Genomic DNA, 112,928 nt, shown 5'->3' with positions numbered 1-112,928 from the left:
TGACGTTGCCGATGAACTCGCACACCAGGCGGCTGGTGGGGGTTTCATAGATGTCCACCGGCGAGCCGATCTGGGCGATCCAGCCCAGGTGCATGATGGCGATGCGCTGGGCCATGGTCATGGCCTCTTCCTGGTCGTGGGTGACCATGACGCAGGTCACGCCCACACGCTCGATGATCTCCACCAGCTCCAGCTGCATCTGCGAGCGCAGCTTCTTGTCCAGCGCGCCCATCGGTTCATCCAGCAGCAGCAGCTTGGGGCGCTTGGCCAGCGAACGGGCCAGGGCCACACGCTGGCGCTGGCCACCGGACAACTGGTGCGGCTTGCGCTTGGCGTACTGGGTCATGTGCACCAGTTTCAGCATCTCGGCCACACGGGCTTCGATGTCGGCCTTGGGCATGCGGTCCTGCTGCAGGCCAAAGGCGATGTTCTGCGCCACCGTCATGTGCGGGAACAGCGCGTACGACTGGAACATCATGTTGATGGGCCGCTCGTAGGGCGGCATGTCGGTGATGTCGACACCATCGAGGAAAATGCGCCCCTCGGTGGGCCGCTCGAAGCCGGCGAGCATGCGCAGCAAGGTGGACTTGCCCGAGCCGGAGCCACCGAGCAAGGCGAAGATCTCGCCCTTGCGGATTTCCAGGGACACATCGTCCACGGCGACCGTTTCGTCGAATTTTTTCGTGACCCGGTCGATCTTGACCAGCACCTGCTTGGGTTGCTGGCCACCCTCGAGGGCTTTTTTATAGGCACCGGAGGCAACTGCCATGAGTGAAACTCCCAACAAGATTTTTTATGCCCGCCGGGCCTGACGCGCAGGCACCGGTGCGGGCCTGGTGGATTACTTGCCCGACTTGACCTTGGTCCAGCTACGGGTCATCAGGCGCTGCACCTTGGGCGGCAGCTCTGCGTTCACGAACATCTTGTCCAGTACGTCCTGCGGTGGGTAAACCGCGGCGTCAGTCCTCACGGCCTGGTCCATCAGGTCGCCAGCCTTCAGGTTGGGGTTGGCGTAACCGACGTAATCACTGACCTGGGCGATAACCTCAGGTTTCAGCAAATAGTTGATGAAGGCATGGGCCTGTTCGACGTTCTTGGCGTCCTTGGGGATGGCCAGTACGTCGAACCAGAGGTTGCCGCCTTCCTTGGGAATGGCATAGGCCAGGTTCACGCCCTTCTTCGCCTCTGCGGCGCGGGCCTTGGCCTGGAACACATCGCCCGAGAAACCCGCTGCCACACAGATGTCGCCGTTGGCCAGGTCGGTGATGTACTTGGAAGAATGGAAGTACGTCACGTACGGACGCACGGCCAGCAGCTTCTGCTCTGCGGCCTGGTAATCCTTGGCATTGGTGCTGTTGGGGTTCAGCCCCATGTAGTTGAGCACTGCCGGGAGCATTTCGTCTGCCGAATCGAGGAACGCCACCCCACACTTGGAGAGCTTTTTCATGTTCTCGGGTTCGAACAGCACAGCCCAGGAGTCGATGGTGTCCACGCCCAGCGCAGCCTTCACCTTGTCGACGTTGTAACCAATGCCGTTGGTGCCCCACAGGTAGGGCACGGCATACAGGTTGCCCGGGTCGTTCTTGTCCAGCCGCTTCATCAGCGACGGGTCAAGGTTGGAATAGTTTGGCAGCAGGTTTCTGTCGAGCTTGCGGAAGGCGCCTGCCTTGATCTGCTTGCCGAGAAAGTGGTTGGACGGCACGACCACGTCGTAGCCGGTGTTACCGGCCAGCAACTTGCCCTCCAGGGTTTCGTTGGAGTCGAACACATCCAGCACGGGCTTGATGCCAGTGGCTTTTTCGAAGTCCGCGAGTGTGGTTGGGCCGATGTAGTCGGACCAGTTGTACACGTGCACCGTAGGCGCCGCTTGGACGCTGCATGCCAGCGTCAGGCCCGCTGCAGCCATGAAGGCCTTGCGTAATACAGAATTGGACAAGTGGGAGGTCCTCACAATCAGTGCCTGGGTAGCGACAATGCTGCCGCACACGCAAAACCGGCGCGCAACTTACCTTCGCAGCCTCGATGCCGCAATCATCAATTGCCATTCTTGGCCTCCAGGCCGGGAAAGCCCGGCCCAGAGGTGCTGCAACGGGCTTACTTGCCCGATTTGATCTTGGTCCAGCTACGGGTGATAACCCGCTGTACAGCCGCATCAGGCGCTGCAATTGCGTACAGCTGCTTTTTCACTTCGGCGGACGGGTAGATGCTCGGGTCGCTGGTGATGTCCTTGTCCACAAACTGGGTGGCGGCCTTGTTGCCGTTGGGGAAGCGCACGGCATTGGTGATCTCGGCCATGACTTCTGGCTGCATCAGGAAGTCCATGAACTTGTAGGCCGCTTCCTTGTGCTCGGCGTCCTTGGGCATGGCGACCATGTCATAGAACGTGCCGGCACCTTCCTTCGGAATCACGTAGTCCAGCTTGACCTTGTCGCCGGCTTCGTGGGCGCGGGTCTTGGACTGTTCCAGGTCACCCGAGTAACCGACCGCCAGGCAGATGTTGCCGTTGGCCAGGTCGCCGATGTACTTGGAGGAGTGGAAGTAGGTGATCGAAGGACGAATGGAAAGGAACAGGTCCTCGGCGGCCTTCAGGTCTTCTTTCTTGGTGCTGTTGGTCGGCAGCTTCAGGTAGTGCAGCGCAGCCGGCAGCATCTCGGTGGGGGCGTCGAGGAAGCTCACGCCGCAGCTCTTGAGCTTGGCGATGTTCTCGGGCTTGAACACCACATCCCACGAGTCGATCTTGTCGACGCCCAGTGCGGCCTTGATCTTCTCTGGGTTGTAGCCGATGCCGATCGAACCCCACATGTAGGGGAAGGCGTATTTGTTGCCCGGGTCGCTGGCATCACCCACGGCCTTGAGCAGGTCTTCGTCCAGGTTTTTCCAGTTGGGCAGCTTGGAGCGGTCCAGTTCCTGGTAGACACCCGCCTTGATCTGCTTGGCCAGGAAGTTGTTGGACGGCACCACGATGTCGTAGCCCGACTTGCCGGCCAGCAACTTGGCCTCCAGGGTTTCGTTGCTGTCGAAAACGTCGTACTTGACCTTGATACCCGACTGTTTTTCGAATTTGGCGATGGTGTCCGGAGCGATGTAGTCCGACCAGTTGTAGACGTTCAATTCCTTGTCTTCAGCCTGTGCAGCACCCGCCATCGCGCCCATCAGGGCTGCGGCCAGCAACGTCTTGCCCATTTTATTCATGCGTCATGCTCCAGATTGTTCGGTTAGCCATCCGTTCAGCTGCCAGGCCACGCAGTACCTGCGTTTGGGCGACTGCAGCAGCCGCTAGTCTGGCAAGTTACGAGGCTGTGTTTCAAGAAAACCACAACCTTGTAACGACTTAATGTCACATCGCTAGGTTCATTTGATCGCTTCGAGGGTGAGGTCCAGGCACTTGCGGGCCTTTTCCACCAGTTCGTCGATCTCCTGATGGCTGATGACCAGGGGCGGCGCGATGATCATCGTATCGCCCACCGCGCGCATGATCAGGCCGTTGTCGAAGCAGAAATTGCGGCAGATCATGCCAACACCCATGCCCTCGTAACGGCTGCGCGTGGCCTTGTCTTTCACCAGCTCGATAGCGCCGAGCAGGCCCAGGCCACGCACTTCACCCACCAGCGGGTGGCCCTGCAGCTCACGCAAACGCTGTTGCAAATACGGTGCCGCTTCGCTGCGGGCCTTCTCTACGATGTGCTCGTCGCGCAGGATGCGCAGGTTTTCCAGGCCCACTGCTGCGGCCACAGGGTGGCCAGAATAGGTAAAGCCATGGTTGAAGTCGCCGCCTTCGCTGAGTACCTGGGCCACCGTGTCACGCACGATCACACCGCCCATGGGGATGTAACCGGAGGTAAGGCCTTTGGCGATGGTCATCAGGTCGGGCGTGAGGCCGTAGTAATCCGAGCCGAACCACTCGCCGGTCCGGCCGAAGCCGCAGATTACCTCGTCGGCCACGAACAGGATGTCGTACTTGGCGAGGATCTCCTTTACCTTCGGCCAGTAGGTGTCTGGCGGGATGATCACACCACCGGCGCCCTGAATAGGCTCGGCAATGAACGCCGCAACGTTGTCTTCGCCCACCTCGAGAATTTTCTGTTCCAGCTGTTCGGCAGCCCAGACCCCGAAGGCGTCCGGCGTCATGTCGCCACCCTCGCCGTACCAGTACGGCTGGGGGATGTGCACGATGCCGGGTATCGGCAGGCCGCCCTGCTCGTGCATACCGCTCATGCCGCCCAGGCTGGCGCCGGCTACCGTGGAGCCGTGGTAGCCGTTGATGCGGCCAATCACGGTCTGCTTCTGCGGTTTGCCCTTCAGGGCCCAGTAATGGCGAACCATGCGCAGCACGGTGTCGTTGCCTTCGGAACCTGAGCTGGTGAAGAACACATGACTCATGCCTGCCGGGGCAACCTCGGTGATGGCCTTGGCCAGTTCCAGGGCCGGGGGGTGCGCGGTCTGGAAGAACAGGTTGTAGTAAGGCAGCTCACGCATCTGCCGCTCTGCCGCCTGCACCAGTTCTTCACGGCCATAACCTACCGCCACGCACCACAGGCCGGCCATGCCGTCGAGAATCTTGTGCCCCTCGCTGTCCCACAAATGCACGCCCTGGGCCTTGGTAATGATGCGCGGCCCCTTTTCCTTCAACTGTTTGTAGTCGCTGAAGGGGGCGAGGTGGTGCTCGCCACTCAGGGTTTGCCATTCACGGGTTTGCGGGTTGTTGAGGCTCATGTGCTTCTCCGTAGACAGACAGCCGCGCTGCTGCGGCACCAGGGTTGATCAGACAGCGAACAGCAGGAACTCACGCTCCCAGGAACTGATGACGCGCTTGAAGTTTTCGTGCTCGGCACGTTTGGTGGCGACGTAGCCGGTGATGAACTTCTTGCCCAGGTACTGCACCAGGGCACGGCTGTTCTCCATGCGCTCCAGGGCGTCCTCGATAGTCAACGGCAAGCGCAGGTTGCGCCGCTCGTAACCACGCCCCTGTACCGGCGCACTGGCTGCAATGCCTTCGACCATGCCGATGTAGCCGCACAGCAGGCTGGCTGCAATGGCCAGGTAAGGGTTGGCGTCGGCGCCAGGCAGGCGGTTTTCCACCCGCCGGTTTTGCGGGCCGGCGTCCGGTACGCGCAGGCCGACGGTACGGTTTTCTTCACCCCACTCCACATTCACCGGTGCCGAGGTGTCGGGCAGGAAGCGGCGGAACGAGTTGACGTTGGGGGCGAACAGCGGCAACGCCTCGGGGATGAACTTCTGCAGGCCGCCAATGTGGTTGAGGAACAGCTCGCTCATGCTGCCATCGGCATTGCTGAAGATATTCTTGCCAGTGGCCACGTCCACCACGCTCTGGTGCAGGTGCATGGCGCTGCCGGGCTCACCGGTCATGGGCTTGGCCATGAAGGTAGCCGCCACGTTGTGCTTGAGCGCCGCCTCACGCATGGTGCGCTTGAACACCAGGATCTGGTCTGCCAGGTGCAGGGCATCGCCGTGACGGAAGTTGATTTCCATCTGCGCCGTGCCGTCTTCATGAATGAGCGTGTCCAGGTCGAGTTGCTGCAGTTCGCACCAGTCGTAGACGTCTTCGAACAACGGGTCGAATTCGTTGGCGGCTTCGATCGAGAACGACTGGCGCCCCGTTTCTGGGCGACCTGAACGGCCTACGGGCGGTTGCAGCGGGAAGTCGGGGTCTTCAACGCGCTTGGTCAGGTAGAACTCCATCTCGGGCGCGACGATGGGCTGCCAGCCTTTGTCGGCGTAGAGCTTGAGCACCTTTTTCAGCACGTTGCGCGGCGACAGCTCGACCGGGTTGCCCTTCTTGTCGTAGGTGTCGTGGATCACCTGCGCGGTCGGTTCGATGGCCCAGGGCACCAGGAACACGGCGCCCTCGTCGGGGCGGCAGATCATGTCGATGTCCGCTGGGTCCAGCAGCTCGTAGTAGATGTCGTCGTCCACATAATCGCCGGTCACGGTCTGCAGCAGTACGCTCTCGGGCAGGCGCATGCCTTTTTCGGCGATGAACTTGTTGGTGGGCGAAATCTTGCCGCGCGTGATGCCTGTCAGGTCGCTGATCATGCATTCGACTTCGGTGATCTTGTGCTCTTTCAACCAATCGGTGAGCTGGTCGAGGTTGTTACTCATAAATACCTCAGGAGGTAAGGTGGTCCGCGACTTGATTCTGGCTGCAGTAGGTAGCTAAAGCAAAACCCCCCGCCCACGCGGGGGGTGGATACACTGCACGTGGAGCGTATCCGTAACGGGGTATCGGGGCAGGAATACGGAGAAAAGGCGAAAACCAATGACGAGGGCGGGCCGAGCGATGCCAGACGTCAATTATTGCGGCCAGTGCGGGCCTTGTGTCGACGCACCGCGCAAGCATGACTGGAACACCCTGAAGCACTGTATGTGCAGCGCTTTCAGGCCGTGACAAGCGGACCATGTGACCCTCGTTTTATTGTGTTCTGGGGTGTGATCGAGCTTAGCCTCGTTCATTTTTTTACACAACTACCGCGTAAAAAATAAACGACGGCAAGCTTCAGATAGCTCTTATCGATGGAAATAGCGGATAATGGCACGCCCCGATATGCAGCAAATCTGCCGTAGATGATCCATTTCAGGGCATCATGGGGTCGGCTTGACATCAGTTGGGCTTTTCGATTGACTGGTCCTGCAAGCCCCCCTTGATTGATATTTTTAACAACAAAGGTGTTGCATCATGTCGGTACCCCCGCGTGCCGTTCAGCTTAACGAAGCGAACGCGTTCCTTAAGGAACATCCTGAGGTTCTCTACGTTGACCTTCTGATTGCAGATATGAATGGTGTGGTGCGCGGCAAGCGCATAGAGCGCACCAGCCTCCACAAGGTTTACGAGAAAGGCATCAACCTGCCGGCCTCCCTCTTCGCCCTGGACATCAACGGTTCCACCGTCGAAAGCACCGGGCTTGGCCTGGACATCGGCGATGCTGACCGCATCTGCTACCCGATTCCGGACACCCTCTCCAACGAGCCGTGGCAAAAACGCCCGACCGCCCAGCTGCTGATGACCATGCACGAGCTGGAAGGCGAGCCGTTCTTCGCCGACCCGCGTGAAGTACTGCGCCAGGTAGTGAGCAAGTTCGACGATATGGGCCTGACCATCTGCGCCGCATTCGAACTGGAGTTCTACCTGATCGACCAGGAGAACGTGAACGGCCGCCCGCAGCCACCACGCTCGCCCATTTCAGGCAAACGCCCGCAGTCGACCCAGGTCTACCTGATCGACGACCTCGACGAGTATGCCGACTGCCTGCAGGACATCCTCGAAGGCGCCAAGGAACAAGGCATCCCGGCTGACGCCATCGTCAAGGAAAGCGCCCCCGCCCAGTTCGAAGTCAACCTGCACCACGTGCCCGACCCGCTCAAGGCGTGCGACTACGCGGTACTGCTCAAGCGGCTGATCAAGAACATCGCCTACGACCATGAGATGGACACCACCTTCATGGCCAAGCCCTACCCGGGCCAGGCAGGCAACGGTTTGCATGTACATATTTCCGTGCTGGACAAAGATGGCAACAACATCTTCACCAGCGAGGATCCCGAGCAGAACGCCGCGCTACGTCACGCTGTCGGCGGTGTGCTCGAGACCCTGCCCGCGTCCATGGCGTTCCTGTGCCCGAACGTGAACTCGTACCGCCGCTTTGGCGCGCAGTTCTACGTGCCCAATGCGCCGAGCTGGGGCCTGGACAACCGTACCGTCGCCCTGCGCGTGCCTACTGGCTCGCCGGACGCGGTGCGTATCGAACACCGCGTGGCCGGTGCCGATGCCAACCCGTACCTGATGATGGCTGCCGTGCTGGCAGGCGTTCACCATGGCCTGACCAACAAGGTCGAGCCTGGCGAGCCGATCGAAGGCAACTCGTACGAGCAGCTGGAACAGAGCCTGCCGAACAACCTGCGCGATGCATTGCGCGAGCTGGATGACAGCGAGATCCTCAACAAGTACATCGATCCGAAGTACATCGACATTTTTGTCGCGTGCAAGGAGAGCGAGCTGGAGGAGTTCGAGCACTCGATCTCTGACCTCGAGTACAACTGGTATCTGCACACCGTGTAAATGAAAACGCCGCCCCTCCAGGCGGCGTTTTTTTTGGGGTCTCCCGCGAAGAGCCCACCCCAGGTTTACAGAGCCTTCTCGAAAATCTTCGAATTGCGCTGGTAGTTGTACAGCGAAGCCCTCGCCGCCGGCAGGCGCTCGACACCACTGGGTGCAAAACCGCGCTCGCGGAACCAGTGCGCCGTACGCGTAGTAAGCACGAACAAAGTACTCAACCCCAACTGCCGAGCGCGGCTCTCGATGCGCTCCAGCAGCTCGTCACCGCGGCCGCCGTGGCGGTACTCCGGGTTTACCGCCAGGCACGCCAGCTCGCCAGTATCGGACTCGGCAATCGGGTACAACGCCGCGCAGGCGATGATCATGCCTTCACGCTCCACCACGCTGAACTGCTCGATCTCGCGCTCCAGCACCTCACGCGAGCGGCGCACCAGGATGCCTTGCTCTTCCAGCGGGCTGATGAGGTCGAGCAAACCGCCCACGTCTTCGATGGTGGCCTCGCGCACGATCTCGAACTGCTCTTGCGACACCAGCGTACCGCCACCTCCCCGCGTGAACAGCTCATTGAGCAGCGCACCGTCTTCGGCGTAACTGACGATATGGCTGCGCGCCACGCCGCCCTTGCACGCCTCGGCTGCAGCATCCAGCAACTCGGCCTGGTAGTCACTGCCCAGCCGCTGCAGATGGGGCGCCACCTGCTGCGGGCGCAGTTCACGTATCAGGTTGCCCTGCTCGTCCAGCAAGCCCGACTCGGCACCGAACAGCAGCAACTTGTCGGCGCCCAGTTCGATGGCAGCACGGGTGGCAACGTCTTCGCAGGCCAGGTTGAAGATTTCACCGGTAGGCGAATAGCCCAGCGGTGACAACAATACGATGGAGCGCTCATCGAGCAGCCGGCTGATGCCCTTGCGGTCAACCCGGCGCACTTCGCCGGTGTGGTGGAAGTCCACACCCTCCACCACCCCGATGGGCCGTGCGGTGACCAGGTTGCCGGAGGCTACCCGCAAACGTGAACCCTGCATCGGCGAGGCGGCGATATCCATCGACAACCGTGCCTCGATAGCCAGGCGCAGCGCTCCCACCGCATCGATCACGCAGTCCAGCGTGGGCGCATCGGTGATGCGCAGGCCGCGATGGTAGCGCGGGGCAAGGCCACGCTCGGCCAGGCGGTTTTCGATCTGCGGGCGCGAACCATGCACCAGGACCAGGCGCACGCCCAGGCTGTGAAGCAGCACCAGGTCGTGGACGATATTGCCGAAATTAGGGTGTGCAACCCCATCGCCGGGGAGCATGACCACGAAGGTGCAGTCGCGATGGGCGTTGATGTACGGGGAGGCATGACGCAGCCAGTTGACGTAATCGGGCATGACAGGGCCTGTGGGTAAGTGGACGGAGAACGGCGGTACAGGGGGCGTTCGGCATCATCGTCGGAACAGGCTTGCGGTCACGCGCGGTCTCCTCTAGGCAGAAACGATTGAATGCGATGGACGTTTACTGCAGGCAATAGTGCCGGATCAGGTCACGCAATAGACGCACCGTAGGCTCGATACGTGACATTTCAAGGTACTCGCCCGGCTGGTGGGCGCAGGCGATATCACCCGGGCCCAGCACGATGGTCTGGCAGCCCAGCTGCTGAAGATAAGGCGCTTCAGTGCCGAATGCCACCGCTTCGGCGCGGTGGCCGGTGAGGCGCTCGGCCACCTGGACTAGCTCGGCGTCGGCCGCCTGCTCGAACGGCGGCACCTCGGGGAACAGCGGCGCATAGTCGATGCGCACTTCGTGACGCTCGGCGACCGGCTGCAACTTTTCACGGATGGCGGCACGTAACTGCTCCACGTCCATGCCCGGCAACGGCCGCAGGTCGAACTCCAGGGCGCATTGCCCACAGATACGGTTGGGGTTGTCGCCTCCGTGAATACAGCCGAAGTTCATGGTCGGCGCAGGTACCGTGAACTGCGGGTTACGGTAGGTAGCCTGCCATTGCCGGCGCAGGCCCATCAGTTCGCCCATGGCCTCGTGCATGGCCTCCATGGCGCTGTGGCCCAGGCTCGGGTCGGAGGAGTGGCCGCTGCGACCGAGGATGTCGATGCGGTCCATCAGGATGCCCTTGTGCATGCGGATGGGCTTGAGGCCGGTCGGCTCGCCGATGACGGCTGCGCGGCCAAGCGGCTGGCCGGCCTGCGCCAAGGCACGGGCACCCGACATCGAGCTCTCTTCGTCACAGGTGGCCAGGATCAGCAGGGGCTGCTTGAAGCCATGCTCAAGCAGCGGGATGACCGCCTCGATGACCAGCGCAAAAAAACCTTTCATGTCGCAGCTGCCCAGCCCCACCCAGCGGCAGTCCACCTCGGTGAGTTTGAGCGGGTCACTGGCCCACAGTTGCTCGTCATAGGGCACGGTGTCGCTGTGCCCGGCCAGTACCAGCCCGCCCGGGCCGGTACCACGGCTGGCCAGCAGGTTGAATTTGCCGGGGGTGACCTGCTGAATGTCGCAGGCGAACCCCAGGTCACCGAGCCAACCCGCCAGCAGGTCGATCACCTGGCGGTTGGACTGGTCCAGCGCAGGCTGGGTGCAACTGACCGAAGGCGCAGCGATCAAGGCGGCAAATTGGTCTTTCAGCGGCGGCAACGGCATGCGCGTACTCCTCGGAAGCGTTGCCCATCATAGGACTATCCGCTGTCTGGAATAAACCGTTGGCGGTCGACTGCTGTAGACTCTGCGTCAACCACGCCCCCTCCTTCGAGCCTGTGATGCACAAAGAAACCGAACTCAAGCTGCGCACCAGCCGCGAGACCCTTGCCGCGCTGCGCGAGCACCCGCTGCTGAAAAAGCGCAACAAGTCTGGCTGGCAGACCCGCGAACTGCTCAACCAGTACTTCGACACCCCGGAGCGCGAGCTTTCTGCCGCCCGCGTCGCCCTGCGCCTGCGCCGCGACGGCGATGCCGTCATCCAGACCTTGAAATGCCGCGGCCAGAGCGTGGCCGGGCTGTCCGAGCGCAACGAGTACGAATGGCCGCTGGACAAGGCCAAGCTGGACCTCAAGAAGCTCGACGACAGCTGCTGGCCGGCACAACTGGCGAGCCTGGACAAAAAAACCATCAAGCCGCTGTTCACCACCGACTTCACCCGTGAATACGCCGAAATCGCCTGGGGCCGCGGCAAGAGCAAGGTTGTGATCGAAGCAGCCCTGGATCAAGGCTTTGTGGTCGCCGGCAAGCGCAAGGAAGCCATCTGCGAGTTGGAGCTGGAACTGCGCGAGGGTGACCCGCAGGCCTTGCTGGAGCTCGCTGCGGAGCTTGCCGCCAGCCTGCCACTGATGCCATGCGACATCAGCAAGGCCGAGCGTGGCTACCGCCTGCTGGAGCCTGACAGCTACGACCTGGGGCTGCCAGCCACCGAGCTGGACGCCGAGATGGCAGTGGACGATGCCTACGCCGCCCTGGCCTGGCAACTGCTGGGCAGCAGCCAGCGACTGGCCGAGCAGTACCGCCATAATGGCCATTGGCGGCTGCTGCAGGACTGGGTGGAATGCCTGGGCGAACTGCGCGCCCTTACCGCCAGCCTGGGCCAGGCCGCCCCGCGTGCTGCTACCCGCGACCTGCGCGGGCGCCTTGATGCGCTGCTGGAAGACTGGCGCCCGCTGGTACAGGCTGGCAACGACGACGAAGACGTCCGCCGTGCAGCCCCCGAGCAGTTTGCCGAAGAGCTGGAAGACACCCGCTGGGGCCAGTTCTCGCTGGAAACCTCGCGCTGGCTGTTGGCCCGCACCTGGACGGTGGAGCGCAAGGGCCGTGGCGAGCGTCAGGGCAAGGCACAACTGACCAGCTGGCTGGCACACCTGGTGGGTGAAGAGGGCCGCGCGCTCAAGTTGCCGCTGTACACCCAGCGCCCCGAAGACCTGGCAGAACAGCTGCCGCGCATCGAACAGTTGCTGGCCTGGCTGCACCATGCCCGGCAGGTACTGGATGCGCCGCAGATGGACCGCCTGTACGGCGACCTGAAAAAGCTCCATGAGCTGGCGGAGCAACCCATCAGCGATGAGTCGCTGGAAGCCCGCATCGAACAGGCGCGTGCCGTGGATCAGAGCCGGGGCTGGAAGCACCTGCTCAAGGCCTGACCCCGCTCACGCCCCGCTGCGCCCTCAACGGGCCAGCGGCAGGCTGGTGGTGGACTTGATTTCCGAGAGGGCCACGATCGAGTTCACCTCCTGTATGCCAGGCACGTTCGACAGTTTTTCGAAGAAGAACCGCTCGTAGGCTTCGATGTCGGGCGTGACGATGCGCAGCAGAAAGTCCACAGACCCCATCAGCACATAGCATTCCAGCACCTCCGGAAACCCACGGATTGCGTCGGTGAACTCGGTGAAGTTGGAGCGCCCGTGTGCGTTGAGTTTCACCTCGGCAAATATCTGCGTGTTCAGGCCAATTTTTTTACGGTCCAGCAAAGTGACCTGCGCCCGGATGACGCCTTCCTCGCGCAACCGCTGAATACGCCGCCAGCACGGCGATTGCGACAGGCCCACACGCTCGGCGATCTGTGCGCTGGACAGCGACGCGTCTTCCTGCAGCAGTTCCAGAATGCGAAGGTCATAAGCATCCAGTTCGCTGCGCATTGATCAGTCTCCAATATCTGTTTTTTCGAATAACTTTATTCGCCTTACCGGCGAACGAGCTCGATCATAGCGAAACAATGCCGTTTCAGGCATGCAAGAATTTCTGCATGAACCTGGAGATGCCCATGAACCCGATGCCCCGTACCGACGCCTGGGCCGCCAGCAACGCCCACAGCACCGTGAGCTACCAGATGCAGGCCGAAGCCGAGCCGGACAGCCTGTGCCGCGTGCTCAACCTCTTCGCGTTGCAGTTTCTGACGCCGCACAGCGTCCACGTGAGCCAGCACGAGGATTGGCTGGCCATTGAAATCGGCATTGCCGGGCTAAGCTGGCACCGCGCCGAGGTGATTGCGCAAAAACTTCGTAACCTGGTGTGCGTGGCCGATGTGAACCTGACCAACCAACACCGTGTGGAACTGGCAGTGATCTAGCGCCAGCGCAGATCCTGAAAAACGTCGAAACCCTTTGCAACTGCCGCCTGCGGTCGCCCGGCTAGCCTTGATGGGCGTACCCATCAGGCACGGACGCCCTCATGCACAACCCCGACACCCTCACACTCGACCTGCACCGCGTACTCGAAGCCCTGCTCGCCGACAGGCTGGTGGATGCCAACGACAGCCTGCGGGTGCTGCAACACGCGGCCGAACACCCCGTCGACCACCCGCTTGAGCAGATCGCCGCCTGCGCCCTGGACAACCGCAAATCCCCCGGCCAGCCACTGGACCTGGACCATTTGTGCCAGTGGCTGGCGGGCAAGGTCGGCCAGCCCTACCTGCGCATCGACCCTCTGCAACTGAACCTGCCCCAGGTGTCGGGCCTTGTATCGCCCGCCTTCGCCCGGCGACACGGCATCCTGATCGTCGCCGCCGACGCCCTCAGCGTCACCGTGGCCAGCGCCCAGCCCTATCAGGACGACTGGCAGGCAGACCTTGCGCGCAGCCTCGGCCGCAAGGTGCTGCGGGCGGTGGCCAGCCCCCTGCACATACGCGAGTGCGGGCAATCGTTCCAGCGCCTGGCGCAGTCGGTGAAAGGCGCCCAGACCCAACAGTCGACCAGCCTGGGCGAGCTGGAACAATGGCTGGAAGCGGGCAGGCGCCACACCGACGCAAACGCAGATGATGCCCACATCGTGCACATCGTCGACTGGCTGCTGCTGTATGCCCTGGAACAACGCGCCAGCGACATCCACCTGGAGCCGCGCCGCGATCAGGGCCACTTGCGCTACCGTATCGACGGCCTGCTGCACGCCGTCTACAGCTTCCCGGCCGGGGTGTCACTGGCGCTGGTCAGCCGGCTCAAGCACCTGGCTGGCATGGACGTGGCGCAGAAACGTCGCCCTCAGGACGGCAGGTTGCATAGCCGTCTGCCCAGCGGCGAGGCAGTGGAGTTGCGGCTATCCACGCTCCCTACCTCGTTCGGCGAAAAGCTGGTATTGCGCCTGTTCGACCCGCAGCGGCTGCATGAGAGCTTCGAACAACTGGGCCTGCACGCGCAGCAACTGGCACAGTGGCAAACCCTGCTTGGCCAGCGCCAGGGCATCATCCTGGTCACTGGCCCTACCGGCTCGGGCAAGACCAGCACGCTTTACGCCAGCCTCAACTACCTGGCTACGCCCCAGGTCAACCTGTGCACCATCGAAGACCCTGTGGAGCGGATCGAACCCGCCTTCAACCAGTTTCAGGTCCAGCACAGCCTGGGCCTGGGGTTCTCCGAGGGCGTAAGGGCGATGCTGCGCCAAGACCCGGACATCATCATGATCGGCGAGATACGCGACCGCGAAACCGCCCTGGTCGCCGTGCAGGCGGCACTCACCGGGCACCTTGTGCTGTCTACCCTGCATACCAACGATGCCTGTGCAACGATCATCCGTTTGCAGGAGCTGGGCGTGGCCGACTACCTGATAAAAGCGACCTTGGTGGGGGTGATGGCGCAGCGGTTGGTGCGCACGGTTTGCCGGCGCTGCCAACCCAACGCATCCGCAGCCTGCCGCACCTGCCGCGGCACAGGCTTCTGGGGCCGCACGGGGCTGTTCGAGCTGCTGGTACCCAGTGAGCGCCTCAAGGCAATGATCGGCCCCGGAACGGACCTGGTAGACCTGCGCCGCCAGGCACTGGCCGATGGCCTGATCGACTTGCGCCGCGCTGCCCAGGCAAAGCTGGCAAGCGGCCAGACCGTGGAGCAGGAAGTGCTGCGAGCCTGCAACTGACCCACCTTGGGCATCAAGGAACTTGGCGTGCTGGAAAAGATCCAAATCGCATCTTAAACCCCCACCCTTCGAGGTGATCAATCATGCGTCTCAAAACCGCCATCACCGTCGCTGCCTTGCTTTCGCTGCCCGTCGGCTCGGCCATGGCCGATACGTTCTGGCGTAATGTGCTTTCGTCCGGCGCAACCACCGGGTCGACGTACCTGACCTCGCGCGACCATAAGCTGGTCATGGCTGCACAGGACGATGCTGGGAGCTTCGTGGCCAGCGATGGCGCCATTCGCGGCCCCTTCCTGGAATCGGCGATGCGCCAGGTGCGGGTGGAGAACCCGGGCCTGAAGGCGACTGACATGGAGCTGGCCAACGCCATTCTGGCGAAGAATGCGGTGGCCGAGTAAACCTATAACCGGTGACTGCAAAAGGGCTGCCCGGCAGCCCTGAGCATTGCATCACTCGCCGATGGCTGCCTTGTAACCGGCAGCATCCAGCAGCTTTTGCAACTCTGCAGCATCGCTTGGCTTGAGCTTGAAGATCCAGGCATCGTAAGGCTGTTCATTCAATTGCTCAGGGCTGTCAGCCAACGCCTCGTTGACGGCGATCACTTCGCCACCCACCGGGGCGTAGATGTCCGAGGCCGCCTTCACCGATTCCACCACGCCCGCTGCGTCGCCAGCGGCGAACACCTTGCCCACTTCGGCCAATTCCACGAAAACCACATCACCCAAGGCTTCCTGGGCGTGGTCACTGATGCCTACGGTAACCGTGCCGTCGGCTTCCAGGCGAGCCCACTCATGGCTGTCGGCAAAACGCAGTTCGGCGGGGATATTGCTCATGTCTTGAATTCCTCGATTGGCTCAGCGGTACGCCCGCCGTTATGTGATGGTTCAGATCAGGACCTTGCCATGGCGCACGAAGGTCGGCTTGACCACGCGCACCGGGTACCATTTGCCACGAATTTCTACCTCGGCCCGGTCACCCGTGGCCATGGGCACGCGTGCAAGGGCGATGGACTTGCTCAGCGTAGGGGAGAAACTACCACTGGTGATCTCCCCTTCGCCAATCCCTGCTACACGCACGACCTGATGGGCGCGCAGAACACCGCGTTCTTCCAGTACCAGGCCGACCAGTTTTTCCTGGACACCCTGCTCGATTTCGGCCAGCAGGGCGGCGCGACCGATGAAGTCGCGAACGGGCTCCCAGGCAATGCTCCAGCCCAGGTTGGACGTCAACGGGGTATGGGTTTCGTCGATATCCTGGCCATACAGGTTCATGCCCGCTTCAAGGCGCAGGGTATCGCGGGCGCCCAGGCCACTCGGCGCGATACCGGCACCCACCAGGTCGTTGAAAAAGTTCACGGCCTGGTCGCCGGGGAAGATGATTTCCAGGCCATCCTCGCCGGTGTAGCCGGTGCGCGCGAAGAACCAGTCGCCGTCGGCGAGGCCCTCGAAGGGGCGCAGTTGGCGAATCAGGGCAGCACGCGAGGCACTGACCAGCGCTGCGACCTTTTCCCGGGCATGGGGGCCCTGAATTGCCAGAACGGCCAGGTCGGGGCGCACCTGAAACTGCACGGCAAAGCCCTCGCCCTGCAATTGCAGCCAGCCGAGCACCCGGGCCCGGGTGGCCGCGTTGGTGACCAGGCGGTAGCCATTGGCGGTGCGATAGGCGATCAGGTCATCGATGACGCCGCCCTGCTCGCTCAGCAGTGGGCTGTAGAGGGCCTGCCCGACCAGGCCCAAGCGGGCGACGTCGTTGGCCAGCAGCCGCTGCAGCCAGCCGGTGGCCTCATCGCCCTGGACATCGATGACGGTCATGTGGGAGACATCGAACACCCCACAGTCCTTGCGCACCTGGTGGTGCTCCTCAACCTGCGAGCCGTAGTGCAGCGGCATGTCCCAGCCGCCGAAATCGACCGTCTTGGCACCCAGTGCCAGGTGCAGGTCATACAAAAGCGTGCGCTGTCCCATGGGTTTCTCCTTCCGGGCGTGGCGAAGCGGCGGCGGTGCGAAACTGGGCGCCGTCCGGCTGTGCCAGACCTGCTGCTACGCCATCACCCGCCGCGCGAATGCCGCGCATTGTAGCGGCAAGCCCGCCAAGTGGCACCCTCAGCGCGACTGCCCGGGCCGCCGTGCAGAACGCCTGATAAGGCCGACGACCGGCAGCAGGCCCACCAGCACCAGCGTCAGCGCCGGCAGCGACGCACGCGCCCACTCCCCCTCGCTGGTCATCTCGAACACCCGCACAGCCAGCGTATCCCAACCAAACGGGCGCATCAGCAGGGTGGCCGGCATCTCCTTGAGTACGTCGACGAACACCAGCAACGCGGCACTGAGTACCCCGGGCACCAAGAGCGGGAGGTACACCCTGAAAAACAACCTGGGGCCGCCCACGCCCAGGCTGCGGGAGGCCTCCGGCAGCGAAGGGCGAATCCGTTCCAGGCTGCTTTCCAGCGGCCCGTAGGCTACGGCGATGAACCGCACCAGGTAGGCCAACAGCAGCGCCGCAAGGCTACCCAGCAACAAAGGCTTGCCGGCACCACCCAGCCAAGTGGACAGCGGAATCACCAGGTGGTTATCCAAATAGCTGAACGCCAGCATGATCGACACGGCCAGCACAGAGCCTGGCAAGGCGTAGCCCAGGTTGGCCAGCCCTACCCCCATGCGGATACCGGCCGCAGGTGCCTGGCGCCGGGCAAAGGCCAGCAGCAAGGCCACGCAAACCGTGAGCAACGCCGCCGTCCCCCCCAGATACAGGGTATGCAGCACCAGGCCCACATAGCGCTCATCCAGGTCGAAACGCCCGCGCTGCCAGAACCACCACAGCAACTGCAGCACCGGGATGACGAATGCACAGGCGAATACCAGCAGGCACCAGCCACTGGCCAGAAGCGCCTTCAGGCCGCGCAGCCGGTACAACGCCTGCCCGCGCGGCCGTTCGTTGCCACTGCGGCTGGCCCCCCGGGCGCGACGTTCGCCATACAGCACCAGCATGACTGCCAACAGCAGCAGGCTGGCCAGCTGTGCGGCAGTGGAGAGGCTGAAGAAGCCGTACCAGGTCTTGTAGATGGCCGTGGTGAAGGTGTCGAAGTTGAAGACCGCCACGGCGCCGAAGTCGGCCAGGGTTTCCATCAGCGCCAGTGCGATGCCTGCGCCGATCGCTGGCCGCGCCATCGGCAGGGCCACCCGCCAAAACGCCTGCAACGGCGACAGGCCTAGCACCCGCGCCGCTTCCATCAGGCCTTTGCCCTGGGCCAGGAAGGCAGTGCGCGCCAGCAGGTACACGTAGGGATAGAACACCAGCACCAGCACGATGATCACACCACCGGTAGAGCGTACCCGCGGCAGGCGCATGGGCCCGAAGGCCTCACGCAAGGCCGTCTGCACCGGGCCGGCGAAGTCCAGCAGCCCAACGAAGACGAACGCCAGCACGTAGGCGGGGATGGCAAATGGCAACATCAGTGCCCAATCCAGCCAGCGCCGCCCCGGAAACTCGCACAGGCTGGTCAGCCAGGCCAGGCTGACGCCCAGCACGGTGACACCGATGCCCACACCCACCACCAGCGTCAGGGTATTGCCCAGCAGCCGGCTCATTTGCGTGTCCAGCAGGTGTGACCAGATCTGCAGGTCCACCGCTTGCCAGGACAGCAGCAGCACGCTCAGCGGCAGCAGTACCAGCGCGGCGATCAGGCCGACCGGCAGGTACCAGCGGCGTTGGGGGGTGTGGGGCAAGGTCTGGTTTCCGAGTGGGGTGAGGCGGGCTTAGTTGTAGCCTGCACGGTCCATCAGGCGAATGGCTTCAGCCTGGCGCTTGCCGGCGATTTCCACCGGGATGCTGTCGGCCTTGAAGCTGCCCCAGGCGGCGACTTCATCCGAAGGCTTGACCTTCGGGTTCGCCGGAAACTCCTGGTTGATGTCGGCAAACAGCTTCTGCGCCTCTTCACCGGTCATCCACTCCACCAGCTTTTTGGCCGCTTCCGGGTGCGGTGCATGCTTGGTCAGGCCGATACCGGACAGGTTGACGTGCACACCGCGGTCGCCCTGGTTGGGCCAGAAGATTTTCACCGGCAGGTTCGGGTTCTGCTTGTGCAGGCGACCGTAGTAGTAGGTATTGACCACGCCTACGTCGCACTGCCCGGCCTCGATGGCCTGGATCACTGCGTTGTCGTCGGAGAACACATCGGTGGACAGGTTGTTGACCCAACCCTTCACGATCTGCTCGGCCTTGGCTTCGCCGTGGTTTTCGATGAGGGTGGCCGTCAGCGACTGGTTGTACACCTTCTTGGCCGTGCGCAGGCACAGGCGGCCTTCCCAGTCCTTGTCGGCCAGCGCCTCATAGGTGCTCAGCTCTTCAGGCTTGACCCGGTCACTGGCGTAGACGATGGTGCGGGCGCGCAGGCTCAGGCCAGTCCAGTCATGGGACGAGGCGCGGTATTGTGCAGGGATGTTGCGGTCGATGATGTCCGACTTGATCGGTTGCAGAATGCCCATCTGCTCGGCCTGCCAGAGGTTGCCGGCATCGACGGTGAGCAGCAGGTCCGCCACCCCGTTGTCGCCCTCGGCCTTGATGCGTTGCATCAGTGGCGCTTCCTTGTCGGTGATGAACTTGATCTTGACCCCGGTCTTGGCGGTGTAGGCATCGAACACCGGCTTGATCAGCTCATCGATGCGCGAGGAATACACCACCACTTCGTCAGCTGCCTGGGCAGTGCCACCGAACAGGGTAAGGGCCAGTGCGGCCAACAGGGGCTTGCGTGGCAACATGGAAAGCGCTCCTCGGATCGTTAGAGAGGCGCAAATGGTAGTGAATCCCATTTTCCAGCTCATCCCCTTAGCCGTTACCGGATGTTGCAGTGGGCCACGGGGTGACCCCGGCGTTTCAGGCCTTGGCCAGTTGCGGCAGGTCGCCACTCAGGCCCAGCGCCTGGCGCACGAACACCGCCTTGGCTTCTGGCATCTGTTCCACCAGCTTCAAACCGCTGTTGCGCAACCAGCGCAGCGGCAGGGGGTTGGCCTGGAACAAACGCTCGAAGCCTTCCATGGCCGCCATCAGCGCCAGGTTGTGCGGCATGCGCCGGCGCTCATAGCGGCCCAGCACTTTCACATCGGCCAGCCGCTCGCCCCGCTCGCGGGCACCGATCAGTACCTCGGCCAGCACAGCGGCATCCAGGAAGCCCAGGTTCACGCCCTGCCCCGCCAGCGGGTGAATGGTGTGCGCGGCATCGCCAATCAATGCCAGGCCTTCATCCACGTAGCGTTTGGCATGGCGCTGGCGCAGCGGCACGCACACCCGAGGGTCGGTTTGCAGCACATCGCCCAGCCGCCCTTCGAATGCCTGCTGCAGCGCCTTGTTGAATGCAGGTTCGTCCAGCGCCATCAGCCGCTCGGCGTGTTCCGGGGTGGTCGACCACACGATCGAACACCAGTCTTGCGCGCCATCACGGCTTAGCGGCAGGAACGCCAGCGGGCCATCATCGGTAAAGCGCTGCCAGGCGGTGGCCTGGTGGCCGGCGGTGCAGCGCACGCTGGTGACGATGGCATGGTGCAGGTAGTCCCACTCGCGGGTTTCGCACCCGGCCAGGCGGCGTACCGCAGAGTTGGCGCCATCGGCAGCGACCACCAGTGGCGCCCGCAGTTGCCGGCCATCGTGCAAGGTCACCAGCCAGTCCTTGCCGGACCGGCGCAATTGCTCCAGCCGGGCGTTGGGCAGCAGGCCGACATCGCTGTCGTGCAGGCGCTCCAGCAGGCCGTCCTGCACCACCCGGTTCTCGACAATGTGGCCGAGTACCTGGGCATGCACGCTGGCGGCCGAGAAGTGGATCTGACCCGTGCCGCTGCCGTCCCACACCTGCATGTGGCAGTACGGTGTAGCACGGCGCTGCGCGATGCCTTCCCAGGCCCCCAGCCGCTCGAGAATGCGCTGGCTGGCGGCCGAGAGGGCACTGACCCGTGGCTCGAAGGCGGCACTGGCATCGAAAGGCCGCACTGTCAGCGGCCCGCCATCGAGCAGCAGCACGTGCAAGCCGCTGTGGCGCAAGGCCAAGGCCAGGGCACTGCCGACCATGCCGGCACCTACTATCAGAAGATCCGCGCGCATTTCCATGCCTTACGCCAGCCTCGCTTGCGGCTTGAGCCGCACGTATAGGGTTTTGTCGACCCGCGCCACCAGCTCGCCGGCACCGTCGCGGATATCCACCTGCAGCCTGGGCAGGCATTTTTTGCCGGTGGCGGTCTGTTGGCGGATTTCGTCCAGCAGCCCGTCATCGATGTGGAATTCGGCATACACCGGGCCCTTGCCCGGCGAAATGAAATCGATGCTGGCGGCCTTGTCCCAGACAATGTAGTCGCGCCCCAGTTGCTCGATCAGCAGCAGCATGTAGAACGGGTCGACCATGGCATACAGGCTGCCGCCGAACTGGGTACCGACGTAGTTGCGGTTCCAGCGCGTGAGCTTCATCGCCACCTGAATGCTGCGCATGTCCGGGCTGATGTGCTGCACACGGATACCAGCCCCCAGGTACGGCGGGTAGAGGTTGAGCATCCAGCGCAGCATGCGTGCACGCCGCGCCAGCTTGCGGGGGTTGCTCATGCTTTGCTCCGCAGGTCCGGCCGGGTACCCAGGCCCATGGCCTGGCGCGCGAACCAGCGCTTGGCCGGCGGCAGCAGGTCAAGGCCGAGCAGGCCGAGGTTACGTGCCGCCGCTACCAGCGGCTGGTTGCTGCCGAACAGGCGCGTGACCTGATCGGAAAAACCAATGGTCAGGGCCTGGTCCAGTTGCTGGCGACGGTGGTAAGCCTGCAGGGTCGGCAGGTCGCCCGGTATCGCGGGGCCGGCCAGAAGTGCCTCGGCCAGGGACTGCACGTCACGCAGCGACAGGTTGAAGCCCTGCCCGGCGATGGGGTGCAGGCTGTGCGCGGCATTACCCAGCACCACCAGGTGCGGCCGCACCTGTTCCTGGGCTTCGACCAGCGAAAGCGGATACAGGTGCCGGGCACCGACCTGGCGCAGCGCCCCCAGGCGATAGCCAAAAACACCCTGTAGCTCACGCAGGAAGCTGCGTTCGTCCACCTCGGCCAGGCGCTGTGCATCCATGCCCTGGCGCGTCCAGACCAGCGCGCAGCGGTTTTCAGGCAGCGGCAGCAAGGCCATGGGCCCGGCTTCGGTGAAGCGTTCGAAGGCTTGGCCGCCATGGGCTTCACCCGGCGTGATGTTGGCAATCAGCGCGCTCTGCTGGTAAGGCGTGGTGCGCACATGGATGCCCAGCTGCTCACGCAGCCCCGACCGACCGCCATCGGCGAGCACAGCCAGGTCGCACTCGAACAGCGTGTCGTCGTTGAGCCGCACGCGGTAACCGCCTTCGATGGCCTGCAGCGCAGACACCTCTGCGGGGCAGCGCCAGCTCACCACGTCACGGTCCAGGCCTTGCCACAGGCACTGCCCAAGCCAGGCGTTTTCTACCACATAGCCAAGCGCTGGCACGCCCTCCTGGCCGGCGTCCAGGCGGGTGGTGCCAAAGCGGCCACGGTCCGACACATGGATTTGCGTGATCGGTTCGGCCCTGCGGCCAATGGCCTGCCACAGCCCCAGTTGCTCGTAGATCTGCCGGGTGCCAAAGGACAGCGCCGATGAACGTGCATCGTAGCTGGGCTGGAAGCTGTCGCCGGGCGCGAAAGGCTCGATCAGCAGGATCTTCCAGCCGCGGGCCTTGGCGCCCGCCTGCAGGGCCAGGGCCAGGCTCGCGCCCACCAGGCCACCACCAATGATCGCCAGGTTTACCCGGTTCATACGCGCGCGGCCTGCATCAACGCTTCGATTTCGGCGACCGTGCGCGGCACGCCCGACGTCAGGATTTCACAACCTTGCCTGGTCACCACCACATCGTCCTCGATCCGTACACCAATGCCGCGCCACTTCCTGGCCACAGCCTGATTGTCGGCACCTATGTAGATACCGGGTTCGACGGTCAGGGCCATGCCAGGCTCGAGCACCCGCCATTCACCCCCGACCTTGTAGTCGCCCACATCGTGCACATCCATGCCCAGCCAGTGCCCGGCACGGTGCATGTAGAACGCACGGTAGGCTTCGCTGTCGATCAACGCCTGCACCTCACCCTCAAGCAGGCCCAGTTCCACCAAGCCCTCGGTAATGACCCGTACCGTGGCCTCGTGGGCGTGGTTCCAGTGCTTGCCGGGGGCGATTTCGGCGAACGCCGCCGCCTGGGCCTTGAGCACCAGCTCGTAGATGGCCTTCTGTTCAGGCGAAAAGCGCCCGCTGACCGGGAAGGTGCGGGTGATGTCGCTGGCGTAGCAGTCGATCTCACAACCGGCATCGATCAGCACCAGGTCGCCGTCCTTGAGCAGGGCGTCATTCTGCTGGTAGTGCAGGATGCAACCGTTGCGCCCGGCGGCCACGATGGACCCATACGCCGGCATCTTCGCCCCGCCCTTGCGGAACACGTAGTCCAGCTCGGCCTCCAGGCTGTACTCATACAGCCCAGCCCGGCACGCCTGCATGGCCTGCACATGGGCCCGCGCAGAAATATCCGCGGCGCTACGCATCACCTTCACTTCCGCCGCCGATTTATACAGGCGCATGTCGTGCAGCAGATGATCCAGGGCAACGAACTCGTTCGGCGGCTGCGCGCCCAGGCGAGCCTTGGAACGGATCACGTTGATCCAGTCCATCAGCCGGCGGTCGAATTCCGGGTTGCTGCCCATGGCGGTGTACACCCGCTCGCGGCCTTCGATCAGGCCCGGCAGGATTTCGTCGATGTCGGTGATGGGGAACGCATCATCGGCACCGAACTCGCGTACCGCGCCTTCCTGGCCGGCACGCAGGCCATCCCACAGCTCACGTTCGGGGTTGCGCTCGCGGCAGAACATCACGTACTCGCCATGCTCGCGGCCAGGGATGAGGGCGATCACCGCCTCGGGCTCGGGGAAACCACTGAGGTACTGGAAATCGCTGTCCTGCCGGTACACATGCTCGACGTCGCGGTTGCGGATGGCAACCGCAGCGGCGGGCAGGATGGCAATGCTGTTGGGGACCATCTGCGCCATCAGCGCCTTGCGCCGGCGGGCATACTCGGCCTTGGGAATACGGCTCATGGGCAGACTACCCCCGGGTTGGTCAGTGCAGAGATGGCTTGGGCGCGGGTGCAGCCGGCGTGGCCAGCTCGGAGAACAGCAGCAGCGGCGCTACGCGCAGGTATTCCATGACCTCCATGTAGTCGCTTTCGCCGTCTTCGGACTCTTCCAGGGCTTCTTGCACCTGGGAGATGGCGACCAGGTCCTGCAGCACTTCCTTGGCCTCGATGGACAGGTCTTTGCCGCCGGCGTTCAGGCCGAAGCCGGTAATGAAGCCCTGGCACCACTGGCCCAGCGCGGTGGCGCGGTCGGTGAGGGCGGCATCATCGGAAGGCAACAGCAGGACGATGGCCATTTCGTCGCCGGTGAGTTCACCCTTGACCATTTCCTGCAGGCCGATCAGGGCGTTGCGTACGGTATCGCCGGGTTCGGTTTCCAGCAGTTGGGCCGCATCGGCCAGCCAGGCATCGGCATCGAAGCCGGCACCGGCGCAGCTGCGGCCAATGAGCAGGCCGTGCAACTCGGCCGGGGTGACAGGGTGGCCATTGCTCGACAGCAGCATGGCGAAGGCGACGTAGGGCGATTGGGTATTGGGCATGGGCAGCTAGGCGCCAGACGGCGCAATGACTAGAATGGAGGCCTTGTATCCTAGCACCGGCAGGCGCGCCAAGACCATCGGCACTGGCCGGCGCCACCCAGGGAGAGGCATCATCGTCAGGTGAGTCAACGACGGAGCGAATCGAGTGCAACCCACGCAAGACAAAGACCTGCAGGCACTGATGAGCCGATTCGAGCTGCTGATCGAACGTGTCGAGCAACTTAAACGGCAAAATGCACTCCTAGTAGCTCAGGAAAAGTCCTGGCGCGAAGAGCGCGCCCACCTCATCGAAAAGAACGAGATCGCCAAGCGCAAGGTCGAGTCGATGATCTTACGCCTCAAGGCTCTGGAGCAAGACTCATGAGTTCAAGCAATAGCGTCACCGTGCAGATCCTGGACAAGGAATACTCGATCATCTGTCCACCCGAAGAGCGCAACAACCTGGTGAGCGCAGCGCATTACCTGGACAGCAAGATGCGCGAGATCCGCAGCAGCGGCAAGGTGATCGGGGCCGACCGCATCGCGGTGATGGCAGCGCTGAACATCACCCACGAAATGCTGCACCGCCAGGAAGACCGCACCGCTGCACCTGCGGGTGGGGCGAGCCGCGAGCAGGTGCGCGACCTGCTGGAACGGGTCGATCAGGCGCTGTCCGACGATGCGGATACCAAAATCAGCTGAGATTGGTATACTGGCGCCACTCCCTGGGGGATGCGCCAGTCGGTTATGTCCCTGAGCCGATACGCACAACCACGGGGGTTGCACGCTGGGGCCGGTGTGCATGTCCGCTCGACGGAAAGCCTTAACGCCCCCTGCAATCTCCACCTTGAACTTTCGGGTTCAAGGGCTACACCGATAGCGGTCTTATCGGGGAGCCTGAATTCTCTTGCCCGCCCTTCGGCGGGCAATTCGTTTTGGCCGCAAGCGTCGGCCAGTACCCCTGGGACCGCCTGTGCCATGACCGACACCGCGCCGCTCACCCGCCCCCAGCTTCGTCGCCTGCTTCGCAAAGCCCGCCGCGCACTCACCCCCGCCCAGCAACGCCAGGCCGCTGCCGGCCTGTATCGCCAGCTGGCGCAGCACCCGCTGTTCCGGCGCGCCAAGCACATTGCCCTGTACCTGCCCAACGATGGTGAAATAGACCCTCGCCTGTTGCTGCGTGAAGCCCAGCGACGGGGTAAGCGCACCTACTTGCCGGTACTGCATGCATGGCCACGCACGCGCATGGTGTTCCAGCGGTTCGAACAGGGCGAAGCCCTCAAACCCAACCGGTTTCGCATCCCTGAGCCGGTCATCGACCGCAGGCGGCAGCGCCCGATCTGGGCCCTGGACCTGATTTTGCTACCACTGGTCGGTTTTGATGATGCAGGCGGGCGGCTGGGGATGGGCGGCGGGTTCTACGATCGCAGCCTGGCCTATCAGGCACGCCGCAAAACGTGGAAAAAGCCACTGCTGCTAGGGCTGGCCCATGAATGCCAGAAGGTGGAGCGGCTGGCGCAGGCCAGTTGGGATGTACCGCTGCAGGGCACGGTCTCGGACCGCCACTGGTACCTGGCGCCGCAGTAGGCCGTGCCGCCTGTGGGGGTCAACGTTGCGGCTGGCTGGCCTCGGCGGCCGTCTGATAGGCGTTGTCCAGCTTGCGCTCCCAGAACCCTTGCGCATAACCGGTGGTGACCACACCCAAGCCAAAAATGAACACCAGGACCCACAGCAGGTCCGGCTTTTTACGTTGATTCATCGACGATTGCCCCCCAGGCAAACTGTTCAGTGCTCGGCGACTTTTTGGGTAGCGCCGTAGCATCGCACTTCAAACGGGGCGCATTCTCCGACAACATGCGTCCGCAAGCAAACCTTGACGTCAACCGGCTGTCGGTTTAGTTCAATACGTTATTTCAAAACTTTTCAGGAGCACCGCGCATGGCCTATTGGCTGATGAAGTCCGAGCCCGACGAGCTGTCCATCGAAGCCCTGGGGCGGTTGGGTGAGGCGCGCTGGGACGGGGTGCGCAACTACCAGGCGCGCAATTTTCTGCGGGCCATGAGCGTTGGCGATGAGTTCTTCTTCTACCATTCCAGCTGCCCGCAGCCTGGGATCGCGGGCATCGCCAAGGTGGTGCGCGCGGCGTACCCGGACCCGACCGCCCTCGACCCGCAAAGCCACTACCACGATGCCAAGGCCACCGCCGATAAAAACCCCTGGAGCGCGGTGGACGTGGCCCATGTGCAGACCCTGCCGCGGGTGCTGGAGCTGGGCTGGCTGAAGCAGCAAGCCGAACTGGCCGAGCTGCCACTGGTGCAAAAAGGCAGCCGCCTTTCAGTGATGCCGGTCACCCCCGCGCAGTGGGCGGCGGTGCTGGCCTTGCGCTAGGCCTCACAGCCAGCCCGCCCGCGTTACTGGACGATCAGGTTGTTGAACAGCAGGTCCTCGACGATCGGCTTGCCCTCTTCGGCTTCCATCACCTGCTGAACCTGCTTCAGTGCCTCCTGGCGCAGGTGCTCCTTGGCCTCGACATTGCTCATGCTGTCTACCGTCTGCTGGGCGAACAGTGCCACCAGCTGGTTACGGATCAACGGCTCGTGGCTCTGCACAGCCTTGGCCGCTTCATCGCCGGTGACCCGCAGGGCTACGTCAGCCTTGTACACCCGCAGACGAGGGCCACCGTCGAGGGCATAGTTGCCTACGAATGGAGGGTTGAGGCTGATATAGGCGACCTTGGGCGCGCCCTCCTTGGCTTCTTCGGCCAGGGCTGCGGCAGGTAGCACCAGGGCCAGTACCATCAAGATCCACGCTTTCACGAATTCGCTCCTCAATACAGTTGCCGCCAGCTTACCCAGCGCGCCGCGCAAACCCAAGCCCGGGCTTATGCCTGCCCATCAGGGCAGGCCATGCTCGTTGACCCGGCGGGCCGGCCTCCTACACTTATCGGCCATTACCCGCAAAGGAATAGCCCACGATGAAAGCCTTGCTGTGCAAAACCCTGGGCCCGGCAAGCGGCCTGGTACTCGAGGAGGTGGCAAGCCCGCGCCCCAAGCCAAACGAGGTGCTGCTGGATGTGCGGGCCGCCGGGGTCAATTTCCCGGACACCCTGATCATCGAAGGCAAGTATCAGTTCCAGCCTGCCCTGCCCTTTTCACCTGGCGGGGAGGCGGCGGGGGTGGTGGCGGCGGTTGGCGAAAAGGCTGGTGCCTTCAAGGTAGGTGACCGGGTGATGGCGCTGACCGGCTGGGGTGCATTCGCCGAGCAGGTAGCGGTACCGGCCTACAACCTGCTGCCGATACCGGCGGGCATGGATTTCACCATCGCCGCAGCCTTCGGCATGACCTATGGCACCTCGATGCATGCACTGCGCCAGCGGGGCCGGTTGCAGCCAGGGGAAACCCTGCTGGTGCTGGGCGCATCCGGTGGCGTGGGCCTGGCGGCCGTTGAAATCGGCAAGGCCATGGGCGCCCGGGTGATCGCAGCGGCCAGCAGTGCCGAGAAACTGGCGGTGGCCAAAGCTGCCGGGGCAGACGAGCTGATCGACTACAGCGCAGGCAGCCTGCGCGAAGAAATCAAGCGCTTGACCGGGGGTAACGGTGTGGATGTGATCTACGACCCGGTGGGCGGCGAACTGTTCGAACAGGCGGTACGCGGGCTGGCCTGGAACGGCCGGTTACTGGTAGTGGGCTTTGCCAGTGGTGTGATCCCGCAGCTTGCAGCCAACCTGGTGCTGCTCAAAGGCGCGGCGGTGTTGGGCGTGTTCTGGGGGGCTTTCGCCCAGCGCCAGCCCCAGGACAACGCGGCAAACTTCCAGCAGCTGTTTGCCTGGTACGCCGAGGGCAAGCTGAACCCACTGGTGTCGCACACCTACCCACTGGCCGAGGCCGGGGCGGCCATCGAAAAGCTGGGCCAGCGGCAGGCGGTGGGCAAGCTGGTGGTGTCAGTGCCGTGAGGGCGCTACCGCCTCAGGCCTCGCCCAGGTTGTGACAGCGCCTGAAACGCGCCTCCAGGGTGCGGTCAGGCATCTGGTGAGTACGCAGGGCGTTGAGTGTTTGCTCGACATAATCGCGCGTTGTGCCATAGCGCCCCGCCGCACGGGCCAGAATGTGGCTGAGCAGCGTGTCTGGCAGGTTGCCTGCGTAGCACGGCAAATGGCGCTCCAGCACAAAGCCCAGTGCCTGCACCTTGCTGCCGTCGCCCAGCCGGCAATTCAGCCAATGGGGGCGGTACGCCGGGTAGGGCATTTCCCGTTGCCACAAGGCCATCAGCGAGTCGTCCAGTGTGCGCTCGTCCAGCCTGTAGGCGAAGCCGCTGCAGGAGCCACCACGGTCCAGGCCGAAGACCAGCCCAGGGGTTTCTGGCGTGCCACGGTGCTCGTGCGACCACAGGTACAGGCCGCGGTGATAGCCGTGCACCCGCGCCCGCTGACGCTCCACGGCACTGCACTCGGGCCGCCAGATCAATGAGCCGTAGGCAAACAACCACACTGGCCCACCCGGGTGCTGCGACAGGGTGGCCTGCATGGAAGTGTGCAACTGCTCACGTGTGAGGGGCTGGCCAAAATCAAGTGACGGGGGGTAGTTAACTTGCCAGGACGAACTTTCAAGTGCCGACATAAGCTGCCGCCAGGAGTCTCCGTATACAAAAACATGTAACCCAACTAGGCCTTGAGGCACACGCAGTGCCCACTCGCCGCGGCCGGCATGGGCCGGGACGCCAACAGAGCGGGCCCGGACCTTGTATAAGCTAAGTCAGGAAGTTGAGGCGGACAAGCGCATGTCGAAATTTTCATGCACGCAGCCGACGACCGGAACTTATTGTTTCCAGGCCAGTGAAAGTTAGTGATCAAGGCGGTAACAATTACCGCCTTATACCCCGATGTTCAAACTTCGGTTATTAGCCGCGGGGGGCGTAGGCGAAGACGTCGGCACGCATACGGTGCGCATCCATGCCCGCTTCAACCAGGGCGTCGAGGGTGGCATAGATCATGTTGGGCGAACCGCTGGCATAGACGTGTACGCTGTTGAGGTCACTGATGTCCTCGCAGACCGCTTGGTGCAGCATGCCGCAGCGCCCTTCCCAACCACACAGGTCGCTGACCACCTGGTGCAGGTACAGGTTCGGCAACTGCAACCACTCGTCCCAGTGTTCGATCTGGTAGAAGTCCTCTGGCCGGCGCACGCCCCAGTACAGGTGGACCGGGTGCTTGAACCCTTGAGCGCGGCAGTGCTCGACCAGGCTGTGCATCTGCCCCATGCCGGTGCCAGCAGCGATCAGCACCAGTGGCCCGTCAGGCAGTTCGGCCAGGTGTGTATCGCCAAAGGGCATTTCAATGCGCGCCAGGCGGTCGTGCTGCAGTTGTTCGATCAACTGTACCGCGCTGGGCTCGCGCGCCAGCACATGCAGCTCAAGCTCGCGGCCGGCATGGGGGGCAGATGCCAGCGAAAACGCCGCCTGCTTGCCGCCCTGGCGTTCGATCATCAGGTACTGCCCGGCATGGTAACGCAGCGGCTTGCCCGCTGGGGCACGCAAGCGGACGCGCCAGACGTCGCCGCCAACCTCGCGGCACTCACTCACGGTGCATGCCAGTTTGCGCACCGGCAGTTCGCCCAGGGCAAGCACGCCATCCCACAGCAGCACGCAGTCCTCCAGGGGTTCGGCAAGGCAGGTGAACAGCTCACCATGATCGCGCACCTCACCGTCCTGGCGCACGCGGCCCTCTACCAACAACGCGGCGCAGACATGGCAATTGCCATTGCGGCAGCTGTTGGGGCAGTCATAACCCAGCCGGCGCGCGCCATCCAGGATCCTTTCACCGGGCTCGAGCGCCAACACCGCCCCGGACGGCTGCAACGTTACCTGCATCAATCTATTCCCAACTGATCCCACAGCTCATCGATACGCCGGGTAACGGCTTCGTCCTTGACGATAACCCGCCCCCACTCGCGTGTAGTCTCGCCCGGCCACTTGTGGGTGGCATCCAGGCCCATCTTCGAACCCAACCCCGACACCGGTGACGCGAAGTCAAGGTAGTCGATCGGCGTGTTGTCGATCATCACCGTATCACGCTTGGGGTCCATGCGCGTGGTGATGGCCCAGATCACGTCGTTCCAGTCGCGGGCATTGATGTCGTCGTCGGTCACGATAACGAACTTGGTGTACATGAACTGTCGCAGGAACGACCATACACCCAGCATCACGCGCTTGGCATGCCCCGGGTACTGCTTCTTCATGGTCACTACCGCCATGCGGTACGAACAACCTTCGGGCGGCAGGTAGAAGTCGACGATTTCCGGGAACTGCTTCTGCAGGATCGGCACGAACACTTCGTTGAGCGCCACACCCAGGATGGCAGGCTCATCCGGTGGCCGACCGGTGTAGGTACTGTGATAGATCGGTTTCTGCCGATGGGTGATGCGCTCCACGGTAAACACCGGGAAGCTGTCGACTTCGTTGTAGTAACCGGTGTGGTCGCCGTACGGCCCTTCGGGGGCCATCTCGCCTGGGTGAATCACCCCTTCAAGGATGATCTCGGCACTGGCCGGAACCTGCAGGTTGTTGCCCCGGCACTTGACCAGCTCGGTGCGGTTGCCGCGCAACAGGCCGGCGAAGGCGTATTCGGAAAGCGTATCGGGCACCGGGGTCACGGCGCCCAGAATGGTCGCAGGGTCGGCGCCCAGCGCAACAGCGACGGGGAATGGCTGCCCGGGGTGCTTCTCGCACCATTCGCGGTAGTCGAGGGCACCGCCACGGTGGCTCAGCCAACGCATGATGACCTTGTTACGGCCAATCACCTGCTGGCGGTAGATGCCCAGGTTCTGGCGGTCCTTGTTCGGGCCGCGGGTAACGGTGAGGCCCCAGGTAATCAGCGGCGCCACGTCGCCTGGCCAGCAATGCTGCACCGGCAACGCACCGAGGTCGACATCATCGCCCTCCAGCACCACCTCCTGGCACACGGCGTCCTTGACCACCTTGGGCGCCATCGACACGACCTTCTTGAAGATCGGCAGCTTGGACCAGGCATCCTTGAGGCCCTTTGGCGGCTCAGGCTCCTTGAGAAAGGCCAGCAACTTGCCGATTTCGCGCAACTCGTCGACAGACTCGGCGCCCATGCCCATGGCCACCCGCTGCGGGGTACCGAACAGGTTGCCCAGCACCGGCATGTCGAAGCCTGTGGGTTTCTCGAACAGCAATGCCGGGCCTTTGGCGCGCAGGGTACGGTCGCAGACCTCGGTCATTTCCAGGACGGGAGAGACCGGGACCTGGATGCGCTTGAGCTCGCCGCGCTGTTCCAGGCCACGGATGAAGTCGCGCAAGTCGCGATACTGCATGCAGAAGCCTCGTGTTGGCCGTGTCGATCGGGGGGCAGAGTGTAGCGCAAATGAATTGGGGCCGCTTCGCGGCCCTTCGCGGGCAAGCCCGCAAAGGGCTGCAAAACAGCCCCAATCAATAACCGCCGGAAATGCTTACTTGCGCTTCATCGACAGGAAGAACTCGTCGTTGGTCTTGGTCTGCTTGAGCTTGTCGACCAGGAACTCGATCGCGGCGATCTCGTCCATCGGGTGCAGCAGCTTGCGCAGAATCCACATGCGCTGCAGCTCGTCGTCGGCAGTGAGCAGCTCTTCGCGGCGGGTACCGGAACGGTTGATGTTGATGGCCGGGAACACACGCTTTTCGGCGATGCGGCGGTCCAGCGGCAGCTCCATGTTACCGGTGCCCTTGAACTCCTCGTAGATCACTTCGTCCATCTTCGAGCCGGTTTCGACCAGCGCGGTGGCGATGATGGTCAGCGAGCCGCCTTCTTCGATGTTACGCGCAGCGCCAAAGAAGCGCTTTGGCTTTTCCAGGGCGTGGGCGTCGACACCACCGGTGAGTACCTTGCCGGAGCTCGGGATCACGGTGTTGTAGGCACGTGCCAGGCGGGTGATGGAGTCCAGCAGGATCACCACGTCCTTTTTGTGCTCGACCAGGCGCTTGGCCTTCTCGATGACCATCTCGGCCACCTGCACGTGACGGGTGGGTGGCTCGTCGAAGGTGGACGCAACCACTTCGCCGCGCACGGTGCGCTGCATTTCGGTCACTTCTTCAGGGCGCTCGTCGATCAGCAGGACGATCAGGTGGCACTCAGGGTTGTTACGGGTAATGTTCGCCGCGATGTTCTGCAGCATGATCGTCTTGCCCGCCTTGGGCGGCGCGACGATCAGGCCACGCTGGCCTTTGCCGATCGGGGCGCACAGGTCGATGACGCGACCGGTGAGGTCTTCGGTGGAGCCGTTACCGGCTTCCATCTTCAGGCGCTTGTTGGGGAACAGCGGCGTCAGGTTTTCGAACAGGATCTTGTTTTTCGCGTTTTCCGGGCGGTCGAAGTTGATGGTGTCGACCTTCAGCAGCGCGAAGTAGCGCTCCCCTTCCTTCGGCGGGCGGATCTTGCCGACGATGGTGTCACCGGTGCGCAGGTTGAAGCGGCGGATCTGGCTTGGCGAGACGTAGATGTCGTCAGGGCCGGCCAGGTAGGACGCATCAGCGGACCGCAGGAAACCGAAACCATCCTGGAGAATCTCCAGCACGCCATCACCGGAAATCTCTTCGCCGCTCTTCGCGTGCTTTTTCAGCAGGGCGAAGATCACGTCCTGTTTGCGCGAACGGGCCATGTTTTCGATGCCCATCTGTTCGGCCATTTCCAAAAGATCGGTAATCGGCTTTTGCTTGAGTTCAGTCAGGTTCATAAGGGGAATGACGTAATCATGTAAGAAGGGAGAATTAAGCTTTGGCTTAATGAGGCCGCGCCGCTAGATGGCGAAAGGATCGCGTACTGATTCGAATTGGGGATGCTTCGGCGACGGCATGTAGAGGGCACTGGAGAAGCAGTGCGAGGCCGAATGTAACACTTGCTTTTTTCTGCGTCTAGTGCAGTAGAAAAGAAAAGCCCCGCATTTGCGGGGCCTTTGTATCACAGGTGGGCGTCGAGGAACGCTTGCAGCTGGGATTTGGACAGCGCACCCACCTTGGTGGCTTCGACGTTGCCGTTCTTGAACAGCATCAGCGTCGGGATACCACGTACGCCGTGCTTGGCAGGGGTTTCCTGGTTCTCGTCGATGTTCAGCTTGGCGACGGTCAGCTTGCCCTCGTAGGTACCCGCGATGTCGTCCAGCACTGGAGCGATCATCTTGCAGGGGCCGCACCACTCAGCCCAGTAATCCACCAGCACCGGGCCTTGGGCCTTCAGGACATCCGCCTCGAAGGTGGCGTCGGTCACATGTTTGATCAGATCGCTGCTCATGGATATCTCCAGGTTCGTATGCAAAAAAACGTTGCCCATCATAGCTGCACCCGCCGCCTACAGGAAGCCGCAGACGATTGAGTGTAACTATAGTTGTGGAAGACGCCGCGAATCGAAACTGTCACATGGCCTTCATAGAATCGAATGGCACATTGCCTTGCATCAAGCACGGTACGAAGGCGAGGTGCCACGCGTTGGCGACAGCCTGCTATCGTGGCACGATTGCCAGGTTAACGACCGAGAACGACCAGATCATGCCGCAAACCACCGCGAAGAACCTGTCCCTGATCGCAGCCATCGACCTTGGCTCCAACAGTTTCCACATGGTAGTGGCCAAGGCCCACCATACCGAAATCCGCATACTTGAGCGGCTGGGCGAAAAGGTGCAGCTGGCCGCCGGCATCGACGAAGAGCGCAGGCTCAGTGAAGAAGCCATGGAGCGGGGCCTGGAGTGCCTCAAGCGCTTTGCCCAGTTGATCAACGGCATGCCGGCAGGCGCCGTACGCATCGTGGGCACCAACGCCCTGCGCGAAGCACGCAACCGCAACACCTTCATCCAGCGTGCCGAAGCCATTCTGGGCCACCCCGTCGAGGTCATTTCCGGCCGCGAAGAGGCGCGCCTGATCTACCTGGGCGTATCGCACACCCTCGCTGACACCCCGGGCAAGCGCCTGGTGGCCGATATCGGCGGCGGCAGCACCGAGTTCATCATCGGCCAGCGCTTCGAGCCGCTGCTGCGCGAGAGCCTGCAGATGGGCTGCGTCAGCTTCACCCAGCGCTACTTCCGCGACGGCAAGATCACCCCGGCCCGCTACGCCCAGGCCTACACCGCCGCGCGCCTGGAACTGATGAGCATCGAAAATGCCCTGCATCGCCTGACCTGGGACGAGGCCATCGGCTCGTCCGGCACCATCCGCGCCATCGGCGCAGCCATCAAGGCCGGCGGCCTGGGCAATGGTGAGGTCAACGCCGAAGGCCTGGCGTGGGTAAAGCGCAAGCTGTTCAAGCTGGGCGAGGTCGACAAGATCGACTTCGACGGCGTCAAGCCAGACCGGCGTACCATCTTCCCCGCAGGGCTGGCTATTCTCGAGGCGATCTTCGATGCCCTCGAACTGCAGCGCATGGACCACTGTGACGGCGCGCTTCGTGAAGGCGTGCTGTTCGACCTGCTGGGCCGCCACCACCACGAAGACGTGCGCGAACGCACCCTGAACTCGCTGATGGAGCGTTATCACGTGGACCAGGGCCAGGCGGCGCGGGTAGAGCGCAAAGCCCTGCACGCCTTCGACCAGGTGGCCGCCGCGTGGGACCTGCAGGGCGGTAACTGGCGCGACCTGTTGGGCTGGGCTGCCAAGGTGCACGAAATCGGCCTGGATATCGCCCACTACCACTACCACAAGCATGGCGCCTACCTGATCGAGCACTCCGACCTTGCCGGGTTTTCCCGCGAGGACCAGCAGATGATGGCCTTGCTGGTGCGCGGCCACCGCCGCAACATCCCCAAGGACCGCTATGCCGAACTGGGCGATGAAGGCGTGAAGTTGCTGCGCCTGTGCGTGCTGCTGCGCTTTGCCATTTTGTTCCACCACATCCGTGGTAACCAGCAGATGCCAAAAGTGGAACTCAAGGCGGACGATGACCGGCTTGAAGTGGTGTTCCCGCAGGGCTGGCTGGAGCAGAACCAGCTGACCCAGGCCGACTTCGCCAACGAGGCGGAGTGGCTGGCCCGGGTCGGGTTCATCCTCAGCGTACGTTGAGTACCGGGTTGCTCAGGCGCTCCAGCAGGGTCGCCTGGGCACTGCGCGGGTTCTGGTTGCCGGTTGGCGAGCTACGCACATAGCGGCCGTCCGGCTGCAGGGTCCAGGCATGGGTGTTGTCGGTGAGGTAGGCTTCCAGCTCCTTCTTCACCCGCAACAGCAACTTCTTGCCTTCCACTGGGAAGCAGGTCTCCACACGCTTGTCGAGGTTGCGCTCCATCCAGTCGGCACTGGACAAGTAGATCTGCTCTTCGCCGCCATTGAGGAAGTAGAACACCCGGGTGTGCTCCAGGAAGCGGCCGATGATCGAGCGCACCTGGATATTGTGCGAAACCCCCGCAATGCCTGGGCGCAGGCAGCACATGCCGCGCACTACCAGGTCGATCCTCACGCCCGACTGGCTGGCCTTGTACAGAGCCTTGATGACCTTGGCGTCGGTCAGCGAGTTGAACTTGGCGATGATGTGCGCCGGTTTGCCGTCGAGGGCAAACTGGGTTTCCCGCGCGATCATGTCCAGCATGCCCTTCTTCAGGGTGAACGGCGCATGCAGCAGTTTTTTCATGCGCAGGGTCTTGCCCATGCCGATCAGTTGGCTGAACAGCTTGCCGACGTCTTCGGTGAGGGCATCATCGGAGGTGAGCAGGCTGTAGTCGGTGTACAGGCGGGCGTTGCCGGCGTGGTAGTTACCCGTGCCCAGGTGGGCGTAGCGCACGATCTCGCCCTGCTCGCGGCGCAGGATCAGCATCATCTTGGCGTGTGTCTTGAAGCCAACCACCCCATAAATCACTACGGCCCCGGCCGCTTGCAGGCGGCTGGCCATCTGCAGGTTGGACTCTTCGTCGAAGCGCGCCCGCAGCTCGATCACCGCGGTAACTTCCTTGCCGTTACGCGCTGCATCCACCAAGGCATCGACGATTTCCGAGTTGGCCCCGGAGCGGTACAGGGTCTGGCGCACGGCGAGTACATGCGGGTCCTTGGCGGCCTGGCGCAGCAGGTCGATCACCGGCGTGAAGGACTCGAACGGGTGCATCAGCAGGATGTCCTGCTTGCCAATCACGCTGAAGATGTTGTCGGCATTCTGCAGCAGCTTGGGGATGGCCGGGGTGAACGGCAGGTACTGCAGCTCGGGGTGGCTATCCAGCCCGGTGATGCTGAACAGGCGCGTAAGGTTCACCGGCCCGTTTACCTGGTACAGCTCGCTCTCGCTCAGGCTGAACTGCTTGAGCAGGTAGTCCGACAGGTGTTTCGGGCAGGTGTCGGCCACCTCCAGGCGCACGGCATCGCCATAGCGGCGCGAGAACAGCTCACCGCGCAACGCGCGGGCCAGGTCATCGACCTCTTCGGAGTCCAGCGCCAGGTCTGCGTTGCGGGTCAGGCGGAACTGGTAGCAGCCCTTGACCTTCATGCCCTGGAACAGGTCGTCTGCGTGGGCATGGATCATCGACGACAGGAACACATAGTTGGCCCCCGCGCCGCCCACCTCCTCTGGCACCCGGATGACCCGGGGCAGCAGGCGCGGTGCTGGGATGATCGCCAGGCCCGAGTCGCGGCCAAAGGCGTCGACGCCTTCGAGCTCGACGATGAAGTTGAGGCTCTTGTTCACCAGCAGCGGGAACGGGTGCGTGGGGTCGAGGCCGATCGGGGTGATGATCGGGGCGATCTCGTCGCGGAAGTAGCGGCGCACCCAGGTCTTGAGCTTGGGTGTCCAGTAACGGCGGCGGATGAACCGAATCTGGTGCTTTTCCAGCTCGGGCAGCAGCACATCGTTGAGGATGGCGTACTGGCGGTCCACTTCGATGTGGACAAGCTCGCTGATGCGCGTCAGCGCCTGGTGCGGCTGCAAACCGTCGGCACCGGCCTGCTCACGGGCAAAATTGATTTGTTTCTTGAGGCCGGCTACGCGGATTTCGAAGAATTCGTCCAGGTTGCTGGAGAAGATCAGCAGGAACTTGAGGCGTTCGAGCAGCGGGTAGCTCTCGTCCAGCGCCTGTTCCAGTACGCGAATGTTGAACTGCAACTGCGACAGCTCGCGATGAATGTACAGGCTGGTGTCGTCCAGGCCTGGTACGGCGATGGCAGGCGCAGGGGCCGGCGGCGGCGCGACCGGCTCGGCGGCCTGCTCCACCAGAGGCTCTGGCACAGGGGGCAGGTCTGGCGGGGTCTGCACCAGTTCTTCCGGAAGCTCCTGGGCCTCCTTGATCACGACAGGGGTGAGCACTTCGTTGTTCATCTGGCGGTCCTGAGGACGTTAACGCCCTATCATCAATTGAGCGGCAAGATAAGCGCCCATTATGACGCCTGTGTTACATAACAGGGCAAGGCATGGCGCGTAGCATCAGGCATTGTCCTTGTAGGCATTGTTCACGTCGAGACACATTTGGACACTTTCCCGAATGCCCACGAAGGGGTAGGCTGCGCGTTCATTTCGCCAGCACCTCAGAAAATGCTCCAACAATTCCTGCAGGATTTCGGCTACTTTGCCCTTTTTCTAGGCACCTTCTTCGAAGGCGAGACCATTCTGGTGCTTGCAGGTTTTCTTGCGTTCCGCGGTTATATGGATATCAAGCTCGTGTGCCTGGTGGCCTTTCTGGGCAGCTATGCCGGGGACCAGCTGTGGTACTTCATGGGCCGGCGTCACGGGCGCAAGATCCTGGCACGCAAGCCACGCTGGCAGGCCATGGGCGACCGGGCCCTGGACCACATCCGCCGCCACCCGGACATCTGGGTGCTGAGCTTCCGTTTTGTCTACGGCCTGCGCACGGTCATGCCGGTAGCCATTGGCCTGTCTGGCTACCCGCCACGGCGCTACCTGCTGCTCAACGGCATTGGTGCAGCCATCTGGGCAGTGGCCCTGGGTGCTGCGGCCTACCACTTCGGCGCCATTCTCGAAGGCCTGCTGGGCAACATCAAACGTTACGAGCTGTGGGTGCTGGGTGCCTTGCTGGTGCTGGGTGTGGGGCTGTGGCTGCGCAGGCGCTTCCGCACGCTGCGGGCAGAACGCCGGGCCGCGCGCGAGTCGCAGGACTGAACACCCGCGCGCCCGCGCAATCCAACCAAGCAGGACGTCCCCGCGCTGGGCAGCGCTGCCAGGCTGGCGGGTATCGAGCGCATCGACCCTGGAGAAATGAGCATGACAAAAAAAGTAGCGGTGATTCTTTCCGGTTGCGGCGTGTATGACGGCGCAGAAATCCACGAAAGCGTGATCACCCTCCTGCGCCTCGACCAGCGTGGTGCGCAGGTACAGTGCTTTGCCCCGGACATCGCCCAACTGCACGTCATCAACCACCTGACGGGCGAAGAGATGCCCGAATCGCGGAACGTGCTGGTGGAGTCGGCGCGCATTGCCCGCGGTGAGGTGAAGGATATCCGCGAGGCCAAGGCCGAGGACTTCGACGCGCTCATCGTGCCGGGCGGCTTCGGGGCGGCCAAGAACCTGTCCACCTTCGCGGCTGACGGGGCGGACTGCAGCGTCAACGCAGACGTACTGGCCCTGGCCGAAGCGTTCGCGGCCGCCTGCAAGCCGGTTGGCCTGATCTGCATTTCGCCGGCGCTGGCGGCCAAGATCTACGGGCCTGGCGTGGTGTGCACCATCGGTACCGATGCCGATACCGCCGCCGCCGTGGTGAAGATGGGCGGTACCCATGAAGAGTGCGACGTACACGACATCGTCGAAGACGTGCAGCGCAAGCTGGTGACGACCCCGGCCTACATGTCGGCCAAGACCATCAGCGACGCAGCCGGGGGCATCTACAAGCTGGTGGACCGGGTGCTGGAACTGACCCACGAGTAAACCCAGGCTCGCAGGGCCTGGCGCAGCGCCGTCGGCTCAGGCCTTGGACAGGCGGGCGATGATGCGGTCCAGCGCGTTGGCGAACGCCTGTTTGTCGCGCTCGGCGTAGGGCGGCTGCCCTCCCCCCGCCTGGCCCTGTTCGCGCAGTTCGGTGAACAGGTTACGTGCTGCCAACCGGTCGCCCATGTTGCGCTCGTCGAACTCGCGCCCACGCGGGTCCAGCGCCGCCACGCCCTTCTTCACCAGGCGGTCGGCCAAGGGCACGTCGCTGCAGATAACCAACTCGCCCGGCGTGGCGTGTTCAACCAGGTAATCGTCGGCCGCATCAGGGCCGCTGGGCACCACGATCAGCTTCACCAGCGAAAACGCCGGTTTGGCCACAGCCTGGCCCGCCACCATCACCACCTCGAACTTGCGTTTGAGGGCAAATTTCACGATCAGATCCTTGGCTGCCTTGGGGCAGGCGTCTGCATCGATCCACACTCTCATCAGAAACCTCACACTCAACTTGACCCGCCCATCATGCAGCAAGCCTGTGCAAAGCAGTAATTGCCGAGCAACCGACGGGCAAATGACGCCAATATTCCGATAATGCTGCTGAGGCACCGCGGGTAAGGCTAAACTCGCTGCAGCCCAACCGGCCTGCCGAGCGCCCCATGAACCACCCCCACGAAATCCGCCTTGACCTGGACCAAGGGATTGATCGCAAGCTCTTGTCGACGTTGCGTGGGCGTTTCATGCACATCAATCAGGGCCGGTTACTGCGCGCAACAGAGGGCCTGTCCACGCGCCAGCAGCAGGTGCTTACGCTGCTACCGCTGCTGCTGCACGTCAATCATCCCCTGCTGCCGGGGTACATCTCTGGCAATACGCCCGCCGGCGTGTGCGGCTTCGAACCGAGTGCCGCACAGGTGGCCGAGGCCCAGCGCCTGGCCCGTTCATTCAGCACCAAGCCCCGTGAAAATTCTTCGCCACGCCCGATACAGGGGCTGTTCCTGATCGGCAGCCTGGGCTCGCTGGCCCAGGCCGAGCAAAGTGACATGGACTTCTGGGTATGCCACGCCGCGGATCTGCAGCCCGAGGCGCTGCAAGCCCTGCGCTGCAAGTGCCAGTTGCTGGAGGCCTGGGCAGCCGGCCTGGGTGCCGAGGCGCACTGCTTTCTGATCGATACCCAAGCGTTCGCACAGGGCCAACGCACCGGCCAACTGGGCTCGGACGATTGCGGCACTACCCAGCACTACCTGCTGCTGGACGAATTCTACCGCACTGCCATCTGGCTGGCTGGGCGCATCCCCGTGTGGTGGCTGGTACCGGTGGACCAGGAAGGCAATTACGCTGGCTACACCCAGGCCCTGCTGGGCAAACGCTTCATCCCCGACCAGGAAACCCTCGACCTTGGCCATCTGGCGCAATTGCCTGCCCAAGAGTTCGTCGGCGCCGGCCTGTGGCAATTGTTCAAGGGCATAGACTCGCCCCACAAGTCGCTGCTCAAGCTGCTATTGATTGAGGTCTACGCCAGTGAACATGCCACCCAGCCCTGCCTGAGCCTGGAATACAAAGCGGCCGTGTTCGCCAACCAGACCGACCTGGACGCGCTGGACCCGTACGTGATGATGTACCGACGCATCGAACGCTACCTGCTGCAACGCGGGCAACCTGCTCGCCTGGAATTGGTACGGCGCAGCCTGTATTTGAAGGTAAACAGAAAACTCAGCGACAAATCCCGGGCAAGTGGTTGGCAGCGCAGGTTGATGCAGCGGCTGACCGACGAATGGGGTTGGGGCCAGCGGCAGCTCGCCTTGCTTGACAGCCGCCCGCTATGGAAGGTGCAGCAGGCTACCCTAGAGCGGCGCGAACTGGTGGCCGAACTGAGCGGCAGCTACCGCTTTCTCAGCCACTTCGCCCGTGCGCGCAATGCGGCGAGCCGTGCCGACCAGCGCGACCTCAACGTGCTTGGCCGGCGACTTCGCGCAGCCTTCGAGCGCCGTGCCGGCAAGGTAGAAGTGATCAACCCGGGCAGCGTGCAGGACCTTGCCGAGAGCCTCCTGACACTGGCCCAGGAACCCGATGGCAAGGCGCCCGGCAGCCACCGCTGGGCGCTTTACCGCGACAACCTCAGCACCTACGACATGGAGCTTGCCAGCCCCCTCCGGCACGACCGGCACCTATTGCCCCTGCTGGCCTGGGCGCATTGCAACGGCGTGATCGACAGCAGCACCCGGCTGGCCATCCAGCCGGGGGCCAGCGACCTGGCAGAGCCGGAGCTGTCCGCGCTGCTGGGCTGCTTGCGGGCACTCATCAGCCTGCCAATGCCCCCCGCCAGCGAGGTCCATCTGCTGCAACCCAGTGTGGCCGACCAGATTCTGCTGCTGGTAAACGTCGCGCTGGACCCCTTGCCCCATCACCGCGACCTGGACATCACCCTGACGACCGAACGCACCGATTCGCTCAGCTATGGCGGCGTACGTGAGAACCTCGTGCTGACGGTGGACCAGGTAACCGTCAACACCTGGGGCGAAGTGCTGGTGGCGCGATACGAAGGTGAGCACGCGCTGGCGCGCTGCCTGCGCGACCATCTCGCCAGGCCCGCGCGCGCGAATCACCGGCCGGGTCTACGGGTGCACTGCTTTTGCCAGAACCGCGCCCAGGCCATTCGCCAGCGCATCCAGGAAGTGTTCGATACGGTTCAAGGCCTGCATCAGCAGGGGCTGCCCTGTCGCTACCTGTTGCAGGTAGCGCACTACACCCATGTGCTGGAGCTGCTGCCGGGTGACGCCAGCCTCACCAGCCTGGCCGGGCATGACGAACTGCTGGCCTGCCTGGGGCAACCACGCAACCGTTACAGCCCCCTGCACCTGGACCCCAACGCCCTGCAAGGCACGGACCTTGCGCTGGCGCTGAAACAAGGCCGCCCTGGCTGCATTCAGGTGTTCCACAGGCTGCTGGGCGGCGTGGTAGAGGTGCATGTGCTGGATGAGTGCAATGCCCTGTGGCACCACCGCCTGCCGGTGCAAGACGACGCCGAACTGCCGCGCGAGCTCCAGCGCGTTTTGCATCCGCTGTTGCACGGCCGTAACGCTGTGCCCGACATTCACTACGTGCCTCTGTAGCCATGAGGGCGTGAAGCCCCAGCCCGCTCAGAGGTCGAAATCACCTGCCGCTTCGGGCTGGTACTCGACTTCCAGCAGCTTCAGCTTGAGGGTTTTGCCCCCGGGCGCGGGCCAGTCGATCTGTTCGCCAACAGAAAGCCCCAGCAAGGCGCAACCAATGGGTGCCAGAATCGAAACCTTGCCATCTGGACCGGCATCCTTGGGGTACACCAGGGTGAGGTGATAGTCCTTGCCGCTGGCTTCTTCACGGCAGTGCACCCGCGAATTCATGGTCACCACGCCGGCAGGTACGTCCTCGTGACCGACCACCTGTTCGGCGCGGTCCAGCTCGCCCATCAGGGCAAGCACGCCCGGCGTACTTTCGTCGAGGCTGTCGATAAGACGCTCCAGACGCTGTACGTCCAAACGGGTGAGGATGAGGGAAGGCTTGGTGCTCATGATCCAGTCAGACTCCTTTGAACAGGCAATTTTCGATGCACAGATAAAGCAAAACCCCGCCCAAGGGCGGGGTTTGTACAGGCTTTGGCGTCACCGACGCAGAACCCGACACTACCACAGCCGGGCAAATACTCAAGCCCTTGCGGTCACTGTGCCTTTGCCTGATCGCGCAGGCTCTGCGCCTCGCGGCAGATCTGCCGGCGGCGGTGGTCATCGGCCGAACGCCACTCACGGATATGCTCCACGTGGCGGTGGCAGCCGGTGCAGACGCGCTGTTCATCCAGCCGGCACACGCTGATGCACGGCGACGGCACGGCGGGGCTGACGTTGCTGTAAAGCGGCTTGGGCGGCCGGGCCTGGGGGGTGCTCATGTCAGATCTCTTCGAAGTCCAGCTTTTCGCCCGCCCGCTCCCAGACGATGCGCTCGAGCATTTCGCCTAGCAGCTCCTCGCTCTTTTCACACACCCACTTGCCGCTCTCTTCGTCGTAATCGAAGTGGAAACCGCCGGAGCGGTCGGCCAGCCACAGCTGGCGCAGGGGCTCCTGCCGGCTGAAGATCAGCTGGCTGCCGTTTTCGAACGTGATGGTCAGCACGCCTGCGGAGTTTTCCATGTCCAGGTCCATGCCGCTCTCGTCGAACAGGTCTTCCAGCGCCTGTTGGGTCGCATCGACCAGGTCGTGGAAACGCGCTTCAGTCAAACTCATTGCAGGAACCTCGAAATTGGCTGCATGACAGGCAAGCCGGGCAAGATACGGGCGCCAAGCGCCCGCCGCAAGCGGCAGATTGGAAGCTGCAAGCTGCAAGCCACAAGCGGCAAGAAAAGGCTCAGCGTACACCGGCCAGCTTTTTCTTGCCGCTTGTAGCTCGTAGCTTGCCGCTTGGGGCTGCCAGGCCCTCGCATAGGCAAGGCGCCGGTCGCTCGGTATACTCCGGCGCAATATTGCATTTTTTAAGGATTTCACCCATGAAGCGCCTGATTTCCTCCCTCGCGGCGCTGGTCGCTGTTGCCTGCCTCGTTTCCGCATGCGGCCAGAAAGGCCCACTGTACCTGCCAGATGACGGCAAGGACGGCAAGGATGTGCACAAGTCGCACCAGCACCAGAGCAAAGCCAAGCCCGCCCCGACCGAAGAGCAACAGCCTGACGTGCAGTCGGAGCCTGAGCAATCGCCAGAGCAGTAAGGGAATCAGATGAACGCTTTCAACTACCGCGACGGTGAGCTGTTCGCGGAAGGTGTGTCGCTGTCGGCCATCGCCGAACGCCATGGCACGCCGACCTACGTGTACTCGCGGGCGCACATCGAAGCCCAGTACCACAGCTATACCGATGCCCTGCAAGGCAGTCAGCACCTGGTGTGCTTCGCGGTCAAAGCCAACTCCAACCTGGGTGTGCTGAACGTGCTGGCACGCCTGGGCGCTGGCTTCGATATCGTTTCCGGTGGCGAACTGGAGCGTGTACTGGCTGCGGGCGGGCGGGCTGATCGCGTGGTGTTTTCCGGTGTCGGCAAAACCCGCGAAGACATGCGGCGGGCCCTGGAAGTGGGCGTGCACTGCTTCAATGTGGAGTCCACCGACGAGCTGGAGCGCCTGCAAGTGGTGGCGGCCGAGATGGGCAAGGTGGCGCCGGTTTCCTTGCGGGTAAACCCCGACGTGGACGCGGGCACCCACCCGTACATCTCCACCGGCCTCAAGGAAAACAAGTTCGGTATCGCCATCGCCGATGCCGAAGCCATCTACGTGCGCGCTGCACAGTTGCCGAACCTGGACGTGGTGGGTGTCGACTGCCACATCGGCTCCCAGCTGACCACCGTGGAACCGTTCCTCGACGCGCTGGACCGCCTGCTGGTGCTGGTTGACCGCCTGGCCGAGTGCGGCATCCACTTGCGCCACCTGGACCTGGGCGGTGGCGTGGGCGTGCGCTACCGTGATGAGCAGCCGCCACAGGTGGCCGACTACATCAAGGCCATTCGCGAACGCGTGGGCGAACGGGACCTGGCGTTGGTGTTCGAGCCGGGCCGCTACATCGTGGCCAATGCCGGCGTGCTGCTGACCCGGGTGGAATACCTCAAGCACACCGAGCACAAGGACTTCGCCATCATCGATGCGGCCATGAACGACCTGATCCGCCCGGCCCTGTACCAGGCGTGGATGGGTATCGATGCGGTCAAACCGCGCCACGGTGAAGGCCGCCCCTATGACCTGGTGGGCCCCATCTGCGAAACCGGCGACTTCCTGGGCAAGGACCGCATGCTGAACCTGGCCGAGGGTGACCTGCTGGCGGTGCAGTCGGCGGGCGCCTATGGTTTTGTCATGAGTTCCAACTACAACACCCGTGGCCGTTGCGCGGAAATCCTGGTCGACGGCGACCAGGCATTCGAAGTACGCCGCCGCGAAACCATCGCCGAATTGTATGCTGGCGAAAGCCTGCTGCCGGAGTAAGCCCATGCTGCTGCGCTTTACCAAGATGCATGGGCTGGGCAATGACTTCATGGTCCTGGACCTGGTCAGCCAGCACGCACACATTCAGCCCAAGCACGCCAAGCAGTGGGGTGACCGGCACACCGGTATCGGCTTCGACCAGTTGCTCATCGTCGAAGCCCCGAACAACCCTGAAGTGGATTTCCGCTACCGTATCTTCAATGCCGACGGCTCCGAAGTGGAACAGTGCGGCAATGGTGCGCGCTGCTTCGCCCGCTTCGTGCTGGACAAGCGCCTGACCGCCAAGAAGCGTATCCGCGTGGAAACCAAAAGCGGCATCATCGTGCTGGACATCCAGCAAGATGGCCAAGTGAGCGTCGACATGGGGCCACCCCGGTTCATCCCTGCCGATATCCCGTTCATTGCCGATGAGCAGGCCCTGAGCTACCCGCTGGAAGTCGACGGCCAGGTGCATGCCGTTGCCGCCGTGTCCATGGGTAACCCCCATGCCGTGCTGCGTGTGGATGACGTGCAGGCCGCGCCTGTGCATCAACTGGGGCCGAAGATCGAGCACCACCCACGCTTCCCGCAGCGGGTCAATGCCGGCTTCCTGCAGGTGCTCGACCGCCATCGCGCCAGGCTGCGCGTGTGGGAACGCGGTGCCGGGGAAACCCAGGCGTGCGGCACCGGCGCTTGCGCCGCTGCGGTAGCCGCCATCAGCCAGGGCTGGATGGATTCCCCGGTATCGCTGGAGCTTCCGGGCGGCCGCTTGCACATCGAATGGGCAGGCCCAGGCAAGCCCGTGCTGATGACTGGCCCGGCTGTACGGGTTTACGAAGGACAGGTTCGACTTTAAGCGAGTAACCGTCATGACCGATCAGCCCAAGGTTGTACCCAAGCAGTCCGCTGACCTCGATGCCGAAGCGGTGGTCGCCTACCTGCGGGACCACCCCACCTTCTTCGCCGAGCACGACGAACTGCTGGTGGAGCAGCACATCCCGCACCAGCGCGGCGATAGCGTTTCGCTGGTAGAACGGCAGCTCAAACTGCTGCGCGACCGTAATATCGAGATGCGCCACCGCTTGTCGCAGCTGATGGATGTGGCACGCGACAACGACCGCCTGTTCGACAAAACCCGCCGGCTGATTCTCGACCTGCTCGATGCCGGCAACCTGGAAGAAGTGGTGATGGTGGTCGAAGACAGCCTGCGCCAGGAATTTCAGGTGCCCTTCGTCAGCCTTATCCTGTTTGGCGACAACGTCGCACCGGTGGGCCGCTGGGTCAGCAATGCCGAGGCCCAGCAGGCCATAGGCGCCCTGCTCGGTGGCGGCAAAACGGTCTGCGGCAACCTGCGCGAACACGAACTGGCGTTTCTTTTTGGTGAAGAACAACGCCGGGAAGTAGGCTCCAGCGCCGTGGCCGCCCTTGAGTACCAGGGCCTGCATGGGGTGCTGGCCATCGGCAGCCGCGACCCGCAGCACTACAAGAGCAGCGTCGGCACGTTGTTCCTTGGCTACATCGCCGAGGTGCTGGGCCGGGTGGTGCCCCGCGTCAGCCAGACCTTGCGCCCGGTACGCTGATGAACCACGCGCTGGAGGCTTATTGCGCGCACCTGCGCAACGAGCGCCAGGTGTCCGAGCACACGCTGCTGGCCTACCGTCGCGACCTGGAAAAGGTCATTGCCTACTGCAACCAGCACGGCATCGCCGGCTGGCCAGCCTTGCAGATCCAGCAACTGCGCCAGCTGGTCGCCAGGCAGCATCACCAGGGCCAGTCTTCGCGCAGCCTGGCACGCCTGCTGTCGGCGGTGAGGGGCCTGTACCGCTACCTCAACCGTGAAGGCATTTGCCAGCATGACCCGGCCAATGGCCTGAGTGCCCCCAAGGGCGAGCGCCGGCTGCCCAAGGTGCTGGACACCGACCGCGCCCTGCAATTACTGGATGGCGGGGTTGATGACGATTTCATCGCCCGGCGCGACCAGGCCATGCTCGAGCTGTTCTATTCCTCGGGCCTGCGGCTTTCCGAACTGACCCAGCTCGACCTCGACCATATCGACCTTGCCGGTGGCCTGGTACAGGTCCTGGGCAAAGGGGGCAAGGCCCGGCTATTGCCCGTGGGGCGCAAGGCCCGCGAGGCATTGCAGGCCTGGTATCGCCTGCGCGGCATCGGCAACCCTCGGGACCGGGCCGTGTTCATTACCCGTCAGGGCAACCGCATCAGCGCCCGGGCGGTGCAACTGCGGGTAAAAGCAGCGGGTGAGCGCGAGCTGGGCCAGCACCTTCACCCGCACATGCTTCGCCATTCCTTCGCCAGCCATGTTCTCGAGTCCTCCCAAGACCTGCGGGCGGTGCAGGAGATGCTCGGCCATGCCGACATCGGTACCACGCAGATCTATACCCACCTGGACTTCCAGCACCTGGCCACGGTGTACGACAGCGCCCACCCCAGGGCCAAACGCAGCAAAGGCAGCGACTCATGAGCATCAAGCTGATCACGTTCGACCTCGACGACACCCTGTGGGACACCGCACCGGTGATCGCCAGCGCAGAAGTGGTGCTGCGCGACTGGCTGGAAGCCAACGCCCCGACCCTGGGCAGCGTGCCGGTGGAGCATCTGTTCGCCATTCGCGAGCGCCTGGTGCAGGCCGAACCTGGCCTGAAGCATCGCATCAGTGCCTTGCGCAGAAAGGTGCTTACGCACGCCCTGCAAGAGGTGGGCTACAGCGACCAGCAGGCCCTGGCACTGGCCAACGAGGGTTTCGAGGTATTCCTGCATGCCCGGCACCAGGTCGAAATCTTCCCGGAGGTGCAGCCGATGCTCGAAGCCTTGCGCCAGCACTACACCCTGGGTGTGGTGACCAATGGCAATGCCGACGTCAGCCGGCTGGGGCTGGCGGACTACTTCCGCTTTGCCCTATGCGCTGAAGACCTCGGCATCGGCAAGCCCGACCCGGCGCCGTTTCTTGAGGCCCTGCGCCGGGGCGAGGCGACGGCCAGTGCCGCTGTGCACGTCGGCGACCACCCTGGCGACGATATTGCCGGTGCCCAGCGCGCCGGGCTGCGCGCCGTGTGGTTCAACCCGCAGGGCAAGCCCTGGGCAGGCGAGCGGGCGCCGGATGCGGAAATCCAGCAGCTGTCCCAGCTACCCGGCATCCTCTCCCGCTGGGCCTGACAAGCCCTACCCTTCCAGCAAAAAACAACCACCCACAAAAAAGCCCGCAGCGACGGCGGGCTTTTGAGTACGCAACCGCTCAGATAGGGCGGCTACCGTACTTGTTGTCTGGCTTCTTGGGCGGGTCGGCGACCACGTTGGCCTCTACTTCCTGAACCTTGCCGCCGCGCGCCAGGAACTCTTCCATGGCCTTGGCCAGGGCATCGCGTTCCTTCTGCTTGGCTTCCAGGCTGGGCATCTCGTCTACCGAGACAGCAGTCTTCGACTTGCCTTTGGCGGCAGGTGCCGGGCTGCTGTCGTCGTCGCCTGCATCTTCGGCAACGTCGTCAGCGGCTGCTTCAAGGCCTTCATCGCCTTCTTCTTCGTCACCGACCTCGAGGTCATCATTTTCCAGATCGTCGTCGCTCATGTTCTACCTCATGACTTGCAAAAGCAGGTTAGTTAGAGACCAATGCAGCCGTAGACCGGCAGCCACTGGTGAAAATTCAACTGGCCGTGGGATATGGGCCACTGCCCCTGGGCCCGCACCCCTGATGGGAAGGCGGTGCCCGGCAGGCCCTGCTGATGGCAAGGCCTCGACATAACTTGCAACCCATGCTGGCTACCCGCCACTGGCAAGCCTAGCAAAGGCTGGTGAAGCGTGGGCGCTTCGCGTCCAACACCCTTCGGCGCGCATTCTAGCGCGCCCGCAGAAAAAGCAAAGCGCCATGAATGCGCCTTAATCTGTAAGTTTTATGCCTACGTGGCGAACGTGTGAGATAAACCGTTTGCCATGCAGGAAAAGCTAAAAAATTGGCAAAAAAATGCCCGGCAAGCCGGGCAAGTTTTTACAGGGCGGCAGTTACAGGTTGTAACCACGCTCGTTGTGCTGAGCCAGGTCGAGGCCGACCGACTCTTCTTCTTCGTTGACCCGCAGACCCATCACCAGGTCCAGCACCTTGAGGATCACGTAGGTGACGATGGCGGTGTAGGCCACGGTGAAGATCACGCCCTTGGCCTGGATCCACACCTGCATGCCGATGTCGGTCACAGCGCCGAAGCCACCCAGTGCCGGGGCTGCAAACACACCGGTAAGCATGGCGCCAACAATGCCGCCGATACCGTGGACGCCAAAGGCGTCGAGCGAATCGTCATAGCCGAGCTTGCGCTTGAGGCTGGTTGCGCAGAAGTAGCAGATCACACCCGAGGCCAGGCCGATCACCAGGGCGCCCATTGGGCCCACGGTACCTGCAGCCGGCGTGATGGCTACCAAGCCGGCCACTACGCCCGACGCGATGCCCAGGGCGCTTGGCTTGCCGTGGCCGACCCACTCGGCAAACATCCAGCCCAGCGCTGCAGCAGCGGTGGCAATCTGGGTAACCAGCATGGCCATGCCGGCAGTGCCATTGGCCGCGGCGGCAGAGCCTGCGTTGAAGCCGAACCAGCCGATCCACAGCATGGCTGCACCCATCAGCGTATAGCCAAGGTTGTGCGGCGCCATGGGGGTGGTGGGGTAGCCTTTGCGCTTGCCCAGCACTAGGCAGCAGACCAGGCCAGCGATACCCGCATTGATGTGCACGACCGTGCCGCCAGCGAAGTCCAGTACGCCCCAGTCCCACATCAGCGCGCCGTCACCGCTCCATACCATGTGGGCGATTGGGGCATACACCAGCGTGAACCAGATGGCCATGAACACGAGCATGGCGGAGAACTTCATGCGCTCAGCGAATGCACCCACGATCAGCGCCGGGGTGATGATGGCGAAGGTCATCTGGAAGGTGATGAACACCGCTTCAGGGAACAGCGCGGTGGCCGAGGTCAGGTGGTCGGGTGTGACGCCATTGAGGAAGGCCTTGGAGAGGCCGCCCACAAAGGAATTGAAGTTGAGCACGCCTTTTTCCATACCGGTGGTATCGAACGCGATGCTGTAGCCGTAGACGACCCAGAGGATGCTCATCAGGCCGGTGATTGCAAAGCACTGCATCATCACCGACAGCAGGTTCTTGGAACGCACCATGCCGCCGTAGAACAGGGCCAGGCCGGGGATGGTCATGAACAGCACCAGCGCCGTGGCGGTCAGCATCCAGGCGGTGTCGCCGGAGTTGAGCACGGGCGCAGCTTCTTCTGCCAGGGCCAGCCCGGGCATTACGAAGGACAAAAGGGCTCCTAGCCCTGCGATCTTACGCAGAGTCATGTTGTTTTCTCCTGGGGCGTTGGGTTTGGTGAGGCTTTGTTGTTGCTTTAGATCGCGTCGGTATCGGTTTCGCCGGTACGAATACGGATCGCCTGCTCCAGATTCACCACGAAGATCTTGCCGTCACCGATCTTGCCGGTGTTGGCCGCCTTGGTGATGGCTTCGATTACCCGATCAAGGTCCTTGTCGTCGATGGCGACATCGATCTTCACCTTGGGCAGGAAATCGACCACATATTCGGCACCCCGATACAGCTCGGTGTGACCCTTCTGCCGGCCGAAGCCTTTGACCTCGGTGACGGTGATGCCCTGCACGCCGATTTCCGACAGTGACTCGCGCACGTCGTCCAGCTTGAACGGCTTGATGATGGCTGTGACTAGCTTCATGAAACTCTCTCCCGATTTGGTGGACTTGCCCCAGGAAAACAAACCCGTCTCAAGTCTAAGCGCAGCGGTTGGCTTTGTAACGCGTCGTCGGCATGCGCGCCGCCTGGTCACAAGGAACTGCATCAGTGCATGGCTCGATCATGTCATTGCAGAAACCTTGCCAGGTCAGGCAAACCCTGGAAAAACAGCACGTTATGCTTCATGCCAGGCATTGGCCAGTCGCCAGCATGGGTGGGGCGCACCCTTTCGGTGCGCCTGGCGCCGACCCCCTGCGCGAAAAATGTGCAGCCGGTGGGTGCGTCCGGCCGTTCAGGGCTGCGTGATACACTGGCTGCCATCATTCAATTGCAGTGGACAGCCTCATGCTCGCGCCCAAAGCCCTCCTCGATGCCCTGAGCGATCAGGCCTCGCGCCTGTTCAACAGCGATACCAACCAGCCCCGCGCCGAACTCGAAAGCCAGTTCAAGGTGCTCATGCAGGGTGCCTTCAGCAAGCTCGACCTGGTCAGCCGCGAAGAATTCGACAGCCAGATGGTGGTACTGGCCCGCACCCGGGCGCGTCTGGAGGCCCTTGAGCAACAGGTGAGCGAGCTAGAGGCAAGGCTGTCCCCGAACCGCCCCGATTAACCCGCCGTCCAAGGAGAGTCAACGCGATGAAAGTCAGTGCCCGCAATACGTTCGAAGGCAAAGTCAGCAGTGTTCAACCCGGTGCGGTCAACGCTGAAGTGGAACTTACCCTGGCCGGCGGCGAGAAACTGGTAGCGGTGGTCACCATGACCAGCCTGCACAACCTGAACATCAACGTCGGCAAGCAGGCCGTGGCACTGGTGAAAGCCCCTTGGGTGGTGCTGCTCACCGACGCGGCGGGTTACAAACTATCGGCCCGCAACGCACTTGAAGGTGAAGTGGTGCGGGTGGGCGACGGTGCCGTAAACGCCGAGGTTGTGCTGAAGCTATCCGGGGGCACCGAGGTGTATGCGATCGTGACCCGCGAAGCCGTGCAGGAGCTGGGCCTGGCGCCAGGCGTGAAAGCGACCGCGTTGATCAAGGCATCGCACATCATCCTCGGCACCAAGCCCTAAAGTGGCTGGAAGGGCCGCTCAAGGCGCCTGGCGAAGGCGTGCGGGGCGGCCTTTGGCGGCAGCTCCCCGGGGCGCAGGTGGCCACGGAACAGGGCCGCACCACACTGAGTGAACAGGGTCTTTACCCGGTTGTTCGAATTGAGCACTTCGGCGTGGATGTGCTCGATCACGGAATCGCCCGGCTGCAGGGTGGCAGCATGGTTGACCCACTCGATGGCGGCATAGCGGCTTTGCCTGCGGGTGCCACGCCCCTGCATCCAGGCCAGGCCCAGTTCGGCGCTGGCCCGGGCAGCGATCCACGAGTCCGGGTGTTCCACCAGGCTCAACAGGTAGGCCACCGCCTCGGCGCGTTCCCGTGCGTGGCCAAACTGGCGCAGCAGCATGCCCAGCCGTAGCCGTGCACAAGCGTTGGTTTGCGGGTGGCCCAACGCGTCGATCAACAACCGCCGCACACCCAGCATGGTAGTACGGTCACGCAGGTTCGCATCGCTACGCATGCGCAGGCAGGCCAGCCGGTACTTGGCTTGCCGGCTCCCGGCCTCAACCGCGCGTTGTAACCAGCGCTCGGCCACTTCATCGTCCAGGTAATGTTCCGGGGTGTGGCCCAGGTCGCCATGATGCAGCTCGAACATCGCCAACGCGGCGCCCCGCAGGTTCAGTTCGGCGCAGCGCTCCAGCAGGTAGCACGCCACTTCGTGCCGGTTCGCCGACCACAGCAGGCGCACCAGGTCGAGAAGCTCGAAGCCTGGTGCCTGGCCTGCACGCTGGCGCCTGACCGCGACCTGCAGCCAGTGCCTGGCCTGCTCGCCATTACGCGCCATCCCCCACAGGCCAAAACGATAGGCAGCAGCCCGCAAGGCGCAGGCAGCAGCATGGGAGCGCCCTTCACACAGGCGCAGCATGGCCGTGTGCAACAGGGCCTGCTCATTGGCCGCCCCGCTCGCCAGCGCAACCCGCACCAGGCGGTTGAATGGCTGGCCCAGCGCCTGAATGGCCCCGATGTCAGCGTCACATGCCAGGCTCGCCACAAAATCGGCGAAGGCATCGCCACGTGCCGGTAGGGCGCAGCTTCGCAGCGCGCCACGCCAGGCCAGCACCACGGCGTTATCCCTGGGCCTGAGCGGGCGCTTGGCCCAGGCATCGCATAATGCCTGGTAATCATCGACCGTTTGCGGCTGGTCGAAGGCCGGTAACACAAGCCGGTCTTCGATGGCCATCCAGCGCAGCGCGTTGCGCAGCGCCTCACTCCAGTTTTCGCACAGCGGCCCACTGGCCAGCAGCTCCACTGCCTGCAAGCTGCCCCCCCAACGGGGCAACAGGTACTGGGCATACGCCTGGATGGCCTCGAAGCAGCCGGGCCAGGCGGCCAGGGCATGGCGCATCCAGTAGTGGTGCGGAGCCTCCTGAGGCTCGTCGTCGCGCGGCTGCAAGCCAGCCGGCAGCACTTTCGGCAGCTCTGCAAGCGGCAATACGCCATGCCTGACCAACAACGGCGCTGCTGCCTCCTGAACTTCAACATCGGCATTGGCGCTGGGCCTGAAGCGCGCGGGCTGGTGCTGGAACAACTCGATGAGCCAGCCTGGTTCACGGAAGTGAGCGCTGATGTGCAGCATGCCGATAGCCGCCGCTGCGGGTTGACGGGAATGGGCCATTGCCCGCAACAGGTGCGCCGTCGCTGTCTCGCACATCTGCTCCACAGCCAGTAAGCGCGCCGCTGTGCGCGTGCCACTCTGGTCCACCTGGCGAGCCCTGTTGAAGCAGTGAAAACCCATGACCACCTGGGGGTGATAAGCCCTGGGGCAGGCATCGATCCAGGCCTTGAGGACTTGGCTCAACGCCCTGTCGCCCTGCTCGGGGGCGACCAGCATGTGCCCCTCGACAGCGGCCATGTAGGCGGGGAATTCACCCGGCAGGGCCTGGCGCCAACGCGCCTCCAGGCTGTCGAAAAACCGATTGAGTTCAACGAATGCACTGGCCTGAACCAGCTCGCGGATCGCCTCCCGCGTGTGGGTGAGCGTTTGCACAGAGCAATACCTCAAGTCCATTTCAAGGTAGAAGCGGTGCCATCCAATGGCATCGACGGTTTGCCCAGCAACAGTAAGCCAAAGCAGCCGAGCGCGCAAAATAATTGGATCCACTTGCAGGTTAAAACGAGCAGGTGCAAATGGCTCCCAGGCTTGGAAAAAGAACGTACCACACACCCCATTTGCAGCGTGCCGTTCGCCGTAGGCGCTAAACCCCAATGAAAACTGGGGCTAGGCGTGTTTCACATACGCAATTGTGCAGCAGAAAGCGCAATCAGTCAGATCTGACAGAGGAATGCTATTTTTAACCATTAATTAGTCATATTTGACTTTTAGCAGAGAATAGAGTCTCCCCCGACGCCAATCGACTATAATGGTCAAAAATGACCAATTGAGCTGTTTATACGCTCATAATTGGTCTGATTTGGCTTTTAGCCCAGAAATCCAGGAGGACAGCAATGTCGTTCATGCATCTGCTTAGCTCTCCCGCAGAGATCGCTCGTGACGTAGGAAGAAATGCAAAAAAGCTACGGCTATCAAAAAACCTCACGAGGAAGACCTTGGCTAAGCTTTCAGGGGTGTCGGAGTCGTCGATCCAGCGGTTCGAGACGGCAGGCTCTATTACCCTTGAGTCGATGATTTTGCTGGCCACTGCGCTCGATGAGCTCACGCCTGTAACGGCCCTGTTCAGGCCCTCCCAGCCAAATTCCCTCGCAGAACTGAAAAACGCTAATCGTAAACGGGGGACCAGATGAATCCGCGCCAGGCTTATCCGAAGCTGAAGCGCTTCGAATCCCTCGAGGTCACCAAATGCGGTGTGAAAGTGGGTGATCTGTATAGGCAAGAAGGCCGTGGGATTTTTTTTACATACGACCCTGGATGGCTCGCTACAGGCTTCAACCTTTCGCCATTTACGATGAAGTTTGACGACAAACCTCAGCTCGCACGAGCGCCTGGGCTGTTCGCTGGGTTGCATGGCCCATTTGCAGACTCTCTTCCTGACGGCTGGGGGATGCTGCTTATGGACAGATTCCTTAATTCTACATTCGGTGACGGGACTGCTTACACAGTGACAGCCCTGGATCGGCTCGCGTATATGAGCGACAGAGCCATGGGTGCGTTTGAGTACCATCCAAAGGCTGAACGGGAGTCATTGCGGGGTGCAGTCAACCTTGCGGAGCTCTTTGAGGCCGCCGTGGAAGTGCTATCAGGGGAAACCTCGACGGTGCTTACCAAGCTACGGCTTGCTGGGGGATCACCTGGTGGTGCCCGTCCAAAAGCGATCGTTGCCATGTCTCCAGATGGAAGTCATGCAACGTCCGCCTTCGGGCAAATTCCGCCTGGATACGATCACTGGATCGTCAAATTCAGAGCCCCAGGTGAGCCTGTTGAAACGGGTGCCATGGAGTATGCGTACTACCTGATGGCCAGGGACGCAGGTGTCGAAATGGCTGATTCGAGTGTCCTGAACGTGACCATGCCCGATGGTAGTCGTGAGGGCTTCTTTGCGACAAAGCGCTTTGATAGAGAAGGCGATAAGAAGCTGCATATGATCACTGTCTCTGCGCTTATGTACGCGCCTTACACAGCGCCCTCCATGGACTACAGCGGGCTACTCAAGCTCACGAGCACGCTGACTCGCAGCGCCGCAGAAGTCGAAAAAATGGCCAGGGTAATGATCTTCAATGCCCTATTTCACAACTATGACGATCACACCAAAAACTTCGCCTTCATCGGCCGTGACCCAGAACGGCCTGGCGAGGAAGCCAAGTGGACGCTAGCGCCGGCATATGATCTGACGTTCTCTGAAGCCAGGGGTGAGCACACCACGGCATACGGCGGTCGAGGAAAAGCCACCAGGCAGTTGATTCAGGAACTATGCGCTGACTACAAATACCTCAAGCCGCACGACTATATAGAGCAAACGCTAGCAGCATTTGCGAAATGGGATGAAGTCTTCAGGGACGTGAGGATTCCCCTGAAAGCAGGCGCCGGTTACAAAACCGTGCTGGAAAAAGATCATATCCATTTCAACCTGGCCAGGCCCACCCGCCGATAACGCGAGTGCTTGCGCTAGTGGCTTAAGAGTACCCAGCTAGTCGTAGGGCCATATGAGGAATTGGAAGATCAGTGCTGAAATACCCTGACGCACACGTGTGGAACGCGCCTCAGCCTCACGCTCTATGCTTGCCCCAGGCCGCAGGAAGCGGCCCTTGCAGCGAACACGGAGCGTCCATGTCCTTAGCACTCGTCCACAGCCGCGCCCAGGTTGGCGTGCAGGCCCCCGCCGTCAGTGTCGAAACCCACCTGGCCAACGGCCTGCCGCATCTCACCCTGGTGGGCCTGCCGGAAACCACCGTGAAAGAAAGCAAAGACCGGGTGCGCAGCGCCATCGTCAACTCAGGCTTGAACTACCCTGCCCGGCGCATCACCCAAAACCTGGCCCCGGCCGACCTGCCCAAGGACGGTGGCCGCTACGACCTGGCCATCGCACTGGGCATCCTCGCCGCCGACGGGCAACTGCCTGCGGCCATGCTGGCGGATATGGAGTGCCTGGGCGAGCTGGCACTGTCGGGGGCATTGCGAGCGGTTCAAGGGGTGCTGCCTGCGGCGCTGGCCGCGCGCGAAGCTGGCCGGGCGTTGGTGGTGCCGCGGGAAAATGCCGAGGAAGCCAGCCTGGCCAGTGGCTTGGTGGTGTATGCGGTCGGCCACCTGCTGGAACTGGTCGCTCACCTGAACGGCCAAGTGCCACTGCCGCCCTATGCCGCCAACGGCCTGGTACTCAACCCTCGGCCTTACCCCGACCTGAGCGAGGTACAGGGGCAGTTGGCCGCCAAGCGCGCACTGTTGCTGGCGGCTGCCGGGGCGCACAATCTGCTGTTCACCGGGCCGCCCGGTACGGGCAAGACACTGCTCGCCAGCCGCTTGCCGGGGCTGTTGCCGCCGCTGGATGAACACGAAGCGCTAGAGGTGGCTGCCATCCAGTCGGTCAGCGGCCATGCGCCACTGAGTAGCTGGCCACAACGGCCCTTCCGCCACCCGCACCACTCTGCGTCAGGGCCTGCGCTGGTCGGTGGCGGCAGCCGCCCTCAACCGGGGGAAATCACCCTCGCCCACCACGGCGTGTTGTTTCTAGACGAGCTGCCGGAGTTTGAACGGCGGGTGCTGGAGGTGCTGCGTGAGCCGCTGGAGTCGGGCGAGATCGTTATCGCCAGGGCCCGGGACAAGGTGCGCTTCCCTGCCCGTTTCCAGCTGGTTGCTGCCATGAACCCGTGCCCATGCGGCTACCTGGGCGACCCCACTGGCCGCTGCCGTTGCAGCACTGAGCAAATCGCGCGCTATCGCAACAAGTTGTCGGGGCCACTGCTCGACCGCATCGACCTGCACCTGACCGTAGCCCGTGAAAGCACTACGCTGAACAGTCAGCCCTGTGGTGAAACCAGCGCAACGGTCGCCGCCAAGGTGGCGCAGGCGCGTGACGTTCAGCAACGGCGGCAAGGCTGTGCAAACGCGTTTCTGGACCTGGATGGGCTACGCCAACATTGCATCCTTGCTGCAGCCGACCAGGCATGGTTGGAAGTCGCCTGCGAGCGGCTTACCCTGTCATTGCGTGCCGCGCACCGGTTGCTGAAAGTGTCGCGCACCCTGGCCGACCTCGACCAGTGCCCGGCCATTGGCAGGGCACACCTGGCCGAGGCACTGCAGTACCGACCGGGAAACAGTTAGGCATACCCTCTCCGCCTACGTGTTTGTGCACCTTTGGTGCGCGAACGCCTTGGTGCATGGCGCGATATCGTGTCGTACAAACCAGGCGGTCGCGTGCGTCTGCCACAGGCGTTACTGGCCCGAAACAAGCGTAGGAGCGAGCGCAGCTCGCGATGCGCCGCGCGGGCGGCGCTCGGTCTCACAGGCGCAGCCTCTGTCGCGGCAAACACCTGGCCGCCCTCACGCGCCCTCAAACCGCCCCCTTCGCCAAACAATACGCTGGGACTGGAAGGTGTTCACCAGCGCACTTGCAGTACCTGTCGCAGATAAACCAGACCGATTCGCCCGCTAACGCCCAACGCTTACAACACCACCCGCAAACACTGCCCCGCGTGATACAGCGAGAACCCGGACTCATAGAACGCTGTGCGCAACGAAGGCGCACTCACCCCCTTCATCGGTGAGAACGGTATCGGCAGGCTGCCCGCCTCGCCCTTCAGCAGAAACTCGGCAAAGGCGCGGCCAATCACGGTACCGGTGGTATTGCCCCGGCCGTTGTAGCCGGTCACCGCCACCAGGCCCGGCGCTGGTTCGAACAGGCGCATCAGGTGGTCGGGGGTGAAGTCGATACAGCCGGTCCAGTGCATTTCCCACTCCACCTTGCCCAGCCCAGGGTAGTAGTGGCCCTGGATCCGGTCAGCCCAACTGCGCACAAACCACGCCGGTTTATTGTCGACCCGCCCAAGGCTACCGAGCAGCAGGCGGCCCTGGTCGTCGCGGCGGATGCTGCTGAGCACAGTGCGGGTATCCCAGGAGCCCTGCCCATACGGCAAAACCTTGTCGGCGGCTTCGCCCTGCAGCGGCTTGGAGGCAACCTGATAGTAGTAACCGCGGAAAAACTGCTTCTGCAGGTTGCTCCAGTCACCTTCCGTGTAGGCGCCCGTAGAAATTACCACTTTGCCCGCGCGCACCGAGCCGCGCGCTGTCTTCACACGCCAGGCATCGCCATCACGCTCAAGGCCTTCGACGGAAGACTGCTGGAACAGCTTGCCGCCCAGGCGCACCACGGCAGCGGCCAGGCCCTGGGTGTAGCCCATGGGGTTGATGGTGCCAGCGCGGCGGTCGAGCAGCGCGGCGGCAATTTTGTCGGTGCCGCAATACGCCTGGCACTGGGCGCCGGTCAGCAACTCCACGTCGGCACCGCGGCGGCGCCATTGCTGGTGGCGGGCCTCGAGGTCGGCGATGCCGGTGGCGTTGTGCGCCATGTGCAGCGTGCCTTTGTGCTGGGCCTGGCAGTCGATGCCCAGGCGCTCGATCATGGCGAATACTTCGCCGGGGGCATCGCCGAGCACCTTGTTCAGGCGGCTGCCCTGTTTCTCGCCCAGGGTGGCCTCGACGTCGTCGGGGCGGATCCAGGTGCCGGCGTTGACCAGGCCGACGTTGCGCCCCGAACCACCGTGGCCCACCTGCCAGGCCTCCAGCACGATCACTGACCTACCCTGTTCAAGCAAGTGAATGGCCGCCGACAGCCCGGTGATGCCACCACCGATCACGCAAACATCAGCCGTGTGCTCACCTGCCAGGGCCTGGGCGGCGACGGCCGGTTTGCTGACGGATTCCCACAAGCATTGTTGATGCAGTTCGGACATGGCCCGGCTCCAGCATTGTTGTTCTTGTTGGGGCTGTTTCACAGCCCATTCGCGGACAGCAGAGATGCTGCAGGGGCGCGCTTGCCCGCGATACGGGGGCCCAGCCCCCGGTCACGCTGCATCACAGCCTCAGTCGAACACAATCCCCTGGGCCAACGGCAATTCGCGGGAATAGTTGACCGTGTTGGTCTGGCGACGCATGTAGCCCTTCCAGGCATCAGAACCCGATTCACGCCCGCCACCGGTTTCCTTCTCGCCGCCAAATGCACCGCCAATTTCAGCGCCACTGGTACCGATGTTGACGTTGGCGATGCCGCAGTCGCTGCCCGAGGCACTCTGGAAGCGTTCGGCTTCACGGATATCCGTCGTGAAAATGCACGACGAAAGGCCCTGTGGCACTTCGTTGTTCAGGCGCAGGGCCTCTTCGAAGTCGTCATAGGCAAGCACGTAGAGGATCGGGGCGAAGGTTTCGTGGCGTACCACGTCGCTTTGCGCCGGCATTTCGGCAATGGCAGGCGACACGTAGTAGGCGTTCGGGTACTGGTCGGCCAGCTGGCGCTCGCCACCAAACACCTGGCCACCCTCGTCGCGCGCCTTGGCCAGCGCGCCCTGCATGGCGTCGAACGACAGCTTGTCGATCAGTGGGCCGACCAGGTTGTCCTTGCGCGGGTCGCCGATGCGCACCTTGCCGTAGGCGGCTTTGACGCGGGCAACCACTTCGTCCTTGATCGAGCGGTGCACGATCAGGCGGCGCAGGGTGGTGCAGCGCTGGCCAGCAGTGCCCACAGCGGAGAACAGAATACCGCGCACCGCCAGGTCCAGGTCGGCGCTCGGGGCCAGGATCATGGCGTTGTTGCCACCCAGCTCGAGAATGCTGCGGCCAAAACGGGCCGCCACACGCGGGCCCACTTCACGCCCCATGCGTGTACTGCCGGTGGCGCTGACCAGCGGCACACGCGGGTCGTCGACCATGGCCTCGCCAGCTTCACGGCCACCGATCACCAACTGGGCCAGGCCTGCCGGGGCGTCGCCAAAGGCCTTCAGGGCTTTATCGAACAATGCCTGGCACGCCAGGGCAGTGAGCGGGGTTTTCTCGGACGGCTTCCACAGCACGGCATTACCGGCCACCAGGGCCAGGGCCGTGTTCCAGGCCCAGACGGCGACGGGGAAGTTGAAGGCACTGATTACCCCTACCACACCCAGCGGGTGCCAGGTTTCGCGCATATGGTGGCCCGGGCGCTCGGAGGCGATGGTCAGGCCGTACAGCTGACGCGACAGGCCCACGGCGAAGTCGCAGATGTCGATCATTTCCTGCACTTCGCCCAGGCCTTCCTGGGTAATCTTGCCCGCTTCGATCGACACCAGCTCACCCAGGTCGGCCTTGTGCTCGCGCAGCACTTCGCCGAACAGCCGCACCAGCTCGCCACGGCGTGGGGCCGGGACGCTGCGCCAGGCTTCGAAGGCACGCTGGGCGTGATCGATGCAGGCCACGGTCTCGGCTTTGCCGAGCAGTTTCACCGAGGCGATCTGGCTGCCATCGATGGGCGTGTAAACAGGGTAATCGCCCTGGGTATGAGCCTCGGCGGCAACCCCCAGGCGCTCGAGCAGTGCGGCAACCATTGGTGTACTCCTACATCGGATGACAGGTTGGAAAATGATGTGGATCAGTATTAATCCGATCACTTCGGTGCAACAAACGACCTTTATTCCGCATATCATTCCCCCAGGTAATGATCTGAGCCACTGAGAACGCTATGTCAAAACGCCTGGTGCCTTCCATGACCGCCCTGCAGTGCTTCGAAGCTGCAGCCCGTCACCTCAGCTTCACCCGCGCTGCCGAAGAGCTGCACCTGACCCAGAGTGCCGTCAGCAAACAGGTGGCGCAGCTCGAAGACCTGTTGCGCCACCACCTGTTCCTGCGCATCCGCCGGCGCCTGCAGCTCACGCCGGCGGGCAGCCTATACCTGGCCGAAGTGAACAAGATTCTTACCCAGGTGGATATGTCCAGCCGCTACGTGCTCACCTATGGCGAACAGACCGAAATATTGAAGGTAGCCACTCAACCGAGTTTTGGCGTGCGTTGGCTCATTCCTCACCTCAAGGGCTTTGGCAAAAGGCACAGCAACATCCACCTGGACATCCGCAACGAAATGGAACCGTTCGCCCTGTTGCAGGGCTCGGCGGACGTGGTGTTCTTCTACGGCCAGGGTACGTGGCCGGGGGCCACCTGCGTGGAGCTGTTCCGCGAAGAGGTGGTGCCGGTGTGCGCGCCTGAACTGCTGGCCGGCCGCACGCTCGAGCACGCGGCGCAGCTTGCTGACCTGGTGCTGCTGCAGAGCACTTCGCGGCCCGAGGCCTGGCACGAATGGTTCGACGACTTGGGCCTGCAAAGTGTAAGTGCCTACCACGGCCCGCGTTTCGACACGTTCTACATGGCGTTAAGCGCAGCGCAGGCAGGGTGTGGGGTGGCGCTGGTGCCGCGTTACCTGGCAGCAAAGGAACTGGCCGAAGGTAGCCTGGTGGTGCCGTGGCGCCATGCCATGCGCAGCACGGGGGCACACTACCTGGCGTATGCCGAGCATGCCGCAGAGGTGCCCAAGGTGCGGGCGTTGGTGGAATGGATTGGCGAGCAGCTTCAGGCTTGCTGAGTGATTGAGGACAAGCCCGCGTCGCTAGGTCGATCAAAAAAGGAATGACCCATTCACTTTTTTTCGCTTGTGAGCGCGGTACATTCCCAGCTTTCATGTAAGTGTCCAAACCCAACCAGGAAGCTAGCGATGCCCGCCCACGATTTCGTCAGCCCCGACAGCATCCGCGCGCAGTTCTCTGCCGCCATGTCGCTCATGTACAAACAGGAAGTGCCGCTGTACGGCACGCTGCTGGCGTTGGTGAGCGAAATCAACCAGCAGGTCATGGCCCACCAGCCAGACGTGGCGCAGGCCCTGCGCTGGACGGGAGAAATCGAGCGGCTGGACCATGAACGCCACGGTGCGATCCGGGTGGGTACGGCCCAGGAGCTGGCGACCATCGCCCGCCTTTTTGCGGTCATGGGCATGCAGCCGGTGGGCTACTACGACCTCAGCAGTGCCGGGGTGCCCGTGCACTCCACCGCCTTCCGTGCCGTGCATGAACAGTCTTTGCACGTCAGCCCGTTCCGCGTTTTCACTTCGCTGCTGCGCCTGGAGCTGATCGACAACCTGCAGTTGCGCGAAATGGCCCAGGGTATCCTGGCCAAACGCCAGATCTTCACCCCTCGCGCACTCCAGCTGATCGAGCAGCATGAACGCGATGGCGGCCTGAACACCGCAGATGCCCAGGCTTTCGTACAGGAAGCCCTGCACACCTTCCGCTGGCACCGGGACGCCACCGTCACCGCCGAGCAGTACCAGCAGCTGCACGACCAGCACCGCCTGATTGCCGATGTGGTGGCGTTCAAAGGCCCGCATATCAACCACCTCACCCCGCGCACCCTGGACATCGATGCCATCCAGCTCGGCATGCCGGCCAAGGGCATCACGCCCAAAGCCGTGGTCGAAGGGCCCCCGCCCCGCCGCCACCCGATCCTGCTGCGCCAGACCAGCTTCAAGGCCCTGCAGGAAAAGGTCGCATTCAGCGGCCAGCACGGTAGCGAAGGCAGCCACACCGCGCGCTTTGGGGAAATCGAGCAACGTGGCGCGGCGCTGACGCCGAAGGGGCGCCAGCTCTACGACAAGCTGCTCGACGCCACCCGCGCCGCACTGGGTGGCGCACCCGCCGAGGCCAATGCCGCGCAGTACATGGCAATGCTCACCGACACCTTCGCCGCCTTCCCGGACGACTTGGCGCAGATGCGTGAGCAGGGCCTGGCGTACTTCCGCTACTTCGCTACCGAGAAAGGCCTGGCTGCGCGCGATCAACAAGGCAGGCCCACTACCCTGCAAGGGCTGATCGACGCAGGCCACGTGCATTTCGAGGCACTGGTGTACGAGGATTTCCTGCCCGTAAGCGCCGCCGGGATCTTCCAGTCCAACCTGGGCGACGATGCCCAGGCCGAGTACGGCAGCAACGCCAACCGCACGGCCTTCGAAGCGGCGTTGGGGTTGCAGGTGCAGGATGAGCTGGCGCTGTACGCGCAAAGCGAGCGCCGCTCGCTGCAGGCCTGTGCGCAGGCGCTGAGCCTGGCATCGCTGTAAGGCAGCAGATCGAAGGGGGCGCCTGGGGCGCCCCACCGTTTCAGCGGAAGCGGTCCACTTCCTGACGCAGCTGCGCTGCCAGCCCTTCCAGCTCCCGCGCTGTGAATGCCAGCTCGTTGGCCACCTCGCGCTGCTCACCGTTGGCCTGGGCGATGCTCTGCAAGTTGCGGCTCAGCACGGTCGCGGTGCTGCTCTGCTCCTGGGTCGCCGTACTGATCACGGCAAACTGCTCACCCGCCGCCCGGCTTTGTTCGTCGATGCGGGCGAGCGCCTGCGCGACCTTGCCATTGCGCGCCAGGCCGTCCTGCATCAGCTGGTTACTCTGCTCCAGCGTGGTGATGGCGTGCCCGGTCTGCTGCTGGATGCTGGTGATCATGCCGGAGATTTCATCCGTGGCCTGGCGGGTTCGCGCAGCCAACCCACGCACCTCGTCAGCCACCACTGCAAAGCCGCGCCCCTGCTCACCGGCACGGGCCGCTTCGATGGCAGCGTTCAAGGCCAGCAGGTTGGTCTGCTCAGCGATGGCGGTGATGACGCTGATGATGCTGCCGATCTCCTGCGAACGCGCACCCAGGCTGTTCATCACCGTGGCGGTACCACCGAGGGCATCGGCAATCTGCGTGAGCGAGTGCGATGCTTCTTCCATGGCACCGCGGCCCACGCGGGTCTGCTGGGCATTGTCGCGGGCCAAGCGCTCGGTGCCCGCCATGTTGTCGGCGATGTTCATGGAGGTGGCGCTGAACTCTTCCACCGCGCCTGCCATGCTGGTGATTTCGCCTGATTGCTGGTCCATGCCCTCGCAGGCGCCAGCCGAGAGGCCAGACAGCGAACGGGCCCGGGTGCTGACCTGCTCGGAAGCACTGCGAATATGCTCGACCATGTTCGAGAGGGCTTCACCCATCTTGTTGAAGCTGCGCGCCAACTGCCCGATTTCATCGTGGCTGGTCACGTTCAGCCGTGCGTTCAGGTCACCCGCCCCCAGCGCTTCGGCCTGGCGCACCAGGTCGTCCAGCGGGCGCAGCTTGCGCCTGAGCAACCACAGCGTCGCAGCCACGGCCATGAGCATGGCCAGCAGGCTGCCGACGGCAAGGCGCAGGCCCACGCTCCAGGTCACCTCGCGGATCTCCGCCAGCGGCATGCTCGCAACCACCGTCCAGGGCCCCTCGGCAAAGGGCGCAGTGGCGCTGTACAGCGGTTGCTCGGCATTGGCCGGCGGCACCAGCCACTGGCCCTTTTCATCCTGCAGTGCCAACGAACCGGTCTGGCCAATGCGGAAGCGTTTGAGGTTGGCGAACTGGGCATTCTGCGCATCGGTGTAGTCGAAACCCACGAACAGCACCGCGATCACCCGGCCATTGCCGTCGGTCATCGGCACGTAGCGCGTCATGTAGTTGCGGTCGAACAACACGGCGCGGCCAACGTACATCTGCCCGGCCAGCAGCTTGGCGTAGGCCGGGTGCTGGCGGTCGAGCTGGGTACCGATGGCGCGGCTGCCATCCTGTTTCTTCAGGTTGGTGCTGATGCGCACGAAATCGTCGCCGCTGCGCACAAACACCGTGGCGATACCGGCAGTCATCTGCTGGAAGTCGTCCACCTGCTGGAAGTCGTTGTTCAACAGCTGATCGCCCAGGTACAGGGCCGGGGTTGCCTGGCCTGCGACCTGCACGGTCTGCCCTGCATGCAGCGACAGCCCTGATGCGAAGCGGCGCTCGAACAGGCCGCTCAGGCGCTGGGTATTGTCCTTGAGCGAGCCGTGGAACGTGTCGAGCTGGTCGGCCAGCAAGCGCGCCTCACTGGCCAGGTGGGCCTGGCGGGTGGCGAGGTTGGCATCGTCCAGTGAACGCAGGGCAAAAAGGGTACTGCCGGAAATCACCAGCGCCAGCACGATGGCGAGGGCGATACCGAGTTGCGAGGCAATTCGGGCACGCGGTTGAGGCATGGGGAAGCTCCTGGCAAGAGGCCGGGATCATCCTGATCACGCTGACCGCCCGCTTCTATTCGACGGGAAGCGCGCCCTCTTCCGGGACGCTGGTGCCACTTGATCGGCGTCGCCGCTGAATACTTGAGTGCCGGGCAGGGATATACCGTTCGCCATCAAAGGGCTGGGAGGATCGCCACCTCGGGTAGCGCCATGGCAGCCACCTCTGCTTGCAGAAAGGCACTCAGGCGGCGTAGCCGCTCGCCGCCCGGCCGTGTGCGCGGCCATACCAGGTAGTAGTCCATGCCGCTGGGTACCGCCGTCGGCCATGGCAGGCTCATGCGCCCCTGCGCCACATCTTCGGCCACCATCGTCAGGTCGCCGATAGAAACACCGTAGCCGCGGGCCGCCGCAATCATGCCCAGTTCCAGGGTGTCGAACACCTGCCCGCCCTTGAGCGAAACCTTGCCACCCAGGCCCAGGCGCTCCAGCCATACCCGCCAGTCGCGCTTGTCCATCGTAGGGTGCAGCAGCTCGCTGCTCGCCAGGCGCGCCGCGGTCCAGGGCCCGTCATCCAGCAGCCCGGGTGCGCCCACCGGCACCAGCAGTTCGGGGAACAGCTTGCGCACCTCCCACTCTGCCGGGAACACCCCATCGCCCAGCAGCACCGCGCAATCGAAGGGTTCTTGGTTGAAGTCCACATGGTCGACGTCCATCCAGGCACTGGTCAGTTGCACTTCGTTGCCAGGCTGCAGCCGGCGGAAGCGGCTGAGCCGGGCCAGCAACCAGCGCATGGTCAGGGTGGACGGCGCCTTCATGCGCAGCATGTCGTCTTCACCGCGCAACGTGTCACAGGCACGCTCAAGCGCGGCAAAGCCTTCGCGTACACCCGGTAGCAACACCCGTGCAGCTTCGGTCAGTTGCAGGCTACGGCCACTGCGCATGAACAGGCGGCAGGCAAAGTGGTCCTCCAGCGTGCGAATGTGCCGGCTGACGGCGCTCTGGGTAATGGACAGTTCTTCGCCGGCACGGGTGAACGAGTTCAGCCGCGCCGCGGCTTCGAATGCGCGCAGGGCATAGAGGGGAGGCAGCTTGCGTTGCATGAGGCTCCTGGCAAACGGGCCCTTGGGGCAAATGATCAGGAAGCTTACATGCATGAGTGAGACTCATGCCAATGATCGCATTTATCCTTTTGTGCAAAGCTGACCCAGGCCTCAGAATCGCCCTTCGTTCCCGCCTGTCATCACCAAGGACCGCCCCATGCACGTCGCCCCCACTACCGAGTTCAAGGCATTGCTGCGCCTGGCAGGCCCGCTGATCGCCTCGCAGTTGGCGCACATGCTGATGGTACTCACCGACACCTTGATGATGGCCCGCATCAGCCCGCAGGCCTTGGCCGGTGGCGGCCTGGGTGCGGCGAGCTACTCGTTCGTGTCGATCTTCTGCCTGGGCGTGATCGCGGCGGTCGGCACCCTCGTGGCCATCCGCAAGGGTGGCAACGACATAGAAGGGGCCACGCGCCTGGCCCAGAACGGCCTGTGGCTGGCATGGGGCCTGGCGCTGTTTGCGGCGCTGGTGCTGTGGAACCTGGAGCCGGCGCTGCTGCTGTTCGGGCAAAAGCCGGAGAACGTGGCCTCGGCCGCCGAGTTCCTCACCCTGCTACCCCTGGCCCTGCCCGGCTACCTCACATTCATGGCGTTACGCGGGTTTACCAGCGCCCTGGGCCGTTCGGCACCGGTGATGGTGATCAGCCTGGTGGGCACGGTGCTCAACTACCTGCTGAACGTTGCTTTAATCGAAGGCATGTTCGGCCTGCCAAAGCTCGGCCTGATGGGCATCGGGCTGGTAACTGCCGTGGTGTCGATGGGCATGGCCATTGCCCTGGCGCTGTACATCCGCTGGCACCCGGCCTACGCCGCCTACCCACTGCGCAAAGGCCTGTCCTGCCCGTCGCTGCCGGCGTTGCGCGAGCTGTGGCGGCTGGGCCTGCCGATTGGTGGCACCTACATGGTGGAGGTGGGGCTGTTCGCATTCGCGGCGCTGTGCATGGGCGTGTTGGGCAGCACGGAGCTGGCGGCGCACCAGATCGCCCTGCAGATCGTGTCCACCGCGTTCATGGTGCCGACCGGCCTTTCCTACGCCGTGACCATGCGTGTGGGCCTGTACTTCGGTGCGGGCAACCTGCTGGCAGCCCGCAGCGCCGGGCGGATTGGCATCGCCCTGGGGGGCATGATCATGTTCGCCTTCGCCGCGCTGTTCTGGCTGCTGCCCGACGCCTTGGTGGGGCTGTTCATCGACCGGAATGACCCTGCGTTCGCGGCGATCTTCCAGCTGGCCGTGCAGTTGTTGATGGTGGCCGCCTGGTTCGAGCTGTTCGACGGCATGCAGACCATCGCCATGGGTTCGATCCGCGGGCTGAAAGACGCCAAGACCACGTTCCTGATCGGGCTGGTGTGCTATTGGCTGGTGGGCGCGCCAAGCGCCTGGCTGTTCACCTTTACCCTGGGCGGCGGCGCGGTCGGCGTCTGGTGGGGCCTGGCATTGGGCCTGGCGTGTGCAGCGGTGGCGCTTACGTTCGGCTTCGAATGGCGAATGAAGCGCATGCTGGGTAAAGCCGGCTAGCCGGCCTCGGCCTGCTGGCACTGCAACAGGAACGCCATCAGTTCGTCCACGGGCAATGGCTTGCTGACCAGAAAACCTTGCACCTGGTCACAGCCAAAGCCCCGCAACAAGCCGAGTTGCTCGTCGCTTTCCACCCCTTCAGCCACCACCTCCAGGTTGAGGTTGTGGGCCAGGTTGATCATGGCGTGCACCAGCTTGCGGTTTTCTTCGCGCATTTCCATCTCGGCGACGAAGCTGCGGTCCACCTTGAGCAGGGCGATGGGCAGGCTGTTGAGGTGCACGAATGACGAAAACCCGGTGCCGAAGTCATCCAGCGAGAAGCGCACGCCAAGGCGCCCCAAGGCGTCCATGGTCTGGCGCACCAGCTCGTTGCGGCGCATTACGGCCGTTTCGGTCAGTTCGAATTCCAGCCAGCGGGCATCGACCCCATATTCCTGAATGAGCCGGCTCAAGGTGGCCAGCAACTGGCTGTCCTGAAACTGGCGGAAACTCAGGTTGACGGCCATGTGCAGCGGCTCCAGCCCGGCCGCTCGCAGCGCCTGCATGTCCCGAAGCGCACGGGCGATGACCCAGTAGCCCAATGGCACGATCAGCCCGCTCTGCTCGGCCAGGGGCACGAACTCGCTGGGGGGCAACAGGCCACGCTCGGCATGACGCCAGCGCACCAAGGCCTCCAGACCGACGATGTGGCCGTCCGCCAGGTTCAGCCGCGGCTGGTAGTGCAGCTCCAGCTCATCGCGGCGCAGGGCACGGCGCAGCTCGCTCTCCAGATCTGCCAGGCTGCGGGCATTGCGGTTTATGCGCTCGTTGAAGACATGGTACGTACAGCCCTGGCTGCCTTTGGCCTGGCGCATGGCGATGTGGGCGTGCCACATCAGCGGGTCGGCCCCACCTTGGGCGCGGGCATGTGCCAGGCCCAGGCTGCAGCCCAGCAGTAGGCTTTCGCCGTCGATCCAGTAAGGTTCGGCCAGCGCCTCGATGATGCGTTCGGCCATCCACTCGGCGCGTTTGGGGTCGCGGCGGGTGTCGATGAGCAGGGCGAACTCGTCACTGCCCAGCCGCGCCAGCTGGTCGCCGGCTTCCAGCTGGTGGGTCAGGCGGTTGACCACCTGCAGGATCAGCCTGTCCCCACTTTGGTGGCCCAGGGCATCGTTGACGTGGCGGAAGTTGTCCAGGTCCAGGTGGCCCAGGGCCAGGCCGCGGCCTTCGTTTTCGGCCAGGCGAGCAGTGAGCAGCGCCTGGAAACCCTGGCGGTTGGCTATACCGGTGAGGGGGTCCTGCTCTGCCAGGCGCTGCAAGGTGGCCACCAGCACACCCCGCTCGCGCACATGGCGCAGGCAGCGGCGCAGGGTGTGGGCACTGAGCTGGTCACTGACCAGCCAATCGCTGACACCCGCAGGCACCGTTTCAGGTTCGTCGTTCAGCAACAAGATGGTGGGCAGCTCGCACCGGCCCGCTGCCGGCAACAGGGCCGGGGTCGCCAGCACGATCGCCTGGCGGTCCTGGCTGAACAGGCTGTCGACTGCCTCCCAGCTGGGTGCCGTTACCAGCACGGTTGTGCCGCGCAAGGCAGGCATGCACGCGTGCAGCAAAGTGGCCCATTCCGGCTCATTGGCCAACAGCAGCAAACGCAGAGGTTCGACAGGCGTAGGCAAGGGGGCTCCTTAAAGCTTTACGGTGCAACGATGAACGGCGGCCATGTTACTGCATTTAATGAAAATGATTTTCACTTTTAAAAATGTTCTTGTGTGATGTCATTCCGACGTATTTTGTCGTGCATCGTGCGCGAATCCTGACCACCCGGCAAATACGATTTTTTCAGCTGCAACCATTAGTGCCACTAATGATGCTGCAAAAGTCTGACTCGCGCGTCAGACGGTCGCGCCACAATAGGCCCATGCCTGATAGAATGCGCGGCTATTTTCTGGCGACCCCCGGTTTCTAGCATGTCCCGACTCAATCCCCGGCAGCAGGAAGCCCGTGACTATGTCGGCGGCCCTCTATTGGTGCTCGCCGGTGCAGGCTCGGGCAAGACCAGCGTGATCACGCGCAAGATTGCCCACCTCATCCAGAACTGCGGCATCCGTGCCCAGTACATCGTGGCGATGACCTTCACCAACAAGGCCGCCCGCGAGATGAAGGAGCGGGTCGGGACCCTGCTGCGCCCAGGGGAAGGCCGTGGGCTCACGGTGTGCACGTTCCACAACCTGGGCCTGAACATCATCCGCAAGGAGCACGGCAAGCTGGGCTACAAGCCAGGCTTCTCGATCTTCGATGAGTCCGACATCAAGGCATTGCTGTCGGACATCATGCAGAAGGAGTACTCCGGCGACGACGGCATCGACGAGATCAAGAACATGATCGGTGCCTGGAAGAACGACCTGATCCTGCCACCCGAGGCCCTGGAAAAGGCGCGCAACCCGCGTGAGCAAACCGCCGCGATCGTCTATACCCACTACCAGCGCACGCTCAAGGCGTTCAACGCGGTGGATTTCGACGACCTTATCCTGCAGCCGGTAAAGCTGTTCCAGGAGCATCCCGAGGTGCTGGAGCGCTGGCAGAACCGCGTGCGCTACCTGCTGGTGGACGAATACCAGGACACCAACGCCAGCCAGTACCTGCTGGTGAAGATGCTGATCGGCATGCGCAACCAGTTCACCGTGGTGGGCGACGACGATCAGTCGATCTACGCCTGGCGCGGCGCGCGCCCGGAAAACCTGATGCTGCTCAAGGAGGACTACCCCTCCTTGAAAGTGGTCATGCTGGAGCAGAACTACCGCTCCACCAGCCGCATCCTGCGCTGCGCCAACGTGCTGATCGCCAACAACCCCCATGCGTTCGAGAAGCAGTTGTGGAGCGAAATGGGTGTTGGCGACGAGATCCGCGTCATCCGCTGCAAGAACGAGGAAGCCGAAGCCGAGCGCGTGGCCATGGAAATCCTCACGCTGCACCTGCGCACCGACCGCCCCTACAGCGACTTTGCCATCCTGTACCGTGGCAACTACCAGGCCAAACTGATCGAGCTGAAACTGCAGCACCACCAGGTGCCCTATCGCCTGTCGGGCGGCAACAGCTTCTTTGGTCGCCAGGAGGTCAAGGACCTCATGGCCTACCTGCGCCTGCTGGTGAACCCGGACGATGACAACGCCTACCTGCGGGTCATCAACGTCCCCCGCCGGGAGATCGGTTCAACCACCCTGGAAAAGCTTGGCAACTATGCCACCGAACGCGGCACGTCAATGTACGCCGCCAGCGAGGAGCTTGGCCTGGGTGAGCACCTGGACGCCCGCTACACCGAGCGCCTGCAGCGCTTCAAGCACTGGCTGGACGGTGTGCGCCAGAAGGTCGCGCTGGACGACCCGATTGCCGCGCTGCACGAAATGATCCGCGACATCGACTACGAAAACTGGATTCGCCAGCAGACCGCCAGCGACAAGGCGGCCGAGTTTCGTATCAGCAACGTCTGGTTCCTGGTCGACGCACTGAAAAACACCCTCGAGAAGGACGAAGAGGGTGACATGACCATCGAGGACGCCATCGGCAAGCTGGTGCTGCGCGACATGCTGGAGCGCCAGCAGGAAGAGGAAGAAAACGCCGAAGGGGTGCAGATGATGACCCTGCACGCGTCCAAGGGGCTGGAGTTCCCCTACGTGTTCATCATGGGCATGGAGGAAGAAATCCTCCCGCACCGCTCCAGCATCGAGGCCGACACCATCGAGGAAGAGCGCCGCCTGGCTTACGTGGGCATCACCCGCGCGCGCCAGACCCTGGCCTTCACCTTTGCCGCCAAGCGCAAGCAGTACGGGGAAATCATCGACTGTACGCCCAGCCGCTTCCTCGACGAACTGCCCCCGGAAGACCTGGCCTGGGAAGGCCTGGACGATGCCCCGGTCGAGGTCAAGGCCGCACGCGGCAACAATGCCCTGGCCGACATCCGGGCAATGCTCAAACGCTGATCAACCATTACTCTTAAACGCTGCCGCTGTTTGCGGCCACCTTTGTTACATCGAGGAATACCATAGTGGAAGCACTGCATCAGAAGATTCGCGAAGAAGGCATCGTGCTTTCCGATCAGGTTCTCAAAGTCGATGCGTTTCTCAACCACCAGATCGACCCCGCGCTGATGCAACTGATTGGTGACGAGTTCGCCCGCCTGTTCGCCGACGCCGGTGTGACCAAGATCGTCACCATCGAAGCCTCGGGCATTGCCCCGGCGGTGATGACCGGCTTGAAGCTGGGCGTACCGGTGATCTTTGCCCGCAAGCACCAGTCGCTGACGCTGACCGAGAACTTGCTGACGGCATCGGTTTACTCGTTCACCAAGCAGACCGAGAACACCGTGGCCATTTCGCCCCGCCACCTCAACAGCAACGACCGCGTGCTGGTAATCGATGACTTCCTGGCGAACGGCAAGGCGTCGCAGGCGCTGATCTCGATCATCAAGCAGGCCGGGGCAACCGTGGCTGGCCTGGGCATCGTCATCGAGAAATCGTTCCAGGGTGGGCGTGCCGAACTGGACAGCCAGGGCTATCGCGTCGAGTCGCTGGCACGGGTGAAGTCGTTGGCCGGTGGCGTGGTGACGTTCATCGAGTAAGGGCCTGAACGGGCGCCGCCTGGCACCGGCCCCGCCGGTGTTCGCGGGTGCCCCCACACCGACCGGGCACGGCGCATTTCTAGGGCGCTGTGGCGGCGAGGGCGGCCAGCAACAAGCGCTGGTAAAGGTCTTCTTTCAGGCCGTCGGGCTGCTCCAGCGCCATGCGCGCCAGATGCGCCTCATAACCTTCCGGCCCGGGCGCATCGAGGGTTGCCTTGCCCAGCGCCAGCACTTCGCTCAGCTTGAACTTGCTCTTCAACCAGCCAAGTGCCCGCAGCAAGTCCTGCTCCACATCGGTGAAGTCGGTGCCCAGCGGGTACTCGGCAAACAGCTGGCTGTGCTGTGCGCGAACCGCCTCAAGGCGTTCAGGGGTGTTGTACGTGAAGCGCGCGTCCAGCTGGAAACCTTTGGCCAGCTTGCCAGCGCTTTTCGCCTCCTCCATCAGCGCCTGCTGAAAGCGTGAGTCGCACACGGCCAGCAACCGCGCAATTACCTCGCTATCGGTCTGCCCCCGTAGGTCGGCAACCCCATACTCCGTGACCACGATGTCGCGCAGGTGCCGGGGGATGGTGCAGTGGCCGTAGCGCCAGAACAGGTTAGAGGTGACCTCACCACCTGCCTCACGCCAGCTGCGCAGCAGCAGTATCGAGCGGCCGCCCTCCAGCGCATGGCCCTGGGCGACGAAGTTGTACTGCCCGCCTACCCCGCTGAGCACGCGCCCGTCTTCCAGCTGGTCCGCCACACCGGCGCCCAGCAGGGTCATGCCGAATGCCGTGTTGATGAACCGCGCATCACGGCGCTGGCGACGCTTCAGGGCTTCATCGCCATACAGTTCGTTGACGAAGCTGATGGCCGTCATGGCAAACCGTGCACGCTGCTCCAGAGGCATGTCACGCAGGCGCTGGTAAAACGACTGGGGCCCAAGGAAAAAACCACCGTGCAACACCACCTCCTGCTCGTCGGCAGTACGTCGCAGCAAGCCCGCATCGGCCAGTTCCAGCAGGCCGTTGACGAACATCTCGCTGCAGCCGTAAAGGCCCTCATCGAGCGGGGCCAGACCGCCTTCTCGCTCGATCAACGGCTGCCAGGCCCCGGCCCCCAACGCATCCATCGCCTCACGATAGGCGGCATTATCGCCCTGGCGCGCCAGCAGCGCCGCCGCTACCGCGTCGCCCATGGCGCCGATACCAATCTGCAAGGTGCCCCCATCGCGCACCAGGCTGCTGGCGTGCAGGCCAATGCAGTGGTCCTGGGTATTCACCGGCATGTTGGGCGTGGAAAACAGGCGCCGCTGCTCGGCCTCATCCAGCAGCAGGTCGAAGGCATCCATCGGCAGCTCTGCGTCGCCTGGCATGTAGGGCAGCTGGGCATGCACCTGGCCGAGCATGAGGATGGTTTCGCCTGCTGCACGCCGGCGCTCGACCATGGGCAGCAAGTCCAGGGTGATGTCGGGGTTGCAGGCCAGGCTCAGGTGCACAGGCCGTTCTGGCGTGGCGGCTACCAGTTGCGCGATCAGGTTCAGGCCCTTGGCGTTGATGTCCCGGGCGGCGTGGCTGTAATTGCTACTGACGTAGTCCTGCTGGGCCGGCTCGCTGTGCAGCAGGCTGCCCGGCTGCATGAAGAACTGCTCCACACGAATGTTCGGCGGCAGGCTGTCGTTACGCAGGTCGGCCAGGTAATCGAGCTCTTCATAGTCGGCAAAGACACGCTCGACGAAGGGCCCTAGAAAGCGCCGTTGCAGGCCATCGCCCAGCGGTGGCCGGCCGAGGGACAGCGCGGTGTAGAGGGTAAGCTGCCGCTCGGGCAGCTCGCGCACCCGGGCATAGAGGGCGTTGACGAACGCGTTGGGCTTGCCCAGGCCCAGCGGCAGGCCCATGTGGATATGGGCCGGCAGGCGCGACAGCACTTGGTCGACGGCATGTTCGACAGAGCAGAGGTGCATCGGGGCCTCCTGAGTCACCCATGGATTCACGGGGTTGGACAGAAGGCGGGCTGCATTGGTTGCCGTGACGTTGCAGCACCCCACAAAAACAAAACCCGCCATCGGCGGCGGGCTTCGTGCAATAACGCGGTGCCCTATAGGCCGGACATCTTCTTGATGGCGGCTTTCAGGTCGTCATCTGAGCAATCGGCGCAGGTGCCTTTGGGCGGCATGGCGTTGATGCCGGTGATGGCCTTGGCCAGGATGCCATCCAGCCCACCCTGGTGGTCGGCGCGCTCTTTCCAGGCGGCGGTATCACCCACCTTCGGCGCGCCCAGCAGGCCAGTGCCATGGCAGGCATTGCAGTGCTTGGCGATGATGTCATCCGGCGTCTTGGCGGCCCCACCGCCGGCTGTGGCGGCCACTTCCATGCCTTTGCATTCCTGGCCCTGAACACACACCTGGCCTACCGGCGCCAGGCGCTTGGCAATATCGTCGTTGGTTGCAGCGGTTGCGCTCATTGCCCAGAGGGCGAGTAAGGCGGCTGGTAGGGCCAGCATCTTCTTGATTTGGTTCACGCGAACACCCTCATGGTGGCTAATCATGCTCGCGGCCACGGATCCTCGAGCGCTGAAAAGTATAGCGGTAACCATAAGGGCGGGAAACGACCCTACACCGGAAAGGGGTATTGGCGAAACAATGCACTGCGCTGGATCAAAAGTTTGAAGGCGTTGCCGCGCTGATCAGCCGTGCTGGCTGGTCGTAGGGGTTGCGAAAACGGTGCGGGCGGGTGCTTTCGAAGTAGTAGCTGTCGCCCGCTTCGAGGATGAACAGCTCGGTGCCAACGACCAGTTCCAGGCGGCCTTCCAGCAGAATGCCGGTTTCTTCGCCGTCATGGGTCAGCATTTCTGCGCCGGTATCGGCACCTGGCGGGTAGACCTCGGTGAGAAAGGCGATGGCACGGTTGGGGTGCGACTTGCCAACCAGCTTCATGGTGACGGCACCATCGGAGATGTCGATCAGCTCATGGGCCTTGTACACGATCTGTGCCGGGCTTTCAGGCTCAAGTTCCACGGAAAAGAACTCGACCATGGACATGGGTATGCCACTGAGCACCTTGCGCAGGGAGCTGATCGAAGGGCTGACGCTGTTCTTCTCGATCATCGAGATTGTGCTGTTGGTCACCCCGGCACGCTTGGCGAGTTCACGCTGGGACAGGCCCTTGAGCTTGCGGATGGCTTGCAGTCGTTCGCCGACGTCCAAAGCTGGAGCCTCCTGAAACGGTGTGGGGGGTGGATGTGAACGATATCATGGCAACGCCGTTCAGTATTTACAACACACCGCCCCAACGCCATTCATTACGGCCCCCTACTCACCGCAGTATTCCAGCGGCACGCGTTTGACGTTGCAGAACACCTGATACGGGATCAGGCCCGCATGGCCAGCCACTTCGCTGGCCAGCACCTGCTTGCCCCACAGCTCCACCGGGCTGCCCAGCGTGGCATGGGGCACGTCGGTAAGGTCCACGCTGAGCATGTCCATCGACACCCGGCCAATCAGTTGCGCGCGTGTGCCGGCCACCAGCACAGGTGTGCCATTGGGTGCCTGCCGCGGGTAACCGTCGGCGTAGCCCATTGCGACCACGCCAACCCGTGTGGGCCGGGTGCTGACGAACTTGGCGCCATAGCCTACCGGCTCGCCTGCAGGCAGTTCACGCACGCTGATGATCCGCGATTGCAGGGTCATGACCGGCTGCAGGCGCTGCGCCTGAGGCTGGGCGGCGTCGAACGGCGTGGCGCCATACAGCATCAGGCCGGGCCGTACCCAGTCGCCCTGAGCCTGCGGCCAACCCAGCACACCTGGCGAGTTGCGCAGGCTGCACTCGGCTGCCAGGCCCTCCCGGGCCGCCTCGAATACGGCGATCTGGCGGGCAGTGGCGTCGGCTTCAAGCTCATCGGCCCGGGCGAAGTGGGTCATCAGCACGATGCGTGCGACCTTGCCGGTGGCCAGCAGCCGCTGGTAGGCGTCGTGGTAGTCCTTGGCGTGCAGGCCAACGCGGTGCATGCCGCTGTCCAGCTTGAGCCAGACTGTGATGGGCTTGTGCACCGGGGTGTTCTCTATGGCCTCCAGCTGCCACAGCGAATGCACGGCACACCACAGGTCGTGCTCGGCGATAAGGGCCAGCTCGCTGGCTTCGAAAAAACCTTCCAGCAACAGCACAGGCGCCTTGATGCCTGCGGCGCGCAGTTCCAGGGCCTCTTCGATACAGGCCACGGCGAAGCCATCGGCTTCGGCTTCCAGTGCCAGGGCGCAGCGCACGGCGCCATGGCCATAGGCGTCGGCCTTGATCACGGCAAGGGCTTTGGCACCGGTGAGTTCACGGGCTAGACGATAATTGTGGCGCAGGGCCTGGAGGTCGATCAGGGCGCGGGCGGGGCGCATGGCGGCTGCCTTATGGTCATTCAGGTTGAAAACGGTATGGGTTTGCCGGCGATGAGGCCGGCACCGCCACACTTACTGCTGGTGAACCGGTGCAGCATGCCCCTGCCTGGCCACTTCCCGGCCACTGCCGTAGCGCGAAATGTCCAGCCCTTCGGCGCTGATCTGCGGCTGCTTGCGTGCAATCAGGTCCGCCAACAGGCGCCCCGAGCCACACGCCATGGTCCAGCCCAGCGTACCGTGCCCGGTGTTCAGGAACAGGTTGCGGAACGCCGTCGCCCCCACAATCGGGGTACCGTCCGGCGTAGCCGGGCGCAGGCCGGTCCAGAAACTGGCCTGGCCAAGATCACCGCCGCGAGGATAAAGGTCGTTGACGATCATCTCCAGCGTTTCGCGCCGACGCGGGTTCAGCGACAGGTCAAAACCGGCGATTTCGGCCATGCCGCCCACGCGGATGCGGTTATCGAACCGGGTGATCGCCACTTTGTAGGTTTCATCCAGAATGGTCGATGTGGGCGCCATTTCAGCGTTGGTGATCGGCACAGTCAGCGAGTAGCCCTTGAGCGGGTAAACCGGCGCCTTGATACCCAGCGGCTTGAGCAACTGCGGCGAATAACTGCCTAGCGCCAGCACGTAGCGATCGGCCGTTTCCAGCTTGCCATCGATCACCACACCGTTGATGCGGTCGCCGGCGGCATCCAGGCGCTGGATGTCCTGGCCGAAGCGGAACTCCACGCCCAGCTTTACGGCCATCTCTGCCAGCTTGTTGGTGAACAGCTGGCAGTCGCCGGTCTGGTCGTTGGGCAGGCGCAAGGCACCTGCCAGGATATCCTTTACGCCAGCCAGCGCAGGTTCCACACGGGCAATGCCGTCGCGGTCGAGCAGTTCGTAGGGCACGCCAGACTGCTCAAGCACCGCGATGTCCTTGGCCGCAGCATCCACCTGGGCCTGGGTGCGGAACAACTGGGTGGTACCGAGGCTGCGGTTCTCGTAGGCAATGCCGGTCTCAGCGCGCAGCTCGTCCAGGCAGTCGCGGCTGTACTCGGACAGGCGCACCATGCGCTCTTTGTTCACCGCATAGCGGTTGGCGGTGCAGTTGCGCAGCATCTGCGCCATCCACAGGTACTGATCGACATCGCCAGTGAGCTTGATGGCCAGCGGGGCGTGGCGTTCCAGCAACCACTTGATGGCCTTCAGTGGCACCCCCGGGGCAGCCCACGGCGAGGCATAGCCGGGCGAGATCTGGCCGGCGTTGGCAAAACTGGTTTCCATGGCCACCGCAGGCTGGCGGTCGACCACCGTTACGTCGAACCCTTGCCGGGCCAGGTAATAGGCACTGGCGGTTCCGATCACGCCGCTACCAAGTACCAGAACTCGCATCGTCTTGTTCCTCACACGCGGCACGCCGCAGGTTGTTATTGGGTGGCCATTGATGAGCGCAGTATAGGAATTCGCGACCAGTGCATTTCACTATATAAAAGCCTAATATTGGCGAGAATTCTCGGTATAATCGCCTTTTACGGAGGGGCATCCCCTATGAGAACCCAGCACCAGAGCAAGCGTGAACTGGACAAGATTGACCGCAACATTCTGCGCATCCTGCAAAACGACGGGCGGATTTCCTTTACCGAGCTGGGCGAAAAGGTCGGGCTCTCGACCACCCCCTGCACGGAGCGTGTTCGCCGCCTGGAGCGCGAAGGCATCATCATGGGCTACAACGCGCGCCTGAACCCTCAGCACCTCAAAGGCAGCCTGCTGGTGTTCGTGGAAATCAGCCTGGACTACAAGTCGGGCGACACGTTCGAAGAGTTCCGCCGCGCCGTGCTCAAACTGCCCCATGTACTGGAGTGCCACCTGGTGTCCGGCGACTTCGACTACCTGGTCAAGGCGCGCATCTCGGAGATGGCGTCGTACCGCAAACTGCTGGGCGATATCCTGCTGAAGCTGCCGCACGTGCGGGAGTCCAAGAGCTACATCGTGATGGAAGAAGTGAAGGAAAGCCTCTGCCTGCCGATCCCGGACTGACCCTACACCAGCACCTGCCGGGTAGTGGCAATGAACTGGTGAACCAGCTGTTCGGCGGCAGGGTCGATCATCGGTTCCGGGCCCCGGCCACGCGGGCAGGCCAGGCGCGGGGTGGTGCCGAACAGGCGGCAGATCATCGGGCGCTCCTGGTACACCGTGCAACCTTGAGGCCCCAGGTGCACGCAGTCCAGCCGCTCCAGTGCGGCGTCCTGTTCGGCCTGGGTTTTGCGCGGCAGGCGGGCCATCTCCTGGGCGGAGGTGGTGACCGGGCCGCAGCAGTCGTGGCAGCCAGGTTCGCATTCGAACGAGGGGATGAGTTCGCGCAGGAAGTGGATTTTGTGGCGGTTGCAGGGCATGGCGAAGTACAGGCTGACGAAGTGGGTGGATTATAGGCCCATTCGCGGGTAAACCCGCCCCACCGAATACCCCGCCCTCGCAGTTCTACCCGCGAAACCGGGCACGGCCTGGCTGGTTGCCGCGCCTGCGCGGCACAGCTTATCCTCGCCGCTCTCTCCAGCTTCAGGGCCAGCCCGATGATCCACAGCGCGCAGCACGCCGCCTCCTACTACGCCGCCAGCCGCTTGCCACACCCGGATCACGCGTTCCTGCAGGGCGAACACAGCGCCGATGTATGCGTTGTGGGCGGAGGCTACTCGGGCCTGAACACCGCCATCGAACTGGCCGAGCGCGGCTTTTCGGTCATCCTGCTGGAGGCCCGCAAGCTGGGCTGGGGCGCCAGTGGGCGCAACGGCGGGCAGCTGATACGCGGGGTTGGCCACGGGCTGGAGCAGTTTCTGCCGGTGCTCGGCGAGCAGGGTGTGCGCAGCCTGCAACTGATGGGGCTGGAGGCGGTGCAGATCGTGCGCGATCGCGTCGAGCAGCACGGCATTGCCTGTGACCTGAGGTGGGGCTACTGCGACCTGGCAAACAAACCTTCGCAACTGCAGGGTTTTGCCGAGGAAGCCGAGCATCTGCGCAGCCTGGGCTATGCCCACGTGCTACGCCTGGTGGGCAAGGACGATATCCACAGCGTGGTAGGCGCCGACTGCTACGCCGGGGGGCTGGTGGACATGGGTTCAGGGCACTTGCACCCACTCAATCTGGCCTTGGGCGAAGCGGCCGTGGCCAGCCGCCTGGGCGTGCGCCTATACGAACAATCCGAAGTCACGCGGATCGACTACGGCCCCCAGGTGCAGGTGCACACTGCACAAGGCCGGGTGCGTGCCAAAACCCTGGTACTGTGCTGCAACGCCTACCTGAACGGGCTGGACCGTGAACTGGCTGGCAAGGTGCTGCCGGCCGGTAGCTACATCATCGCCACCGAGCCGCTGGGTGATGACCGCGCTCGTGCCTTGTTGCCGCAGAACATGGCGGTGTGCGACCAGCGCGTTGCACTGGATTATTACCGCCTGAGCGCCGACCAGCGGCTGCTGTTTGGCGGCGCCTGCCATTATTCCGGCCGCGACCCTGGGGATATCGCTGCGTACATGCGCCCCAAGATGCTCAAGGTGTTCCCTCAACTGGCCGATGTGCGCATCGACTACCAGTGGGGTGGCATGATCGGCATCGGCGCCAATCGCCTGCCCCAAGTGGGCCGCCTGGCGGGCCAGCCGAACGTGTATTACGCCCAGGCGTATTCAGGCCATGGGCTCAATGCCACCCACCTTGCCGCGCGGCTGTTGGGCGAGGCCATCAGCGGCCAGGAAAGCGGGCGCTTCGACCTGTTCGCCAAGGCGCCGCACATGACCTTCCCTGGCGGCAAGCACCTGCGCTCGCCATTGCTGGCGTTGGGGATGTTGTGGCATCGGCTCAAGGAGCTGGTTTGAAGGTTGGGCGGGGAGCGTCACGCCTTCCAGAAGGGCTTGCGGCCTTCGGTTCGGGCTTGCTCCCAGCTAAGCCCTACGTCGCGTAGCTCGTCGTCGGTCAGCTGCAACAGCGTTCTGCGGGTCTGCCAGCGGTGCAGCATCAGCCCCCAGCGGCCCAGCCCCTGCGGGGCATTGAATACCCTGGCTTGCTGGCCCGCCTCCAATTCCTTTGCCAAAAGCTGCAAGCGTACATCAGTCATCCCAGCCATCACTGCGCCCTCCACGTGTGCCGAATCCATGGGCAAAGCATGGGGGTTGGGGGCGATGGCAATACAGAGCCAATGCAGCCTTATTATTCCCATACAGAATTGGCCGCAAGCCGACTGAATGCTGTATTTTCCGCTCATCTGTACCGGTTGCTACGCCAAGTCAGCGCAGGAGTATGCCGTGACCCTTTACCTGAACCTCGCCGAGCTGCTCGGTGCCCGCATCGAACAAGGCCTTTACCAGCCTGGCCAGCGGCTGCCCTCGGTACGTGCCTTGAGTGCCGAACATGGGGTCAGCCTGAGTACCGTGCAGCAGGCGTATCGCATGCTGGAAGACGGTGGCATGGTCTCGCCGAGGCCCAAGTCCGGCTATTTCGTCAACGACCATCGCCAGCTGCCGGCATTACCGGCCGTCAGCCGCCCGGCGCAGCGCCCGGTGGAAATCTCCCAGTGGGAACAAGTGCTTGAGCTGGTGCGCAGCACCCCGCGCCAGAACGTCATACAGCTGGGCCGCGGCATGCCCGATATCGAAGCCCCAACGCTCAAGCCACTGCTGCGCAGCCTGGCCCAATTGAGCCGGCGCCAGGACATGCCAGGCCTGTATTACGACAACATCCACGGTAACCTGGCCCTGCGCGAACAGGTGGCACGCCTGGCGCTGGATTCGGGCTGCAGGCTGGCGCCCGCCGACCTGGTGATCACCACGGGTTGCCACGAGGCGCTGTCCTGCAGCATCCGGGCGGTGTGTGAGCCGGGCGACATCGTTGCGGTGGACTCGCCCAGCTTCCATGGCGCCATGCAAACCCTGAAGGGCCTGGGCATGAAGGCGCTGGAGATCCCCACCGACCCAGTCACCGGTATCAGCCTGCAAGCGCTGGAACTGGCCCTTGAGCAGTGGCCGATCAAACTTATCCAGATCACCCCAAGTTGCAACAACCCCCTCGGCTACATCATGCCCGAGGCCCGCAAGAAAGCCTTGCTGAGCCTCGCCCAGCGCTACGACGTGGCCATTCTGGAAGATGATGTTTACGGCGACCTGGCCTACACCTACCCGCGCCCGCGTACGGTCAAGTCGTTCGACGACGATGGCCGCGTGTTGCTGTGCAGCTCGTTCTCCAAGACCCTGGCCCCAGGCCTGCGGGTGGGCTGGGTAGCCCCGGGGCGTTACCTGGAGCGGGTGCTGCACATGAAGTACATCAGCACGGGCAGCACCGCCAGCCAGCCGCAGCTGGCCATCGCCGACTTCATCGCCGCGGGGCATTACCAGCCCCATGTTCGGCGCATGCGCAGCCAGTACCAGCGCAGCCGCGAACTGATGAGCGACTGGGTAACCCGGTACTTTCCGCCGGGCACACGGGTAAGCCGCCCCCAAGGCGGATTCATGCTGTGGGTGGAGCTGCCTGAACACTTCGACACGCTACGGCTGAACCGGGCGCTGCTCGAGCAGGACGTACAGGTGGCCGTGGGCAGCATCTTTTCGGCCTCGGGCAAGTACCGGCACTGTTTGCGCATGAACTTCGCCGCCCGCCCCACGCCACAGATCGAAGCCGCCGTGCGCAAGGTGGGGGAAACCGCCCTGCGCCTGCTGGATGAAGAATACGCAGCCACGTAACTTTGCACAGCCCGGCACGGTCAAACCCGCAAGCCTTTCCCCGTACAGGACGACCCTCCCTTGAAAACCCAGCGAGCCCTGATGCTGGTGCTGCTGCTTGGCCTTGCCGGCTGCACCAGCATCAGCACGCCCCGCGAGACCAGCCAGGCGCTACCGGCCAACGACTCAGCCTTCGGGCGCTCGGTGCTGCGCCAGGCTGCACCCTATGAGGGGCGCTCGGGCTTTCGACTGCTGCCCAACAGCAACGAGGCATTTCGCGCGCGGGCCGAGCTGATCCGCAATGCTCAGGCCAGCATCGACCTGCAGTACTACATCGTCCATGACGGCCTCAGTACCCGCGCCCTGGTCCACGAACTGTTGCGCGCAGCCGACAGGGGTGTGCGCGTGCGCATCCTGCTGGACGACACCACCAGCGATGGCCTCGACGCCATCATGGGCACGCTCGCCGCCCACCCCAACATCCAGATCCGCGTGTTCAACCCTTTGCACCTGGGCCGCAGTACAGGGGTAACGCGGGCAATGGGGCGGCTGTTCAACCTGTCGCGCCAGCACCGGCGCATGCACAACAAGCTGTTCCTGGTGGATAACAGCATGGCCATTGTTGGCGGCCGCAACCTGGGTGACGAGTACTTCGACGCCGAGCCCAACCTGAACTTCACCGACATCGATCTGCTGAGCGTCGGGCCCATTGCCGAGCAGCTGGGGCACAGCTTCGACCAGTACTGGAACAGCGCACTGAGCCGGCCGATTACCGACTTTCTGTGGCACCAGCCCAACGAAAACGACCTGCGCAGCAGCCGTCACCGCCTGGAAGTGTCCCTGGCCGAAGCACGAACCCAGCGCAAGGAACTGTACGACCGCCTGATGGCTTACCAGTCCCAGCCACGCCTGGACACCTGGCGTAACGAGCTGATCTGGGCCCATGCCCAGGCGCTGTGGGACGCACCGAGCAAGGTACTGGCCGACGATGAGCCCGACCCGCAACTGTTGCTCACCCGCCAGCTGGGGCCAGACCTGCGTAACGTGCGCCACGAGCTGATTCTGGTGTCGGCCTACTTCGTCCCTGGCGAACCTGGGCTGCTGTACCTCACCCACAGTGCCGACGCAGGCATTTCGGTGAAACTGCTGACCAACTCACTTGAGGCCACCGACGTACCGGCCGTGCACGGTGGCTACGCGCCCTACCGCAAAGCCTTGCTGGAGCACGGGGTGAAGCTGTACGAGCTGCGCCGCCAACCGGGCGACCCAAGCGCCGGCAAGCTGAACTTCCATGGCGGCTCCGATTCCAGCCTGCACAGCAAGGCCATCGTGTTCGACCGGCACAAGACGTTCATCGGCTCGTTCAACTTCGACCCACGCTCGGTACTGTGGAATACCGAAGTCGGCGTGCTGGTCGACAGCCCGGAACTGGCGGAGTACACCCGGGCGCTGGCCGTACAGGGTATGGCCCCGGCCCTGAGCTACCAGCCGGAGTTGGTGGGCGGCAAGCTGATATGGGTGACGGAGGAAAACGGCCAGCGCCGCGTGCTGACGTCAGAACCCGGCGGCCTGTGGCGGCGCTTCAATGCCTGGATCAGCAAGGCGGTTGGCCTGGAGAAGATGCTGTAGGGAAAAGCCCGTTTAGCCCGGCACCGGCTCGAAAGCCCCACGGCGTCGGGTGAGCACCACCAACCCGGCGGCGCCTGCCGCCATCAGCAACGGCAGCGCGTGGCCGCTGATCCATTGGCTCCCCGCCCCCGCCAGCAACGGCCCGAGCAGGCAACCGATACCCCACAACTGGGCCACGTGGGCATTGGCGCGTACCAGGGCGTCGTCCCGGTAGCGCTCACCGATCAGCACCAGTGACAAGGTAAACAGGCCCCCGGCACTGGCCCCGAACAGCACCCACAACGGCCAGATGGCAGGCGTGTGCAGCAACAGCGGAATCGCCAGGCTGGACACCAGCAAGGTCGTGGCGCACCCGGTGAAGAGGGTTTGCCGTGACATATGGTCAGCCAGCACGCCAATGGGCAACTGCAGCACTGCATCGCCTACCACCACGGTACTGACCATGAACAGGGCGATTTCCGTGCTGAAACCCTGCTGCAGGCAATAAACCGGCAGCAGCGTGAGAATCATCGCTTCGAACGAAGCGAACAGGGCAATGGCCCAGGCGATTACCGGCAAGCGCTTACAGAACGCGTACAGGTCGCCGAACGTGACACTGCAGGCTTCGGTGGAGGGTGCTCCGCCGCGCCCCAGCAGAAGCAGCGGCGCCAGCAGCAACAGCCCGGTCGCCGACCAGAACCCGAAGTCATCGTCCGAGCCGAGCACGCCCAGCACCAGCGGGCCGGCCAACTGGCTCAGCGCATAGCTGCTGCCATACAGCGCCACCAGCCTGCCCCGCCATTGCTCGACCACCAGCTGGTTGATCCAGCTTTCGCCAAGGATGAATACCACGGTCAGGGCCATGCCGATCAGCAGGCGCAGCAGCAACCACAACGGGTAGCTGGGCAGCAGTGCCAGCAGGCCGATCGACAGCGCACCAGCCCACAGGCACAGGCGCATGGCAGAAGGCACGCCCACCCAGCCCGCCAGGCGGCTGGCAAGGCTGGCGCCTGCCAGCACACCCAGCGCGGGCATGGCCGCCATCACCCCGATAGCGAAGCTGCCGTAGCCCCAGGCTTCGAGGCGCAAGGACACCAACGGCATGCTGACGCCGAGCGCAAGCCCGACGCTCAGCACCGACGCCAGTACGGCGAAGTAGGTACCCCAGCGCATCGCAGCCCCCGGGCTTACAGCTTGATCCAGGTCGCTTTCAGCTCGGTGTATTTCTCCAGTGCATGCAGGGACTTGTCACGGCCGTTGCCCGACTGCTTGAAGCCACCAAACGGGGCAGTCATGTCGCCGCCGTCGTACTGGTTGACCCAGACACTGCCGGCGCGCACGGCGCGGGCAGTTTTGTGCGCCTTGGAAATGTCCGAAGTCCAGATGCCGGCGGCCAGGCCATACGGGGTGTCGTTGGCAATGGCCACCGCTTCCTCGGCGGTATCGAAGCTGATCACCGAAAGCACCGGGCCGAAGATTTCTTCCTGGGCGATCTTCATGGCGTTGGTAACGCCATCGAAGATGGTCGGCTCTACATAGGTGCCGCCGGTTTCTTCCAGGGTGCGCTTGCCGCCTGTCAGCAGCTTGGCGCCGTCCTTGTGGCCTGCCTCGATGTACGACAGCACGGTGTTCATCTGCTGGGTATCGACCAGAGCACCCACGGTGGTCTGTGGGTCCAGCGGGTTGCCTGGCTTCCAGCCCTTCAGGGCCTCCACCACCATGGGCAGGAACCTGTCCTTGATGGACCGTTCGACCAGCAGGCGCGAGCCTGCGGTGCACACCTCACCCTGGTTGAAGGCGATGGCACTGGCAGCGGCCTGCGCGGCAGCCTGCAGGTCTGGCGCGTCGGCGAACACGATGTTCGGGCTCTTACCACCGGCTTCCAGCCAGACGCGCTTCATGTTCGACTCGCCCGCGTACACCATCAACTGCTTGGCAATCTTGGTGGAGCCGGTGAATACCAGGGTATCGACGTCCATATGCAGGGCCAGGGCCTTGCCAACGGTGTGGCCGTAACCCGGCAGCACGTTCAGTACACCGGCCGGAATGCCAGCCTCGATGGCCAACTGCGCAATGCGAATGGCCGTGAGCGGTGATTTCTCGGACGGCTTGAGCACTACCGAGTTACCGGTGGCCAGGGCTGGGCCCAGCTTCCAGCAGGCCATCATCAGGGGGAAGTTCCAGGGTACGATGGCGCCTACAACCCCTACCGGCTCGCGGGTAACCAGGCCAAGCTGGTCGTGGGGCGTGGGGGCAACCTCGTCGTACACCTTGTCGATGGCTTCGGCCGTCCAGTGGATGGCATTGGCTGCACCGGGGATGTCGATGGTGGAGGAGTCGCCGATCGGCTTGCCCATGTCCAGGGTTTCAAGCAGTGCCAGCTCTTCGACGTTCTCGCGCAGCAGGTCGGCAAAGCGGACCAGCTTGGCTTTACGCTTGGCCGGGGCCAGCTGTGACCAGACACCGGCATTGAAGGTGGCGCGGGCGTTTTCAACGGCGCGGTTGGCATCGGCCAGGTCGCAACTGGCAACCTTGGCCAGGAAGCGTCCGTCAACCGGGCTCAGGCATTCGAAGGTGTCACCGGATGCGGCATCGGTGTATTCGCCGTTGATGAAGGCGCGGCCTTCGATCTTCAGTTGCTGGGCACGCTGTTCCCAATCTGCACGAGTCAGGGTGGACATACGAAACTCCTCCTCTTGTTTAAATGCAATGCCGTTCTGAGGGCTCACGGGCATTGTCGGAATAGGGCCGGGCGACACGCGCACACTGGCATGCGATACCCTAAACCAGCCCCTTCAAACTATCAATATATTTGACACCCAAGGCCCAAAAGCCTACTCATGTTAATTTTATTGAACAATCACAGGAGCCGACTCATGAGCATCGACCGTATCATCGACTTCGCCCAGGCCATAACCGAGGCAGAGCGCTACCGACCTGCCGCAGAAAAGATCATCAAAGGCGCGCCTGACCAGGCGGTATACAACCATTACTCCAGCCCTTGCGGGCAGTTTGCTGCCGGCGTCTGGGAAGGCGAGGTGGGGCAATGGGTGGTGAATTACACCGAGCATGAGTATTGCGAGATCGTGCAGGGTGTTTCGGTGCTGCGCGACCAGGAAGGCGGGGCCAAGACCCTGCGCGCCGGTGACCGTTTCGTCATTCCGGCCGGGTTCAAGGGCACATGGGAAGTACTTGAGCCGTGCCGTAAGATCTACGCACTGTTCGAGCAGAAGTAACCTGTGGCTTCAACGCCTGACAGGCATAAAAAAACCCGCGTCCTTTCGGATGCGGGTTTTTTTCAGGTCGCCGATCAATTACTTGATCTTGGCTTCCTTATACACCACGTGCTTGCGAACAACGGGATCGTATTTCTTGATCTCGATTTTGTCCGGGGTGGTGCGCTTGTTCTTGTCGGTGGTGTAGAAGTGGCCAGTGCCAGCACTCGAAACCAGACGGATCAATTCACGCATGACGTTCTCCTTAGAACTTTTCGCCGCGAGCACGCAGCTCGGACAGCACTACTTCGATACCACGCTTGTCGATGACACGCATGCCCTTGGCAGATACGCGCAGACGCACGAAACGCTTCTCGGACTCAACCCAGAAACGGTGGTGTTGCAGGTTCGGCAGGAAACGACGACGGGTTTTGTTGTTTGCGTGGGAAATGTTGTTCCCGGTTACTGGACCCTTACCAGTAACTTGACAGACTCTCGACATGACTCAGCCCTCTAAAACCACATGCCCAACCCGGCATGGGTTGGCCGCTTAATCTCTCAGTCTTTGGCGCCAGGGCGCCGTGATTCTGGAGGTCTTATCGACCGGATTCGCTGATGCGACAGGCCGAGCCCCTAGAAAAGAGCGCTGCTTTATACCAGAAAGACTCGCTTGCAACAACATCTGATGCACGCCGGCAACAGGCTGAATGCCGCGGGCCAGCATACCGGCAGGCCTGGCTGGCGGTTGACCGCTCGTCGCCAGTTGCACAAAAAAGGGTGTGGTCATTTCCAGGCAGGGGCACTAGGGTAGGCCTTTTCCAGACTGCACTGGCAGATGGGCCACTGACAGCCAAGGAGCCACCATGCGTGCCACCGCCTATTCGTTATTGTTTACCTGCCTGTGCGCCGCAGGCCTCGCCCAGGCCGCGCCCCTCAGCGTTTGCACCGAGGCCAGCCCCGAAGGCTTCGACGTGGTGCAGTACAACTCGCTCACTACCACCAATGCTACCGCCGACGTGCTGATGAACCGCCTGGTAGACTTCGATGCCGCCCAAGGCAAGGTGGTGCCGAGCCTTGCGGCCAGCTGGAAAGTATCTGCCGATGGCCTGGTGTACGACTTTACCTTGCGTGAGGGCGTGAAGTTTCACAGCACGCCCTACTTCAAGCCTACCCGCGAGCTGAATGCCGATGACGTGCTGTTCAGCTTCCAGCGCATGCTCTACCCGGCCCACGCGTGGAACAAAACGGCACCTGGCGGCTATCCGCACGCCCAATCACTGCAGCTGGGCAGCCTGATCAAGGCGATCGACGCCCCTACGCCGAATACCGTGCGCTTCACCCTCAGCCACCCGGACGCCACGTTCCTGGCCACCTTGAGCATGGGCTTCGCCTCGGTCTACTCCGCCGAGTACGCCGACAAGCTGATGAAGGCCGGTACGCCAGACAAGCTCAACAGCCAGCCGATCGGTACCGGGCCATTCGTGTTCCAGCGCTTCCAGAAGGATGCGGTGGTGCGCTACCGCGCCAACCCGGACTACTTCGCCGGCAAGCCAGCGGTGGACCCGTTGATCTTCGCCATCACCACAGACGCCAATGTGCGGTTGCAGAAGCTCAAGCGTGGCGAATGCCAGGTTGCCCTTTCGCCCAAGCCGCTGGACATTGCCGAGGCGGGCAGCAACGCTGACCTGAAGGTGGCCAGCACCCCGGCATTCATGACGGCCTTCGTCGCCATCAACAGCCAGCACCCGCCGCTGGACAAGCCAGAGGTGCGGCAGGCCATCAACCTGGCGTTCGACAAGCAGGCCTACCTCAAGGCGGTGTTCGAGGATTCGGCGGTGGCCGCCAACGGGCCCTACCCGCCTAACACCTGGAGCTACGCCAAGGACCTGCCGGGTTACCCGCTGGATTTGAACAAGGCCAAGGCCCTGCTGGCCAAAGCAGGTATGGCCGATGGCTTCAGCACCACGATCTGGACCCGGCCGTCGGGCAGCTTGCTGAACCCTAACCCCAGCCTGGGTGCACAGATGCTGCAGGCGGACCTGGCCAAGATCGGCATCAAGGCAGAGATCCGTGTGATCGAGTGGGGTGAGCTGATCCGCCGCGCCAAGGCTGGCGAACATGACCTGCTGTTCATGGGCTGGGCAGGTGACAACGGCGACCCGGATAACTTCCTGACCCCGCAGTTTTCCTGTGCGGCGGTGCAGTCGGGTACCAATTTCGCGCGTTTCTGCGACAACCGCCTGGACCAACTGATCAGCGCTGGCCGCACTACCAATGACCAGAGCGTGCGCAGCAGGCTTTACCAGCAGGCACAAACGCTGATTCAGCAGCAGGCGCTGTGGGTACCCCTGGCGCACCCTACTGCGGCTGCGTTGTTGCGCAAGGACGTGGAGGGGTACCAGGTGAGCCCGTTCGGGCGGCTGGATTTCAGCAAGGTTTCGGTGGCCCCGTAAACCTGCACCGGCCTCTTCACGGGTAAACCCGCTCCCACAGGGACCGTATGGCGCTCAAGAGCAGCGCCATACTTGTGGGAGCGGGTTCACCCGCGAAAGGGCCAGCACAGGAACACAATGGCCTAGGCCACCATCCAGCCCTCCTCCACCATCGATAACGGCTCCCCGTCGCCAATGATGATGTGGTCCAGCACCCGCACGTCGATCAGTGCCAAACCCCGCTTGAGCGACAGAGTCAGGTGCACGTCATCCTGGCTGGGCTCGCTGATGCCGGAAGGGTGGTTGTGGCACAGGATCAACGCCGCCGCGTTATGCAGCAACGCCCTTCGAACCACCTCGCGCGGGTAGACACTGGCGCGGTCTATGGTGCCTCTGAACAGGATCTCGAACGCCAGCGGGCGGTGCTTGGTGTCCAGAAAGAGGCAGCCAAACACTTCACTGGCTTCATGCCGCAGCATGGCCTTGAGATAACGCCGTACCGCCACTGGCCCCTCTAGCGCCGAGGCGCGCTCGATGTTCTCATCCAGGTGCCGTCGACCAATCTCCAGAAGCGCCTGAAGCTGCGCATACTTCACCGCCCCGATACCCGGCTCGCGCAGTACGGCTTCGCGATCGGCCTCCAGAAACTGCCTCAGCCCGCCAAAACGCACCAGCAGCCCCCGCGCAAGGTCCAGTACATTGCGCCCGGCAACACCAGAACCCAGCAGCACGGCAAGTAATTCGGCATCCGTCAGCACCGCAGCCCCACGCTGCAGCAACTTCTCCCGCGGCCTTTCTTCAGTCGGCCACTCCCTGATATTCATCCCCCGCCCCCTGCCCTTGCTGCGGGCCATTTCGGCCCTGTGTTAATCTATTTCGCTTCGTACATGCGACGTTCTGCCGCACGCAGTTCCTGTCGCCGCCCGCTTTCACCGGAAAAAGGCAAGCCTATGCAGCGGCTGTATCGCAAGCGCATCGTTCTCGGCGTCGGTGGTGGCATCGCCGCCTACAAAAGCGCCGAACTGATTCGCCGACTTCTCGAGCACGGCGCCCAGGTGCGCGTCGTCATGACCCGCGGTGGTGCCGAATTCATCACCCCGCTGACCCTGCAGGCGTTGTCTGGCCACCCCGTGCACATGGACCTGCTGGACCCGGCTGCCGAAGCCGCCATGGGCCACATCGAACTGGCCAAATGGGCCGACCTGGTGCTGATCGCGCCGGCCACTGCCGACCTGATGGCCCGCCTGGCCCAAGGCATGGCCGACGACCTGCTGACCACCCTGGTACTGGCCACCGATGCCACCGTCGCCGTTGCCCCGGCCATGAACCAGGCGATGTGGCGTGACCCGGCCACCCAAGCCAACCTCGAGCTGCTGAAGAGCCGGGGCATTCAGGTGTTCGGCCCCGCATCGGGCAGCCAGGCCTGCGGCGACGTCGGCCTGGGCCGCATGCTCGAAGCCACCGACCTGGCCTGGTGCGCTGCCGAAAGCTTCAAGCGCCAGGCACTCACCGGCAAGCACGTGCTGATCACGGCGGGCCCCACCCAGGAAAACATCGACCCGGTGCGCTACATCACCAATCATAGCTCCGGCAAGATGGGCTTTGCCCTGGCCGAGGCGGCTGCAGAAGCCGGGGCCAGGGTCACCCTCGTGACCGGCCCGGTGCACCTGCCCACCCCTGACCGTGTCAGCCGTATCGACGTGGTGAGCGCGCGGGACATGCTCGCAGCCTGTGAAGCCGCCATGCCGTGCGACCTGTTCATCGCGTCCGCGGCGGTTGCAGACTACCGGCCAGAGGTGGTTGCCCCGCAAAAACTCAAGAAAGACCCTACGACCGGCGACGGCATGCTGCTGCAGATGGTGCGCAATCCCGATATCCTTGCCACCATCGCCGGCCGTACCGACCGCCCGTTCAGCGTCGGCTTCGCTGCCGAAACCGAGCACCTGCTCGACTACGCCACGCGCAAGCTCAAGGACAAGAACCTCGACCTGATCGTCGCCAATGATGTGGCCAACCCCAGCATCGGCTTCAACAGCGAAGAAAACGCCTTGACCGTGATCGACCGGCAACAGCACCAGACTCTTTTTGCGCAGACCAGCAAGGGCAAGATCGCCCGGCAACTGGTCGCCTTTATCGCCGAACGGCTCAACCAGGTTCAGTAAGTTACATGCACGCACTTCAAGCCAAGATTCTCGACCCACGCCTGGGCAGCGAATTCCCGCTGCCCAGCTACGCCACCCCAGGCTCCGCCGGCCTCGACCTGCGCGCCCTGCTTGCGCAGGACACCGTGCTCGAACCAGGCCAGACCGTGCTCATCCCCACCGGCCTGTCGATCTACATCAGCGACCCTGGGCTCGCGGCGCTGGTGCTGCCTCGCTCGGGCCTGGGCCATAAGCACGGCATCGTGCTGGGCAACCTGGTGGGGCTGATCGACTCGGATTACCAGGGCGAGCTGATGGTGTCCTGCTGGAACCGTGGCACTACGCCGTTCACCATCGCGGTCGGCGAGCGTATCGCCCAGTTGGTGCTGGTGCCGGTGGTACAGGCGCGTTTCGACATCGTCGAGGCGTTCGACGAAAGCCAGCGTGGCGCTGGCGGCTTTGGTCACTCGGGCAGCCACTGAGCCAGCAGCTGACCGTTACGGCCAAGGATGGCGAACTCTCTGGCGAAACCTTCGTCCAAGCGTTCTATTTGCGCCAGCCCACAGCGTTTTTGACTGATGGAGTACCCAGCGATGAACGACATGGCCGATTTGGTCCCCGCCACCTTGCCCCAGAGCATCTTCCGCGCCTACGACATCCGCGGCGTGGTCGGCAAGACGTTGCATGCCGAAACCGCCTACTGGATTGGCCGCGCGATCGGCGCCCAGAGCCTGGCAGAGGGCGAGCCGCAAGTGTGCGTAGGCCGCGACGGGCGCTTGTCTGGCCCGGTGCTGGTGGAGCAGTTGATCAAGGGCCTGGTGGATGCCGGCTGCCAGGTCAGCGACATCGGCCTGGTGCCCACCCCCGCCCTGTACTACGCAGCCAATGTACTGGCCGGCCGCTCGGGCGTGATGCTCACCGGTAGCCACAACCCCTCGGACTACAACGGCTTCAAAATCGTCATTGCCGGCGACACGCTGGCCAACGAGCAGATCCAGGCACTGCTCACTCGCCTGCAAACCCACGACCTGAGCTTTGCCACTGGCCGCCTGGAGCAGGTAGACATCCTGCCGCGTTATGCCCGGCAGATCCTCGACGACGTCAAGCTGGCCAGAAGGCTGAAGGTGGTAGTGGACTGCGGCAACGGTGCGGCTGGCGTCATCGCGCCACAGCTGATCGAAGCCATGGGCTGCGAGGTGATCCCGCTGTTCTGCGAGGTGGATGGCAACTTCCCCAACCACCACCCCGACCCTGGCAAGCCCGAGAACCTGCAGGACCTGATTGCCAAGGTGAAGCAGACCGGGGCCGACATTGGCCTGGCGTTCGACGGTGACGGCGACCGCGTAGGCGTTGTCACCAATACCGGCAGCATCGTCTACCCCGACCGCCTGCTGATGCTGTTCGCCCAGGACGTGCTGGCCCGCAACCCGGGCGCCGAGATCATCTTCGACGTCAAATGCACCCGTCGTCTGACGCCCCTGATCGAACAGCAGGGGGGCCGTGCCTTAATGTGGAAGACCGGCCACTCGTTGATCAAAAAGAAGATGAAGCAGACCGGCGCGTTACTGGCCGGCGAGATGAGTGGTCACATCTTCATCAAGGAGCGCTGGTACGGTTTTGACGATGGCATCTACAGCGCCGCACGCCTGCTGGAAATTCTCAGCAAGGCCGAGCAAAGCGCCGAGGACCTGTTCGCCGCCTTCCCAAACGATATTTCCACGCCGGAAATCAACATTGATGTGACCGACGAGGGTAAATTCAGCATCATTGATGCACTGCAACGCGACGCCGACTGGGGCGATGCCAGCCTGACCACCATCGATGGGGTGCGGGTGGACTACCCCAGGGGCTGGGGCCTGGTCCGCGCCTCCAACACCACGCCGGTGCTGGTGCTGCGTTTCGAGGCCGACAGCGAAGCCGAACTGCAACGTATCAAGGATGTTTTCCGCACTCAGTTGCTGCGGGTTGAGCCTGCGTTGCAACTGCCGTTCTGACCGACTATCTGTCCTTCACAGGAGCCCTGCATGACCCTCGATCGCGATGCCGCTTCCCATGTAGCCGAGGTTTTGTCCGAAGCACTGCCTTACATCCGCCGCTTCGTCGGCAAGACCCTGGTGATCAAGTACGGCGGCAACGCGATGGAAAGCGAGGAGCTCAAGACCGGCTTTGCGCGCGACATCGTGCTGATGAAGGCTGTGGGCATCAACCCGGTGGTGGTGCACGGTGGCGGCCCGCAAATCGGTGACCTGCTCAAGCGTCTGTCGATCGAAAGCCACTTCATCGACGGCATGCGCGTGACCGACTCGGCGACCATGGACGTGGTGGAGATGGTGCTGGGCGGCCAGGTCAACAAGGACATCGTCAACCTCATCAACCGTCACGGTGGCAGCGCCATCGGCCTCACCGGCAAGGACGCAGAGCTGATCCGTGCGCGCAAGCTCACCGTCAGCCGCCAGACCCCTGAGATGACCACCCCGGAAATCATCGACATCGGCCATGTGGGTGAAGTGGTCAGCGTCAATACCGACCTGCTGAACATGCTGGTGAGGGGCGACTTCATCCCGGTTATCGCGCCGATTGGCGTGGGTAGCAACGGTGAGTCGTACAACATCAACGCCGACCTGGTGGCTGGCAAGGTGGCCGAGGCGCTGAAGGCCGAGAAGCTGATGCTGCTGACCAACATCGCCGGCCTGATGGACAAGCAGGGCCAGGTGCTGACGGGCCTCACCACCGAGCAGGTCAATGAACTGATCGCCGACGGGACCATTTACGGCGGCATGCTGCCGAAAATCAAATGTGCCCTCGATGCCGTGCAGGGCGGCGTGAACAGCTCGCACATCATCGATGGCCGCGTGCCGAATGCCGTGCTGCTGGAGATCTTCACCGACAGCGGCGTGGGCACCCTGATTACCAACCACAAGGCGCGCTCGTAACGGGCGACAGGGCCTGAACTGGCGACACAAAAAAGGCGACCTCACACCGAGGTCGCCTTTTTAGTTGCCGGGCGCCGGGTCAGATCCCGTATTGCGCCCGGTAGGCTTCGACCGCCGGCAGATGCTGCTTGAGCTGCGGATCATCTGCCAGGAACTCCAGCACCTGGGTCAGCGACACGATGCTGACCACCGGGATACCGAAGTCGCGCTCGACTTCCTGGATCGCCGAGAGCTCACCGTTGCCGCGCTCTTCGCGGTTGAGCGCGATCAGCACGCCTGCGGCCTTGGCCTGCTGGGCGTTGATGATCTGCATGACTTCGCGAATGGCGGTACCGGCGGTGATCACGTCGTCGATGATGAGGACGTCACCGGCCAGCGGTGCCCCTACCAGGCTGCCGCCCTCGCCATGGTCCTTGGCCTCTTTACGGTTGAAGCACCAGGGCACGTCCAGCTGGTGCTGCTCGGCCAGGGCCACGGCGGTGGCTGCCGCCAACGGGATGCCTTTGTAGGCGGGGCCGAACAGGACGTCGAAGGGGATCTTGCTGTCGACGATGGCCGCTGCATAGCAACGCCCCAGCTGAGCCAGGGCGGAGCCGCTGCTGAACAGGCCGGCATTGAAGAAATACGGGCTGGTACGCCCCGATTTCAGGGTGAACTCACCGAAACGCAGTACACCGCGATCGATGGCAAAACGGATGAAGTCGCGCTGATACGGCTGCATGAAAAGTCCCGGACACCACGGATTTAGCTAAATGGGTTGAGCTCGGGTATCATACACGCACGAGATTTTTGGGGCCATTTATGCGGATCATCAGTGTGAACGTTAATGGCATTCAGGCTGCGGCCGAGCGTGGTTTGCTCAGCTGGCTACAAGCCCAGAATGCCGACGTCATCTGCCTTCAGGATACCCGCGCCTCGGCCTTTGAACTCGACGACCCAGCTTTCCAGCTCGATGGCTATTTCCTTTATGCCTGCGATGCGGAGGTGCCTGCCCAAGGTGGCGTGGCGCTCTACTCGCGCATGCAGCCCAAGGCAGTCATCACCGGCCTGGGCTTCGAGACAGCCGACCGCTACGGGCGTTATCTGCAAGCAGATTTCGACAAAGTCAGTATTGCCAGCCTGCTTTTGCCTTCGGGCATGAACGGGGACGAAGACTTGAACCAGAAATTCAAGTTGATGGACGACTTCGCCAAGTACCTGGACAAGCAGCGCCGCAAGCGCCGCGAGTACATCTACTGTGGCTCGTTCTATGTGGCGCAGCAGAAGCTCGACATCAAGAACTGGCGCGACAGCCAGCAGTCACCGGGCTTCCTGGCGCCGGAACGCGCCTGGATGGATGCGATCACGGGCGAGATGGGTTATGTGGACGCCCTGCGCGAAGTCAGCCGCGAAGGCGACCAGTACAGCTGGTGGCCAGACAACGAGCAGGCCGAGATGCTCAACCTGGGCTATCGCTTCGACTACCAGATCCTTACCCCTGGCCTGCGTCGCTTCGTGCGCAACGCCCGCCTGCCGCGTCAGCCGCGCTTCTCACAGCACGCGCCGCTGATCGTCGACTACGACTGGACGCTGACTATCTGACGGCTGACAGGGTGGTGGCCTCATCGCGAGCTGCGCTCGCTCCTACAGGCTTGTGTAGGAGCGGCGCCTGGCTCAAGCCTCAGTCAGCCAAAGCCGCCTGCTGCAGGGCAAAGATCTCATCCATACCCTTCTGCGCCAACGCCAGCATGGCGTTGAAGTCTGCAGGCTGGAACGGCGCACCCTCAGCGGTACCCTGCACTTCAATGAAACCACCTGCGCTGGTCATGACCACGTTCAGGTCGGTTTCGGCCGCCGAGTCCTCCAGGTAGTCCAGGTCAAGCACGGCCTCACCCTGATACATCCCCACCGACACCGCGGCAATCATGTGCTTGAGCGGGTTGCCGGCCTTCAGGCCGCCGCGCTTCTTGATCACGGCCAGGGCATCGCACAGGGCAACCATTGCACCGGTGATTGAAGCGGTGCGGGTACCGCCGTCGGCCTGAATGACGTCGCAGTCGATGTACAGCGTGATGTCACCGAGCTTGCTCATGTCCAGCGCAGCGCGCAGCGAGCGGCCGATCAGACGCTGGATTTCCAGGGTGCGGCCACCCTGCTTGCCACGGCTGGCTTCGCGCTGGTTACGCTCGCCGGTAGCGCGCGGCAGCATACCGTATTCGGCGGTCAGCCAACCTTGGCCCTGGCCTTTGAGGAAGCGCGGCACACCGTTTTCCACGCTGACCGTGCAGATGACCTTGGTGTCACCGAACTCGACCAGTACCGACCCTTCGGCGTGCTTGGTGTAGTTGCGGGTGATGCGGATCGAGCGGAGCTGATCGGCGGCGCGACCACTTGGACGTTTCATCTGGGATACCTGTACTGGGGCTTAGAATCTGACAGGCATTATAGAGCCCGTGGCCTGCGCACGACATGCCTATCGTCGCGCCTGGCACTGCCCGTCGCCTTTTCCGAGCGCTCTGGCGGCCGCTCTGTAACATGGCCGGATTGGGCGGCGAGGCCCCATTGCGCTACAATCCTGCGCCTTGCAGCCTGCGGGCTTCCAACGTTATCCATCTATGCGAGGTACTCCCATGGTGCACAGCATGACCGCCTTTGCGCGCGTCGAGCGCGCCGGCAGCCAAGGCACCCTGGTCTGGGAGCTGCGCTCGGTCAACCACCGCTACCTTGAACCCCACCTGCGCCTGCCGGATGCCCTGCGCGACCTGGAAGGCGGTGTGCGTGAGGGCCTGCGCCAGGGGCTGTCACGGGGCAAGGTGGAGTGCACCTTGCGCCTCAACGAAGACAGCGCCGGCAAACCACTGAAGGTGGACCACCAGCGCGCGGCCCAGTTGGTTGCCGCCGCCGAGCAGGTCGCAGGCCTGATCAAGCAGCCGGCACCGCTCAACCCGCTTGAAGTACTGTCTTGGCCAGGCGTACTGGTGGCCGATACCAGCGACCCTCAGGCCCTCAATGCCGAAGCCATGGCGCTGTTCGATGAAGCCCTGGCCGAACTGAAAGCCGGGCGCCAGCGCGAGGGTGTGGAGCTGGCCAGGCTGATCAACGAACGCCTGGACAGCATGGCCAACGAGGTGACCACCCTGCGCGCACTGGTCCCGCAGATGCTGGCCACCCAGCGTCAGAAGGTGCTCGACCGTTTCAGCGATCTGCAGGCCGAACTGGACCCGCAACGCCTGGAGCAGGAGATGGTACTGCTGGCCCAGAAGAGTGATGTGGCCGAGGAACTCGACCGCCTCAGCACCCACGTCACCGAAGTGCGCCGCGTACTGAAGGGCGGTGGCGCTGCCGGCCGGCGCCTGGATTTCCTGATGCAGGAACTCAACCGCGAAGCCAACACCCTGGGCTCCAAGGCCTTCGACCCACGCAGCACGCAAGCAGCGGTCAACCTGAAGGTGCTGATCGAACAGATGCGTGAACAAGTACAGAACATCGAGTAAGGCCACCCGACCATGAACCACTGCAGCGGCACCCTTTACATCGTTTCGGCCCCTTCGGGCGCCGGCAAGACCAGCCTGGTCACTGCCCTGACCGCAGAAGACCCGCACATCCGCGTCTCGGTCTCGCACACCACCCGCACCATGCGCCCGGGCGAGGAACACGGGGTCAATTACCATTTCGTGGCGCACGACGCATTCAGGGCGCTGATCGACCAGGGCGACTTCCTGGAGCATGCCGAAGTGTTCGGCAACTTCTACGGCACGTCCCGCAGCGCCTTGCAACAAACACTCGACGAGGGCTATGACCTGATTCTGGAAATCGACTGGCAAGGCGCCCAGCAGGTGCGCAAGCTCATGCCCAACGCGCTGTCGGTGTTCATCCTGCCGCCCAGCCAGGAGGCCCTGCGCCATCGCCTGGATAACCGTGGGCAGGACAGCGAGCAGATCATCGCCGGGCGCATGAAAGAAGCGGTCAGCGAGATGCAGCACTACGCCGAATACGACTACGTCATCATCAATGACGATTTCGCAACAGCGCTGCTGGACCTGAAAGCAGTGTTCCGCGCCAATCGCCTGCTGCTGAAAAACCAGCAACAGCGCCACGGGGCCCTGCTGACCGAGCTGGTTGGCTGAAGCCGGCGTCCACGGGCCGGGGCGCACAGCGCCCCTTGCGCATCATTCCGGGATAGAAAGCGTGGCCTGCTGGCGCAGCGTAGCCCCCAGGAAGTAGGCCGGTGCCCGCAGCCGCGACAACAGCATCAGCACGATGCCCAGCACCGAGATGATGGCGGCGATCACGAACACCAGGCCCAACCCACCGACATGCGAGCCGCTGCCGAAATCCGGTGAAGCGCTGTCGATGGCCGTGCGCACGAAGATCACCGACAGGATCACCCCACCCACCAGCGGGCACAGGCCACGCATGAAGAAGTGGCGCAGGCTGTCGAACAGGCTGCGGCGGAAGTACCAGACGCAGGCAAAGGCCGTCAGCGAGTAGTAGAAGCAGATCATCATGCCCAGCGCGGTGATGGTGTCCGCCAGCACGTTTTCACTGAGGGTGCGCATCGTCACGTAGAACAGGCCCGCTGCCACACCCGCACAAATGGTGGCGTACCGCGGGGTTTGGGAGCGGGGGCAGACCTTGGCGAACTTCTGCGGCACCGCACCGTAGTAACCCATGGCCAACAAGGTGCGGGCCGGCGACACAAAGGTCGACTGCAACGAAGCCGCGGTGCTGGCCAGCACCGCCACGGACATCAGAATGGCCAGCGGCCCCATCACCGGCCCTGCCAGGTGGGCGAATACGTTTTCCTGAATGCGCGGGTTGTTCAGGCCCAGGCCCTGTTCGCTGATGCCGGCAAACTGCAGGGTGGCAATGGCGGTAAGCAGGTACAAACCCAGAATCAGCAGCACCGTCCAGGTGGCGGCTTTGCCCGGTACTTCTTCACTGCCTACCGACTCTTCGCTGACGGTCAGGCACACATCCCAGCCCCAGAAGATGAAGATCGACAGCGAAAGCCCGGCCGCGAAGGCTGAGAACGATTCGACGCCGAACGGGTTGAACCAGGCGAAATCGAATTCCAGCGGCGGCGGCGCGGTGGTTTCACCGAACGCCGCGAAGGCAAAGCCGATCAGTACCAGCAGCTGCAACGCCACCAGGCCGTACTGCACCGTCATGGTCGTGGCCATGCCGCGGCAGCAGATCCACACTGCCAGCGCGATGAACACGCAACAGGTAACAATGTTGATCAGCAGGTGGTCCGCGAGCGCGGCGAGGCCGTGGTTGCCGGTGATCTGGCCGAGGAACAGGTAGAAGAAGTCCACCGCCACGCCGGCCAGGTTCGACAGCACGATGGTAGTGGCCACCACCAGCCCCCAACCGCCGATCCAACCGATCATGGGGCCGAACGCCCGTGCCGACCAGGTGAACGAGGTGCCACTGTCAGGCTCTGCCGAATTCAGCTCACGATACCCCAGCGCCACCAGCAGCATGGGCAGGAAGCCGACGATGAACACGGCAGGCAAGTGGGCGCCCACCTCGCGCACGGTAGGGCCAAGGGCGCCAGTCAGTGTATAGACGGGCGCAATGGTCGAGATGCCCAGAACCACGCTGGCGAGCAGCCCCAGCCGCCCTTTTGCCAGGCCCTTGCCCTGGGCCTGTGTACCCGCATCGGCTGCCACATCGGGTGGGCGGCCGGCTTCTGTGTAGTTGCTCATGAGTATTAGCCGCCGGTGTTGGAATTGTTTTTCACAGGCCTTTGCAAAGGCCCGCGCTCACTCGTCGAGAATCTGCGGTCAGGGCCGGATCATCCGGGGCCCATGCCTTGGCCTGCAACGGGGGCGCCATTGTAAAGAAGAGGCGCAGGATTAGAAGGTGAACCGTTGAAAAGCCTTGCCTGCGGGAAGCCATTCATCTCGCGGGAACGGCTGGCGCACGGGGGGACCGACGTCATGGCTGTACATCCTTGGGTTTACTGCGGCGATGTGATGCTACGGATGACGCCTCGAGGGCGGCGATGGTTGCTGCTGTTGTTATTGTCACGTTCCCATCGGGGGGATTGATTGCCGCATCGGGTGCATTGCTTCCCGGGGGCCGTTTCACTATAAAATGGCCAAAACGCAACAGACATTGGCAATTCGGCAAGCAGAGCGTGCACCAATGCAATATCAGATTACCCATGCCGACCTGACCCTGGTGCTCGCACTGGAACGCGGGCGCTCTCTGGCCAAGGCGGCTGAACTGCTGAAGGTAGACGTGTCGACGGTGTTCCGCTCCATCCGCCGGCTGGAATCGGCGCTAGGCACCGCGCTGTTCGTGAAAAGCCGCAAAGGCTACCTGCCAACCGACACTGCCCAGGCACTGGCCGAGCAGGCCGAGCGCGCGGAACAGGCGCTGGATGCCGCACGCATCGCCCTGACCAGTGGCGAGCAGGTGGTCAGCGGGACCGTACGCCTGACGTGCACCGAGGCGGTCATGCACAGCCTGTTGCTGCCCGCACTGGCCGAATTCATGCCCAACTATCCGGCCCTGTCGCTTGAGATGGGCACGTCCAACACATTTGCCAACCTCAGCCGGCGCGACGCCGATATTGCCCTGCGCCTGACCAACACGCCGCCGGAACACCTGGTGGGTCGCAACCTGGGGTCCACCTCCTATGTGATCTGCGGCCAGTCCCATTGGCGCGAGGCCCTGGCCGAGTCGACGAACAGTGTGCCGTGGATTGCGCCAGACGATTCCATGCAGGACCACCCAACCGTGGTCTGGCGCAACCAGCACCACCCGGGGCTGAGCCCGCGCTACCAGTGCAGTGGCATGTCGACCATTGCCCAACTGGTAACGGCCGGCCTGGGTGTGGCCGCACTGCCCGACTACATGGTGCACACGTTGCCGGGGGTGGACGCCCTCAGTGGCCCCCTGCCCGGTTGCGATACCCAACTGTGGCTGTTGACCCGGCCCGACTGCCGCGCGCTACGCTCGGTACAGACCCTGTTCGAAGAGCTGACCCCGCGGTTGCGTGACGCGATGCTCTGAGGTTATCGTCAGGCACATGCAGGAGGGTGTCTGGTCCGGCCATTTCGCGGCAATAGCCGCGGCCTCAGGCGTTGCCGGAGCAAAACAGCGCTTCCCTATTGGCTGGTGAATTTTTATACTATCGAGTCCGCCTGCCCACTATTGGGCTGCACGCCCACCGCATTTGCTACTGAGGAAGACCATGGCCCGCGTAACTGTTGAAGACTGCCTGGAACACGTGGATAACCGCTTTGAGCTGGTCATGCTCTCGACCAAGCGCGCTCGCCAGTTGGCGACCGGCGGCAAAGAGCCACGCGTTGCGTGGGAAAACGACAAGCCGACCGTTGTTGCCCTGCGCGAAATCGCCGAAGGCATCGTCACCAACGAGTTCATCGCTGCTGAAGAGATCGTCACTGAGGATCCGGTCTTCGCCGCGTTCGAGGACGAGTCGAACGAGGCTGTCTGATTGATGCCTGGTCGACGTCGCACGGCGCAAGGCCCTCTCCCTCGGCAGGAGGTGAACCCATGCCGGGTATAGAAGTCTTGGCCGAACGGCTGTCGACCTACCTAGGGCCCGAACAGGTCAACCTGGTTCGCCGCGCCTATTTCTACGCAGAACAGGCCCACGACGGGCAGCGCCGCCGCAGCGGCGAGCCCTACGTTACCCACCCGCTGGCTGTGGCCAGTATCCTTGCCGACATGCACATGGACCATCAGAGCCTGATGGCAGCCATGCTGCACGACGTGATCGAAGACACCGGCATTGCCAAGGAAGCCCTCAGCCAGCAGTTCGGCGAGACGGTGGCCGAACTGGTCGATGGGGTCAGCAAGCTGACCCAGATGAACTTCGAGACCAAGGCAGAAGCCCAGGCTGAAAACTTCCAGAAGATGGCCATGGCCATGGCCCGCGATATCCGCGTGATCCTGGTTAAACTGGCCGACCGCCTGCACAACATGCGCACGCTGGAAGTGCTGTCCGGTGAAAAACGCCGGCGCATCGCCAAGGAAACCCTCGAAATCTATGCCCCCATCGCCAACCGCCTGGGGATGCACACCGTACGCGTAGAGTTCGAAGACCTCGGCTTCAAGGCCATGCACCCGATGCGCTCGTCGCTGATCAACCGTGCCGTGAAGAGCGCGCGGGGCAACCGCAAGGAAATCGTCGCCAAGATCGAGCAATCGCTGGCCCACTGCCTGGCCGCCGACGGTATCCAGGGCGAGGTCAGCGGCCGGCAGAAACACCTCTATGGCATCTACAAGAAGATGCGTGGCAAGCGCCGCGCCTTCAACGAGATCATGGACGTGTACGCCTTCCGCATCGTGGTCGACAAGGTCGACACCTGCTACCGCGTGCTGGGCGCCGTGCACAACCTCTACAAGCCGCTGCCGGGCCGGTTCAAGGACTACATCGCCATCCCCAAGGCCAACGGCTACCAGTCGTTGCACACCACCCTGTTCGGCATGCACGGGGTGCCCATCGAAATCCAGATCCGCACGGCGGAGATGGAAGAGATGGCCAACAATGGCATTGCGGCGCACTGGTTGTACAAGTCCAACGAGGACGAGCAACCCAAGGGCAACCACGCCCGGGCCAGGCAGTGGGTGAAGGGCATCCTCGAGCTGCAGCAACGTGCGGGCAACTCGCTGGAATTCATCGAGAGCGTGAAGATCGACCTGTTCCCGGACGAGGTCTACGTGTTCACGCCCAAAGGCCGCATCATGGAGCTGCCCAAAGGCTCCACCGCGGTGGACTTCGCCTACGCGGTGCACACCGATGTGGGCAACAGCTGTATCGCCTGCCGCATCAACCGGCGCCTGGCACCGCTGTCCGAGCCCTTGCAAAGCGGCTCGACGGTTGAAATCGTCAGTGCCCCCGGTGCACGGCCCAACCCGGCCTGGCTCAACTTCGTGGTCACCGGCAAAGCGCGCACCCATATCCGCCACGCGCTCAAGCAACAGCGCCGTTCGGAGTCCATCAGCCTGGGCGAGCGCTTGCTGAACAAGGTGCTCACCGGCTTCGACAGCAGCCTGGAGCAGATTGCGCAGGAGCGTATCCAGGCCATTCTGGCGGAGTATCGCCTGGAGCTGATCGAGGACCTGCTGGAAGACATCGGCCTTGGCAACCGCATGGCCTACGTGGTCGCGCGCCGGCTGCTGTCCGCCGAGGGCGAGCAACTGCCCGCACCCGAAGGCCCGCTGGCCATCCGTGGCACCGAAGGGCTGGTGCTCAGCTACGCCAAGTGCTGTACGCCCATCCCTGGCGACCCCATTGTCGGCCACTTGTCCGCGGGCAAGGGCATGGTGGTGCACTTGGAAAACTGCCGGAACATCAGCGAAATCCGCCATAACCCAGAAAAGTGTGTGCAGCTTTCCTGGGCCAAGGACATCACCGGCGAATTCAATGTCGAGCTGCGTGTCGAGCTTGAGCACCAGCGCGGCCTGATCGCGCTGCTGGCCAGCAGCGTCAATGCGGCCGATGGCAACATCGAGAAGATCAGCATGGACGAACGCGACGGCCGTATCAGCGTGGTCCAACTGGTGGTCAGCGTGCACGACCGCGTGCACCTGGCGCGTGTGATCAAGAAACTGCGTACCTTGACCGGTGTGGTCCGCATCACCCGCATGCGTACGTAGTCCGCCAACCGCAAGGAGTCATCATGAGCAAGACCGTCATCAACAGCGACAAGGCCCCAGCCGCCATCGGCACCTACTCGCAGGCGATCAAGGCCGGAAACACCGTGTACATGTCGGGGCAGATCCCGCTTGACCCGAAGACCATGGAACTGGTCGAAGGCTTCGAAGCCCAGACCGTGCAGGTGTTCGAAAACCTCAAGGCAGTGGCTGAAGCTGCCGGTGGCTCGTTCAAGGACATCGTCAAGCTGAACATCTTCCTGACCGACCTGAGCCACTTCGCCAAGGTCAACGAGGTGATGGGCCGCTACTTCGAGCAGCCATACCCTGCCCGTGCCGCCATCGGCGTTGCTGCGCTGCCAAAAGGTGCGCAGGTCGAAATGGACGCGATTCTGGTCATCGAATGATGCCTGCGGCGGCAGGCTCTGCCTGTCGCCCTCCTCTTCTGCAAGGTTTTCCGTCATGCGTCTAGCACTGCCTCTCACGCTGGCAGCCCTGCTTCTGGGCGGCTGCGCCAGCCACAAACCTGAAGATTTCAATGGCACCTGGATCAACCAGCAGGCCATCACCGCTGCCGTCAAAGGCAACAACCTGCGCCAGGCCCTGGATGCCAATGGCCCGGTATTCGAGTGGAAGCTCGATGTGGCCCAACAGCGGGCCAGTTACAGCAACGGTTTTGAGGGTGCCGACGGGCAACTCAGCGCCAATGACAAACAATGGGTAGCCACCTTCGACGGTGGTGCCACCGAGCAGCTGTCCTTGAATGGCGATGAACTGCAAACGGTAGACCCACAGGGCGCCAAGCAAACGTTCGTACGTGCCAAGGCACCTGCTGCGGGCAACGCGCAGCTGGGTAGCAGCTTCGAGCAGGCGCTGTATCAGGCCTACCTGGGCGGCGACTGGAAGATCATCGAAGGCCAGGGCACAGGTGGCACGGTACGCTTCAGCGATACCGGTAGCGTTACCGGCCTGCCCGGCCCGGATCGCTTCGCCCTGTGCCTGGCGGGGGATTGCGCGACCATGGGCGGCAGCAATGACAGCCTGTGGCTTGAGCGCAACCAGCAAGGTGCGCCGTTCATCATCAAGCGCACGGGCAAGCAGTTGGAGATTTCCCAGGCAGTCAACCGCGCGCAGCCGGACGAAATGCCGCAACTGGCGGCCGGCAAGCGGCAGTGGTTGCTGGAGCAGAACTGAGGCCGGGCGCCGCACCGCAAGCTGCTCTTACCGGCCTGCAACTGTACATAACGTGTTGATATAACAGGGCCGTGTGGGAGCGGCTTCAGCCGCGAACACCGGCGAAGCCGGTGCCATCCACCGCGCTGCTTGCTTCGCGGGTGAACCCGCTCCCACAGGGGTGTGATGTGCAGCCCAAAGAGCTGGGTTAGTTGCTAACCGAACCCTGCAAAATGGCCGCGTACCCTTCTTTGTAGCTCGGGTATGCCGGCACCCAACCCAGGGCCCGCGCACGGGCATTGCTGCAGCGCTTGCTGCCAGTGCGCCGCACCCGCTGCTCATCGGACCAGTGTGTAACGCCCATGTACTCACGCAGCCAGCCGACCACATCGGCCAGCGGTGCAGGGTCGTCATCCACGCCGATGTAGCAATCGTCCAGCGCCCGGCCATCGGCATCGGCCTGCAACAGGAACGCCAGCAGGCTGGCAGCGTCCTCGGCGTGGATGCGGTTGCCGTACAACGGCGGCTGCTCGGCCACCCGGTAACCCTGGCGAACCTGGCTGAGCAGCCACTCGCGGCCCGGGCCGTAGATGCCGGTCAGGCGCACCACACTCGCCGGGCACTCACCCGCCAAGGCCAGTTGCTCCGCCTCCAGCATCACCCGCCCCGAATACCCTTCAGGGCGGGTAGGCGACTGCTCATCCACCCACTCCCCGCCCTTCTGCGCAAACACACTGCTGCTGGAGACGAACAACAGCCGACGCGGGCGCTGCCCTCGCTCAGCCAACCAGCCTTGCACATGGCGCAAGCCCTGCACGTAGGCCGCCTGGTAGCCGGCTTCGTCATGCTGGCTGGCCGCCACGCAGTACACCAGGTAGTCCGGTGCATGGCTTGGCCAGGCAGACGGTATTGCCGGCTCGGCCAGGTCAGCGGCCACAGGTACCACCCCGTGGGGCAGTTGCCCCACAGCGCGACGCAGCCCACTGACATGCCAACCACGCGCCAACATCTGCCGGGCCAGACGGCCGCCGACATCGCCACAACCTACTATCAAGACCGAAAGGTCCGACATCTGAAACCCCCTTAGACCGATAGATCCGCCCAACCGTAGGCGAAAAAAGCAACAAGATTACTTTTGTTAACAAGAATTACTTGCAATAATGGCGACCAAATTGTTCTCGGCCTACCTCGAGGCCTTGAAGAACATCCACCTTTATCTTCATCAGGTCCGGCCAGCATGACACGTAATCAACCTTCCGCTTCGCCAACCCAGTCGCGCGCCTGGCGCGCCATCGCCGCGCTGGCCTTCAGCCTGGTGCTGGCCCCGATGGCCATGGCCGATGAGCCTAACGCCAATGCCGCCGCCGCACCGGCCGCTGCCTCTGCTCCGGCAAACACCGCTGCCGCGCCGGCCGGCGAAGCGGCCCCGGTTAACGCTGCAGATGCCCCGGCTGCCGCCGACCCAAGCGTCGAAGCCATGGTTGAAGATACTTCGCTGGGCATGGCCCACGACCTGTCCCCATGGGGCATGTACAAAAACGCCGACGTGGTGGTCAAGGCGGTCATGATCGGCCTGGCCATCGCGTCCATCATCACTTGGACCATCTGGATCGCCAAAGGCTTCGAGCTGCTGGGTGCCAAGCGTCGCCTGCGTGGCGAGATCGCCCAGTTGAAGAAGTCCGCCAGCCTGAAAGAGGCCAGCGAGGTCTCCAACAAGGAAGGCACCCTGGCCCACACCCTGGTCCACGACGCACTCGAAGAAATGCGCCTGTCAGCCAACGCCCGCGAGAAAGAAGGTATCAAGGAACGCGTCAGCTTCCGCCTGGAGCGCCTGGTACACGCCAGCGGCCGCAACATGAGCAGCGGCACCGGGGTACTGGCAACCATCGGCTCCACCGCGCCCTTCGTCGGCCTGTTCGGTACGGTTTGGGGCATCATGAACAGCTTCATCGGCATCGCCAAGACTCAGACCACCAACCTGGCAGTAGTAGCACCTGGTATTGCCGAAGCCTTGCTGGCCACGGCCCTGGGCCTGGTAGCGGCGATTCCTGCCGTGGTCATCTACAACGTCTTCGCCCGCTCCATCGCGGGCTACAAGGCACAGGTATCCGACGCCTCCGCCCAGGTACTGCTGCTGGTCAGCCGTGACCTGGACCACCAGGGTGGCGAGCGCGCTGCCCCGCACATGGTGAAAGTGGGGTAAGCCATGGGCCTGCATCTTAACGAAGGTGGCGATGACCTCGCCGAAAACCACGAGATCAACGTCACCCCCTTCATCGACGTGATGCTGGTGCTGTTGATCATCTTCATGGTCGCAGCCCCCCTGGCCACGGTCGACATCAAGGTCGACCTGCCCGCCTCCACGGCGAAGCCGGCGCCAAGGCCCGAGAAACCGGTGTTCGTCAGCGTCAAGGCCGACCAGAAGCTGTATGTCGGCGACGATCAGGTTCCAGCACCCGACCGGCTTGGCCCGATGCTCGACGCCAAGACCAAGGGTGACAAGGAGACCACCATCTTCTTCCAGGCCGACAAGGGCGTGGACTACGGTGACCTGATGGAAGTGATGAACAACATGCGCGCGGCCGGCTACCTGAAAGTCGGTCTGGTAGGTCTCGAGACGGCAGCCAAGAAATGACGAAGACGCGGCACAATCTGGCGCGTTACAGCGGCAGCCTGGCGCTTGTGCTGGGTGTCCATGCCGTCGCTGTGCTGCTCATGCTCAACTGGTCGGTGCCCCAGGCCATCGAGCTGCCACCGGCAGCCATGATGGTCGAGCTGGCGCCGTTGCCCGAGCCTGCGCCACCGCCTCCACCCAAAGCGGTACCCCAGCCACCGGCGCCGGTCGAAGAGCCTCCATTGCCCAAGCTGGCGGAAGCCTCGAAACCCAAGATCGCCATCCCCAAGCCGCCCAAGCCCAAGGCCAAGCCACAACCGCCCAAGCCTGAGAAAAAGCCTGAGCCGCCCAAGGAAGCGCCGCCAACCGAACAGACCGTGGACGCACCGCCCAGCAACACGCCACCGCAGAAATCGGCGGCTCCGGCACCGAGCATTGCGTCCAACAGCAACGCCTTGCCAACCTGGCAAAGCGACCTGCTGCGTCACCTGGCGAAATACAAGCGTTACCCTGAAGATGCACGTCGCCGCGGCCTGCAGGGCATCAACCGCCTGCGTTTCGTGGTGGATGCCGAGGGCAAGGTGGTGTCGTATGCCATGGCCGGGGGGTCGGGCAGTGCTTCGCTGGACCGGGCAACGCTGGAGATGATTCGCCGGGCCGGCACGGTACCCAAGCCACCGCCGGAATTGCTTAACAACGGCACCATCGAAGTCGTGGCACCGTTTGTGTACTCCCTGGACCGCCGCTGATACTTTTGTTTCTGTCACAAATCAGCAAGTCTGATAACGTGCGTCTATCGATTGCAGCCGCTATGCTGGGCTCGCAACTTCATGGACGCACGTTATGACCCTCACAGAACTCCGCTACATCGTCACACTCGCTCAGGAACAGCACTTCGGCCATGCCGCCGAACGTTGTCACGTGAGCCAGCCCACCCTTTCGGTCGGTGTGAAGAAGCTCGAGGACGAGCTTGGCGTGCTGATCTTCGAACGCAGCAAAAGCGCGGTGCGCCTGACCCCGGTCGGCGAAGGCATCGTTGCCCAGGCGCAGAAGGTGCTCGAGCAGGCCCAGGGCATTCGCGAGCTGGCGCAGGCCGGTAAAAACCAGCTCACAGCACCACTCAAAGTCGGCGCCATCTACACGGTCGGCCCTTATCTGTTCCCGCACCTGATCCCGCAGCTGCACCGTGTGGCCCCGCAGATGCCGCTGTACATCGAAGAAAACTTCACCCATGTGCTACGTGAAAAACTGCGCAACGGCGAACTGGATGCAGTGATCATCGCCCTGCCGTTCAACGAAGCCGACGTGCTGACCTTGCCGCTGTATGACGAGCCGTTCTGCGCCCTGATGCCAGCCGACCACCCCTGGACGGCCAAGAAAACCATCGACACGGCCATGCTCAACGACAAGAGCCTGCTGCTGCTCGGCGAAGGCCATTGTTTCCGCGACCAGGTACTGGAAGCCTGCCCAACCCTGAACAAGGGTGGCGAAGGTGCCCGCCACACCACGGTCGAGTCCAGTTCGCTGGAAACCATCCGCCATATGGTGGCATCTGGCCTTGGCGTGTCGATCCTTCCGCTCTCGGCCGTGCACAGCCATCACTATGCCCCCGGCGTGATCGAGGTGCGCCCACTCACCGCACCCGCGCCCTTCCGCACGGTGGCCATCGCCTGGCGCGCCAGTTTCCCGCGGCCCAAGGCCATCGAGATTCTGGCCGACTCGATCCGCCTGTGCTCGGTCGCCAAAGCCCCTGCCGAACAAACCGCCTGAGCCATGAGTGAGTTGTCGAAGGTACCGGTAACGGTACTCAAGGGCGTAGGCGATGCCATGGCGGAAAAACTCGCCAAGGTTGGCCTGGAGAACCTGCAGGATGTGCTGTTCCACCTACCCCTGCGCTATCAGGACCGCACCCGTGTAGTGCCCATCGGGCAGTTGCGCCCGGGGCAGGATGCGGTCATCGAGGGCGTGGTCAGCGGCGCCGATGTGACCATGGGCAAACGCCGCAGCCTGGTGGTGCGCCTGGGTGACGGCAGCGGCGTACTGAGCCTGCGCTTCTACCACTTCAGCAACGCGCAAAAGGAGGGCCTCAAGCGGGGTACCCATTTGCGCTGTTATGGCGAAGCACGGCCCGGTGCCTCGGGCCTGGAAATCTACCACCCCGAATACAGGGCGTTGAATGGCGACGAGCCGCCACCGCCGGTTGAGCAGACCCTCACTCCGATCTACCCATCCACCGAAGGCCTTACCCAGCAACGTCTGCGCGTGCTGTGCCAGCAAAGCCTGGCCATGCTCGGCCCCCGTAGCCTGCCAGACTGGCTGCCCGACGAACTGGCCCGCGACTACCAGCTGGCACCGCTGGACGAGGCCATTCGCTACCTGCACAACCCGCCAGCCGATGCTGACCTGGATGAGCTTGCCGAGGGCCATCACTGGGCTCAGCATCGCCTGGCGTTCGAAGAGCTGCTCACCCACCAGCTGTCGCAGCAGCGCCTGCGTGAAAGCCTCCGCAGCCTGCGCGCCCCGGTATTGCCCAAGCCTGGCCACCTGCCGGCGAAATACCTGGCGAACCTGGGCTTCCAGCCAACCGGCGCGCAGCAGCGGGTGGCCAACGAGATTGCCTATGACCTGAGCCAGCACGAGCCGATGCTGCGCCTGGTGCAGGGCGATGTGGGCGCCGGCAAGACGGTGGTCGCCGCCCTGGCAGCATTGCAGGCGCTGGAAGCGGGTTACCAAGTGGCGCTCATGGCCCCCACCGAGATTCTTGCCGAGCAGCACTACATCACCTTCAAGCGCTGGCTCGAACCGCTGGGCATCGAAGTCGCCTGGCTGGCCGGCAAGCTCAAGGGCAAGGCGCGGGCCAGTGCGCTGGAGCAGATCGTCAACGGCGCACCCATGGTGGTCGGTACCCATGCGCTGTTCCAGGAAGAGGTGAAATTCAAGAACCTCGCCCTGGCGATCATCGACGAGCAACACCGCTTTGGCGTGCAGCAGCGCCTTGCCCTGCGCAAGAAGGGTGTTGCCGGTACGCTGTGCCCCCATCAGCTGATCATGACCGCCACACCCATCCCACGCACACTGGCCATGAGCGCCTATGCCGACCTGGACACCTCGGTGCTGGATGAACTGCCGCCTGGTCGTACCCCGGTCAACACCGTGCTGGTGGCTGACAGCCGCCGCTTCGAAGTGGTCGAGCGGGTACGTGCGGCCTGCGCCGAGGGGCGCCAGGCCTACTGGGTGTGCACCCTGATCGAAGAGTCCGAAGAACTGACCTGCCAGGCCGCCGAAAGCACCTATGAAGAGCTGGGCAGCGCCTTGGGCGAACTTCGTGTCGGGCTGATTCATGGCCGCATGAAGCCTGCCGAGAAGGCCGAGATCATGGCCGAGTTCAAGGCCGGCAACCTGCAGTTGCTGGTTGCCACCACGGTTATCGAAGTCGGCGTGGATGTGCCCAACGCCAGCCTGATGATCATCGAGAACCCTGAGCGCCTGGGCCTGGCACAGCTGCACCAGCTGAGGGGCCGGGTGGGCCGGGGCAGCGCCGCCAGCCACTGCGTACTGCTGTATCACCCGCCATTGTCGCAGATCGGCCGCGAACGCCTGGGCATCATGCGTGAAACCAACGATGGCTTCATCATCGCCGAAAAAGACCTGGAGCTGCGTGGCCCCGGCGAAATGCTCGGCACCCGGCAAACCGGGCTGCTGCAATTCAAGGTGGCCGACCTGATGCGTGATGCCGACCTGCTGCCGGCGGTGCGCGACGCGGCCCAGGCCTTGGTGGCACGCTGGCCAGAGCATGTCAGCCCGCTGCTCGATCGCTGGCTGCGCCACGGTCAGCAATATGGCCAGGTGTGACCTGCGTCCCACAATGGATCCAGTTTTGCGCCGTGGCTGGTTATACTTCGTGTTTAAAAGAATCAGTGGATACGGACCATGACTCAAGTTGCCCTGGACACCGCAGCCCCACATACGCCTTCGGTCATACGCCTGCTGCTCGACAAGCTCGGCGTTGCCTACCGCGAGGTGTTGGCCCACCCGCCACCGCCTGCGGCCGCCTGCGTACAGGCTGTACTGCTGGATGACGAGGTCGGGGCACTCATGGTGCTGTTCCCGCAGAGCCAGTTGCTGGACCTCAACCGCCTGGCCGAGCTGACCGGTCGCAAGCTCACCGCAGTACCCATGCCACGTTTGCGGCAGATGCTCGACAAGCACCAGCTGAAGGTGCTGCCGGGCATCCCTGCACTTACCAGCTCGCCGTGCCAGTATGAAAAAAGCCTGCTCGACGTCGAGCAGGTGTTTATCCAGTCCGGTGAAACCGGCCTG

The 112,928-nt window shown here is 63.3% G+C and carries 107 protein-coding genes, 1 other RNA gene and 2 pseudogenes (2 of these 110 cut by a window edge); 55 read left to right on the top strand and 55 right to left on the bottom strand.

The window, feature by feature from the left end; translation table 11 throughout:
* From potA to PPA02S_RS03060, 5 genes are all read right to left on the bottom strand, one after another.
* Positions 1–769, bottom strand: partial view of a polyamine ABC transporter ATP-binding protein gene (gene potA / locus PPA02S_RS03080; RefSeq protein ID WP_028632975.1) — the 5' portion only. 374 nt of this gene lie to the left of the window's left edge; only the first 769 of its 1,143 coding nucleotides appear in the window; it begins with the start codon at positions 767–769; its stop codon lies off the left edge, out of view.
* Positions 770–841: 72 nt separating this feature from the next.
* Positions 842–1,936 (bottom strand): polyamine ABC transporter substrate-binding protein, encoded by a 1,095-nt coding sequence (locus tag PPA02S_RS03075; protein WP_028632974.1) that lies wholly within the window; start codon positions 1,934–1,936, stop codon positions 842–844.
* Positions 1,937–2,094: 158 nt separating this feature from the next.
* Positions 2,095–3,192, bottom strand: a complete 1,098-nt coding sequence (locus PPA02S_RS03070; RefSeq protein ID WP_028632973.1) for a polyamine ABC transporter substrate-binding protein — start codon at positions 3,190–3,192, stop codon at positions 2,095–2,097.
* Positions 3,193–3,351: 159 nt separating this feature from the next.
* Entirely contained in the window at positions 3,352–4,713 is a 1,362-nt protein-coding gene (locus PPA02S_RS03065; protein ID WP_028632972.1) for an aspartate aminotransferase family protein, read from the bottom strand.
* 48 nt (positions 4,714–4,761) lie between these two features.
* Positions 4,762–6,120 carry a glutamine synthetase family protein gene (locus PPA02S_RS03060; protein ID WP_028632971.1) on the bottom strand — a complete coding sequence of 453 codons (1,359 nt, stop codon included), beginning with the start codon at positions 6,118–6,120 and terminating at the stop codon, positions 4,762–4,764.
* A gap of 574 nt (positions 6,121–6,694) precedes the next feature.
* Between PPA02S_RS03060 and PPA02S_RS03055 the strand changes: the two genes are divergently transcribed.
* Entirely contained in the window at positions 6,695–8,071 is a 1,377-nt protein-coding gene (locus PPA02S_RS03055; RefSeq protein ID WP_028632970.1) for a glutamine synthetase family protein, read from the top strand.
* A 65-nt stretch (positions 8,072–8,136) separates the two neighbouring features.
* On the opposite strand, the gene argA is transcribed toward PPA02S_RS03055, so the two are convergent.
* Together argA and argE are read right to left on the bottom strand one after the other, a co-directional pair.
* On the bottom strand, positions 8,137–9,435 hold the full coding sequence (gene argA, locus PPA02S_RS03050; protein ID WP_028632969.1) for an amino-acid N-acetyltransferase: 1,299 nt from the start codon (positions 9,433–9,435) through the stop codon (positions 8,137–8,139).
* A 124-nt stretch (positions 9,436–9,559) separates the two neighbouring features.
* A complete protein-coding gene (gene argE, locus PPA02S_RS03045) occupies positions 9,560–10,702 on the bottom strand; it encodes an acetylornithine deacetylase (protein ID WP_028632968.1) in 1,143 nt (380 codons plus the stop codon).
* 116 nt (positions 10,703–10,818) lie between these two features.
* Here argE and PPA02S_RS03040 point away from each other — a divergent pair, with 116 nt between their 5' ends.
* Complete coding sequence (locus PPA02S_RS03040; protein ID WP_028632967.1) at positions 10,819–12,186, top strand: CYTH domain-containing protein; 1,368 nt, start codon at positions 10,819–10,821, stop codon at positions 12,184–12,186.
* 24 nt (positions 12,187–12,210) lie between these two features.
* Here PPA02S_RS03040 and PPA02S_RS03035 read toward each other — a convergent pair whose 3' ends face one another.
* Positions 12,211–12,681, bottom strand: a complete 471-nt coding sequence (locus PPA02S_RS03035; RefSeq protein ID WP_028632966.1) for an Lrp/AsnC family transcriptional regulator — start codon at positions 12,679–12,681, stop codon at positions 12,211–12,213.
* A 125-nt stretch (positions 12,682–12,806) separates the two neighbouring features.
* Between PPA02S_RS03035 and PPA02S_RS03030 the strand changes: the two genes are divergently transcribed.
* The 3 genes from PPA02S_RS03030 (at position 12,807) to PPA02S_RS03020 (ending at position 15,285) form a co-directional block, all read left to right on the top strand.
* Positions 12,807–13,112 (top strand): ACT-like domain-containing protein, encoded by a 306-nt coding sequence (locus tag PPA02S_RS03030; protein WP_028632965.1) that lies wholly within the window; start codon positions 12,807–12,809, stop codon positions 13,110–13,112.
* 101 nt (positions 13,113–13,213) lie between these two features.
* Positions 13,214–14,887 carry a GspE/PulE family protein gene (locus PPA02S_RS03025; protein WP_028632964.1) on the top strand — a complete coding sequence of 558 codons (1,674 nt, stop codon included), beginning with the start codon at positions 13,214–13,216 and terminating at the stop codon, positions 14,885–14,887.
* Positions 14,888–14,970: 83 nt separating this feature from the next.
* A complete protein-coding gene (locus PPA02S_RS03020; protein ID WP_028632963.1) occupies positions 14,971–15,285 on the top strand; it encodes a DUF2388 domain-containing protein in 315 nt (104 codons plus the stop codon).
* Positions 15,286–15,336: 51 nt separating this feature from the next.
* Here PPA02S_RS03020 and gcvH read toward each other — a convergent pair whose 3' ends face one another.
* From gcvH to PPA02S_RS02975, 9 genes are all read right to left on the bottom strand, one after another.
* Positions 15,337–15,720 carry a glycine cleavage system protein GcvH gene (gene gcvH, locus PPA02S_RS03015; RefSeq protein WP_028632962.1) on the bottom strand — a complete coding sequence of 128 codons (384 nt, stop codon included), beginning with the start codon at positions 15,718–15,720 and terminating at the stop codon, positions 15,337–15,339.
* A 51-nt stretch (positions 15,721–15,771) separates the two neighbouring features.
* Positions 15,772–16,851, bottom strand: coding sequence for a glycine cleavage system aminomethyltransferase GcvT (gcvT, locus tag PPA02S_RS03010; protein ID WP_028632961.1), 1,080 nt, complete (start codon positions 16,849–16,851; stop codon positions 15,772–15,774).
* A gap of 138 nt (positions 16,852–16,989) precedes the next feature.
* Positions 16,990–18,612: an ABC transporter permease gene (locus PPA02S_RS03005; RefSeq protein WP_028632960.1), complete on the bottom strand. Its 1,623-nt coding sequence runs from the start codon at positions 18,610–18,612 to the stop codon at positions 16,990–16,992.
* A gap of 30 nt (positions 18,613–18,642) precedes the next feature.
* A complete protein-coding gene (locus tag PPA02S_RS03000) occupies positions 18,643–19,644 on the bottom strand; it encodes an extracellular solute-binding protein (protein WP_028632959.1) in 1,002 nt (333 codons plus the stop codon).
* A gap of 115 nt (positions 19,645–19,759) precedes the next feature.
* A complete protein-coding gene (locus tag PPA02S_RS02995; protein ID WP_169338810.1) occupies positions 19,760–20,977 on the bottom strand; it encodes a 2-octaprenyl-3-methyl-6-methoxy-1,4-benzoquinol hydroxylase in 1,218 nt (405 codons plus the stop codon).
* Positions 20,978–20,986: 9 nt separating this feature from the next.
* Positions 20,987–21,469 (bottom strand): DUF4442 domain-containing protein, encoded by a 483-nt coding sequence (locus PPA02S_RS02990; protein ID WP_028632957.1) that lies wholly within the window; start codon positions 21,467–21,469, stop codon positions 20,987–20,989.
* Entirely contained in the window at positions 21,466–22,665 is a 1,200-nt protein-coding gene (ubiH, locus tag PPA02S_RS02985) for a 2-octaprenyl-6-methoxyphenyl hydroxylase (protein WP_028632956.1), read from the bottom strand. The genes PPA02S_RS02990 and ubiH overlap by 4 nt, the downstream gene beginning before the upstream one ends.
* Positions 22,662–23,987, bottom strand: a complete 1,326-nt coding sequence (gene pepP / locus PPA02S_RS02980) for a Xaa-Pro aminopeptidase (RefSeq protein WP_028632955.1) — start codon at positions 23,985–23,987, stop codon at positions 22,662–22,664. The genes ubiH and pepP overlap by 4 nt, the downstream gene beginning before the upstream one ends.
* A gap of 22 nt (positions 23,988–24,009) precedes the next feature.
* Positions 24,010–24,564, bottom strand: a complete 555-nt coding sequence (locus tag PPA02S_RS02975) for a YecA/YgfB family protein (RefSeq protein ID WP_028632954.1) — start codon at positions 24,562–24,564, stop codon at positions 24,010–24,012.
* 181 nt (positions 24,565–24,745) lie between these two features.
* Here PPA02S_RS02975 and PPA02S_RS02970 point away from each other — a divergent pair, with 181 nt between their 5' ends.
* The 4 genes from PPA02S_RS02970 (at position 24,746) to PPA02S_RS02960 (ending at position 26,130) form a co-directional block, all read left to right on the top strand.
* The gene (locus PPA02S_RS02970) at positions 24,746–24,928 is read left to right on the top strand and encodes a TIGR02449 family protein (RefSeq protein ID WP_029886233.1); all 183 of its coding nucleotides are present in this window, start codon (positions 24,746–24,748) and stop codon (positions 24,926–24,928) included.
* Complete coding sequence (locus PPA02S_RS02965) at positions 24,925–25,245, top strand: cell division protein ZapA (protein ID WP_028632952.1); 321 nt, start codon at positions 24,925–24,927, stop codon at positions 25,243–25,245. Before PPA02S_RS02970 ends, PPA02S_RS02965 begins: the two co-directional genes overlap by 4 nt.
* Before the next feature lie 17 nt (positions 25,246–25,262).
* A non-coding RNA gene (ssrS, locus tag PPA02S_RS22455) (6S RNA) lies at positions 25,263–25,442 on the top strand.
* Between the two features lie 79 nt (positions 25,443–25,521).
* Positions 25,522–26,130, top strand: coding sequence for a 5-formyltetrahydrofolate cyclo-ligase (locus PPA02S_RS02960; RefSeq protein ID WP_028632951.1), 609 nt, complete (start codon positions 25,522–25,524; stop codon positions 26,128–26,130).
* Positions 26,131–26,149: 19 nt separating this feature from the next.
* On the opposite strand, the gene PPA02S_RS23165 is transcribed toward PPA02S_RS02960, so the two are convergent.
* The gene (locus PPA02S_RS23165; protein ID WP_169338809.1) at positions 26,150–26,302 is read right to left on the bottom strand and encodes a hypothetical protein; all 153 of its coding nucleotides are present in this window, start codon (positions 26,300–26,302) and stop codon (positions 26,150–26,152) included.
* A 179-nt stretch (positions 26,303–26,481) separates the two neighbouring features.
* Between PPA02S_RS23165 and PPA02S_RS02955 the strand changes: the two genes are divergently transcribed.
* Complete coding sequence (locus PPA02S_RS02955) at positions 26,482–26,931, top strand: EVE domain-containing protein (RefSeq protein ID WP_028632950.1); 450 nt, start codon at positions 26,482–26,484, stop codon at positions 26,929–26,931.
* A gap of 23 nt (positions 26,932–26,954) precedes the next feature.
* Here PPA02S_RS02955 and PPA02S_RS02950 read toward each other — a convergent pair whose 3' ends face one another.
* Positions 26,955–27,359: a flagellar basal body-associated protein FliL gene (locus tag PPA02S_RS02950; protein ID WP_028632949.1), complete on the bottom strand. Its 405-nt coding sequence runs from the start codon at positions 27,357–27,359 to the stop codon at positions 26,955–26,957.
* Positions 27,360–27,517: 158 nt separating this feature from the next.
* On the opposite strand from PPA02S_RS02950, the gene PPA02S_RS02945 reads away from it, so the two are divergent.
* A complete protein-coding gene (locus tag PPA02S_RS02945) occupies positions 27,518–28,495 on the top strand; it encodes an NADPH:quinone oxidoreductase family protein (RefSeq protein WP_028632948.1) in 978 nt (325 codons plus the stop codon).
* A gap of 13 nt (positions 28,496–28,508) precedes the next feature.
* On the opposite strand, the gene PPA02S_RS02940 is transcribed toward PPA02S_RS02945, so the two are convergent.
* The 5 genes from PPA02S_RS02940 to trxA all read right to left on the bottom strand — a co-directional run bounded on the left by PPA02S_RS02940 (position 28,509) and on the right by trxA (position 33,823).
* A complete protein-coding gene (locus tag PPA02S_RS02940; protein WP_028632947.1) occupies positions 28,509–29,159 on the bottom strand; it encodes a gamma-glutamylcyclotransferase in 651 nt (216 codons plus the stop codon).
* A 280-nt stretch (positions 29,160–29,439) separates the two neighbouring features.
* Entirely contained in the window at positions 29,440–30,408 is a 969-nt protein-coding gene (locus PPA02S_RS02935) for a CDP-6-deoxy-delta-3,4-glucoseen reductase (protein WP_028632946.1), read from the bottom strand.
* On the bottom strand, positions 30,408–31,874 hold the full coding sequence (gene ubiD / locus PPA02S_RS02930) for a 4-hydroxy-3-polyprenylbenzoate decarboxylase (RefSeq protein WP_028632945.1): 1,467 nt from the start codon (positions 31,872–31,874) through the stop codon (positions 30,408–30,410). Before ubiD ends, PPA02S_RS02935 begins: the two co-directional genes overlap by 1 nt.
* Before the next feature lie 135 nt (positions 31,875–32,009).
* Complete coding sequence (gene rho / locus PPA02S_RS02925; RefSeq protein WP_003253661.1) at positions 32,010–33,269, bottom strand: transcription termination factor Rho; 1,260 nt, start codon at positions 33,267–33,269, stop codon at positions 32,010–32,012.
* 224 nt (positions 33,270–33,493) lie between these two features.
* Positions 33,494–33,823, bottom strand: a complete 330-nt coding sequence (gene trxA, locus PPA02S_RS02920) for a thioredoxin TrxA (protein WP_028632944.1) — start codon at positions 33,821–33,823, stop codon at positions 33,494–33,496.
* A 254-nt stretch (positions 33,824–34,077) separates the two neighbouring features.
* Here trxA and ppx point away from each other — a divergent pair, with 254 nt between their 5' ends.
* Positions 34,078–35,580, top strand: a complete 1,503-nt coding sequence (ppx, locus tag PPA02S_RS02915; RefSeq protein ID WP_028632943.1) for an exopolyphosphatase — start codon at positions 34,078–34,080, stop codon at positions 35,578–35,580.
* On the opposite strand, the gene ppk1 is transcribed toward ppx, so the two are convergent.
* The gene (gene ppk1, locus PPA02S_RS02910) at positions 35,567–37,810 is read right to left on the bottom strand and encodes a polyphosphate kinase 1 (protein WP_028632942.1); all 2,244 of its coding nucleotides are present in this window, start codon (positions 37,808–37,810) and stop codon (positions 35,567–35,569) included. The two genes, ppx and ppk1, sit on opposite strands and share 14 nt — an antisense overlap.
* Positions 37,811–38,023: 213 nt before the next feature.
* Between ppk1 and PPA02S_RS02905 the strand changes: the two genes are divergently transcribed.
* Together PPA02S_RS02905 and elbB are read left to right on the top strand one after the other, a co-directional pair.
* Positions 38,024–38,608, top strand: a complete 585-nt coding sequence (locus PPA02S_RS02905) for a DedA family protein (RefSeq protein WP_033727970.1) — start codon at positions 38,024–38,026, stop codon at positions 38,606–38,608.
* 102 nt (positions 38,609–38,710) lie between these two features.
* Positions 38,711–39,370 carry an isoprenoid biosynthesis glyoxalase ElbB gene (gene elbB, locus PPA02S_RS02900; RefSeq protein WP_028632941.1) on the top strand — a complete coding sequence of 220 codons (660 nt, stop codon included), beginning with the start codon at positions 38,711–38,713 and terminating at the stop codon, positions 39,368–39,370.
* 36 nt (positions 39,371–39,406) lie between these two features.
* Here the strand turns inward: elbB and PPA02S_RS02895 are convergent, their stop codons facing one another.
* The gene (locus PPA02S_RS02895) at positions 39,407–39,859 is read right to left on the bottom strand and encodes a YaiI/YqxD family protein (RefSeq protein WP_028632940.1); all 453 of its coding nucleotides are present in this window, start codon (positions 39,857–39,859) and stop codon (positions 39,407–39,409) included.
* 167 nt (positions 39,860–40,026) lie between these two features.
* On the opposite strand from PPA02S_RS02895, the gene PPA02S_RS02890 reads away from it, so the two are divergent.
* Positions 40,027–42,480 carry a class I adenylate cyclase gene (locus PPA02S_RS02890; RefSeq protein ID WP_080667831.1) on the top strand — a complete coding sequence of 818 codons (2,454 nt, stop codon included), beginning with the start codon at positions 40,027–40,029 and terminating at the stop codon, positions 42,478–42,480.
* Between the two features lie 27 nt (positions 42,481–42,507).
* Here the strand turns inward: PPA02S_RS02890 and rnk are convergent, their stop codons facing one another.
* The 3 genes from rnk to cyaY form a co-directional block, all read right to left on the bottom strand.
* A complete protein-coding gene (gene rnk, locus PPA02S_RS02885) occupies positions 42,508–42,918 on the bottom strand; it encodes a nucleoside diphosphate kinase regulator (protein ID WP_028632939.1) in 411 nt (136 codons plus the stop codon).
* A gap of 146 nt (positions 42,919–43,064) precedes the next feature.
* Positions 43,065–43,289 (bottom strand): DUF1289 domain-containing protein, encoded by a 225-nt coding sequence (locus PPA02S_RS02880; RefSeq protein ID WP_028632938.1) that lies wholly within the window; start codon positions 43,287–43,289, stop codon positions 43,065–43,067.
* Position 43,290: 1 nt separating this feature from the next.
* Positions 43,291–43,623 carry an iron donor protein CyaY gene (cyaY, locus tag PPA02S_RS02875; protein WP_028632937.1) on the bottom strand — a complete coding sequence of 111 codons (333 nt, stop codon included), beginning with the start codon at positions 43,621–43,623 and terminating at the stop codon, positions 43,291–43,293.
* Between the two features lie 260 nt (positions 43,624–43,883).
* Here cyaY and lptM point away from each other — a divergent pair, with 260 nt between their 5' ends.
* From lptM to PPA02S_RS02845, 6 genes are read left to right on the top strand one after another with little or no spacing between them, the layout of a single operon-like run.
* Positions 43,884–44,099, top strand: coding sequence for an LPS translocon maturation chaperone LptM (lptM, locus tag PPA02S_RS02870; RefSeq protein WP_033727969.1), 216 nt, complete (start codon positions 43,884–43,886; stop codon positions 44,097–44,099).
* A 9-nt stretch (positions 44,100–44,108) separates the two neighbouring features.
* On the top strand, positions 44,109–45,356 hold the full coding sequence (gene lysA, locus PPA02S_RS02865; RefSeq protein ID WP_028632936.1) for a diaminopimelate decarboxylase: 1,248 nt from the start codon (positions 44,109–44,111) through the stop codon (positions 45,354–45,356).
* Positions 45,357–45,360: 4 nt separating this feature from the next.
* On the top strand, positions 45,361–46,191 hold the full coding sequence (gene dapF, locus PPA02S_RS02860) for a diaminopimelate epimerase (protein ID WP_028632935.1): 831 nt from the start codon (positions 45,361–45,363) through the stop codon (positions 46,189–46,191).
* A gap of 13 nt (positions 46,192–46,204) precedes the next feature.
* The gene (locus PPA02S_RS02855) at positions 46,205–46,915 is read left to right on the top strand and encodes a DUF484 family protein (RefSeq protein ID WP_028632934.1); all 711 of its coding nucleotides are present in this window, start codon (positions 46,205–46,207) and stop codon (positions 46,913–46,915) included.
* Complete coding sequence (gene xerC / locus PPA02S_RS02850; protein ID WP_028632933.1) at positions 46,915–47,814, top strand: tyrosine recombinase XerC; 900 nt, start codon at positions 46,915–46,917, stop codon at positions 47,812–47,814. The genes PPA02S_RS02855 and xerC overlap by 1 nt, the downstream gene beginning before the upstream one ends.
* On the top strand, positions 47,811–48,506 hold the full coding sequence (locus PPA02S_RS02845) for an HAD family hydrolase (protein WP_028632932.1): 696 nt from the start codon (positions 47,811–47,813) through the stop codon (positions 48,504–48,506). The genes xerC and PPA02S_RS02845 overlap by 4 nt, the downstream gene beginning before the upstream one ends.
* A 79-nt stretch (positions 48,507–48,585) precedes the next feature.
* On the opposite strand, the gene sutA is transcribed toward PPA02S_RS02845, so the two are convergent.
* The 3 genes from sutA to glnK all read right to left on the bottom strand — a co-directional run bounded on the left by sutA (position 48,586) and on the right by glnK (position 51,065).
* On the bottom strand, positions 48,586–48,915 hold the full coding sequence (gene sutA / locus PPA02S_RS02840; protein ID WP_028632931.1) for a dormancy-specific transcriptional regulator SutA: 330 nt from the start codon (positions 48,913–48,915) through the stop codon (positions 48,586–48,588).
* Positions 48,916–49,347: 432 nt separating this feature from the next.
* The gene (locus tag PPA02S_RS02835; protein ID WP_028632930.1) at positions 49,348–50,679 is read right to left on the bottom strand and encodes an ammonium transporter; all 1,332 of its coding nucleotides are present in this window, start codon (positions 50,677–50,679) and stop codon (positions 49,348–49,350) included.
* A gap of 47 nt (positions 50,680–50,726) precedes the next feature.
* Entirely contained in the window at positions 50,727–51,065 is a 339-nt protein-coding gene (gene glnK / locus PPA02S_RS02830) for a P-II family nitrogen regulator (protein WP_002555808.1), read from the bottom strand.
* Between the two features lie 362 nt (positions 51,066–51,427).
* On the opposite strand from glnK, the gene PPA02S_RS02820 reads away from it, so the two are divergent.
* Positions 51,428–51,691: an accessory factor UbiK family protein gene (locus PPA02S_RS02820; protein ID WP_028632928.1), complete on the top strand. Its 264-nt coding sequence runs from the start codon at positions 51,428–51,430 to the stop codon at positions 51,689–51,691.
* 26 nt (positions 51,692–51,717) lie between these two features.
* Entirely contained in the window at positions 51,718–52,146 is a 429-nt protein-coding gene (locus PPA02S_RS02815) for a TOBE domain-containing protein (protein ID WP_028632927.1), read from the top strand.
* Here the strand turns inward: PPA02S_RS02815 and PPA02S_RS02810 are convergent.
* A complete protein-coding gene (locus tag PPA02S_RS02810; RefSeq protein WP_042141217.1) occupies positions 52,143–54,170 on the bottom strand; it encodes a DUF4034 domain-containing protein in 2,028 nt (675 codons plus the stop codon). The genes PPA02S_RS02815 and PPA02S_RS02810 overlap by 4 nt on opposite strands.
* A 458-nt stretch (positions 54,171–54,628) precedes the next feature.
* Here PPA02S_RS02810 and PPA02S_RS02805 point away from each other — a divergent pair, with 458 nt between their 5' ends.
* The 3 genes from PPA02S_RS02805 to PPA02S_RS02795 all read left to right on the top strand — a co-directional run bounded on the left by PPA02S_RS02805 (position 54,629) and on the right by PPA02S_RS02795 (position 57,896).
* Entirely contained in the window at positions 54,629–54,925 is a 297-nt protein-coding gene (locus PPA02S_RS02805) for a helix-turn-helix domain-containing protein (RefSeq protein ID WP_028632926.1), read from the top strand.
* Complete coding sequence (locus tag PPA02S_RS02800; protein ID WP_028632925.1) at positions 54,922–56,229, top strand: type II toxin-antitoxin system HipA family toxin; 1,308 nt, start codon at positions 54,922–54,924, stop codon at positions 56,227–56,229. The genes PPA02S_RS02805 and PPA02S_RS02800 overlap by 4 nt, the downstream gene beginning before the upstream one ends.
* 176 nt (positions 56,230–56,405) lie before the next feature.
* Positions 56,406–57,896 (top strand): YifB family Mg chelatase-like AAA ATPase, encoded by a 1,491-nt coding sequence (locus PPA02S_RS02795; protein WP_028632924.1) that lies wholly within the window; start codon positions 56,406–56,408, stop codon positions 57,894–57,896.
* A gap of 341 nt (positions 57,897–58,237) precedes the next feature.
* Here the strand turns inward: PPA02S_RS02795 and amaA are convergent, their stop codons facing one another.
* Positions 58,238–59,524 (bottom strand): L-pipecolate oxidase, encoded by a 1,287-nt coding sequence (gene amaA, locus PPA02S_RS02790; RefSeq protein ID WP_028632923.1) that lies wholly within the window; start codon positions 59,522–59,524, stop codon positions 58,238–58,240.
* 129 nt (positions 59,525–59,653) lie between these two features.
* Complete coding sequence (gene amaB / locus PPA02S_RS02785; protein WP_028632922.1) at positions 59,654–61,144, bottom strand: L-piperidine-6-carboxylate dehydrogenase; 1,491 nt, start codon at positions 61,142–61,144, stop codon at positions 59,654–59,656.
* 134 nt (positions 61,145–61,278) lie between these two features.
* Between amaB and PPA02S_RS02780 the strand changes: the two genes are divergently transcribed.
* Together PPA02S_RS02780 and hglS are read left to right on the top strand one after the other, a co-directional pair.
* Positions 61,279–62,172, top strand: a complete 894-nt coding sequence (locus PPA02S_RS02780) for a LysR family transcriptional regulator (protein WP_028632921.1) — start codon at positions 61,279–61,281, stop codon at positions 62,170–62,172.
* Between the two features lie 129 nt (positions 62,173–62,301).
* Positions 62,302–63,696 (top strand): 2-oxoadipate dioxygenase/decarboxylase HglS, encoded by a 1,395-nt coding sequence (gene hglS / locus PPA02S_RS02775; protein ID WP_028632920.1) that lies wholly within the window; start codon positions 62,302–62,304, stop codon positions 63,694–63,696.
* A 40-nt stretch (positions 63,697–63,736) separates the two neighbouring features.
* Here hglS and PPA02S_RS23540 read toward each other — a convergent pair whose 3' ends face one another.
* The 3 genes and pseudogenes from PPA02S_RS23540 to PPA02S_RS02765 form a co-directional block, all read right to left on the bottom strand.
* A complete protein-coding gene (locus PPA02S_RS23540; protein ID WP_428829802.1) occupies positions 63,737–64,459 on the bottom strand; it encodes a methyl-accepting chemotaxis protein in 723 nt (240 codons plus the stop codon).
* Between the two features lie 132 nt (positions 64,460–64,591).
* Positions 64,592–65,635, bottom strand: a pseudogene (locus tag PPA02S_RS23535) (Cache 3/Cache 2 fusion domain-containing protein); the annotation flags it as partial.
* Positions 65,636–65,790: 155 nt separating this feature from the next.
* A complete protein-coding gene (locus PPA02S_RS02765) occupies positions 65,791–66,717 on the bottom strand; it encodes a LysR substrate-binding domain-containing protein (protein WP_028632918.1) in 927 nt (308 codons plus the stop codon).
* A 157-nt stretch (positions 66,718–66,874) separates the two neighbouring features.
* On the opposite strand from PPA02S_RS02765, the gene PPA02S_RS02760 reads away from it, so the two are divergent.
* A complete protein-coding gene (locus tag PPA02S_RS02760; protein ID WP_028632917.1) occupies positions 66,875–68,236 on the top strand; it encodes a NorM family multidrug efflux MATE transporter in 1,362 nt (453 codons plus the stop codon).
* Here the strand turns inward: PPA02S_RS02760 and PPA02S_RS02755 are convergent.
* The gene (locus PPA02S_RS02755) at positions 68,233–69,891 is read right to left on the bottom strand and encodes a putative bifunctional diguanylate cyclase/phosphodiesterase (RefSeq protein ID WP_028632916.1); all 1,659 of its coding nucleotides are present in this window, start codon (positions 69,889–69,891) and stop codon (positions 68,233–68,235) included. The genes PPA02S_RS02760 and PPA02S_RS02755 overlap by 4 nt on opposite strands.
* A 291-nt stretch (positions 69,892–70,182) precedes the next feature.
* Between PPA02S_RS02755 and rep the strand changes: the two genes are divergently transcribed.
* Together rep and PPA02S_RS02745 are read left to right on the top strand one after the other, a co-directional pair.
* Positions 70,183–72,192 (top strand): DNA helicase Rep, encoded by a 2,010-nt coding sequence (gene rep, locus PPA02S_RS02750; protein ID WP_028632915.1) that lies wholly within the window; start codon positions 70,183–70,185, stop codon positions 72,190–72,192.
* 65 nt (positions 72,193–72,257) lie between these two features.
* On the top strand, positions 72,258–72,830 hold the full coding sequence (locus PPA02S_RS02745) for a xanthine phosphoribosyltransferase (protein ID WP_028632914.1): 573 nt from the start codon (positions 72,258–72,260) through the stop codon (positions 72,828–72,830).
* 79 nt (positions 72,831–72,909) lie between these two features.
* Here PPA02S_RS02745 and PPA02S_RS02740 read toward each other — a convergent pair whose 3' ends face one another.
* The 5 genes from PPA02S_RS02740 to dadA form a co-directional block, all read right to left on the bottom strand.
* Positions 72,910–74,772, bottom strand: a complete 1,863-nt coding sequence (locus PPA02S_RS02740) for an acetyl-CoA hydrolase/transferase C-terminal domain-containing protein (RefSeq protein WP_028632913.1) — start codon at positions 74,770–74,772, stop codon at positions 72,910–72,912.
* 134 nt (positions 74,773–74,906) lie between these two features.
* Positions 74,907–75,329 (bottom strand): c-type cytochrome, encoded by a 423-nt coding sequence (locus tag PPA02S_RS02735; RefSeq protein ID WP_028632912.1) that lies wholly within the window; start codon positions 75,327–75,329, stop codon positions 74,907–74,909.
* A 136-nt stretch (positions 75,330–75,465) separates the two neighbouring features.
* Entirely contained in the window at positions 75,466–76,014 is a 549-nt protein-coding gene (locus tag PPA02S_RS02730; RefSeq protein ID WP_028632911.1) for a cupin domain-containing protein, read from the bottom strand.
* Positions 76,015–76,119: 105 nt separating this feature from the next.
* Entirely contained in the window at positions 76,120–77,193 is a 1,074-nt protein-coding gene (alr, locus tag PPA02S_RS02725; RefSeq protein WP_028632910.1) for an alanine racemase, read from the bottom strand.
* Between the two features lie 72 nt (positions 77,194–77,265).
* Positions 77,266–78,651 (bottom strand): D-amino acid dehydrogenase, encoded by a 1,386-nt coding sequence (gene dadA / locus PPA02S_RS02720; protein WP_154660054.1) that lies wholly within the window; start codon positions 78,649–78,651, stop codon positions 77,266–77,268.
* A gap of 75 nt (positions 78,652–78,726) precedes the next feature.
* Here dadA and dadR point away from each other — a divergent pair, with 75 nt between their 5' ends.
* Positions 78,727–79,215 (top strand): transcriptional regulator DadR, encoded by a 489-nt coding sequence (gene dadR / locus PPA02S_RS02715; RefSeq protein WP_003258963.1) that lies wholly within the window; start codon positions 78,727–78,729, stop codon positions 79,213–79,215.
* Positions 79,216–79,217: 2 nt separating this feature from the next.
* Here dadR and PPA02S_RS02710 read toward each other — a convergent pair whose 3' ends face one another.
* Entirely contained in the window at positions 79,218–79,571 is a 354-nt protein-coding gene (locus PPA02S_RS02710) for a YkgJ family cysteine cluster protein (RefSeq protein WP_028632908.1), read from the bottom strand.
* 177 nt (positions 79,572–79,748) lie between these two features.
* Between PPA02S_RS02710 and PPA02S_RS02705 the strand changes: the two genes are divergently transcribed.
* Positions 79,749–81,041: an NAD(P)/FAD-dependent oxidoreductase gene (locus PPA02S_RS02705; RefSeq protein ID WP_028632907.1), complete on the top strand. Its 1,293-nt coding sequence runs from the start codon at positions 79,749–79,751 to the stop codon at positions 81,039–81,041.
* Positions 81,042–81,058: 17 nt separating this feature from the next.
* Here the strand turns inward: PPA02S_RS02705 and PPA02S_RS02700 are convergent, their stop codons facing one another.
* Entirely contained in the window at positions 81,059–81,289 is a 231-nt protein-coding gene (locus PPA02S_RS02700) for a DUF1127 domain-containing protein (protein WP_028632906.1), read from the bottom strand.
* A 178-nt stretch (positions 81,290–81,467) separates the two neighbouring features.
* On the opposite strand from PPA02S_RS02700, the gene PPA02S_RS02695 reads away from it, so the two are divergent.
* Both PPA02S_RS02695 and PPA02S_RS02690 read left to right on the top strand, forming a co-directional pair.
* Positions 81,468–82,898 carry an aminotransferase-like domain-containing protein gene (locus tag PPA02S_RS02695; protein WP_161629583.1) on the top strand — a complete coding sequence of 477 codons (1,431 nt, stop codon included), beginning with the start codon at positions 81,468–81,470 and terminating at the stop codon, positions 82,896–82,898.
* An 81-nt stretch (positions 82,899–82,979) separates the two neighbouring features.
* A complete protein-coding gene (locus tag PPA02S_RS02690; RefSeq protein ID WP_428829801.1) occupies positions 82,980–84,506 on the top strand; it encodes a phospholipase D family protein in 1,527 nt (508 codons plus the stop codon).
* 12 nt (positions 84,507–84,518) lie between these two features.
* On the opposite strand, the gene PPA02S_RS02685 is transcribed toward PPA02S_RS02690, so the two are convergent.
* Together PPA02S_RS02685 and PPA02S_RS02680 are read right to left on the bottom strand one after the other, a co-directional pair.
* Positions 84,519–85,658: an MFS transporter gene (locus tag PPA02S_RS02685; protein ID WP_028632903.1), complete on the bottom strand. Its 1,140-nt coding sequence runs from the start codon at positions 85,656–85,658 to the stop codon at positions 84,519–84,521.
* 14 nt (positions 85,659–85,672) lie between these two features.
* A complete protein-coding gene (locus tag PPA02S_RS02680; RefSeq protein ID WP_028632902.1) occupies positions 85,673–87,166 on the bottom strand; it encodes an aldehyde dehydrogenase in 1,494 nt (497 codons plus the stop codon).
* Positions 87,167–87,361: 195 nt separating this feature from the next.
* On the opposite strand from PPA02S_RS02680, the gene PPA02S_RS02675 reads away from it, so the two are divergent.
* On the top strand, positions 87,362–87,721 hold the full coding sequence (locus PPA02S_RS02675) for a cupin domain-containing protein (protein WP_028632901.1): 360 nt from the start codon (positions 87,362–87,364) through the stop codon (positions 87,719–87,721).
* 78 nt (positions 87,722–87,799) lie between these two features.
* Here PPA02S_RS02675 and rpmG read toward each other — a convergent pair whose 3' ends face one another.
* Positions 87,800–87,955, bottom strand: coding sequence for a 50S ribosomal protein L33 (rpmG, locus tag PPA02S_RS02670; RefSeq protein WP_003253507.1), 156 nt, complete (start codon positions 87,953–87,955; stop codon positions 87,800–87,802).
* 10 nt (positions 87,956–87,965) lie between these two features.
* A complete protein-coding gene (gene rpmB / locus PPA02S_RS02665) occupies positions 87,966–88,202 on the bottom strand; it encodes a 50S ribosomal protein L28 (RefSeq protein WP_028632900.1) in 237 nt (78 codons plus the stop codon).
* A 361-nt stretch (positions 88,203–88,563) separates the two neighbouring features.
* Here rpmB and PPA02S_RS02660 point away from each other — a divergent pair, with 361 nt between their 5' ends.
* On the top strand, positions 88,564–90,153 hold the full coding sequence (locus tag PPA02S_RS02660; RefSeq protein WP_028632899.1) for an ABC transporter substrate-binding protein: 1,590 nt from the start codon (positions 88,564–88,566) through the stop codon (positions 90,151–90,153).
* 122 nt (positions 90,154–90,275) lie between these two features.
* Here PPA02S_RS02660 and radC read toward each other — a convergent pair whose 3' ends face one another.
* Complete coding sequence (radC, locus tag PPA02S_RS02655; protein ID WP_028632898.1) at positions 90,276–90,956, bottom strand: RadC family protein; 681 nt, start codon at positions 90,954–90,956, stop codon at positions 90,276–90,278.
* Positions 90,957–91,082: 126 nt separating this feature from the next.
* On the opposite strand from radC, the gene coaBC reads away from it, so the two are divergent.
* From coaBC to argB, 4 genes and pseudogenes are all read left to right on the top strand, one after another.
* Entirely contained in the window at positions 91,083–92,294 is a 1,212-nt protein-coding gene (coaBC, locus tag PPA02S_RS02650) for a bifunctional phosphopantothenoylcysteine decarboxylase/phosphopantothenate--cysteine ligase CoaBC (protein ID WP_028632897.1), read from the top strand.
* 5 nt (positions 92,295–92,299) lie between these two features.
* Entirely contained in the window at positions 92,300–92,755 is a 456-nt protein-coding gene (dut, locus tag PPA02S_RS02645; RefSeq protein ID WP_028632896.1) for a dUTP diphosphatase, read from the top strand.
* Positions 92,756–92,896: 141 nt separating this feature from the next.
* Positions 92,897–94,267, top strand: a pseudogene (locus tag PPA02S_RS02640) (phosphomannomutase/phosphoglucomutase); the annotation flags it as partial.
* 30 nt (positions 94,268–94,297) lie between these two features.
* Entirely contained in the window at positions 94,298–95,206 is a 909-nt protein-coding gene (argB, locus tag PPA02S_RS02635; RefSeq protein WP_028632894.1) for an acetylglutamate kinase, read from the top strand.
* Between the two features lie 79 nt (positions 95,207–95,285).
* On the opposite strand, the gene pyrE is transcribed toward argB, so the two are convergent.
* A complete protein-coding gene (pyrE, locus tag PPA02S_RS02630; protein ID WP_028632893.1) occupies positions 95,286–95,927 on the bottom strand; it encodes an orotate phosphoribosyltransferase in 642 nt (213 codons plus the stop codon).
* 80 nt (positions 95,928–96,007) lie between these two features.
* Between pyrE and crc the strand changes: the two genes are divergently transcribed.
* Positions 96,008–96,787 carry a catabolite repression control protein Crc gene (gene crc / locus PPA02S_RS02625; protein WP_003253401.1) on the top strand — a complete coding sequence of 260 codons (780 nt, stop codon included), beginning with the start codon at positions 96,008–96,010 and terminating at the stop codon, positions 96,785–96,787.
* Positions 96,788–96,866: 79 nt separating this feature from the next.
* Here crc and rph read toward each other — a convergent pair whose 3' ends face one another.
* Positions 96,867–97,589 carry a ribonuclease PH gene (gene rph / locus PPA02S_RS02620; RefSeq protein ID WP_028632892.1) on the bottom strand — a complete coding sequence of 241 codons (723 nt, stop codon included), beginning with the start codon at positions 97,587–97,589 and terminating at the stop codon, positions 96,867–96,869.
* 226 nt (positions 97,590–97,815) lie between these two features.
* Between rph and PPA02S_RS02615 the strand changes: the two genes are divergently transcribed.
* Complete coding sequence (locus PPA02S_RS02615; protein WP_028632891.1) at positions 97,816–98,679, top strand: YicC/YloC family endoribonuclease; 864 nt, start codon at positions 97,816–97,818, stop codon at positions 98,677–98,679.
* Between the two features lie 12 nt (positions 98,680–98,691).
* Positions 98,692–99,312, top strand: coding sequence for a guanylate kinase (gene gmk, locus PPA02S_RS02610; RefSeq protein WP_028632890.1), 621 nt, complete (start codon positions 98,692–98,694; stop codon positions 99,310–99,312).
* Positions 99,313–99,354: 42 nt separating this feature from the next.
* Here gmk and PPA02S_RS02605 read toward each other — a convergent pair whose 3' ends face one another.
* Positions 99,355–100,896 (bottom strand): APC family permease, encoded by a 1,542-nt coding sequence (locus PPA02S_RS02605; protein ID WP_028632889.1) that lies wholly within the window; start codon positions 100,894–100,896, stop codon positions 99,355–99,357.
* A gap of 442 nt (positions 100,897–101,338) precedes the next feature.
* On the opposite strand from PPA02S_RS02605, the gene PPA02S_RS02600 reads away from it, so the two are divergent.
* The 5 genes from PPA02S_RS02600 (at position 101,339) to PPA02S_RS02580 (ending at position 106,015) form a co-directional block, all read left to right on the top strand.
* Positions 101,339–102,211: a LysR family transcriptional regulator gene (locus tag PPA02S_RS02600; protein ID WP_028632888.1), complete on the top strand. Its 873-nt coding sequence runs from the start codon at positions 101,339–101,341 to the stop codon at positions 102,209–102,211.
* A gap of 181 nt (positions 102,212–102,392) precedes the next feature.
* Positions 102,393–102,656 (top strand): DNA-directed RNA polymerase subunit omega, encoded by a 264-nt coding sequence (gene rpoZ / locus PPA02S_RS02595; protein WP_012312123.1) that lies wholly within the window; start codon positions 102,393–102,395, stop codon positions 102,654–102,656.
* Between the two features lie 59 nt (positions 102,657–102,715).
* Positions 102,716–104,824 carry a bifunctional GTP diphosphokinase/guanosine-3',5'-bis pyrophosphate 3'-pyrophosphohydrolase gene (spoT, locus tag PPA02S_RS02590; RefSeq protein WP_028632887.1) on the top strand — a complete coding sequence of 703 codons (2,109 nt, stop codon included), beginning with the start codon at positions 102,716–102,718 and terminating at the stop codon, positions 104,822–104,824.
* Between the two features lie 23 nt (positions 104,825–104,847).
* A complete protein-coding gene (locus PPA02S_RS02585) occupies positions 104,848–105,228 on the top strand; it encodes a RidA family protein (protein WP_009684531.1) in 381 nt (126 codons plus the stop codon).
* 55 nt (positions 105,229–105,283) lie between these two features.
* Positions 105,284–106,015, top strand: coding sequence for a hypothetical protein (locus PPA02S_RS02580; protein WP_028632886.1), 732 nt, complete (start codon positions 105,284–105,286; stop codon positions 106,013–106,015).
* 187 nt (positions 106,016–106,202) lie between these two features.
* Here PPA02S_RS02580 and PPA02S_RS02575 read toward each other — a convergent pair whose 3' ends face one another.
* Entirely contained in the window at positions 106,203–107,066 is an 864-nt protein-coding gene (locus PPA02S_RS02575) for an NAD-dependent epimerase/dehydratase family protein (protein WP_028632885.1), read from the bottom strand.
* Between the two features lie 165 nt (positions 107,067–107,231).
* Between PPA02S_RS02575 and exbB the strand changes: the two genes are divergently transcribed.
* From exbB to PPA02S_RS02545, 6 genes are all read left to right on the top strand, one after another.
* A complete protein-coding gene (gene exbB, locus PPA02S_RS02570) occupies positions 107,232–108,197 on the top strand; it encodes a tonB-system energizer ExbB (protein WP_028632884.1) in 966 nt (321 codons plus the stop codon).
* 3 nt (positions 108,198–108,200) lie between these two features.
* On the top strand, positions 108,201–108,629 hold the full coding sequence (exbD, locus tag PPA02S_RS02565) for a TonB system transport protein ExbD (protein WP_028632883.1): 429 nt from the start codon (positions 108,201–108,203) through the stop codon (positions 108,627–108,629).
* Positions 108,626–109,357 (top strand): energy transducer TonB, encoded by a 732-nt coding sequence (locus PPA02S_RS02560; protein ID WP_028632882.1) that lies wholly within the window; start codon positions 108,626–108,628, stop codon positions 109,355–109,357. Before exbD ends, PPA02S_RS02560 begins: the two co-directional genes overlap by 4 nt.
* Positions 109,358–109,451: 94 nt before the next feature.
* Entirely contained in the window at positions 109,452–110,378 is a 927-nt protein-coding gene (locus PPA02S_RS02555) for a hydrogen peroxide-inducible genes activator (protein ID WP_028632881.1), read from the top strand.
* A gap of 3 nt (positions 110,379–110,381) precedes the next feature.
* On the top strand, positions 110,382–112,460 hold the full coding sequence (recG, locus tag PPA02S_RS02550) for an ATP-dependent DNA helicase RecG (protein ID WP_028632880.1): 2,079 nt from the start codon (positions 110,382–110,384) through the stop codon (positions 112,458–112,460).
* 78 nt (positions 112,461–112,538) lie between these two features.
* Positions 112,539–112,928 carry the start of an aminoacyl-tRNA deacylase and HDOD domain-containing protein gene (locus PPA02S_RS02545; RefSeq protein WP_028632879.1) on the top strand. The gene runs 1,014 nt beyond the window's last position, so the window shows 390 of its 1,404 coding nt (coding positions 1–390); it begins with the start codon at positions 112,539–112,541; the stop codon falls past the right edge of the window.

Origin of the sequence: Pseudomonas parafulva NBRC 16636 = DSM 17004, from assembly GCF_000730645.1 — a bacterium.
GTDB lineage: Bacteria > Pseudomonadota > Gammaproteobacteria > Pseudomonadales > Pseudomonadaceae > Aquipseudomonas > Aquipseudomonas parafulva.
The sequence above is the reverse complement of the archived record's forward strand: the minus strand, read 5'-3'. Positions and strand labels throughout refer to the sequence as shown.

Bases quoted from the DNA above. Each gene is read 5' to 3' on its own strand.
- PPA02S_RS03070 (WP_028632973.1), bottom strand. From the start codon at position 3,192: ATGAATAAAATGGGCAAGACGTTGCTGGCCGCAGCCCTGATGGGCGCG.
- PPA02S_RS03065 (WP_028632972.1), bottom strand. From the start codon at position 4,713: ATGAGCCTCAACAACCCGCAAACCCGTGAATGGCAAACCCTGAGTGGC.
- PPA02S_RS03060 (WP_028632971.1), bottom strand. From the start codon at position 6,120: ATGAGTAACAACCTCGACCAGCTCACCGATTGGTTGAAAGAGCACAAG.
- PPA02S_RS03055 (WP_028632970.1), top strand. From the start codon at position 6,695: ATGTCGGTACCCCCGCGTGCCGTTCAGCTTAACGAAGCGAACGCGTTC.
- argA (WP_028632969.1), bottom strand. From the start codon at position 9,435: ATGCCCGATTACGTCAACTGGCTGCGTCATGCCTCCCCGTACATCAAC.
- argE (WP_028632968.1), bottom strand. From the start codon at position 10,702: ATGCCGTTGCCGCCGCTGAAAGACCAATTTGCCGCCTTGATCGCTGCG.
- PPA02S_RS03040 (WP_028632967.1), top strand. From the start codon at position 10,819: ATGCACAAAGAAACCGAACTCAAGCTGCGCACCAGCCGCGAGACCCTT.
- PPA02S_RS03035 (WP_028632966.1), bottom strand. From the start codon at position 12,681: ATGCGCAGCGAACTGGATGCTTATGACCTTCGCATTCTGGAACTGCTG.
- PPA02S_RS03030 (WP_028632965.1), top strand. From the start codon at position 12,807: ATGAACCCGATGCCCCGTACCGACGCCTGGGCCGCCAGCAACGCCCAC.
- PPA02S_RS03025 (WP_028632964.1), top strand. From the start codon at position 13,214: ATGCACAACCCCGACACCCTCACACTCGACCTGCACCGCGTACTCGAA.
- PPA02S_RS03020 (WP_028632963.1), top strand. From the start codon at position 14,971: ATGCGTCTCAAAACCGCCATCACCGTCGCTGCCTTGCTTTCGCTGCCC.
- gcvH (WP_028632962.1), bottom strand. From the start codon at position 15,720: ATGAGCAATATCCCCGCCGAACTGCGTTTTGCCGACAGCCATGAGTGG.
- gcvT (WP_028632961.1), bottom strand. From the start codon at position 16,851: ATGGGACAGCGCACGCTTTTGTATGACCTGCACCTGGCACTGGGTGCC.
- PPA02S_RS03000 (WP_028632959.1), bottom strand. From the start codon at position 19,644: ATGTTGCCACGCAAGCCCCTGTTGGCCGCACTGGCCCTTACCCTGTTC.
- PPA02S_RS02995 (WP_169338810.1), bottom strand. From the start codon at position 20,977: ATGCGCGCGGATCTTCTGATAGTAGGTGCCGGCATGGTCGGCAGTGCC.
- PPA02S_RS02990 (WP_028632957.1), bottom strand. From the start codon at position 21,469: ATGAGCAACCCCCGCAAGCTGGCGCGGCGTGCACGCATGCTGCGCTGG.
- ubiH (WP_028632956.1), bottom strand. From the start codon at position 22,665: ATGAACCGGGTAAACCTGGCGATCATTGGTGGTGGCCTGGTGGGCGCG.
- pepP (WP_028632955.1), bottom strand. From the start codon at position 23,987: ATGAGCCGTATTCCCAAGGCCGAGTATGCCCGCCGGCGCAAGGCGCTG.
- PPA02S_RS02975 (WP_028632954.1), bottom strand. From the start codon at position 24,564: ATGCCCAATACCCAATCGCCCTACGTCGCCTTCGCCATGCTGCTGTCG.
- PPA02S_RS02970 (WP_029886233.1), top strand. From the start codon at position 24,746: ATGAGCCGATTCGAGCTGCTGATCGAACGTGTCGAGCAACTTAAACGG.
- PPA02S_RS02965 (WP_028632952.1), top strand. From the start codon at position 24,925: ATGAGTTCAAGCAATAGCGTCACCGTGCAGATCCTGGACAAGGAATAC.
- PPA02S_RS02960 (WP_028632951.1), top strand. From the start codon at position 25,522: ATGACCGACACCGCGCCGCTCACCCGCCCCCAGCTTCGTCGCCTGCTT.
- PPA02S_RS23165 (WP_169338809.1), bottom strand. From the start codon at position 26,302: ATGAATCAACGTAAAAAGCCGGACCTGCTGTGGGTCCTGGTGTTCATT.
- PPA02S_RS02955 (WP_028632950.1), top strand. From the start codon at position 26,482: ATGGCCTATTGGCTGATGAAGTCCGAGCCCGACGAGCTGTCCATCGAA.
- PPA02S_RS02945 (WP_028632948.1), top strand. From the start codon at position 27,518: ATGAAAGCCTTGCTGTGCAAAACCCTGGGCCCGGCAAGCGGCCTGGTA.
- PPA02S_RS02940 (WP_028632947.1), bottom strand. From the start codon at position 29,159: ATGTCGGCACTTGAAAGTTCGTCCTGGCAAGTTAACTACCCCCCGTCA.
- PPA02S_RS02935 (WP_028632946.1), bottom strand. From the start codon at position 30,408: ATGCAGGTAACGTTGCAGCCGTCCGGGGCGGTGTTGGCGCTCGAGCCC.
- ubiD (WP_028632945.1), bottom strand. From the start codon at position 31,874: ATGCAGTATCGCGACTTGCGCGACTTCATCCGTGGCCTGGAACAGCGC.
- rho (WP_003253661.1), bottom strand. From the start codon at position 33,269: ATGAACCTGACTGAACTCAAGCAAAAGCCGATTACCGATCTTTTGGAA.
- trxA (WP_028632944.1), bottom strand. From the start codon at position 33,823: ATGAGCAGCGATCTGATCAAACATGTGACCGACGCCACCTTCGAGGCG.
- ppx (WP_028632943.1), top strand. From the start codon at position 34,078: ATGCCGCAAACCACCGCGAAGAACCTGTCCCTGATCGCAGCCATCGAC.
- ppk1 (WP_028632942.1), bottom strand. From the start codon at position 37,810: ATGAACAACGAAGTGCTCACCCCTGTCGTGATCAAGGAGGCCCAGGAG.
- PPA02S_RS02905 (WP_033727970.1), top strand. From the start codon at position 38,024: ATGCTCCAACAATTCCTGCAGGATTTCGGCTACTTTGCCCTTTTTCTA.
- elbB (WP_028632941.1), top strand. From the start codon at position 38,711: ATGACAAAAAAAGTAGCGGTGATTCTTTCCGGTTGCGGCGTGTATGAC.
- PPA02S_RS02895 (WP_028632940.1), bottom strand. From the start codon at position 39,859: ATGAGAGTGTGGATCGATGCAGACGCCTGCCCCAAGGCAGCCAAGGAT.
- PPA02S_RS02890 (WP_080667831.1), top strand. From the start codon at position 40,027: ATGAACCACCCCCACGAAATCCGCCTTGACCTGGACCAAGGGATTGAT.
- rnk (WP_028632939.1), bottom strand. From the start codon at position 42,918: ATGAGCACCAAGCCTTCCCTCATCCTCACCCGTTTGGACGTACAGCGT.
- PPA02S_RS02880 (WP_028632938.1), bottom strand. From the start codon at position 43,289: ATGAGCACCCCCCAGGCCCGGCCGCCCAAGCCGCTTTACAGCAACGTC.
- cyaY (WP_028632937.1), bottom strand. From the start codon at position 43,623: ATGAGTTTGACTGAAGCGCGTTTCCACGACCTGGTCGATGCGACCCAA.
- lptM (WP_033727969.1), top strand. From the start codon at position 43,884: ATGAAGCGCCTGATTTCCTCCCTCGCGGCGCTGGTCGCTGTTGCCTGC.
- lysA (WP_028632936.1), top strand. From the start codon at position 44,109: ATGAACGCTTTCAACTACCGCGACGGTGAGCTGTTCGCGGAAGGTGTG.
- dapF (WP_028632935.1), top strand. From the start codon at position 45,361: ATGCTGCTGCGCTTTACCAAGATGCATGGGCTGGGCAATGACTTCATG.
- PPA02S_RS02855 (WP_028632934.1), top strand. From the start codon at position 46,205: ATGACCGATCAGCCCAAGGTTGTACCCAAGCAGTCCGCTGACCTCGAT.
- xerC (WP_028632933.1), top strand. From the start codon at position 46,915: ATGAACCACGCGCTGGAGGCTTATTGCGCGCACCTGCGCAACGAGCGC.
- PPA02S_RS02845 (WP_028632932.1), top strand. From the start codon at position 47,811: ATGAGCATCAAGCTGATCACGTTCGACCTCGACGACACCCTGTGGGAC.
- sutA (WP_028632931.1), bottom strand. From the start codon at position 48,915: ATGAGCGACGACGATCTGGAAAATGATGACCTCGAGGTCGGTGACGAA.
- PPA02S_RS02835 (WP_028632930.1), bottom strand. From the start codon at position 50,679: ATGACTCTGCGTAAGATCGCAGGGCTAGGAGCCCTTTTGTCCTTCGTA.
- glnK (WP_002555808.1), bottom strand. From the start codon at position 51,065: ATGAAGCTAGTCACAGCCATCATCAAGCCGTTCAAGCTGGACGACGTG.
- PPA02S_RS02820 (WP_028632928.1), top strand. From the start codon at position 51,428: ATGCTCGCGCCCAAAGCCCTCCTCGATGCCCTGAGCGATCAGGCCTCG.
- PPA02S_RS02815 (WP_028632927.1), top strand. From the start codon at position 51,718: ATGAAAGTCAGTGCCCGCAATACGTTCGAAGGCAAAGTCAGCAGTGTT.
- PPA02S_RS02805 (WP_028632926.1), top strand. From the start codon at position 54,629: ATGTCGTTCATGCATCTGCTTAGCTCTCCCGCAGAGATCGCTCGTGAC.
- PPA02S_RS02800 (WP_028632925.1), top strand. From the start codon at position 54,922: ATGAATCCGCGCCAGGCTTATCCGAAGCTGAAGCGCTTCGAATCCCTC.
- PPA02S_RS02795 (WP_028632924.1), top strand. From the start codon at position 56,406: ATGTCCTTAGCACTCGTCCACAGCCGCGCCCAGGTTGGCGTGCAGGCC.
- amaA (WP_028632923.1), bottom strand. From the start codon at position 59,524: ATGTCCGAACTGCATCAACAATGCTTGTGGGAATCCGTCAGCAAACCG.
- amaB (WP_028632922.1), bottom strand. From the start codon at position 61,144: ATGGTTGCCGCACTGCTCGAGCGCCTGGGGGTTGCCGCCGAGGCTCAT.
- PPA02S_RS02780 (WP_028632921.1), top strand. From the start codon at position 61,279: ATGTCAAAACGCCTGGTGCCTTCCATGACCGCCCTGCAGTGCTTCGAA.
- hglS (WP_028632920.1), top strand. From the start codon at position 62,302: ATGCCCGCCCACGATTTCGTCAGCCCCGACAGCATCCGCGCGCAGTTC.
- PPA02S_RS23540 (WP_428829802.1), bottom strand. From the start codon at position 64,459: ATGGCAGGCGCGGTGGAAGAGTTCAGCGCCACCTCCATGAACATCGCC.
- PPA02S_RS02765 (WP_028632918.1), bottom strand. From the start codon at position 66,717: ATGCAACGCAAGCTGCCTCCCCTCTATGCCCTGCGCGCATTCGAAGCC.
- PPA02S_RS02760 (WP_028632917.1), top strand. From the start codon at position 66,875: ATGCACGTCGCCCCCACTACCGAGTTCAAGGCATTGCTGCGCCTGGCA.
- rep (WP_028632915.1), top strand. From the start codon at position 70,183: ATGTCCCGACTCAATCCCCGGCAGCAGGAAGCCCGTGACTATGTCGGC.
- PPA02S_RS02740 (WP_028632913.1), bottom strand. From the start codon at position 74,772: ATGCACCTCTGCTCTGTCGAACATGCCGTCGACCAAGTGCTGTCGCGC.
- alr (WP_028632910.1), bottom strand. From the start codon at position 77,193: ATGCGCCCCGCCCGCGCCCTGATCGACCTCCAGGCCCTGCGCCACAAT.
- dadR (WP_003258963.1), top strand. From the start codon at position 78,727: ATGAGAACCCAGCACCAGAGCAAGCGTGAACTGGACAAGATTGACCGC.
- PPA02S_RS02710 (WP_028632908.1), bottom strand. From the start codon at position 79,571: ATGCCCTGCAACCGCCACAAAATCCACTTCCTGCGCGAACTCATCCCC.
- PPA02S_RS02705 (WP_028632907.1), top strand. From the start codon at position 79,749: ATGATCCACAGCGCGCAGCACGCCGCCTCCTACTACGCCGCCAGCCGC.
- PPA02S_RS02700 (WP_028632906.1), bottom strand. From the start codon at position 81,289: ATGGCTGGGATGACTGATGTACGCTTGCAGCTTTTGGCAAAGGAATTG.
- PPA02S_RS02690 (WP_428829801.1), top strand. From the start codon at position 82,980: ATGCTGGTGCTGCTGCTTGGCCTTGCCGGCTGCACCAGCATCAGCACG.
- PPA02S_RS02685 (WP_028632903.1), bottom strand. From the start codon at position 85,658: ATGCGCTGGGGTACCTACTTCGCCGTACTGGCGTCGGTGCTGAGCGTC.
- PPA02S_RS02680 (WP_028632902.1), bottom strand. From the start codon at position 87,166: ATGTCCACCCTGACTCGTGCAGATTGGGAACAGCGTGCCCAGCAACTG.
- PPA02S_RS02675 (WP_028632901.1), top strand. From the start codon at position 87,362: ATGAGCATCGACCGTATCATCGACTTCGCCCAGGCCATAACCGAGGCA.
- rpmG (WP_003253507.1), bottom strand. From the start codon at position 87,955: ATGCGTGAATTGATCCGTCTGGTTTCGAGTGCTGGCACTGGCCACTTC.
- rpmB (WP_028632900.1), bottom strand. From the start codon at position 88,202: ATGTCGAGAGTCTGTCAAGTTACTGGTAAGGGTCCAGTAACCGGGAAC.
- PPA02S_RS02660 (WP_028632899.1), top strand. From the start codon at position 88,564: ATGCGTGCCACCGCCTATTCGTTATTGTTTACCTGCCTGTGCGCCGCA.
- radC (WP_028632898.1), bottom strand. From the start codon at position 90,956: ATGAATATCAGGGAGTGGCCGACTGAAGAAAGGCCGCGGGAGAAGTTG.
- coaBC (WP_028632897.1), top strand. From the start codon at position 91,083: ATGCAGCGGCTGTATCGCAAGCGCATCGTTCTCGGCGTCGGTGGTGGC.
- dut (WP_028632896.1), top strand. From the start codon at position 92,300: ATGCACGCACTTCAAGCCAAGATTCTCGACCCACGCCTGGGCAGCGAA.
- argB (WP_028632894.1), top strand. From the start codon at position 94,298: ATGACCCTCGATCGCGATGCCGCTTCCCATGTAGCCGAGGTTTTGTCC.
- pyrE (WP_028632893.1), bottom strand. From the start codon at position 95,927: ATGCAGCCGTATCAGCGCGACTTCATCCGTTTTGCCATCGATCGCGGT.
- crc (WP_003253401.1), top strand. From the start codon at position 96,008: ATGCGGATCATCAGTGTGAACGTTAATGGCATTCAGGCTGCGGCCGAG.
- rph (WP_028632892.1), bottom strand. From the start codon at position 97,589: ATGAAACGTCCAAGTGGTCGCGCCGCCGATCAGCTCCGCTCGATCCGC.
- PPA02S_RS02615 (WP_028632891.1), top strand. From the start codon at position 97,816: ATGGTGCACAGCATGACCGCCTTTGCGCGCGTCGAGCGCGCCGGCAGC.
- gmk (WP_028632890.1), top strand. From the start codon at position 98,692: ATGAACCACTGCAGCGGCACCCTTTACATCGTTTCGGCCCCTTCGGGC.
- PPA02S_RS02605 (WP_028632889.1), bottom strand. From the start codon at position 100,896: ATGAGCAACTACACAGAAGCCGGCCGCCCACCCGATGTGGCAGCCGAT.
- PPA02S_RS02600 (WP_028632888.1), top strand. From the start codon at position 101,339: ATGCAATATCAGATTACCCATGCCGACCTGACCCTGGTGCTCGCACTG.
- rpoZ (WP_012312123.1), top strand. From the start codon at position 102,393: ATGGCCCGCGTAACTGTTGAAGACTGCCTGGAACACGTGGATAACCGC.
- spoT (WP_028632887.1), top strand. From the start codon at position 102,716: ATGCCGGGTATAGAAGTCTTGGCCGAACGGCTGTCGACCTACCTAGGG.
- PPA02S_RS02585 (WP_009684531.1), top strand. From the start codon at position 104,848: ATGAGCAAGACCGTCATCAACAGCGACAAGGCCCCAGCCGCCATCGGC.
- PPA02S_RS02580 (WP_028632886.1), top strand. From the start codon at position 105,284: ATGCGTCTAGCACTGCCTCTCACGCTGGCAGCCCTGCTTCTGGGCGGC.
- PPA02S_RS02575 (WP_028632885.1), bottom strand. From the start codon at position 107,066: ATGTCGGACCTTTCGGTCTTGATAGTAGGTTGTGGCGATGTCGGCGGC.
- exbB (WP_028632884.1), top strand. From the start codon at position 107,232: ATGACACGTAATCAACCTTCCGCTTCGCCAACCCAGTCGCGCGCCTGG.
- exbD (WP_028632883.1), top strand. From the start codon at position 108,201: ATGGGCCTGCATCTTAACGAAGGTGGCGATGACCTCGCCGAAAACCAC.
- PPA02S_RS02560 (WP_028632882.1), top strand. From the start codon at position 108,626: ATGACGAAGACGCGGCACAATCTGGCGCGTTACAGCGGCAGCCTGGCG.
- PPA02S_RS02555 (WP_028632881.1), top strand. From the start codon at position 109,452: ATGACCCTCACAGAACTCCGCTACATCGTCACACTCGCTCAGGAACAG.
- recG (WP_028632880.1), top strand. From the start codon at position 110,382: ATGAGTGAGTTGTCGAAGGTACCGGTAACGGTACTCAAGGGCGTAGGC.